Annotated in this window: 79 protein-coding genes, 6 tRNA genes and 1 pseudogene (1 of these 86 cut by a window edge); 58 read left to right on the top strand and 28 right to left on the bottom strand. The window is 37.1% G+C overall.

Annotated features, from left to right (window positions below):
* Window positions 1–1,347, top strand: partial view of a mechanosensitive ion channel family protein gene (locus CWS31_RS06730; RefSeq protein ID WP_101344355.1) — the 3' portion only. The gene continues 180 nt to the left of window position 1, outside the view; 1,347 of the gene's 1,527 nt are visible here — the last part of the coding sequence; its start codon lies beyond the left edge, outside the window; the stop codon is at window positions 1,345–1,347.
* A gap of 19 nt (window positions 1,348–1,366) precedes the next feature.
* On the opposite strand, the gene CWS31_RS06725 is transcribed toward CWS31_RS06730, so the two are convergent.
* Window positions 1,367–2,137, bottom strand: a complete 771-nt coding sequence (locus tag CWS31_RS06725; RefSeq protein ID WP_101344354.1) for an endonuclease/exonuclease/phosphatase family protein — start codon at window positions 2,135–2,137, stop codon at window positions 1,367–1,369.
* A gap of 78 nt (window positions 2,138–2,215) precedes the next feature.
* Complete coding sequence (locus tag CWS31_RS06720) at window positions 2,216–3,700, bottom strand: phospholipase D-like domain-containing protein (protein WP_101344353.1); 1,485 nt, start codon at window positions 3,698–3,700, stop codon at window positions 2,216–2,218.
* Window positions 3,701–3,810: 110 nt separating this feature from the next.
* On the opposite strand from CWS31_RS06720, the gene CWS31_RS06715 reads away from it, so the two are divergent.
* The 3 genes from CWS31_RS06715 (at window position 3,811) to CWS31_RS17930 (ending at window position 5,821) form a co-directional block, all read left to right on the top strand.
* Window positions 3,811–4,296, top strand: coding sequence for a hypothetical protein (locus CWS31_RS06715; protein ID WP_101344352.1), 486 nt, complete (start codon window positions 3,811–3,813; stop codon window positions 4,294–4,296).
* Between the two features lie 225 nt (window positions 4,297–4,521).
* Window positions 4,522–5,067 (top strand): BON domain-containing protein, encoded by a 546-nt coding sequence (locus CWS31_RS06710; RefSeq protein WP_101344351.1) that lies wholly within the window; start codon window positions 4,522–4,524, stop codon window positions 5,065–5,067.
* 631 nt (window positions 5,068–5,698) lie between these two features.
* A complete protein-coding gene (locus CWS31_RS17930) occupies window positions 5,699–5,821 on the top strand; it encodes a hypothetical protein (RefSeq protein WP_281286822.1) in 123 nt (40 codons plus the stop codon).
* A gap of 140 nt (window positions 5,822–5,961) precedes the next feature.
* On the opposite strand, the gene CWS31_RS06700 is transcribed toward CWS31_RS17930, so the two are convergent.
* Together CWS31_RS06700 and CWS31_RS06695 are read right to left on the bottom strand one after the other, a co-directional pair.
* The gene (locus CWS31_RS06700; protein ID WP_101344350.1) at window positions 5,962–6,816 is read right to left on the bottom strand and encodes a type 2 periplasmic-binding domain-containing protein; all 855 of its coding nucleotides are present in this window, start codon (window positions 6,814–6,816) and stop codon (window positions 5,962–5,964) included.
* 407 nt (window positions 6,817–7,223) lie between these two features.
* On the bottom strand, window positions 7,224–7,976 hold the full coding sequence (locus CWS31_RS06695; protein WP_101344349.1) for a FadR/GntR family transcriptional regulator: 753 nt from the start codon (window positions 7,974–7,976) through the stop codon (window positions 7,224–7,226).
* 373 nt (window positions 7,977–8,349) lie between these two features.
* On the opposite strand from CWS31_RS06695, the gene CWS31_RS06690 reads away from it, so the two are divergent.
* From CWS31_RS06690 to CWS31_RS06630, 13 genes are all read left to right on the top strand, one after another.
* Window positions 8,350–10,998 (top strand): hypothetical protein, encoded by a 2,649-nt coding sequence (locus CWS31_RS06690; RefSeq protein ID WP_148747733.1) that lies wholly within the window; start codon window positions 8,350–8,352, stop codon window positions 10,996–10,998.
* Between the two features lie 125 nt (window positions 10,999–11,123).
* On the top strand, window positions 11,124–13,400 hold the full coding sequence (locus CWS31_RS06685; RefSeq protein WP_148747732.1) for a hypothetical protein: 2,277 nt from the start codon (window positions 11,124–11,126) through the stop codon (window positions 13,398–13,400).
* Window positions 13,401–13,598: 198 nt separating this feature from the next.
* Entirely contained in the window at window positions 13,599–16,049 is a 2,451-nt protein-coding gene (locus tag CWS31_RS06680; protein ID WP_148747731.1) for an alpha-amylase family protein, read from the top strand.
* Between the two features lie 790 nt (window positions 16,050–16,839).
* Window positions 16,840–18,453, top strand: coding sequence for a sulfatase-like hydrolase/transferase (locus CWS31_RS06675; protein ID WP_246143403.1), 1,614 nt, complete (start codon window positions 16,840–16,842; stop codon window positions 18,451–18,453).
* 111 nt (window positions 18,454–18,564) lie between these two features.
* Entirely contained in the window at window positions 18,565–20,049 is a 1,485-nt protein-coding gene (locus CWS31_RS06670) for a sulfatase-like hydrolase/transferase (protein ID WP_148747730.1), read from the top strand.
* A 123-nt stretch (window positions 20,050–20,172) separates the two neighbouring features.
* Window positions 20,173–21,315, top strand: a complete 1,143-nt coding sequence (locus CWS31_RS06665) for a family 16 glycosylhydrolase (RefSeq protein WP_148747729.1) — start codon at window positions 20,173–20,175, stop codon at window positions 21,313–21,315.
* 51 nt (window positions 21,316–21,366) lie between these two features.
* Complete coding sequence (locus CWS31_RS06660; RefSeq protein ID WP_148747728.1) at window positions 21,367–23,349, top strand: CRTAC1 family protein; 1,983 nt, start codon at window positions 21,367–21,369, stop codon at window positions 23,347–23,349.
* A gap of 62 nt (window positions 23,350–23,411) precedes the next feature.
* The gene (locus CWS31_RS06655; RefSeq protein WP_148747727.1) at window positions 23,412–25,319 is read left to right on the top strand and encodes an Ig-like domain-containing protein; all 1,908 of its coding nucleotides are present in this window, start codon (window positions 23,412–23,414) and stop codon (window positions 25,317–25,319) included.
* A 702-nt stretch (window positions 25,320–26,021) separates the two neighbouring features.
* Window positions 26,022–27,125: a family 16 glycosylhydrolase gene (locus CWS31_RS06650; RefSeq protein ID WP_148747726.1), complete on the top strand. Its 1,104-nt coding sequence runs from the start codon at window positions 26,022–26,024 to the stop codon at window positions 27,123–27,125.
* 590 nt (window positions 27,126–27,715) lie between these two features.
* A complete protein-coding gene (locus CWS31_RS06645; protein WP_148747725.1) occupies window positions 27,716–31,429 on the top strand; it encodes a LamG-like jellyroll fold domain-containing protein in 3,714 nt (1,237 codons plus the stop codon).
* A 263-nt stretch (window positions 31,430–31,692) separates the two neighbouring features.
* Complete coding sequence (locus CWS31_RS17985; RefSeq protein ID WP_170252788.1) at window positions 31,693–31,857, top strand: IS66 family transposase; 165 nt, start codon at window positions 31,693–31,695, stop codon at window positions 31,855–31,857.
* 560 nt (window positions 31,858–32,417) lie between these two features.
* The gene (locus CWS31_RS06635) at window positions 32,418–34,766 is read left to right on the top strand and encodes an alkaline phosphatase D family protein (protein ID WP_148747723.1); all 2,349 of its coding nucleotides are present in this window, start codon (window positions 32,418–32,420) and stop codon (window positions 34,764–34,766) included.
* A gap of 120 nt (window positions 34,767–34,886) precedes the next feature.
* The gene (locus tag CWS31_RS06630; protein WP_148747722.1) at window positions 34,887–35,861 is read left to right on the top strand and encodes a transposase; all 975 of its coding nucleotides are present in this window, start codon (window positions 34,887–34,889) and stop codon (window positions 35,859–35,861) included.
* Window positions 35,862–36,359: 498 nt separating this feature from the next.
* On the opposite strand, the gene CWS31_RS06625 is transcribed toward CWS31_RS06630, so the two are convergent.
* Window positions 36,360–37,817, bottom strand: coding sequence for a sulfatase-like hydrolase/transferase (locus CWS31_RS06625; RefSeq protein ID WP_148747721.1), 1,458 nt, complete (start codon window positions 37,815–37,817; stop codon window positions 36,360–36,362).
* Between the two features lie 334 nt (window positions 37,818–38,151).
* Here CWS31_RS06625 and CWS31_RS06620 point away from each other — a divergent pair, with 334 nt between their 5' ends.
* Window positions 38,152–39,126: a transposase gene (locus CWS31_RS06620; RefSeq protein WP_148747720.1), complete on the top strand. Its 975-nt coding sequence runs from the start codon at window positions 38,152–38,154 to the stop codon at window positions 39,124–39,126.
* A gap of 609 nt (window positions 39,127–39,735) precedes the next feature.
* Here CWS31_RS06620 and CWS31_RS06615 read toward each other — a convergent pair.
* The 5 genes from CWS31_RS06615 to CWS31_RS06595 form a co-directional block, all read right to left on the bottom strand.
* Window positions 39,736–40,914, bottom strand: a complete 1,179-nt coding sequence (locus tag CWS31_RS06615) for a mandelate racemase/muconate lactonizing enzyme family protein (protein ID WP_148747719.1) — start codon at window positions 40,912–40,914, stop codon at window positions 39,736–39,738.
* Window positions 40,915–40,936: 22 nt separating this feature from the next.
* Window positions 40,937–42,541 carry a sulfatase-like hydrolase/transferase gene (locus CWS31_RS06610; protein WP_148747718.1) on the bottom strand — a complete coding sequence of 535 codons (1,605 nt, stop codon included), beginning with the start codon at window positions 42,539–42,541 and terminating at the stop codon, window positions 40,937–40,939.
* Window positions 42,542–42,653: 112 nt separating this feature from the next.
* A complete protein-coding gene (locus tag CWS31_RS06605; RefSeq protein WP_211355803.1) occupies window positions 42,654–43,448 on the bottom strand; it encodes an SDR family NAD(P)-dependent oxidoreductase in 795 nt (264 codons plus the stop codon).
* Between the two features lie 4 nt (window positions 43,449–43,452).
* A complete protein-coding gene (locus tag CWS31_RS06600) occupies window positions 43,453–44,343 on the bottom strand; it encodes an SMP-30/gluconolactonase/LRE family protein (RefSeq protein ID WP_148747717.1) in 891 nt (296 codons plus the stop codon).
* Window positions 44,343–46,019: a sodium:solute symporter family protein gene (locus CWS31_RS06595; protein ID WP_148747716.1), complete on the bottom strand. Its 1,677-nt coding sequence runs from the start codon at window positions 46,017–46,019 to the stop codon at window positions 44,343–44,345. Before CWS31_RS06595 ends, CWS31_RS06600 begins: the two co-directional genes overlap by 1 nt.
* Window positions 46,020–46,433: 414 nt before the next feature.
* Here CWS31_RS06595 and CWS31_RS06590 point away from each other — a divergent pair, with 414 nt between their 5' ends.
* From CWS31_RS06590 to CWS31_RS06580, 3 genes are all read left to right on the top strand, one after another.
* Window positions 46,434–47,342: a glycoside hydrolase family 16 protein gene (locus CWS31_RS06590; protein ID WP_148747715.1), complete on the top strand. Its 909-nt coding sequence runs from the start codon at window positions 46,434–46,436 to the stop codon at window positions 47,340–47,342.
* A gap of 80 nt (window positions 47,343–47,422) precedes the next feature.
* Window positions 47,423–48,337, top strand: a complete 915-nt coding sequence (locus CWS31_RS06585) for a dihydrodipicolinate synthase family protein (protein ID WP_148747714.1) — start codon at window positions 47,423–47,425, stop codon at window positions 48,335–48,337.
* A gap of 153 nt (window positions 48,338–48,490) precedes the next feature.
* A complete protein-coding gene (locus CWS31_RS06580) occupies window positions 48,491–49,276 on the top strand; it encodes an IclR family transcriptional regulator (protein WP_211355802.1) in 786 nt (261 codons plus the stop codon).
* Window positions 49,277–49,536: 260 nt separating this feature from the next.
* Here CWS31_RS06580 and CWS31_RS17925 read toward each other — a convergent pair whose 3' ends face one another.
* Window positions 49,537–50,061: a type II secretion system protein gene (locus CWS31_RS17925; protein ID WP_148747713.1), complete on the bottom strand. Its 525-nt coding sequence runs from the start codon at window positions 50,059–50,061 to the stop codon at window positions 49,537–49,539.
* Between the two features lie 259 nt (window positions 50,062–50,320).
* Between CWS31_RS17925 and CWS31_RS06570 the strand changes: the two genes are divergently transcribed.
* Window positions 50,321–52,348, top strand: coding sequence for a methyl-accepting chemotaxis protein (locus CWS31_RS06570; RefSeq protein ID WP_148747712.1), 2,028 nt, complete (start codon window positions 50,321–50,323; stop codon window positions 52,346–52,348).
* A gap of 139 nt (window positions 52,349–52,487) precedes the next feature.
* Window positions 52,488–52,638, top strand: a pseudogene (locus CWS31_RS17835) (transposase); the annotation flags it as partial.
* 151 nt (window positions 52,639–52,789) lie between these two features.
* Here the strand turns inward: CWS31_RS17835 and CWS31_RS06560 are convergent.
* The 3 genes from CWS31_RS06560 to CWS31_RS17920 all read right to left on the bottom strand — a co-directional run bounded on the left by CWS31_RS06560 (window position 52,790) and on the right by CWS31_RS17920 (window position 56,236).
* Window positions 52,790–55,120: an Ig-like domain-containing protein gene (locus CWS31_RS06560; RefSeq protein ID WP_148747711.1), complete on the bottom strand. Its 2,331-nt coding sequence runs from the start codon at window positions 55,118–55,120 to the stop codon at window positions 52,790–52,792.
* Window positions 55,121–55,270: 150 nt separating this feature from the next.
* Window positions 55,271–55,651: a DUF1565 domain-containing protein gene (locus tag CWS31_RS06555; protein ID WP_170252786.1), complete on the bottom strand. Its 381-nt coding sequence runs from the start codon at window positions 55,649–55,651 to the stop codon at window positions 55,271–55,273.
* Window positions 55,652–55,804: 153 nt separating this feature from the next.
* Complete coding sequence (locus CWS31_RS17920; RefSeq protein WP_148747709.1) at window positions 55,805–56,236, bottom strand: type IV pilin protein; 432 nt, start codon at window positions 56,234–56,236, stop codon at window positions 55,805–55,807.
* A gap of 343 nt (window positions 56,237–56,579) precedes the next feature.
* On the opposite strand from CWS31_RS17920, the gene CWS31_RS06545 reads away from it, so the two are divergent.
* The gene (locus CWS31_RS06545; RefSeq protein WP_148747708.1) at window positions 56,580–58,355 is read left to right on the top strand and encodes a sulfatase-like hydrolase/transferase; all 1,776 of its coding nucleotides are present in this window, start codon (window positions 56,580–56,582) and stop codon (window positions 58,353–58,355) included.
* A gap of 287 nt (window positions 58,356–58,642) precedes the next feature.
* Here the strand turns inward: CWS31_RS06545 and CWS31_RS06540 are convergent, their stop codons facing one another.
* Window positions 58,643–60,112 (bottom strand): sulfatase, encoded by a 1,470-nt coding sequence (locus CWS31_RS06540; RefSeq protein ID WP_148747707.1) that lies wholly within the window; start codon window positions 60,110–60,112, stop codon window positions 58,643–58,645.
* Window positions 60,113–60,397: 285 nt separating this feature from the next.
* Window positions 60,398–62,245 carry an immunoglobulin-like domain-containing protein gene (locus CWS31_RS06535; protein ID WP_148747706.1) on the bottom strand — a complete coding sequence of 616 codons (1,848 nt, stop codon included), beginning with the start codon at window positions 62,243–62,245 and terminating at the stop codon, window positions 60,398–60,400.
* Window positions 62,246–62,872: 627 nt separating this feature from the next.
* Between CWS31_RS06535 and CWS31_RS06530 the strand changes: the two genes are divergently transcribed.
* Entirely contained in the window at window positions 62,873–63,619 is a 747-nt protein-coding gene (locus CWS31_RS06530; protein ID WP_148747705.1) for a FadR/GntR family transcriptional regulator, read from the top strand.
* A gap of 263 nt (window positions 63,620–63,882) precedes the next feature.
* Here CWS31_RS06530 and CWS31_RS06525 read toward each other — a convergent pair whose 3' ends face one another.
* The 4 genes from CWS31_RS06525 to CWS31_RS06510 form a co-directional block, all read right to left on the bottom strand.
* Window positions 63,883–65,052: a mandelate racemase/muconate lactonizing enzyme family protein gene (locus CWS31_RS06525; RefSeq protein ID WP_148747704.1), complete on the bottom strand. Its 1,170-nt coding sequence runs from the start codon at window positions 65,050–65,052 to the stop codon at window positions 63,883–63,885.
* A 94-nt stretch (window positions 65,053–65,146) separates the two neighbouring features.
* Complete coding sequence (locus CWS31_RS06520; RefSeq protein ID WP_148747703.1) at window positions 65,147–65,782, bottom strand: 2-dehydro-3-deoxy-6-phosphogalactonate aldolase; 636 nt, start codon at window positions 65,780–65,782, stop codon at window positions 65,147–65,149.
* Window positions 65,783–65,786: 4 nt separating this feature from the next.
* Entirely contained in the window at window positions 65,787–66,695 is a 909-nt protein-coding gene (locus tag CWS31_RS06515; RefSeq protein WP_148747702.1) for a 2-dehydro-3-deoxygalactonokinase, read from the bottom strand.
* Window positions 66,696–66,789: 94 nt separating this feature from the next.
* Window positions 66,790–68,358 carry a sugar porter family MFS transporter gene (locus CWS31_RS06510; RefSeq protein WP_246143401.1) on the bottom strand — a complete coding sequence of 523 codons (1,569 nt, stop codon included), beginning with the start codon at window positions 68,356–68,358 and terminating at the stop codon, window positions 66,790–66,792.
* A 217-nt stretch (window positions 68,359–68,575) separates the two neighbouring features.
* Between CWS31_RS06510 and CWS31_RS06505 the strand changes: the two genes are divergently transcribed.
* Together CWS31_RS06505 and CWS31_RS06500 are read left to right on the top strand one after the other, a co-directional pair.
* Entirely contained in the window at window positions 68,576–69,355 is a 780-nt protein-coding gene (locus CWS31_RS06505) for a glucose 1-dehydrogenase (protein WP_148747701.1), read from the top strand.
* Between the two features lie 118 nt (window positions 69,356–69,473).
* A complete protein-coding gene (locus CWS31_RS06500) occupies window positions 69,474–69,902 on the top strand; it encodes a hypothetical protein (RefSeq protein WP_148747700.1) in 429 nt (142 codons plus the stop codon).
* A 725-nt stretch (window positions 69,903–70,627) separates the two neighbouring features.
* Here the strand turns inward: CWS31_RS06500 and CWS31_RS06495 are convergent.
* Window positions 70,628–71,524, bottom strand: coding sequence for a LysR family transcriptional regulator (locus CWS31_RS06495; RefSeq protein WP_148747699.1), 897 nt, complete (start codon window positions 71,522–71,524; stop codon window positions 70,628–70,630).
* Between the two features lie 116 nt (window positions 71,525–71,640).
* On the opposite strand from CWS31_RS06495, the gene CWS31_RS06490 reads away from it, so the two are divergent.
* The 13 genes from CWS31_RS06490 (at window position 71,641) to CWS31_RS06440 (ending at window position 87,138) form a co-directional block, all read left to right on the top strand.
* The gene (locus tag CWS31_RS06490) at window positions 71,641–72,507 is read left to right on the top strand and encodes an MBL fold metallo-hydrolase (protein WP_148747698.1); all 867 of its coding nucleotides are present in this window, start codon (window positions 71,641–71,643) and stop codon (window positions 72,505–72,507) included.
* Window positions 72,501–73,118, top strand: a complete 618-nt coding sequence (locus CWS31_RS06485; RefSeq protein ID WP_148747697.1) for a DsbA family protein — start codon at window positions 72,501–72,503, stop codon at window positions 73,116–73,118. Before CWS31_RS06490 ends, CWS31_RS06485 begins: the two co-directional genes overlap by 7 nt.
* Window positions 73,119–73,151: 33 nt before the next feature.
* Window positions 73,152–73,664, top strand: a complete 513-nt coding sequence (locus CWS31_RS06480) for a nuclear transport factor 2 family protein (protein ID WP_246143400.1) — start codon at window positions 73,152–73,154, stop codon at window positions 73,662–73,664.
* 723 nt (window positions 73,665–74,387) lie between these two features.
* Entirely contained in the window at window positions 74,388–75,539 is a 1,152-nt protein-coding gene (locus CWS31_RS06475; protein WP_148747696.1) for a mandelate racemase/muconate lactonizing enzyme family protein, read from the top strand.
* Window positions 75,536–76,975 (top strand): aldehyde dehydrogenase family protein, encoded by a 1,440-nt coding sequence (locus CWS31_RS06470; RefSeq protein WP_148747695.1) that lies wholly within the window; start codon window positions 75,536–75,538, stop codon window positions 76,973–76,975. Before CWS31_RS06475 ends, CWS31_RS06470 begins: the two co-directional genes overlap by 4 nt.
* Window positions 76,976–76,988: 13 nt before the next feature.
* Complete coding sequence (locus CWS31_RS17550; protein WP_170252784.1) at window positions 76,989–77,126, top strand: hypothetical protein; 138 nt, start codon at window positions 76,989–76,991, stop codon at window positions 77,124–77,126.
* The gene (locus CWS31_RS17545; protein WP_170252782.1) at window positions 77,078–77,260 is read left to right on the top strand and encodes a hypothetical protein; all 183 of its coding nucleotides are present in this window, start codon (window positions 77,078–77,080) and stop codon (window positions 77,258–77,260) included. The genes CWS31_RS17550 and CWS31_RS17545 overlap by 49 nt, the downstream gene beginning before the upstream one ends.
* 252 nt (window positions 77,261–77,512) lie before the next feature.
* Window positions 77,513–81,142, top strand: coding sequence for a TonB-dependent receptor (locus CWS31_RS06465; RefSeq protein ID WP_148747694.1), 3,630 nt, complete (start codon window positions 77,513–77,515; stop codon window positions 81,140–81,142).
* Between the two features lie 131 nt (window positions 81,143–81,273).
* Complete coding sequence (locus CWS31_RS06460) at window positions 81,274–83,040, top strand: Ig-like domain-containing protein (RefSeq protein ID WP_148747693.1); 1,767 nt, start codon at window positions 81,274–81,276, stop codon at window positions 83,038–83,040.
* Window positions 83,041–83,217: 177 nt separating this feature from the next.
* Complete coding sequence (locus CWS31_RS06455; RefSeq protein WP_148747692.1) at window positions 83,218–84,207, top strand: family 16 glycosylhydrolase; 990 nt, start codon at window positions 83,218–83,220, stop codon at window positions 84,205–84,207.
* Window positions 84,208–84,365: 158 nt separating this feature from the next.
* Window positions 84,366–85,118, top strand: coding sequence for a hypothetical protein (locus tag CWS31_RS06450; protein ID WP_101344348.1), 753 nt, complete (start codon window positions 84,366–84,368; stop codon window positions 85,116–85,118).
* A gap of 5 nt (window positions 85,119–85,123) precedes the next feature.
* The gene (locus CWS31_RS06445) at window positions 85,124–85,834 is read left to right on the top strand and encodes a DUF6445 family protein (RefSeq protein ID WP_101344347.1); all 711 of its coding nucleotides are present in this window, start codon (window positions 85,124–85,126) and stop codon (window positions 85,832–85,834) included.
* Window positions 85,835–85,995: 161 nt separating this feature from the next.
* Window positions 85,996–87,138 (top strand): SMP-30/gluconolactonase/LRE family protein, encoded by a 1,143-nt coding sequence (locus CWS31_RS06440; protein ID WP_101344346.1) that lies wholly within the window; start codon window positions 85,996–85,998, stop codon window positions 87,136–87,138.
* 73 nt (window positions 87,139–87,211) lie between these two features.
* Here CWS31_RS06440 and CWS31_RS06435 read toward each other — a convergent pair whose 3' ends face one another.
* The 3 genes from CWS31_RS06435 to CWS31_RS06425 are packed head-to-tail and all read right to left on the bottom strand — an operon-like array spanning window position 87,212 to window position 91,705.
* Window positions 87,212–88,312 (bottom strand): SMP-30/gluconolactonase/LRE family protein, encoded by a 1,101-nt coding sequence (locus CWS31_RS06435; RefSeq protein ID WP_101344345.1) that lies wholly within the window; start codon window positions 88,310–88,312, stop codon window positions 87,212–87,214.
* Between the two features lie 53 nt (window positions 88,313–88,365).
* Window positions 88,366–90,780, bottom strand: coding sequence for a beta-galactosidase (locus CWS31_RS06430; protein WP_101344344.1), 2,415 nt, complete (start codon window positions 90,778–90,780; stop codon window positions 88,366–88,368).
* A gap of 28 nt (window positions 90,781–90,808) precedes the next feature.
* Window positions 90,809–91,705 carry an SMP-30/gluconolactonase/LRE family protein gene (locus CWS31_RS06425; protein WP_101344343.1) on the bottom strand — a complete coding sequence of 299 codons (897 nt, stop codon included), beginning with the start codon at window positions 91,703–91,705 and terminating at the stop codon, window positions 90,809–90,811.
* 246 nt (window positions 91,706–91,951) lie between these two features.
* Here CWS31_RS06425 and CWS31_RS06420 point away from each other — a divergent pair, with 246 nt between their 5' ends.
* The 7 genes from CWS31_RS06420 (at window position 91,952) to CWS31_RS06390 (ending at window position 102,066) form a co-directional block, all read left to right on the top strand.
* Window positions 91,952–93,829, top strand: a complete 1,878-nt coding sequence (locus CWS31_RS06420) for a CRTAC1 family protein (RefSeq protein ID WP_101344342.1) — start codon at window positions 91,952–91,954, stop codon at window positions 93,827–93,829.
* Between the two features lie 252 nt (window positions 93,830–94,081).
* The gene (locus CWS31_RS06415; RefSeq protein ID WP_148747691.1) at window positions 94,082–96,265 is read left to right on the top strand and encodes a multiheme c-type cytochrome; all 2,184 of its coding nucleotides are present in this window, start codon (window positions 94,082–94,084) and stop codon (window positions 96,263–96,265) included.
* A 90-nt stretch (window positions 96,266–96,355) separates the two neighbouring features.
* Window positions 96,356–97,396, top strand: coding sequence for an aldose epimerase family protein (locus CWS31_RS06410; protein ID WP_101344341.1), 1,041 nt, complete (start codon window positions 96,356–96,358; stop codon window positions 97,394–97,396).
* 160 nt (window positions 97,397–97,556) lie between these two features.
* Window positions 97,557–98,576: an XdhC family protein gene (locus CWS31_RS06405; protein ID WP_101344340.1), complete on the top strand. Its 1,020-nt coding sequence runs from the start codon at window positions 97,557–97,559 to the stop codon at window positions 98,574–98,576.
* A gap of 1 nt (window position 98,577) precedes the next feature.
* Window positions 98,578–99,213 carry a nucleotidyltransferase family protein gene (locus CWS31_RS06400; protein ID WP_101344339.1) on the top strand — a complete coding sequence of 212 codons (636 nt, stop codon included), beginning with the start codon at window positions 98,578–98,580 and terminating at the stop codon, window positions 99,211–99,213.
* A gap of 31 nt (window positions 99,214–99,244) precedes the next feature.
* The gene (locus CWS31_RS06395) at window positions 99,245–99,721 is read left to right on the top strand and encodes a (2Fe-2S)-binding protein (protein WP_101344338.1); all 477 of its coding nucleotides are present in this window, start codon (window positions 99,245–99,247) and stop codon (window positions 99,719–99,721) included.
* Complete coding sequence (locus CWS31_RS06390) at window positions 99,721–102,066, top strand: xanthine dehydrogenase family protein molybdopterin-binding subunit (protein ID WP_246143399.1); 2,346 nt, start codon at window positions 99,721–99,723, stop codon at window positions 102,064–102,066. Before CWS31_RS06395 ends, CWS31_RS06390 begins: the two co-directional genes overlap by 1 nt.
* A 597-nt stretch (window positions 102,067–102,663) precedes the next feature.
* Here CWS31_RS06390 and CWS31_RS06385 read toward each other — a convergent pair.
* From CWS31_RS06385 to CWS31_RS06375, 3 genes are all read right to left on the bottom strand, one after another.
* Window positions 102,664–102,740, bottom strand: a tRNA-Met gene (locus tag CWS31_RS06385).
* Window positions 102,741–102,953: 213 nt separating this feature from the next.
* Window positions 102,954–103,030: transfer RNA gene (locus tag CWS31_RS06380), tRNA-Met, on the bottom strand.
* A 262-nt stretch (window positions 103,031–103,292) separates the two neighbouring features.
* Window positions 103,293–103,369: transfer RNA gene (locus tag CWS31_RS06375), tRNA-Met, on the bottom strand.
* A gap of 455 nt (window positions 103,370–103,824) precedes the next feature.
* On the opposite strand from CWS31_RS06375, the gene rlmKL reads away from it, so the two are divergent.
* The 4 genes from rlmKL (at window position 103,825) to CWS31_RS06355 (ending at window position 110,235) form a co-directional block, all read left to right on the top strand.
* Window positions 103,825–105,972, top strand: coding sequence for a bifunctional 23S rRNA (guanine(2069)-N(7))-methyltransferase RlmK/23S rRNA (guanine(2445)-N(2))-methyltransferase RlmL (gene rlmKL, locus CWS31_RS06370; RefSeq protein ID WP_101344337.1), 2,148 nt, complete (start codon window positions 103,825–103,827; stop codon window positions 105,970–105,972).
* A 23-nt stretch (window positions 105,973–105,995) separates the two neighbouring features.
* Window positions 105,996–106,259, top strand: a complete 264-nt coding sequence (locus CWS31_RS06365; protein WP_101344336.1) for a glutaredoxin family protein — start codon at window positions 105,996–105,998, stop codon at window positions 106,257–106,259.
* 85 nt (window positions 106,260–106,344) lie between these two features.
* On the top strand, window positions 106,345–108,279 hold the full coding sequence (gene uup / locus CWS31_RS06360) for an ATP-binding cassette ATPase Uup (RefSeq protein WP_101344335.1): 1,935 nt from the start codon (window positions 106,345–106,347) through the stop codon (window positions 108,277–108,279).
* Between the two features lie 120 nt (window positions 108,280–108,399).
* Complete coding sequence (locus CWS31_RS06355) at window positions 108,400–110,235, top strand: DUF3466 family protein (RefSeq protein ID WP_101344334.1); 1,836 nt, start codon at window positions 108,400–108,402, stop codon at window positions 110,233–110,235.
* Window positions 110,236–110,323: 88 nt separating this feature from the next.
* Here the strand turns inward: CWS31_RS06355 and fabA are convergent, their stop codons facing one another.
* Window positions 110,324–110,839 (bottom strand): bifunctional 3-hydroxydecanoyl-ACP dehydratase/trans-2-decenoyl-ACP isomerase, encoded by a 516-nt coding sequence (gene fabA / locus CWS31_RS06350; RefSeq protein WP_101344391.1) that lies wholly within the window; start codon window positions 110,837–110,839, stop codon window positions 110,324–110,326.
* Between the two features lie 217 nt (window positions 110,840–111,056).
* Here fabA and CWS31_RS06345 point away from each other — a divergent pair, with 217 nt between their 5' ends.
* The 7 genes from CWS31_RS06345 (at window position 111,057) to CWS31_RS06315 (ending at window position 115,340) form a co-directional block, all read left to right on the top strand.
* A complete protein-coding gene (locus CWS31_RS06345; RefSeq protein ID WP_101344333.1) occupies window positions 111,057–111,320 on the top strand; it encodes a hypothetical protein in 264 nt (87 codons plus the stop codon).
* A 125-nt stretch (window positions 111,321–111,445) separates the two neighbouring features.
* Window positions 111,446–112,090 carry a UvrY/SirA/GacA family response regulator transcription factor gene (gene uvrY, locus CWS31_RS06340; protein WP_101344332.1) on the top strand — a complete coding sequence of 215 codons (645 nt, stop codon included), beginning with the start codon at window positions 111,446–111,448 and terminating at the stop codon, window positions 112,088–112,090.
* A gap of 40 nt (window positions 112,091–112,130) precedes the next feature.
* Window positions 112,131–114,062, top strand: a complete 1,932-nt coding sequence (gene uvrC / locus CWS31_RS06335; RefSeq protein ID WP_101344331.1) for an excinuclease ABC subunit UvrC — start codon at window positions 112,131–112,133, stop codon at window positions 114,060–114,062.
* A 155-nt stretch (window positions 114,063–114,217) separates the two neighbouring features.
* Window positions 114,218–114,796, top strand: coding sequence for a CDP-diacylglycerol--glycerol-3-phosphate 3-phosphatidyltransferase (gene pgsA, locus CWS31_RS06330; RefSeq protein ID WP_101344330.1), 579 nt, complete (start codon window positions 114,218–114,220; stop codon window positions 114,794–114,796).
* A gap of 249 nt (window positions 114,797–115,045) precedes the next feature.
* Window positions 115,046–115,121 (top strand) — tRNA-Gly (locus CWS31_RS06325).
* A gap of 56 nt (window positions 115,122–115,177) precedes the next feature.
* Window positions 115,178–115,251 (top strand) — tRNA-Cys (locus CWS31_RS06320).
* Between the two features lie 4 nt (window positions 115,252–115,255).
* Window positions 115,256–115,340 (top strand) — tRNA-Leu (locus tag CWS31_RS06315).
* Window positions 115,341–115,343: the final 3 nt, after the last annotated feature.

Below are 115,343 nucleotides of genomic sequence, written 5' to 3'. Positions count from 1 at the left end.
CAAATAAATCTGATATCCGGTAATATAATTTATTTAATAGGCAGTTTAACCTTAATCGAATTAAGCCTAACGCTATTATTTAAATTGATTATTCCTCGCCTGGGCTACCATCCACCATCTATAATCAGTGACATTATTTTTGGTTTTTCAATTATTGTTTTACTGGTAGTAACACTGAGTAACTTTGGGGTTGATACCACAAGTATTGCCGCCACCTCAGCGGTTGTTACCGCCATTTTAGCCATTGGTTTACAAGCTACTTTAGGTAATATTATTGGTGGTGTAGCATTACAACTTGATAAGTCAATTCGCCTCGGTGATTGGATCCAACTTGAAAATGGAACACAAGGTAAGGTACAAGAGCTTAGATGGCGTCACACGGTAATAGAAACTAGAGATTGGGACACACTTATTGTGCCTAATTCCTTTTTATTAGCTGCCAATATTATTATTTTAGGTAAACGGGTAGGCGAGTCACTGCAACATAGAATGTGGGTGCATTTTAATGTTGATTTTCGAACCAATCCATCACAGGTTATCGATATTGTTGAAGCGGCGCTACAGGCTAAACCAGGTATATTAAATGTTGCTAATCACCCTAAACCTAATTGTATCTGTCTTGATTTTTCAAGTGACAACAGAGAAAGCTACGCGCAATATGCTATACGTTATTGGCTAACTGATATCCAAGAAGACGATCCAACCAACTCATTGGTAAGAAAGCGGTTATATGCCGCATTACAGCGAGCTAATATTCCTTTAGCTATTCCTGCTGCGCAATTATTTATTGATCAAGACGATAGTGAGCGACGTTCACAAAAAGAGCAAAAAAATATACAACAAAGATTAAATGCTTTAAACCAGATCGACTTTTTAACAGAGTTAAATCAAGACGAACTAATTATTTTAGCAAAGGGCTTGCAGTCGGTATTGTATTCTAAAGGCGAGAATATTATGCGCCAGAATGATAAAGCAAGTTGGCTTTATATATTAACTCAAGGTACTGCTTCAGTTTGGGTAGAATCAGGCGGAATGAATAGTAAAGTGGCTGATATTAAGTCGCCCACATTTGTTGGTGAAATGGGATTAATGACCGGCGCAGCAAGAAGCGCAACAATTATCGCTACCAGTGATGTCTATAGTTATCGATTACACAAAGATGAATTTCAGAAAATTATTCTTCAAAGGCCAAATATAGTAAACAAAATTTCTGAAATTTTAGCGAAAAGAGATGTGGAAACAAGCTCAATAAAAGATAAGTTAAATGAAGCTGTTCAAAACCAAAAAATTGAACAGAATAAAACTCATCTGTTAACTAAAATTAGTATGTTTTTTGGATTAGATTAATACTTTAACTGATACGAAATTAATCGATACGAACCGATAAGCTTATTGGGTAGTGATCTGATGTATTAATATCAGTATGTACTTGAACATTGGTTATCTCAATACCTCGATAGTAAATATGATCAAGGTGCTGTAATAAATGACCTACCTTAGGTTGACGAATCATTTTTACTTCAGTTAACGAAAAAGATAATGCCAATGACTTAAAATATTTTAAGCGTTTTCTATTCCATGTATTAAAGTCGCCTGCTAATAACATAGGGCCTTTATGGTTAGCTAATGTTTTAAATATTTGATCTAAATGATCTTTAAATTTTTCAAAAGAGACAAAATTGATCAAATGCGTATTAACGACGAGCAACGACCGCTCGCAGTTATCCTGTCCCAATTGACATAAAGGATATACTGTTTTGAGTAGCATCTTTTTAGTATTCGAAATAGGCTCTGCGTGTTTTGAAGCCGAACAATAATGATCTTGGGTTGCTACTGTTGAACCTGTTTTAACGCCAGTTTCTATATTGGTTTGAATGTCTCTAAAACTTCGCGCCATAATCCACTGGTGCTGTTTAGATAAATTAAAATGGTTATCAAAAGGTGAGTTAACTACCGCTTCTTGTAATAGCACCAAATCTTTGTTTTCGGTGAGTGTTATAAAATCTTCTAGCCAACCAGTTTTTTTACATTTAAAGACATTCCACAGTAATATATTTATATTCGGGCCTAAAAAGTCTTTTGAAGCATCTCCCATAATCTTTAAAGATTCAACAGTGTTATAACGGCTTTTAATCATTTAAATACAACCTGTTTAAATTTAAAACGGTTTAAGTTATATTGGCGCTAGATTTTAGTTCTTGAATTCAAGCTAAGGCTAAAGATAAGGTGAAAACAAACGGAAAAAGTTATTACGTATCTTTTTAAACCTTGACAATGGATCTAAATATTCTTTAACAACCAGCGTTGCATTTTCTTTTTTAGCGGTAAATAAAGTCGTTAGGTTTTCATTGAGCTGAGGATCAAAACATTCCATATTAATTTCAAAGTTAAATTCAAGGCTTCTGGCATCCCAGTTAGTTGAGCCGATAAATGACCATATGTCATCAATAATCATAATCTTACTATGATCAAAAGGTCTATTGTTTTTATAAATTTTAACGCCGTGTTTAATTATCCTAGGGTAGTTGGCTTCCATCACCCAATCCATAAAGAGTATGTTACTGTGCTGTGGAACTATAATTTCTACTGATACGCCGCGTAATGCTGCTGCGTGTAAATAACTCATTAACGCTTGGTCTGGCACAAAATAAGGGGTCATTATTTTTACACTTTTCTGTGCGGAAACTAACGCATTAATTAATGTCCATCGAATTCTATTATGGTTTTCATCAGGCCCATCTTGAATAACTCGGGCAACAATGGCCCCATTATTAGCTTGCAGCTCAGAGCTAGTATCAGACTTTTTCTTCGCAATTTGTAAAGCCTCAAAACGAGGAAATTCAATTAACTCACGTGTGGCAAAAAACCAATCTTCGATAAATACCTGACTAATTTGATCAATAACCGGGCCTGTTACTTTAAAATGAATATCGTCAATTGGATTTTTTGCTGACTTAACTACATTATCTTGGCTTATATTCATACCGCCAATAAAAGCAACTTCACCATCAATACAGAGAATTTTTCTATGATTTCTTAAGTTAATAAAACGCACGGTAGTAAGGGAGATGGCAGGTAAGAAGCGCGCCGTTTTCACGCCTAGTTTTTTTAATGCATAATCTGATTTATGCCAGCTGTAACCAATACCAACGCCATCAAGTAAAACATTGATTGCTACACCACGCTGATTCGCTTTGGCTAATGCATCAACAAATTGCTGGCCAAGAGAGTCATATTCAAAAATGTAACTTGATAAAACAATAGCGCGATTAGCATTATGAATAGCTGCAATCATCGCAGGGTAGGCGTTATCACCATTAATGAGAGGCTCAATGTTATTACCATCAAGGTAATTCATTGGATGAATGGCATGACCTGCTATAATTGCGGCATGCCAATTTTGTGGCAAACCATGAAAATTAATAGCGATTGGCTCATGTTGAAATGTTTCTTTTAACGATTGTGGATACTGTTTTTGGGCAGAACGTTTAATACGATTTATACCAAAAAACCAATAAAATAAAGTTCCGATCACTGGTGAAAATACAACAAGACCAATCCAAGCAAGTGAAGTTCGTTCATTTTCTTTATAGAGAAGTACATGTATAGATGTGAGTAAAGATAAGCTAACATGGAAAATAACAATGATGGTTACCCAATGGAAACTTATCCAGTCAATCAACGCTTCAATTATTTGCATAAAGCTCAACCTAAATCAATTTAAGTAAATTTACTGTTAAATGAAAAATTTAATTTATTATTAACAGCCTGATTAACATAATGACCGGCTATCAATGATGGAAAACGAACGTGTTTAAAGAATATTATAATGAAATTTCAACATACTTAATTGCTACTTTTGATGCCGATTTTATATTGTTAACTGTTTTGATAACAACAGGTATTTCAATTGTTTATTTTATTGGTATGAGTTATATCATCACTCAAATGGATACACGATATTTTATTCGAAAAAATGCAGTTAATAAAACCAATAGTGCCAAAAAATATGATGATAAATTTAATAAAAACCATAACTTAACTTTATTAAAAAGCAGTGTAACTGTTGTTATTCAGATTGTAAAAATCATTATCGGTGTGTTTTTACTACTATGCGGTTTACTTATGTTAGTTTTGCCAGGACAAGGATTGATTACTATGGTCATTGGCTTAAGTTTGATACCGTTTCCGGGTAAAGATAAACTTGTACAATATATACTTTCGCGAAAATCTATCCGTACGTCTTTAAATTGGATTCGAGTTAAAGCAAAGAAAGAACCTTTTATATTTGATTAAATAATCAGTTCGTATGAACTATTACCCTATAATATCCCTAAGTTAAAATTCTTATAAAATCACTTAATAAGCTTATTGTGTAATTTTTACAAATAACTATGTAATAACTCAATGCTCTGTTTTAACTAAAAACAGAGTGTATTATAAATCCTTTAAATATCAACGCATTATTATTTGGCACAAATATGGCTTTAGTTACTGTGAATTCACTAAAAGGAGATTATTATGAAAAAGTCAATTTGTTCTATTGTAACAGTAGCCTTATTAACATTGGGCTCAACAGCAGCTTACGCAAATAATAGCTGGGAAGATAAAACGAAAGATGCGTGGATAGACGGTAAAGCGGAAAGCACTTTATTGTTTAATGGAAATTTGAACTCTTTTGATATTAATACCGACGTTCAAAACTCAATAGTTATTCTAACGGGTAAGGTAGATAGTGAAGTTGATAAAGCACTCGCTGAAGAATTAATTGCCAGTCTTGATGGGGTTGAATCTGTTGACAATAAACTAACCGTTTTAGATGCTAAAAAGTCTGAAGACAGCGAATCGTTAATGGCATTAACCGACTCAAAAGTAGAAGCCGTAGTAAAAACTAAGCTTTTATTTGAATCTGAGGTAAATGGTTCAGATATTGAAGTGGAAGTTAAAAATGGTGTGGTAACCCTAATGGGTCAAGTTAGTTCTGATAGTGTGAAAGAATTAGCCGTTGCTATTGCTAAAAACACCAACGATGTGAAATCGGTTGTTGATAAGTTAGATGTTGCTTAACGCTCTGTTAATACTCAAATTGATAATAACTGAGTAAGGTTTTGGCAAGGCGATTAAATAAGCCAATTAAACAAGATAAAAAAGCACCTAGAGTGCTTTTTTTGTGTCATCTTTTTAGATTATATAGATAAAAGGTTTTGTTCGTTGTGTCACTGTTTTAGGCATCAAATGGATAAAAATTAAAATTTCGTTGATTTATGAAAAAGGGAGGGGAGTATTTTGTAAAATTATAGGAATTAAATAGAATTTTAGATAGGTATATAGATTGGTTGCGGGAGCCAGATTTGAACTGACGACCTTCGGGTTATGAGGTTTAATTTTTAACCAGACGCTAACTTATTTTAATGTACCTTAAAGTTGTCTTGTTTATTAACCATTTGTTTTCTTAGGTTTTAAGTATTCAGTTGGTGACAAGTTTAGACTCGGTCAACTCTCGTCAAATTTTAGTTTTGTCACAAAATCTAACTACTATTTTAAAGTTTATCTTTGGAAGAATTACTACTTCAACATTCTAATGCCACCTTTTTTGGTTTGGCTAACGATAGGTCAATATTAATTCAATCAAAATTAACAAAAACTTCTATTTGTGGATACTTTATATACCTGGTTAGGGTTTAGATATATAGAACACATGAAACTAGGCGAGAATGCAGCTATAACAAGCTTGGCTATTTTCAACAAAACACCGTTTGACCGTATAGTCATCTTCGCGAATACTTGGAAAGAAAGATGGGATAAATACGAAATTGAATAACAAAACGGTTAAGTACAATTCAACGTTAGTCAGATAATATTAAAGTCTATAGAGCGGATGTTATAACAGCTGTTGATTACCCAACCATAATTAAGCATACAGAAAAATGGCTTTCTAAGTTATCTGATGAATCAGCTTATCTATTTATTAATTGATTGATCAAAATTTATCCATAATTCTTTACGTTGTAATGGTGTTTTATCCGAAAGTAAGGGATTATCTAATGTAAATACACGCCGATTACTGTTTATTACTTCGTTAACATGGTCACCAAAATATTCTATAAATAGTCGATCAAAACTCCCATCCTTTAACGCTTTTTCTAACCCCTCCTTAATATCAGCGGCCAGCGTAAAATTTTCTTTATTAACATAAAAATAAAAGGCTGAGGGATAATGAATAATTATATAGGGCTCAATCATTATATTAAGGTGTTGGTGATTTTTTGCCTCTCTATTTATTTCTAAAAGTGAACGAGGGTAATAATCAATGCGTTTTTTGTGCAACATCCTATATAGACCTTCTTGATTTCCTCCTTTATAGACTTTAATTCCGTTGCTCAATAATATTTCACTGTCTGACCAGGAATGAAATTGTGCAGCAGTGAATTCTTTCAAATCTTCGTTGGTGAACACCTTTAAAAAAATATCTTTATTTTCTTTGTTAATTAATGAAATACGCCAACTATTTAACCCTTTTAAAATAGGGAATCGAATAGGTAAATATTTACTTTCTCGTTCAAGTGTTGCACCATCAGCAAGTACATCAATTACCCCTTCTTGAGCCAAAAATTTGTACTCTCGACCACGTGGTAGTTTTTCACCATAGGCTTTTGGCGTATAATTTTTGTTTTTAGAATAAGCTAATACGTGCCTTAAAAGCCGATTAATATAAATGTTTTCATTTTTACCTGCATATACAACATCCAAAGCTTGCACATAACCACTTAGGGTTAAGGTAGAAATCAAAGAAATACAAATTAAAAACTTAAGCATAGTATTTTTAAAACCTCCACAGACATTAGAAATATATAACCTTAACGAACACTACTTTTTAAGAAGAATATTGAAATGGAGTTAAACCACAAAACCCGTCAACGTAAAAACGGTAAAATAGCTTGCTAATACCAGTTCCATTAAGTCGGTGTTCTATTTTATACCTAGTTATTCTAATTTTTAAATAACGACGTAGTTGGATATTTTCACAAATATAAATAATCACATATTTAATGGAATGGTTATAATATCTATTTAGGTATAATAATAAAGATAATCATAGTCTAGCTGTCACAATAAATACGAAACCTAGTCTATGAACTTGTTTACCAAATTGTAGATATATATCGAAAAAACATTAGTAAATTGAGTTAGTAATTTTGTACGTCATCATAAATACAGCCCATTTATAATAAAATACTAGAGTTGGTTAATTTTAACGCGGGTATAGAGTAGAGCTCTCTTTTCTCATTGTTTTTACGTTTAACTTCTTCAAGTGTTTTTGATTCCACAGCCTCAAATTGTGAATTAATTAATCGATTGAAATGGTTGTGCATTGCTTGTCGTGCTTTAGAAGCGTTACCTGATTTTAAAGCAGTGTATATGGCTTTATGTTCAGTGAGTGTTTGTTTGTTATCACGAATACAAACACGGTTATAATCATTGATAATCTCAGGTGTTAACGAGCGTAGCTTCCAAAGGTTCTGAACTGATAAAATCATAGCACCATTTCTAGTCGATTTAGCTAAAACCTTATGGAACTCTTCGTCTGCTGTTTCAATGTTGTTTTCATTTTTCATAGTAATGATAGTTGCATGTAGTTGTTTAAGCTCTTCTTTATTAATTGTGGTAGCTGCGATAGCGGCAACTTCACCCTCAATAAGTGCTCTAGCATGAGTAACCTCAAAAGCATTCAAAATTTTAGTCGAGCTAGTTCTAGTTGCATCCTCAAGTACATAAACCCCTGATCCAGTTTTTACTTCTATACGACCTCTGACTTCCAAGGCTATTATTGCTTCTCTGATTGTTGGTCTACTAACATTATATATTTCAGCAAGGGCTCTTTCTGGGGGTAATCGGCATCCAATAGCGTAATGACCAGAATCTATTGACGCTTCAATACTTTCAACGATACGCCAAAATAACCTGCGGTTACTCATTATTATTCCTTGACAAAATATTTTAATTCTATGGTTTTTTTATAACACTTCTACACTTTTTACCACTATTGAAATCAATCTGCATAACATGTATTGCTCATTACTAATTAAGATAAAACACCGTAAAAGTTGTTTTTTTAATTAAATATCAATTGATTATATGATATTTAATACATTTCCGTACAACTACAAACATATGATGTTTACTATTGTATCATGTTAATGTACATTATATAACCAGCGTCATAGAATTAAATAGAAAATGGAAATTAAAAAAACAAAGTGTAAGCGATAAAATCATTGATTTATATGAAATTGCAAAGCACTAAAAATTAGTCAAAAAAGTAGCTTTTTCAAAAAATAGGTAATAAGTATGATAATAAATAACAAATTAACTTTAGCAATTGTTACAGCAACGGCGTTATTAACAACCGGTTGTGGGGACTCAATCAATCCTGATGAACCAGTCGTTATAGACGAGAATACAGATAATACTGACGGCACAGGTAATACTGACGGTACAGATAATACAGGAGGCACAGGTAATACTGACGGTACAGATAATACTGGCGGCACAGATAATACTGGCGGCACAGATAATACTGGCGGCACAGATAATACTGACGGCACAGGTAATACTGACGGTACAGATAATACTGGCGGCACAGATAATACTGACGGCACAGATAATACCGGCGGCACAGATAATACTGGCGGCACAGATAATACCGGCGGCACAGATAATACTGACGGCGCAGATAATACTGACGGTGCAGATAATACTGATGACACAGATAATAATGACGGTGCCGATGAGGTTGAACCCGCTAAAAGCCTATTATCAGTAGCTACTATGGCTCCAAGCGCTCATTGGGATAGCGCTGTATTATCAAGTGTAGTTGAAGGTACTGATACACAAGAAGCGGTTGCCACGCTTATTGGCGCGGCTGATGCGAATGTTTATATTATTTTTGAAATAGTTGAAAGCAATAATCTTATTTTTAGTTTTTCACAAGACAATACACCAGAAAACCTAGTGACCAGTTGGGAAGTAGCTCAACAAAATGAAAATGGTTGGGTGGTACTTAAAACCTGGGGCGATGCAAGTTCAGGCTTAAACACTTATAAAGCTGATGCTAATATTTCAGCGACAAAAGTGCGTTTTAGATTTAGAGGAGCAGAGGGTGCTAATTTAGGTATTAATCAACTTAAAGTTATTAGTGAAGCTAATGGCGCACAACCTGATCCAAACCCTACACCAAATCCTGCTGATGGCATGCTAGATACCGATTTAACGGGCTATACAAGTTACACTGACGAAAATGGAGTGAGTACAGTTGATGTAGGCTTTTTTGAAAATAAAGTTTCTGATCTTGAGCCCAAAGAGTTGGTAGCTGAAGAGGTATTTTCAGATACAGTGAATGATACAAGCCGCTTAAAAACAGCATTAAATCAATCAAAAAATGAAGAGGATGGTGGTGTTGTAATATTACGCGCAAATGCTAATGGTCAAAATCGTTTCAGCTTATCGCACATTGCAGTTCCTTCAAATATACGTATTGAGGTAGAGCCTGGGGTTGTACTTGAAATGCGTGGTATCAAGGAGGACCTTTATCCAACTAGTCAGAATGAAGCCAACAATATAAATAAACCTAATCGTCAATTTTTATTCTCATTTGGTCGTAGTAATGGCCCTGGTAATTTATTAGCTGAACGTATCGAAAACGTTGAAGTAAGATCAACAGTACCAGGTGAAAAATTCACCATAGATGCAACAACTAATATGCCACATAACTACGGTTATATGGATGGTGGTAACGGCAATGGGGTGGTTAATTTAACTCGTGCTATTCCTATAGGCTTGTTCTATGTGAAAAACTTCGCTATTTCAGATATCAACATTGAAGATAATCATACTGAATCAGTTGCTGTACAAATGTTTGCCGATGCTGATTATAAAGATGGTGCATATGCGTGGCGTTTTGGCTCTAAACCTATCTATTTAGAAGAACGTTATGTTAAAGATAATCCTGATGGCACTAACCAACTTGAAGGATCAAGTAACGTACCATTGAAAACAGATAGTTTTGCTAATTTCTTAAACGAAAATGATGAAATTGTTGCTGATATGTTTGCTATTAAACGTAACCCTACCTATGGCAGAACACCAGTTAAAGGTTCGATTAAAAATATTAAAGCAAGTCACTCTCATACTGGTTACGGTGTTGTGCAAGTATACGGTGGAGACTGGATAGAAATTGACAATATTGAAGCATTCAATGGCATAGGTGTTCGTTTAGAAGCGGGTAACGGTACTGACAACGATAACTTTAACCGTTCAGGCCCTTACTTATCCTCAATGAATAAAATTAATATTTCTAACGTGAAAGTAACAAACGGCTTTACCGGTGTTTGGTTAAAACCACATTCTAAAATAATGAAAGATATCACAGTTGAAAATATCCAAGCTATTGATACAGGTACAGCGATACTTGTAGGTAAGGGGTCGTTTAACTGTAAAGAAAGTTGTCGTGATTTAACCCGAGGTCGCATAAATAACTTAGTCATTAAAGGTGATATTTCTTTAACACAAACGGTATTTGATGCACCAGTTGCTGAAGTTGGTAATAACATTACCTATTTGATTAATGATACTAACCGTCAATACTTAGCTGATTTAAACGGCAAAAATGTTGACCAACTTACTCGTGGTGACTTACAACAAAAAACGATTACAGGTGAGCAAACAGAAGAACAGTTAGCTGCACTTACACCTGAAAGTTTTGATAATCCATCAGGTACACGTTGGTACAAAATCTTCCCAACAGCACCTGTATTAGCTTTATCTATGTTGTCAGCTACAGAAGTGGGTGATGAGTCAGCAACAGAAGGTTTTTATCCTGTAGATTTTAGTCAAGCTAACATCACATCAAATGGTTTACCTGAAAGTACCTTGATTTTGTATAGAGGTGATATGCGTGAGCCAAATGGGACAGAAGCTACTGATTTTATAAATAAATAATTTTAATCTTGAAGGGAGGGGGAAAGTGTAATGCTTTCCCCCTTTTTTGATGAAAACAGAATAAATCAGGAATGAAATACAATAAAAATGGATTAGTAAAACAATTAAAAATGAGGACTATGCAAATGAATAAAAATAACAATATAAAAACCAGAATAATTAATACCCCCAAAAAAATAGCAGTTCGAAGCTTACTAACAACCATCATTCTAGGCGCAAGCTTATTCCCTGCGATGGCTGTTGAAGTAGGTGAAACCTTTGATTTAGCTACCAACGACACGTTTTCAAATGCCAGTAATAGCTGGGATATTGATGTATTAACAAATGTTTTATCTGGTGATATTTCACAAGAAGCTAAATCAACTAGCAATAGTGCATGGGTTAGCTTTGAATTTCCTACAGCTAATAATTTAAGTTTCTCATTACGAGAGGATAACTCAGCTAATCAACAAGTATCCCGATGGCGTGTACAGCACAAAGTAGAGGGAACATGGAAAAACCTAGTGCCATGGCAAACCACTGATAACGGTGGCTGGACAAGGTTTACTGCAGATCCTAATATCGAAGCGGATGAATTACGATTTTTTCTACAGTCGCCAAACAACCATACTGTTGGTGTACGCGATATTGCCGCTGTTGGCAAACTTGTTGACGCATCTGGCGCCACTCCACCGACGATAACGTTACCGCCTAGTGGTTCATTACCAACCGATACTGACTTAGAAGGTTATACCGGTCCTAATATTGGTTTTTTTGAAAACAAAGTATTTGATGAGAATCCTACCGAATTAATGGCAGTATCGAATTTTACCAATTTAATAAACGATACAGCACGTTTAAAAAGTGCTTTAAATCGCGCTAAAAACGAAACTAATGGTGGCGTTGTTATTTTACGAGCTAACGGCACACAAAAACGTTTCAGTTTATCGCACATTGCGGTGCCTTCAAATGTACGTATCGAAGTAGAGCCTGGCGTTGTTTTAGAAATGCGTGGTATTAAAGAAAATACACACCCAACAGGAAACGCCAACAGCAACCCTAACAAACAGTTTTTATTTTCGTTTGGCCGTAGTAATGGACCTTCAAATTTACTATCAGAGCGAGTTGAAAATGTTGAAATAAGATCAACGATACCAGGTAGAAAGTTTACGATTGATGCTACCACCAATATGCCGCACAATTATGGTTATATGAATGGCGGCAACGGTAATGGTGTGGTTAATTTAACTCGCGCTATTCCGGTTGGCTTATTTTATGTCGAAAACTTTGCCATTTCAGATATCTATATTCGCGACAACCATACTGAGTCAGTTGCTATTCAAATGTTTGCTGACGCAGATTACAAAGACGGCGCATATGCATGGCGCTTTGGCTCAACACCTGTCTTTTTAGAAGAGCGTTACGATAACGATGGTGGTACCAATATACCTATGAATATTATTAATACCCCGTTAGCCACAAATAGTGATGGTGATTTTATTGATAATCGTGGACGTATTGTGCCTGATATGTTCGCTATTCAACGCAATCCTACTTATGGTCGTACCCCGCTCAAAGGTTCGATTAACAACATTAGTGCAACTAATTCGCATACTGGTTATGGTGTAGTACAAGTATACGGTGGCGACTGGATAGAAATTAATAATATTGAAGCGGTAAATGGCATCGGAGTTCGTTTAGAAGCGGGTAATGGTACAGACAATGATAACTTTAACCGTTCAGGCCCTTACTTATCATCAATGAATAAAATCAATATCTCTAATGTGAAAGTAACAAACGGTTTTACCGGTGTTTGGTTAAAACCACACTCTAAAATAATGAAAGACATTACTGTTGAAAATATTGAAGCGATTGATAGCGGAACCGCACTACTTGTGGGTAAAGGATCGTTTAATTGTAAAGCAAGTTGTCGTGATTTAACCCGTGGTCGAATTAATAATTTAGTGATTAAAGGCGATATTTCATTAACACAAACCGTGTTTAATACTCCTGTTGCAGAAGTAGGTAATAATATCACCTATTTAATTACTGATGCACATCGTCAATACTTAGCTAACTTACACGGCAAACGTATGGATCAATTAACACGAGCGGATTTACAAGAAAAAACAATTACAGGCACACAAACGGCTGCACAACTAGCTGCACTGACACCTAACAGCTTTGATAACCCATCAGGTACACGCTGGTATAAGATTTTTCCAACTGCGCCTGTTTTAGCTTTATCTATGTTATCTGCTACAGAAGTAGGTGATGAGTCAGCAACAGAAGGCTTTTATCCTGTTGACTTCACCCAGGCAAATATCACTTCAAATGGTTTACCTGAAAATACATTAATTTTATATAGAGGTGATATGCGCGAGCCAAATGGTACGAAAGCAACTGATTTTATAAATAAATAAAATTACTAACCTAATGTATTTAAAGTATATTTAATAATCATGTGAAGGCCGAATAACATTCGGTCTTTTATATTTTGTGCGCTTTAACCGTAAAAGACGCAATCACTTCATAATACTGTATACATATGATGTTTATGTATGTATTATGTGGTGTAATTGTATAAATAAATTTGTTAATGAACCACAGTGAGATAAATCATGAATAGAACACTCATAGGAGTAGCTATTGCTTCAGCTCTTTTATTAACTACTGGTTGTAGTCAAGAACAGAGTACTCAGGTTAACACCCCTCAAGTTGCAGTTGAGGCGGTTGAAGTTGCTGAGACAGATATTTCAGCCCAAAGCGCTTTAGAGCAAGAAGCTCGAGTACAGTTAAAAACTCTTTTGAGTATGATGGATCAAGCACGCGCTAAAAACATTGATGTTGCTAGAGAAGAAACAATTGTTTGGTTCTCTGAACAGTTTCTTAAATTCGCGAACTGGGATGAAGCTAATCCTAAAGCTATTGAAATGGCGTTTGGCTATGAACGTTATTATGCAGCTGACAAAGTAGAATTAGCTGCAGAACTACCTGATTTTGAACGTCAAAAAGTTATCGATATTTTAACTAAGGGTATCGATGTATTAGGCCAAGAATTACGTGGTGAAATTAAACGTCGTCCTGTTAATAAAGTTGATTGGCAAGGAACTAAAGCTAGCGATAATATGTTTATTAGTAATGGTAAGCCCATTTTCCCTTACGATTATTTCTCTAAAACAGTTGGCCAACCTTTAACAAATACTGATATTTATAATGATCATCTAGGTGCTCTCTACCATGGTGGTGAAAACCTTTATCCAGTAGATCATGACCGTGCAATTAACTCATTCTTATTAAAAGAAGATGGCACATTTGATCAAGATTTAATGAAAGAATTAACAGATATCCCTGATACTAATGTTGGTTTTTTATATTTTTGGATCATGGGTATTCCTGAATGGGTTGAAAAACAAGAGCCAGAAGTACGTAAAGGACGCTCATTGTTTACTGGCTTTGACATAGATAATCCGCTTGTACGTGATGTATGGGGTAAAATTATCCGTGAAACAGGCGAATTAACTAAAGGTAAAAAAGTTACTGAATTAGGCTTTGTTTTAGCTAATGAACCACATTGGTTTGCTGAAAAAGGACACTGGACAGCTAACTTTGAAGAAATGACTTCGATTTCTTCTTATACCGTAAATAACTTTCGTAGCTGGTTAGATAATAAATATGCCGGTAATCTAAACGCTTTGAATAAAAACTGGGGAACATCTTTTACTAGCTTCGATAAAGTAGAAATAGAAATTCCTATTGATCCTGAGCTTTTAGGTCAACCTATTTGGTACGACTGGTCTCGTTACAATATGGACCGCAGTACAAACTGGTTTACGTTTATGCAAAATGAGTTACATTCTGTTAATGCTGATGCTGCCACCCATATTAAAGTAATGCCACGTATGTTTATGTACGACTCACGCTCTGGTGGTATCGATACTGAAGCCTTAGCTGAATTAACGACTATGGTAGGTCATGACGCTAAAGCGTTTGGTAGTGAAAATATTAGACCTGGTAAATCTTCTGAATGGATAGAAAAATATGCCTATTCATGGGGATTAGTCGCTATGTTCCATGACTTTATGGAATCAGTTGCCCCAGATAAAATAAACATTAACTCTGAATCTCATTTCTTATCTTCAGGCCAATGGCGTGACTTAGATACGCGTACCAGTTATGTACGTAGTGTTTATTGGTTAGCTACCTTACTAGGTATGGATGCCAACATGGGATGGTTCTGGGCACGTGATCCTGATGGTTCGCCAGAAGATCGTTTAGAAGGTGAATTAGACTTCTTCGATCCAGGTCTTGGTGGTGCTTATGCTGGTTCTAATAATATGCAACCACATGTAACTAACGAAGTTACACAGGTTATGTATGACCTAAACAGTTTCTCTGAAGAAATTATCGAATTACGTGAGCAAAAACGCCCATTACGTTTATTTTATTCTGAGACAACAGCGATTAATACTGAAGACTACATGACCAAGGGCTCTAAACTTTATGAAGAATTATTTTTCGAAGGTTTCCCTTTAGGTTTTGTGACTAAAAACATTATAGAAAAGCAAGACAACAGTAGTTGGGAAGCAGTCATTGTTTACAATAACCCAAATGTTACTGACGCTGAATTCGCTGCACTACAATCTTATTTAAATGCTGGCGGCACAGTAATTGTTGATGCAAAAAGTTTATTACTTAATGAGTATAGTCAAAAACGTGCTGCTAAGTTGAAGGCAGGAAAAGGTAAGTTAATTACTTTAGAAGCTAGCGCTGATCTTGCTAAAATCAAAAAAATAGCACTTGCTGAAGTTGCAGATCAAATGCCTGACGTCGCCATAACTGAAGATAATGGTGAGGCATTTAAAGCCACTACATGGCGAACAGTAAAGCAGTCTGATGGGAGTTATTTAGTAAATATACTAAATTTTGGTCGCAATACCGCTAAGTTAAACTTAACACTAAGAAACGGTAAGTCTGCGACTATAACCGATTTAATGACGAGCAATACATTAAGCTCTACATTTGAACTGGAATCTGAAGGCGTACTATTACTAGAAGTGAAACCGCAATAGTATATTGTGATTTGTTTGACGCCGTAGCAAAACTATGGCGTCTTTTTTAGAACTCAAAATAAATGAAATAAAGATTGTTCAGCATTCAAGAAAGATAATTATTCAAGTGCAAAGTGCGTGATTTATTAATAGCTAGCTATTGAACATAATGCATAAACTAATTCTTTATCCTATTTGATGATGGGTGATTTATTAATTCAATTGATATTAATTACTATTCCCGACCAAACGTGAACTGTTATTACAGAGAACGTTTTTTCGCCGTAGTGAACCTGCGGCATTTTTTTACCAATTGTGTATGTTTAATATCAATTATTGAACAAACCGATTATCTATTCCTTTCTCACACGTAATAGTAGTATACGTTTGTGTTTCGCCGTAGTAACCCTACGGCGTTTTTTTTATTTTCAAATCCCATCGTTTAGGCTTTTTTATGTTATTGAACACATAAGAAGGTTTGATAACGAATAAACTTCTCATCATTGCGTGGAAAAGTAAGTTTATGGCTTAATTTTATTTATAAAATTCATGACCTACAGTTAAGTTAAATCATTTAACGGCTACTTAAACTTTTTGGTTTACATAACTTTACATACACTAGAGCATTTAAGCATTGCACATGCAAACATCATATGTTTATATATGTTGTATCAATTGAGTTTGTATAATATCTGCATACAGCATTAAAGTAATAACAAAGTAATAACGTATTTAGCAATATTTATATCAAGGTTACTTTCTAATTTAATAGTTCATTTCAGCAAAAAAAAACATATATTTAAGGTGAAACATGAAACTTTTTTTTCAACAAAAGTATTTTCAAAAGATAGAACTGGACGAACAAAATGTCAGTCCAGGTATATCAAAACTGGTTAAGTTTATAACCATGAGTAGTTTAGCTGCGGTTTTATTTTCACCACTGGCTTATAGCAATGATGAAAGTAAAAAAATAGTCACAAAAAAAGCAGATACCCCTACAGAGAATGTATTGGTAATCATGTTTGATGATATGCGTTTTGATACCTTTTCATATCGTGATGGGCCAGTTAACACACCTAATATTGACGCTTTAGCGGCAGAATCCGTTCGATTTGATAATGCAATGACAACTACAGGTCTGTGTTCTCCTTCAAGAGCAGCCATGTTCACCGGTCGTTGGGGCCACAAAACAGGTTTAGACGATAACGTTGAACTATGGCATTCACGTGTATCAGAGCTTGATCCAAAAGAAGGCGGAATCATGCGTGCAGCGTCTGAGGCCGGTTACTTAGTGGGTTATGTTGGTAAATGGCATTTAGGTGCACAAGGTACCAAAATGCGCGGTGCTGAAATTGATCTAGGCCAAGGGCATGAAGCAAGAGAGCGTTTTAGTCGTCAGTGGACTCCGTATGACAAAGTGCCTCAAGTGAAAGGATACTATGAAGGTAAGCTTGACGAGAATAATGAGAAACATGAATACTTTATGACACTACCAGGCGGTTATGAAGATACCGAAGCCTATAAAAAAGTTGTTTATGGGCAAGACATGATAAAACAAGCTGCCAAAGATAAACGACCGTTTTTTGGGGTTATAAGTTTTAATCAGCCACACCCAGCTTATCGTGTACCTGAACCCTATGCGAGCATGTTTGACCCAACAACACTTAAACTACCAGAAAACCATTTAATTCCACGTGTTAATAAACCATTAGCGCAAGATGGAATATGGTGGCCATGGCATGATGTTGGTCATATGAGTGATTTAGATTGGCGAAAATCACGCGCGTTTTACTATGGCGCGATCGCAATGGTTGACCGTATTGTTGGCGACCTACTAGAAACAGCTAAAGAAGAAGGCATGTATGATGATCTAACCGTTATTTTAGTCGGCGATCAAGGCAGTATGTTAGGTGAGCACGGTCTTTATGACAAAGGACCTTATGCTTATGATGAATTAATGCGTATGCCGTTACTTATCAAGTCACCACATCAAAAAAATAAAACGGTTAATCGTCAAGTATCTATTATTGATATTGCACCAACCCTTTCCGATATTATGGGATTGCCACTTGGAGATGATATTGATGGCAGAACTTTACTACCACTTATGACTGAAGGTGATGCAGCAGATAAAGGTAAAGTAGATTCAGCGCTTTATGCATACGAATGGTATAACGGCTCTTGGTTTGGTATTAGAGCGATCAGAACACCTGAAATGAAATTTGTATGGAACCCAGGCGATAGTCGAGATGAATTTTACGACTTGGTTAAAGATCCTATTGAAAAAAATAACGAAATTAACAATAAGAAATACCGTAAACAATTACAAGAGATGGTGGTATTACTCGAACAAGAACTTGTTAGAGTTGACGATCCTTCCGTAGACAAATTTCGTCATCATATGAAAGCACGTGGATTACTTTAATTCACAGGCTACTAAATTATAAGTATTAATCCTTACGGCTTTAATTTCATTTAAAGCCGTAAGCCAATAATCAACGAAATACAATAAGTACAACTTTTTAGGTAAAACACGATGAAAAAATTATCATTAAGTAAGATCGTTTTAGCTTGTACCTGTTTAATTGCAAGTCAGGTAACTATAGCGAGCACAGCAAATGAACGCCCTAATATTTTGGTTATTTTAACCGATGATATGGGTTACGCAGATGTTGGATTTAACGGCTCGCCAGATATAAAAACACCAAGTTTAGATCAGTTGGCGGAAGATGGCACTATGATGACTGCCGCTTACAATGCTCATCCATTCTGTGGCCCAAGCCGCGCAGGAATTATGACCGGAAGATATCCTCATAAATTTGGATCACAGTTTAACTTACCTACAAGTGATCGCTCAGGCGGTTTGGGTATTCCAACCTCTGAAGTATTCATTAGTGAGGTTTTACAAGACGCAGGTTATCACACCGGTGCTATCGGTAAATGGCATTTGGGTGAAGATGGGGACTTTCATCCAAATAATAGAGGCTTCGATGATTTTTACGGCTTCTTAAATGGTGGCCACGATTACTTTCCAAGTCAATTTAAACCACAGTACGAAAAGCAACGTAAGCAAGGTTTAAATCATTCAATATTTCATTACCTTAGACCGCTTGAATACAATGGAAAAGAGGTGGATGTAAACGAATATCTCACTGATGCTTTATCTGGACAAGCGGTTGATTTTATAAAAGACTCGGCTTCGGATAAAGACCAACCATTCTTTTTATACTTAGCTTACAACGCACCGCATTCGCCTATGCAAGCAAAAGAAGAAGATATGGCTCAATTTCCAGATATTAAAGATAAAAAACGTAAAACCTACGCAGGTATGGTTTATGCGGTAGACCGTGGTGTTAAGGAAATTGTACAAACATTAAAAGACACTGGGCAATACGAGAATACATTAATTGTATTCTTCAGTGATAACGGTGGTAAGCCAAATCTTGGTGCCAACAATTATCCGTTAAGAGGCCGCAAAGGTAGTGTATTAGAAGGGGGGTATAGAACACCCATGTTTTTCCATTGGCCGAAAAAAATACCTAAAGGTGAAACATTTACCTTCCCTATTTCTACTTTAGATTTATATCCAACGTTTGCTGAACTAGCTGGCGCTGAAATACCTAAGAATAAAAAGTTAGACGGTAAAAACATTACATCAAGTTTAATCGCTGGTACTAACCCAAGACCTGGTGAAATGATTTATGCCGTTAGACACCGTAATGGATTTTCTGAAGCTGCAGCTCGCAAAGACAACTGGAAAATTGTCAATGTCAGCGGCAACAAATGGCAATTATTTGATGTTGAAATAGACAGTAGTGAAAGTAACGATTTAAGTAAAGAGTACCCACTTGTTGTTAGAGAAATGGTAGCTGAAATGGAAATGTGGAGTTGGACTAACTCTCAACCTGCATGGTTTCATATTCATGCCGAAGGTACGTTATGGCGAGAAAAAGCTATGCCAAGATTTGGCGAAACCTTTAGCTTAAAAGATAAAGCCGATAATGAGTTAAACGTGCACTAATAAGTTGGCTATTAATAAGTACATACTGCATAACCACACTTTGCGGTGTACTTTATCCTCTTAACTGTTTGTAACAGTTAAGAGGATAATAACCTTGGTAAACCTCTCACCGAGTAACCTCCTATGTTTAAAAAAACACCTAAAAGCACATCTGAAAATATATCTAGAAGTAATTTAAGATCAAACAATCTATTCGCCGTTTCTACTTTTGTACTTAGCACCGTATTGTTAGTCGCTTGTAGCACGGGTAATAACGCTGTAGAAACAAAAAAATTAACTCCCCACTTAACTAGCCAGAACACTGCACCAGCCGTATTTCCATTTTCTGATCCTGAAAATACTGGTCAATGGACCTATAACACAGTAGTAAGTGACGAGTTTGAAGCAGACGTACTCGATGAAGATCGTTGGTATATCGTCGGTAAATTTAAAGACGGTAAACCAGAATATAAACATCCTGATAAGCCAAATAAAAAGGTTTGGACTGGTCGCGCCCCTTCGCAGTTTTCAGGCCGTAATTACCGTTTAGAAGATGGTAAGCTTGTACTTGAAACCCGTTGGGAGCCAGACTTCCCGTTCATTAAAGAAGTCCATAAACCTGTTTTTGGCGAAGCTATGCCTTACGCCAATATAACTACCGCCTGCATTATTTCTCGTAAAGAATTTAAATATGGCTACATAGAAATAAAAAGTAAAGCAGCAGATGCTGAGGTAACCAGTGCATTTTGGTCAATGGGGAAGGGAGTTGAATTCGATTTCTTTGAATTACTTGGTTATCACAGCGAACCCGGTAAAGAACACCTAGACCGACAAATTTGGTGGTCAATTCGTGACTGGCAAACACTTCGCGGTAAACCAAGCTATACCGAAAGAAAAGATTTAGGTTTCAGAGTTGCTGACGCCTTTCACATCTATGGAATTGAATGGAATGAGCAAGGAGTAAAATATTTTATTGACGGTAAACTTTTCTCGCAAGTTAGCGCAGAAGAAGTGACGGCTTGGGCGAAAGAAAATAGAGATGTCCCAGCAGATTACGATGGCTATGTTGCTACCGTGCCAATTAACCTATGGTTAGATCAAGAAGTATTTCCTTGGGTTGGTTATCCTAAAAGTAAAGCCGAACTTGAAGTAAATAGTCCAGCAGACAAGAAAGATGATGGCGTAGTCGATTATGAAATTGAATACGTTAGAGTTTGGCAAAAAACGAGTGATTCAACAAGCAATTCAACAAATCAAGAAACTAAGAATATTGCACTCGAAAAATAAAACACAATCGTCTTTATTGGCATAAATTGATAGATAAAAGGTTTCGTAATTATGATGTATACATTCAAGCAAAATAAATTAGCGTCAACTGTCGCTTTATACTGCGCTATAGCTAGTTTAAGTGGCTGTACCACGGTTGATAAGTCAGAGGCTTTAAAACCAAATAGCCAAATAAAACAAGTTAATCCAACCACCCTGTTTACTGAAACATCAGGGGTATTACCTGTAGAAGATAGAGGTAGACGCAAGTGGGACGTTGCGATAGTTGGTGATCTAGATGGTAACGGCTACCAAGACCTTTTATTAACAGAACATGCCCATAAAGTCTTTATTTACTGGAATGAAGGAGGCACCTTTACCGAGCCATCCACGTTAATTAACGGCGATATGCATGGCACTGCCATTGCTGACTTTGATAAAGATGGATTAGTCGAAGTGGTTATTGCGCAAGGTGGCGGTAATGGAGGTAATCCTAGAAAACCTAAACATTTTGAAATAACAAAAGACAGGCAATTTACTGGCGGCAATCCTTTAGAACATTTTGAAAAAGGTAGAGGGCGCTCAGTAAAGGTTTTTGACGCCAATAATGACGGTAATTCAGATTTATTTGTTACCGGTTTTGCAACCCCAGAACAATTTGAAAATGGGGCAAATCACTTTTATAGCAACTCGGGAACAGGTGAGTTTGTCTTTGAAGGTAACTTACCTTTTAGCGATCGTTTAAGTTACCGCTCATCTATTACTGATTTTAACGGCGATGGTCAGTCAGACATATTAGTATTTGGTGGTAAACGCATGGTAGCGATAGCAGGCGGGGAGGGTTATACCTTTTCGGATGTGACTGATGAAGTATTCGGCACATTAAAAAACACTTCCGATGTTAGTGCTATATCGCAGCTTGATTTTGATGGTGACGGTGATTTAGATTTGGCAATTAGCAGAGCTGAGCATCAATTTGAGCCTGAAACCTATTATGATGCAGCAACCAAACGTTTTGCATTTTTCTCACGTTTTCAACCTCTTCAGCTCGAAGATATCATTATAGACGGTGACTTTTTTCTCGAAAACTTGCAAATGGCCTATCCTGATTTTGATGTTTATGTAGGTAAAGATAAGCGCTTACTAAATTTAAAAGACCCCGCAATAAACACCTCTTACGATTTAGACCGAAGTGGCAGTAGTAGCATTAAATTAACCGCGAGTGAATCGTTCGGTTGGCCTGAAGACTTATGTGTTAAAGGCGTAAAAATGAACAATTTACCTAAAGACAGCAAGCCAGGTTTATATATTGGCTATGTGGGTAATAACCATTGGCGAATTTGTAGTCAAACCAGCTCAGCAACCGCCGGTGTTATCAATAATGTGATATCAACACCAGTGACAACAAAAGATGAAGCACTGCCTGCAATGTTATTAGAAAATAGAGGTGGGAAATTTTTTGATGTAACGGCAGCGATGGGTATTGATATTAATGAGCAAACAACAAGTGCGTTAGCTGCTGATTTTAATAACGATGGTTGGACTGATTTATTTTTTATGCGTTATGGCGATATGTCAAAAGAAGTTACCCAGTATCTGTATATGAACAATGCGGGTAAATCTTATACATTGGTTGAGGATCACGGCGCTATTTCAACAGATTTAGGTGCAACTGGTTCAGGTGCAGAAGTGATTGATTACGATAAAGATGGTGATTTTGACCTTATTTTTGCTAATGAACGTGGAAAATGGCACTTATTTGAAAATCATACCGAAACCATATCAAACAACAACTATATCGGTATTACGGTGGGTATGTCGCCCGTTGAAAAAGCTGATTTGTTTGGCACTAAAGTAACAGTTAATGCCTGTGGCCGAATCCAAACGCGTGAAGTAGGCAATACTTCGTCGTCATTTGCCGTTACTTATAATAATGATTTGTTATTTGGGTTAGGGGAATGTGACGAGGTTGATGACGTTACTGTTACATGGACAAACGGTGAGAAAGTTAAGCTCACCCCTAAGCAAGTTAATCAATACATCACTATTAACTAATGTTTGAGTTAAATAACTAAATTCAGCGATTCAGATAATAAAAATTAAATAAAGAGATCATTATGAAACTTAAAGCAAAAGCGTTACTCGGCTTGTCTGCCCCTATACTCATTTCTACCGCGAGCATAGCGGCCGAACTAGCCATGCCATTGTCTGATCCTGAGAATACCAGTGGATGGATACTAAATGAAACATTCACCGATGAATTCAACGGCACTACACTAGATGAAAGTAAGTGGCACGCCCTAGGTGAAACATCTAATTACTGGAAAGGGCGGGGGGCACAATATGCACCGCATAATGTGCGCATTGAAGACGGGAAATTAAAAATAAAGACTCAATGGGAGCCTGATTTTGACTTTGCCGACGGCTATAAAGATATGACTTCTGCGGGCATTATTCATCATAAAAGTTTTATATATGGTTACATGGAAGTTAAGGTTAAAGTACCTGATGCTCCAATGTCTGGTGCTTTTTGGTTCACTGGTGAAGACGCTGAACTTGATGTTTTTGAACATTTTGGCAAGGTAACCAAAGTTGGCGGTAATAAAGCACCTGAGTCAAGAATTTGGACGTCTATTCATGATTGGCGAATCGATAGGCCTGCGCCACAAAATAAAAATAAAATTTATTATCATCAATTTCCTTTAGGTTTCCGTGTTGCTGACAAATTTGCTACCTATGGGCTTGAATGGACCGAAGATAGTTATACCGTATATCTTGAAGGTAAGAAGCTTTATAGCGCACAACAAGGACCCGCAGGATGTGCTAGCACCGATAATCAAACCAATCTTTCTGCCAATGGCACACCGTTAGATTGTTTAGGCGATAAATGGTTGTTAAATAACCGGATGGATATGTGGTTCGACTCTGAAGTTTTTGACTGGATGGGAGTGCCAACTCAACAAGACTTATCGCCACCAGTAGATTTTGAAGTGGAATACGTGCGAGTTTGGCAAAAACCAAATAATTATGCCATTGACAAAGCTTTCTTTGGTTTTGAAGGTGCTATCGCGATGAACGGTAAGGATATTTTCGATTTAGCAAAACCCGAGAAACCAGGAGCATACAGAAAAAGATGGACGATGTCTGACGCGAATGTTGCCATTACAGGTTATCCTGATTTTAAATATTCTACTGGTCGAAAAAGTTTAAAGCTGTCGCATACCGGCGCATTAAACGCCGATATTATAGCGACATCACCTCAGGGCTCTATTGAAACAACACCGGGCAATTATTTACTTTCGTTAGACATTTTTGTGGAAAATAACAGTTCGATAAAAGACATCACCATTAAACTCGGACAACCTGAGAGTACACATACCTTTGATATTAGCTCACTACCTCGTGATCGCTGGATAACAGTAACAGAAAATATTAACCGAATATCTGCCTCTGGCCCTAACGATAATATGCAAGTAATTGTCGATAAATCTGCAGCATTAAACGGCAATAGCACTATTTATATTGATAATGTAATGTTAGATAAAATCACAGGAAACTTTGTCAATATTACTGATATAAAAACTGAAAATAACGCCACAATGGCTATTGGCGAAACGCTTCAGTTAGATGTTGTTATAATGCCAGCCAATGCGAGTAACCAATATATTAATTGGCAATCAAGTGATGAAACTAAAGCTTATGTGAATAACCGCGGTAAATTATTTGCTTTGGCTGCGGGAACGGTTGATATTATCGCGACAGCAGTTAATGGTGAACAAGAAGAAACGATCGTTGTCATAATTGATGGGGATTCTGTACCTATTGTTGATGAAACGCCTGACGCTCCGATTGTTGATGAAACGCCTGACGCTCCGATTGTTGATGAGACGCCTGACGCTCCAATTGTTGATGAGACGCCTAAGGAAGCAAGCGATACCAATAAGGATAGCTCTGCTGGCACAATCAATTGGTTAGTTATTTTATTTTCTAGCTTGGTATTATTTTCACGAAGAAAAACCAAATAACAAAATTAATAACCAAAAACTGGAGAAGCAATATTACACAGTAAAGCTATTCATTCCTTCTCAGGTTAAATAAAATGTTTACCCAATATAAAGCGCTAATTACTTCTGTATTTAGCGTTTTTTATACCACCAAATACCGCACATCCATACTTGTTGAAATATGGAGGTTTTCGTGATTTATACAGTAATAACAGTTGATTAACGGAATCGTTGGTTTGTTTTTGGCTATTTTACCTATGTATACCCGTTACCATTCAAAGTGCGGGATTTCAGTGGGAATTAAAAGCACGTTGAACAAGGAGAATAATGTTCAACATAGTCATTCTATTTTTACGTTATTTAACGCCGTTTAACGTGCTTTTAAACCCATCGAAGAAGTGTTTGAGCGATATCACTTCATCATTACTGTGATTTATAAGGACGCTACATGGATGGTGTTATTAGATAATGCAGGAGCTATTATCCTAAACAACCCTTATCTCATCACAGTGCCTCAAATTGAAATCGCTCAAGCACTCTGAAACCTGCATCTTGAATGGTAACGGGTATATAAATAGACCAATAAATTAATGTAGCAAATATAAGTTTTTACTCAATAGTTACAATTTAATGTTTGTAACATTAAACATCATATGTTTATATATATACAACAAATAATTATGTAAAAAATTATTCAATTTGGCAAAATACAAAGGTAGTACGATGATAATAAATAATAAAGTAACCTTAGCAGTAGTTACAGCAACGACACTGTTAGTTAGCGCCTGTGGAGGCTCTAGTGACTCAGCTGATTCCAATCCTCCTACAACTGAAACACCGGAAGTTGAAGCTCCAGAAACCGAAACACCAGAAGTTGAAACTCCTGAGTCTATAACTGAAAATGTACCGGATGAAAATGGCAATGTATCACCCACTTTAGTTGACGGTAATGCTTCCGATTGGCAGTTTATTCCTGAGCGTTCAGATGAGTTTAATAGCGCAAGCCTTGATACCACTAAATGGGAAAATGACCCAGAAGATTTTGGTCCGTGGTCATGGCGTCCTGAAAACGTAAAAATAACTGACGACGGTAAGTTACGCTTAACTATGGACTATGAAGAGCACACCGCACAACGTTGGGGTAAGACGGATGGTGTTAATGCCAGAGTAGATGTTGATATGTTCTACACATCAGGCATGATTCGAGTTAATTCTGTGCAAACTTATGGCTATTATGAAGCAAAAATAAGAGGCACTCATACTTTCCCTGGTAATAGCCCTGCTTTTTGGGTTTATAGTAATGGTCAAGATAGAGCCGCTGCGGGTATGAATCCGACTAAAGAAGGCGATCCAATATACTCTGAAGTAGATTTTGTTGAATTACAACAAGCTGAATATAGCGATGTAACAGGTGTTCAAAAACAAGATTCAGCTGAAATTATAGATATGAACCTACATGCTATTTATCAAGATGAGCATGGTGATCCAGTTGAAGTTCGCCCGCACAACAATCTACAGCACTTATCACAAAACAAAATTATTGCTGATTTTGATCCAAGAGACGACTTCCATATTTATGGAACAGAAATTTCTGAGGATTATGTTATTTGGTATATAGATGGTGAAGAAGTAGCTCGTAAAGCTAACCTTTATTGGCATCTACCAATGCGAGTTACCTTGTCACTTGGTTTGAGAACTCCGCATGTAACTTATAACAATTGTCCGAATAACTTACCAAGATGTCCTGTAGCAGACAACGCTACGCAAACAGGTTATCCGACGAACATGGATGTTGACTGGGTTCGCGTTTATAAAAGAGCGCCATAACCGGGTATAAAGCTCGTTTAATGTTAAGTACCTTGAAAAAGGTAAGTAAAGGGGCGTAATAATTTAATTATTACGCCCCTTTAATTTTAAATTATTGGTGGAAATAACAAATCAACGACATCACAAATCGCAAATGTATTTTCCTCAAAACCATTTCCTCTCAAAAAAATTAAAGTGATGACAATTGCCTTGAACTTACTTTTTTTGCCTGTCAATAGTGTATTTTTATAGAATTTAATAGTGTTCTTGATCAATCGCTTAAGTCATTTTACATCAGTAATCCTATTTTTCTCTTTACAATCCATTAACAATGAAACATCATACCTTTGACAATGTATGATTTATACATATGTAGGTTGTATGTTTTCTAAAACTTATAAAAATAAATAAACCAAACATCAAGCTAAATTGTTTAGATTTTAAATAAGCAATGTTCAGCTTTAAGAGGATTTATGAAAATAATAAAAATGATACCTTGGGCTGCTTTATATTGCGCCCAGTCCTTCGCACTATCTAACCAGAACAGTTGCCTTTAAATAGAATAATAAATTTAAAGTGTTCTCAATAATTATAAAAATAGGACTCAATATATGAAACTCAAACTACTAACATCGTCATTGGTGTTACTTTCTACTGTGGTGTCTGCCGTACCGGACAGACCTGTCATTGATAGAACAATACATATGGCTGAAGGCCATGTAGCTGGCGGAGATGATCGCCATTGGTTAAATCCTTATGTACCACCTTTAACAACCAGTGCAGATAGCCGCATTGGTTTAGTGCATCGCCCTTATCGCGGTGTGTTTTTTCGCTTATTAAAACCTGAAAAAATTAATCAGCCGTTTGTTGAGTCTCCTGCTGGCATGGAAATCATGCACAGTACCGATATTTATGATCCAGACTATGAAGGCATTACTAGCCCTTCATCTACCATCCCATCAAGAAGTAACCAAGGCCACATGACGATTTGTGATCCTTCTGGCGACTTCGAAGAATTAACAGGTAATACAAATCAAAGCCCTTATGCGTGTGGTGATACCGGCACGGATGATTGTTACGATTTAGCCGTTATTACACAACTAGATAATAGCCAATTAGCCAGTACTCATGTACACGTGCGTGTTGCAAACCCTAAAACCGTAGACGCTAATATCGTAGAAATAACCACCGGTGATACCATTGCTGGTGGTACGGCCTTTGGTGGCGGTGCCTTTTTTGAACCGACAATAACGGGTGATAGTAACCTGATGCTTTCAAGAACCGACAGCAACAGCTCTCCAACGTTATCTGATATTGTCTATTTCCATGGAGATAATGTCGATGCGTTTCCTACTTGTGATGTGCGTAAATTTACCCGCCGTGAAAACATTGGCCATGCGCCGTACGATGAAACGATAAATACCCGTTATGGCTTTGCCATGCACCCGTTTGAAACCCTTGATAACCAAGGTAATCGTTATGTTCTCCCTGATAATGCACGTTTTGGTACTTACCCTTGGATTGATAAAAAAGGCGCAAATATTACTTTTACCTCTTTTGGTCAGCGTTTAAGTCGTGCTGGCTTTCCAACGCGTTGTCCGTTAGAAGTAGAAGCCAAATATAATGCTAACTGTAGTGCTTCTGCCGAGGTTGCAAAAGTTAATGGCCGTACGCTTATGGGTTTGTGGACAAAAGGTAAAATGGTGTTACTTGATAACATGATTAACCATATGGATCACATTGAAGATGTGCGCGAAACCGGTCACCAAGATGTGCTCATTTATAACCCAACAAACGATATTAATGACGGTTATAAACGTGTGGGGGATACACGAAGCCGTACTATTGATGTTATGCCAAATGGTAACGCAACCAACACCAGTTTCTTTGACTCGAACGAGCATCGCTTTAACTACCACAGCAATATGCGTCCAGTATCTCCAGCGGATGTTACTTGGTTAATGAGTACAGGTCGTTCAACGGATGAAGTGACTTTTGATGACTACTTGAATGTTAACGGCTTTATTGTTTCGCATATGGTGCAAGCGCTTAGATTTAATGCGCAATATAACGTCAGAGATATTCTTGCTAATCATATCCAAAACTCAGCAACATCGCTTGCATGGAATAAGCCAAACAGTGCTCGTATGACTGGTAACGGCGCTCGCGCTGAAATCATTGCCAGTGGTGGTTTTACTGGTAAAGGTTATTGGTTAGATGGTACAAATATTGCGCTAGAATATAATATCCCTGCTCAAGCAAACAATAATGCGGTATTAAACAGCCCTTGGTATTACAGTATATTTATTGATAGCCGTAACAACAGCGGCGAACGTACTTTAATGACATTCCCTGATGGCAGTGAAATTCGCTTACGTAACAGCAACAACATTGTGTTTGTTAACACTGCAGGTACTGCCGTTCACACGGTTAATACATTAACGAATATCCCTCAGACCGGTTGGGCACACTTAGGTTTTCAATTAAGTCCGGGCAACCGCACCGTTGAAACTTACGTTAATGGTTTTAAAGTTGACAGTTTTACCCACAACCAAGCGTTATTTGTGATGAGTGCAGGCACCTTGTATCTTGGTGCTAACGGTGACAACCGTGCAACATTTACCGGTTGGATTGATGACTTTAAAGTCTTCGCAGAAGACGTTAATAAAGAAAATGCCTGTAACTTGGCAAAAGGTACGTTAGCGCGTGTCGCAAACAACAATACGTGGAATAACGTGGCGAATTTACATGCAGCGCCATTACATAATGAAATATCTAACGTATTAGGTAGCGGTAGTAATAGTGATCGTTTTGTTTGTTATCATGATTATAGCGATGACTATGCGGCACATTTACAAAATATACCTAATGGCTTAGTAGGAATACGTGACGACATTCACTTTCCTGAAGGTCCATTGTTTCAAAATCGTCCGCGTCCAGAGTCTCGCCAAAATGCCTTTTGTTTAACGTGTCATACTGCCGATGGGCTGAGTGGTTTAGATCTAGATGCCCTTGCGTTTGACGGAAATACACTGGCACCTGTTGATCCTCGTCGTCAGCCGATGCAACCAGATCCTGTTGTTTATGGTAATATTCCTGCTAACTGGTTAGGTCAAGGTTTACCTGCGACAAGCTTTGTTGCTAATACGGTTAATGGCTATAGAATTGATGAGTTATTATTGCCTGTTGCAAGAAGTGGTTCAGGAACTGACACAGGTACTGATACAGGAACTGACACAGGCACTGACACAGGCACTGATACAGGAACTGACACAGGCACTGATACAGGAACTGACACAGGCACTGATACAGGAACTGACACAGGAACTGACACAGGAACTGATACAGGCACTGACACCGGTACTGACACAGGAACTGATACAGGAACTGATCCAACACCAGAAACAAATAATGTACTAATTAATTCAGGTTTTGAGTCAGGTGATACAGCGTGGAACACGCCAGGTAGTGCAAGCGTAGTAAATAACAATCAAGCTGATGGTGATAGTGCTGCCTTTATTGATGGCGCAGGTTCATTTACACAAAACGTTACTTTATTACCTAATACCGAATATACATTAACAGTATCGGGTAAAGTAGGCGGAAATGGTCAGTCATTCTGGGTTGGTGTTACCAATGCTACAGAAGGTCAATTTATTACAAATATGAATTTCACCGGCACAGAGTATGTGTCACAAAGTTTTACTTTTGAAACAAGTGACAATGCAAATCATAGCTATCAAATTTGGATGTGGAATAACCAAGGTGGTCAATATTATGCTGATAGTTTTGTGTTAACTACAACAGAAAATACCCCTGAAGAGCCTGATTCATTACCAGACACTACACATGATCCATTGCCGGAAACAACACCAGACCCAGTACTTGAGCCAACAGGTGACCCTGTTGAATTAGCAACTGCTGATACTTTTGTTGCAGCAAGCTCAAATTGGCAAACAGATCGTATTGTACGCGTTTATGATGACAATATGGCGGTAGAGGCAAGAGCAAACTCTAATGGCTTAGGTACAGATTTAGTTTGGCAGGAATTTAGTTTTGATACAGCCAGCCATTTTGAATTTTCTGTGAGTGAAGATAATGCACCTAGTTATCAAATTTCAGCTTGGAAAGTTCAATCGTGGAATGATGCAACTGCAGGTTGGGTTGACATGATGCCTTGGCAAAATGCTGCAGTAAACGGATGGACTACTTATACGCCTGCAACTAGCTTATCAGCTGATCGTATTCGTGTTTTATTTGAAGCAGCTACATCGCAGAGAGTTGGATTACGTGAATTCAATGTCTCGGGTATCGTACATGAATAAATGCCAACTCATCAGCTAAGCTAAGATGAACTAAGATTCGTTTAGTTTAGTTTAGTTTAGTTTGATAAGATAAATAAGGGCTTAAATAAAAATGCCGTTCATTAAATATGAACGGCATTTTTTGTTTGCTTCGATACATGGGCTTAAAGTAAGAGGCCGGTGAACTACGCCAAGTAAGACTAGCTGCTTGTTATGAGTTATAAAAATAATGTGACTGTCCTCATTATTCTTCACCCAAGCCTAACAACCCATTGGCGAATATAGTGCTTTACGACTATCACGATATCCGCGCGCCAGCGTGCCCGGTAGATTATTTTGCGGGCTACGCAGGATATCTGCATTTTGATGGGTATCAAGTGTATGAGCGAACACAGGCAACACTCGTTGGTTGCTGGGCACATGTGCCCGGAAAGTTTATCGACGCGTAAAAGGTACAAGGCAACAATAAATGGGTAAAGTGATTATGGCGCTGAGCCTGAGTCAAAAGCTCTATGGCATTGAATCACACCTAAAAGATAAAACGATTGAGGAAAATACCTAGCACGGCAAACGCAAGCTAATTATTGAAAAGCTACATGCGTGGTTGCTCAAGCAGAAAGTATTGCCGAAAACTAAACTCGGTGAAGCAATAACGTATCTTGGTAATTAGTGACATTTACTCTCGACTTATTTTACACAGGCACCAGTAAGTTCATAAATGTCCTTATAACTATTGCCTAAAAGGATGTTGTTATAAATATTTTCGTTTTAGTATCTTATTTTAATATTGTGACACGAGTGTATAACTCTAAGATAAACGTAATTAACAATAAGTGTTGATCGCTTAAACATAATATGTTTTGATTTGTATTATGTTATGTATTATGTTATGTATTATGTTATGTATTATGTTATGTATTATGTTATGTATTATGTTATGTGTTATTGGTGTTAGTTAACAATACAAAAGTAGTTATCAACTAAAGTTATAAATAAGGAATCCCCCCATATGTCTGAACATTTATCTAGACGATCTGCACTTAAGTTTGTTGCTGCAGGGGTTGCTGCAACTGGAGTGGCTTGTACAAGTTCAACTTATAAAAATAGTAACTATGTCGAACTAAAAAATCATTCACCTATGTTAGATAAATGGCAAAATACTGAGGATCGTCCTTGGGTTGGTGGCGACTATTGGGCTAACCCAATGGAAGACTGGCATATTGTTAATGGTGGAGCCGAATGTAAAAGCTCTGACGGAAAGCGAAGTATTCATTCCTTAACCCATCAATTAACCGACAGCACCCAAGCTTTTAATGTTTCTGTTGTGGTACAACAAATTGAGAACAATAAAAACAACGGTGGTGCGGGTATACGATTAGGCGTTAAAAATGAAATTAACGACTATCGTAGCAGCTGCTTCGTTCAACAAGGCTTAGATGTTGGGGTATTTAATCAACAATTGTCTATAGCTGGGAAAACAGCTTCCTTAACAAAAGCTATTGATAAACAAGCTGTAAAACTTGAACTTTCAGCTACGCCGCAGTTTGGAGCGGTTCTATTAAACTTGTCAGTTAGCTTATTTGCTACAGGTGAGGTTATTGGGCAATTAAACCACTTAGTGCCTGCCGATGAAGTGATTGGTAATGTTGCTGTTGTCAGTAATTTTAGTTTGCACTCTAAAGCTGGCCAGCAAGCAGGTAAATATCGCTTTACTCATTGGATATTATCAGGAGACGCTTTTGAAGTGTCACCCGAACATAAATTTGGTCCACTTCTGTGGACCATGTATTCGCTAAGCGATTCTCGAAGCCAAGAAGGTTTTGTCATGAAGTTAAGCGCTTTTACCGGACCTATGGGGGGTAACAACAATCAACTTGTTGAACTGCAAATACAACGTGAAGGTCAGTGGATTGCCATTGATAGACAAAAATTAGATCCTGATGCGTGGGTAGCTAATTTCAGAGTCCCTAACTGGCAGGAAAAGTCAGACGCACAGTTTCGCGTGATTTATAACGAAAAACATATTGATGGCACGGTAACGCCAGATGTTTGGTCGGGTGTTATTCAAGCGAACCCTGTTGGGCGGCCATTACGTATGGCAGCACTAACTTGTCAAAATGATTACAGCTTCCCTTATGCACCAGTTGCAGAAAACGTTAAAAAATTAAACCCCGATTTGGTGTTTTTCTCCGGTGACCAAATTTATGAAAGCCATGGTGGTTTTGGTATTATTAGAACGCCTTTTGAACCAGCAATTCAAAATTATTTAAGAAAATTTTACCAATTTGGTTGGGCGTTTAGAGAAGTCATGCGCGATCAACCCACCATCTGTTTACCTGACGACCATGATGTTTTACAAGGGAATTTATGGGGCGAAGGAGGTGCATTGAAAAAAGATCCTGCATCAGATCCTACAGCGTCTTTAACTGGCGGGTATATTGAGTCAGTACGTTTTGTTAATGCAGTACATCGAACTTGCGTAAGCCATCATCCCGATGCTTATGATCCTACGCCGAACCCAAGTGGTATTAGTTGTTATTACGGCGATATGGTTTATGGAAATGTTGGCTTTGCTATTTTAGCGGATAGACAATGGAAAACAGGGCCTGAACAAGCAGGCGTAGTGGTTGGTGAAACCGGATTAGATGAAGATCCTAACTTTATCAATCCGGCAATAAACCCCACAAACTCAGTATTATTAGGCGAGCGACAAGAAAACTTTTTAGCTAAATGGTCGAGAGATTGGCGTGGGCATTCATTAAAAGCCGTGTTAAGCCAAACTGTTTTTGCTGGTATAGCGACCCATCAACCATCACCTGACCGATACCTAAAATACGATTTTGATAGCAGTGGTTGGCCAAGACCTGCACGTGATAGTGCAGTAGAAATTATGAGGGAATCTAAAGCACTACATATTTGTGGCGATACACATTTAGGTTCATTAGCGCAATACGGTGTAAATAAACAACGCGACAGTAATTGGTCATTTTGTACACCGGCAATTTCAGCTGGGTGGCCACGATTTTGGGTGCCTGATCAAATTGGTATTCCTCATCAAAATAGACCTGCTCATGGTTTAGCACAAACAGGTGAGTATATAGATGCCTTTGGTAATAAAATGTATGTTTATGCCGTAGGTATTCCTGAAATAGGGCAATCCAAAAATAGATATGTCAAAGCTCATGAAAAAGGCAGTGGTTTTGGTTTTATTACTTTTGATACTGAAAAATTAACCTATACCATGGATGCTTATCGCTTCTTAATTGATGTTAATGTTGAAAGTTCAAATAATCAATTTAAAGGCTGGCCGGTGACGATACATCAAGAAGAAAATATTGGTGTAAACCGTCTAACTTAATGTATACGTTAGTATTGAATGGTAAAATTAACAGAAATTAACAAGGACAGTCGCTCATAATTGCATAATACAAACCTATCAACTAAGGTTAACCAGTAAGCTTTAGATGAGAGGTTTTTCATGACAACAGCAAGAAAGCAATTAATTAGCTTAATTGATACTCCTTATTATCTTTGTATTTCTCGCTGTGTTCGCCGTGCCTTTTTATGTGGCGAAGATAAAAATACAGGACAGAATTTTGACCACAGGCGAGGCTGGGTAGAAGACAAATTACTTAGCTTAACGCAGGTGTTTGCGATAGATGTGTGCGCTTATGCCATCATGAGTAATCATACGCATATGGTGTTGTTTATCGATGAAAAGACAACTAAAGGTTGGACTACTAAAGAGGTGCTTGAGCGTTGGCACCTGTTATTCAAAGGTACGTTATTAACACAACAGTACTGTCGAGGTGAAGATATCCCTGATTACCGTATGTCTTCGTTACTTGAAACCGTTGAAGTGTATCGCCACCGTCTGATGGATATCAGCTGGTTTATGCGAATTCTCAACCAAAGTATTGCGACACAAGCTAACCAAGAAGACAACTGCACAGGGCATTTCTGGGAAGGGCGCTTTAAATCGCAAGCCTTGTTAGATGAAGCTGCTCTTGCTGCTTGTATGGCGTATGTTGATCTAAACCCTGTAAGAGCCAATATTGCTAAAACGCCTGAAAGCTCAGAGTATACCAGTGTAAAAAAGCGAGTCACCTCAGCTAAAAAAGCCAATCAACCTCAAGAGCTACTGCCTTTTGTGGGCAACCCACGCAAAGGCATGCCAAAAGGTTTACCGTTTGAGTTAAAAGACTATCTTGAATTAATTGAAATAACAGGACGCTGTTTTCGTGAAGGTAAAACAGGCTATATTGAATCAATACAGCCCGCCTTACTTACCCGTTTAAACATAAACCCAGACAATTGGATAACGTTAACAAAGGACTTTAGTCGCTTGTTTCATGGCGCGGTGGGACACAGCGATGTATTAACCGATTACTGCGAGAACAAGAGCTTAAAACGGCGAACTAATGTAAATTGTTGTGACAAGCTACTAGCCTAGTGTAACCATTTAATCATGTTATTTACTCCCCCCATTACCGACATCAATTATTTTTTCATGTTTTAATAATGATGTTTTCTTCAAACTATTTGAAAGTGTGGTAATAATTCTTCGAATCAGGCTTTATGGAATTTCATTAACGTTATTTTGAGTCGTCATTTAGGCTATAATATCTTTTGCTTTAATAAAATTATAAGCGAGTGTCCTTCTTAATCTTTATAAAATTATAAGCGAGTGTCCTTCTTAATCTTTTATGGCAAACTGTTGCTAAGTCGCTAGGGGTCAACCGAGCCGAGCAAGTTATGAAACAATCGGCGTTTAACGTTTAATGGTAGCTACTCGAAAAACAATTGACGTTAAAAGTGGAATTTTCTCGTAAAATACATGAAAGAGGTTCTGCATGAAAAATTACGTATTGAAAGGGCTTTCGCTTACGATGGTCAACAACACTCGTTGTTGACCATCGTTTTATTGCTAATTGACTATAATTTGAGTTACCTATTGTGACTTAGTCGTTTGGGGAACCCATTTCCATTCTTGTGCTTCTTTGCTTGGTACTCGATATTTATCCATTCGAGAAATATCATAGTCTTCAAACTTTTGAGATAACGTCCAAAGAGGGCGTTCATGAGTAAGCTCCCAAGCAAATATTTCTTTAAACATAGAACGAACGCGCTCTGGGTATTTATTGGCTAGATTATTCTGCTCGCCCTCATCCTCTTTAATATTATATAGCTCTGCAGGGCGGTCTGCGAAACGGATAAGCTTCCAATCACCTTGGCGTATGGCTGCTCGAACGTCTTTTTTCCAAAATAGAGCTTTATGAGGCTCTCCTGTTACTTCCCCTGTTAAATAAGGCCATAACACTTCACCATCTACACTTTCCAGTTTAGAAGTATCTCCGCCAGCAGCGGCAAAGAATGAAGGGAGCAAGTCCATCGTACTAACCATTTTATTATATTCGACGCCTTGTGATAGTTTGCTTGGCCATTTTATTACATAAGGTACGCGCAAACCGCCTTCTAGATGATTTGATTTGGTACCTGCAAGTGGCCAATTAACTGACGCATTCTTATCTGTGGGGCCGCCATTATCGTTGGTAAATACCACAATTGTATTATCTTCTAGTCCTTGTTTTTTTACTGTGTCTAAAACATTGCCTATGGCACGGTCCATTGCCAAGCTCATGGCTGCATATATTTTGCGCTTTCCTGTTAACTGTGGGAATTGCGCTAAATCTTTTTCCGTTGCTTCCATCGGAGTGTGTGGCGCATTGAAAGCTAGATAAATGAAAAATGGGTTGTCTTTATGACGTGTTATAAAGTCTGAAGCTTCGGTGCCTAGCTGATCAGTCAAGTACTCTTTTGGTTCTTCGAATTTGCCGAATCCTCTTTCCATTCGCTTATCATTATGTGGTAATTTATTATTGGGACCATAACTAAAGTAGCTTCTGTCACCACCACGAAAGCCATAAAACTCATCAAAACCACGCTTTGTTGGATGGAAGCGATCGGCATTTCCAAGGTGCCATTTTCCGTAAGCAGCAGTCGCGTAACCACGTTCCTTCATATAATCTGCAATAGTCCGCTGATCGGTTGGTAGACCCATATCGTCACCGAGGTATTTTGAATTAGGGCTCATATATCCTGGAACATTTATCTCTTGGTAGCCAAACTTTTGTTGATATCTACCTGTCATCAATCCTGCTCTGGATGGACCACAAGTTGGATCAGTTACATACCCTTGAGTAAAGCGAACGCCACTTGAGGCTAAAGAGTCAATATTCGGTGTTTTCAAAACGGTACTGCCTTGAAAACCAAAATCATCGTATCCAGCATCATCAGAAAAGATAAGAATGATATTAGGTTGTTTTTCTTGCTCACCAAGACTTGCAAGCAGGGGAGGTGCAGCAAAGACCGTGACGAGTACGATGCAATACGAAAGTAGTTTGTTCATAGTTTATCCTCGATATAAATATTATGTAAACATCATATGTTTACATAAAAACAATGTTCTTGCGAGCATTTTATTTAACTAACGTTAGTATTGTAAAAGTCATCAGCGGCTGAACTATGACTTACTTTTGTGCAATTACAAGTTGGTATTAATTTATAGGCTTATTTTTCACACTTTTATTCAGGTTTTCCAGAGCGCAGGAGAGAGACCCTGCTCTAACAAATTAAGAACAAATTAAGAAGGACAACAAATTAAGAAAGACAGTCGCTCATAATTGAATATTATAGATATCTAAACTATGGTTCATAAATAAGCTTTAGATGAGAGGTTTTTCATGACAACAGCAAGAAAGCAATTAATTAGCTTAATTGATACATCTTATTATCATTGCATTTCTCGCTGTATTCGCCGTGCCTTTTTATGTGGAGAAGATAAAAATACAGGTAAGAATTTTGACCACAGACGAGGGTGGGTGGAAGATAAATTACTTAGCTTAACGCAGGTGTTTGCCATAGATGTGTGCGCTTATGCCATCATGAGTAATCATACGCATATGGTGTTGTTCATCGATGAAAAGACAGCCAAAAGTTGGACTACTAAAGAGGTGCTTGAGCGTTGGCACCTGTTATTCAAAGGTAAGTTATTAACACAACAGTACTGTCGAGGTGAAGATATCCCTGACTATCTTATGCTTTCATTACTTGAAACGGTTGAAGTGTATCGTCACCGTCTGATGGATATCAGCTGGTTTATGCGAATTCTCAACCAAAGTATTGCGACACAAGCTAACCAAGAAGACAACTGCACAGGGCATTTCTGGGAAGGGCGCTTTAAATCGCAAGCCTTGTTAGATGAAGCTGCTCTTGCTGCTTGTATGGCGTATGTTGATCTAAACCCCGTAAGAGCCAATATTGCTAAAACGCCTGAGAGCTCAGCGTATACCAGTGTAAAAAAGCGAGTCACCTCAGCTAAAAAAGCCAAGCAACCTCAAGAGCTACTGTCTTTTGTGGGCAATCCACGAAAAGCCATTCCAAAAGGATTACCGTTTGAGCTAAAAGACTATCTTGAATTGATTGAAATCACAGGGCGCTGTTTCCGTGAAGATAAAGCTGGCTATATTGAAGAAAACCAACCAACGTTGCTTCGCCGGCTGAATATAAATCCGGATAATTGGTTCACATTAACAAAAGACTTTAGGCGTTTGTTTCATGGCGCGGTGGGACACAGTGATGTATTAACCGATTACTGCGAGAACAAGAGCTTAAAACGGCCAACTAATGTAAATTGTTGTGACAAACTACTAGCCTAGTGTAACCATTTAATCATGCTATCTACTCCCCCAATTGCCGACATCAATATTGGTTATCTTTTCACGTTTTAAGCATGATATTTTCTTCAAACTATTTGAAAATGTAGTAATAATTATTCGAAACAGGCTTTATGAAATATCATTAGCGCTATTTTGAGTCGTCATTTAGCCTATGATATTATTTTGCTTTGATAAAGTTATAAGTTTTTTTATTCTTAATCTCTTAATTTATTGACTGAGTTCAACCGCTTTTTTACAAAACGCAGTGTTTTAGTTTTATCGCCACTTTTTAACGTTTCGGTTTAAGCTTGATGTAAATCAGAACATTCGTCGCCATATGACTGGCACGAATATATGAGTACTAAGCTTAGGAATAAGCTAAATAAAGAGGAGTTTAGAAAACGCACATACTGTCCTTGTAAAAGTAGAATGGAGACCTAATAAAATATATTAGGTCTATTTTCCGAATTTAGTACTGACACTTGCTTAAAGCAAGTAAAGTTCGTGTAGTTTAACTACCTGGGATAACACCTAAAATCAATGAAAGTTCTAAAAGGCAAAATGAACATAAGGTATGAGTTATTTAGTCAATACCCACATTATTAAAAATCAACAAAGCTCTAAATAGGGATCTATCGCTTTTTCATCAAGTTCGATACCCAAACCAGCACCTGATGGTAAAATATATTCGCCATTTTTACAGTTCATTTCGGTTTTCACGTATCTGAGATTTTTTTCAAATACTTGGTGCTGAAATTCATGCACATGACAGGATTGTATAGCCGCACTACTTTGTAAACTTGCCGCCATAAAAATACCAACGCCAATGGTTGCATGTGGAATAATTTCTAAATGGTGGGCTTCTGCATAACGTGCAATACGCATAAATTGAGTAATGCCTTTATGGCCCATTTCAGGTTGAACAATGGAACAGGCTTGTTTATTAATTCGGGCCGCGGCATCAAACACAGTTCGCCATTCTTCACCAACCGCAATTGCAGTATCAACTTTGCGCGCAATATTAGCTAGGCCGTCGATGTCTTCACTAGCAACTGGTGCTTCTGCAAACCATAACCCATGTTCTTCCATTTGTTTAATTAGTTGGATAGATTCATGTGCTTTATGCGACCATAGTAAATCACAAGCGATTCTCGAACTTTCACCTAACGCTTTTCTTAAAGTAGAAATTTCGTTGACAACACCTTCACTGGCGAGCGGCGAGGCAAATTTAAAACTGTTAAAGCCTTTGCTTTGCCATTCACAGGCATATTCAGCTCTTTCTGCTAGCGTTGCTTTTGGTAAGCCGGAGATGTAAGCGGGAACCGTTGTTTTTCTGGTGCCACCAATAAGCTGTGTTATCGAACAATTAGCTTGTTTACCGGCAAGATCCCAAAGCGCGATATCAAGCCCTGCCAAGGCGTCCAAATAATAACCACCGTTATAACCTCGAACACGCATCATGTCGTATAAATCATCATGAATGGCTTCTCTATCCATTGGATCACGGCCAATAACAAAGTCGGCTAATAGTTCTTTAATAATTGCAATTGTTGCGCCTGGCGCCACTATGCCGTAGGTTTCCCCCCAGCCGACAACGCCATTTTTTGTTTCCATTTTGATCACAATAGAACGGTCTGACGTTGGATAAACGGTTTTGTTTTCTTTGCGAACAAAATAACCCTGGCTATTGGGCTCTTCGCCCACTCGGGGTTTTAAACCGCCATAAAGCGATTTTTCCCTAGGAATGGTGGCAATAAAACATTGAATTTTTTTTACTGTATCTGTCATCACATTTACTCCGATGTTTTATTTAATGCCATTCTGGCTTATTTTGTTTAAGAATAGTTTTCATATGATGTTGAAAAACTTCTAATGAAGGATCTTCTGTTCTGATCAATTCTTTTTCTAATAAACCAGTCAACCTAATAAGTTCATCATGGTAATTGGTATCAAAAATAAGATTATTCATCTCGCCCGCATCTTTTGTTAAATCATAAAGTTCATCGCGATTATCGCCCGGATACCAAACAAATTTACTGGTTGCTGTACGAATAGCACGTAAGCCAAACCAAGACCCGTTATACCATTCGTATGCATATAAGGCGGTATCTTCACGGCCTTGATCGGCAATATCGCCTTTTGCGATCAATTGGTTTAATGAACGCCCGTCTACATCTCCATCATTCGGTAATGCCATCAACTCAGCTAAGGTCGGCGCAATATCAATTAACGACACTTGTTTATTAACTATGCGCGGTTGTTGCGTAGGATTACGGATCAATAATGGAATTCTCATCACTTCATCGTAAGCATAAGGGCCTTTATCAAAAAGATTATGCTCGCCGATCATACTGCCTTGGTCGCCCACTAAAACAATATATAAGTCATCATATAAACCAACTTCTTTGGCTGTATCTAATAGCTCACCTACAATATCGTCAACCATGGCAATAGCGCCGTAATAAAAGCTACGAGAACGACGCCAATCCAAATCAGTCATGTGGCCAACTTCATGCCAAGGCCATAAAATACGGTCTTGTGCCATCGGTTTCATCGTGCGATCTTGGGTATAGTTGCTTGGCATTTCAATATCGTTAGGATCAAACATGCTGGCATATGGCTCAGGTACACGATACGGAGGATGAGGTTGGTTAAAACTTACCACCCCAAAAAACGGTTTATCCTGATTTGCTGCTGCACGTAGCATTTCTTTACCAAAACGTACTTTGTCATAAGCATGGGTGTCAGTATTTTTACCCGGTAATGTTTGGTAATAAACATGTTTTTCATCACCTTCATCTAATATACCTTTTTCATACCGTTTAATAGAGGCTACGTCATCATATGGGACATAATGTCTGTCTTTTCGCACACGCGTATCAGCATGTTCACGAACAAATTGTGCACCGCGAATTTTAGGCCCTTGAGGACCAATATGCCATTTACCGACATAACCGACATAATAACCGGTATCAACAGCACGTTTGATTAAACCACCTTCTGAAGTATCAAGCTGATATTTTCGAGAATGAAACAATTCAACATTATCATCTAGTCCATTTTTATGTCCCCAGCGGCCGGTAAACATTGCCGCACGTGAAGGAGAACAGAGTCCTGTGGTTGTCATGGCATTATCGAAACGTGTACTTTCGGCTGCGAGTGCATCAATATTTGGTGTGTTAACCGGTCCTCCGCGATAAGAAAAAGTATCAAAACGCATATCATCAAAAAATAAAATTAAGACGTTTGGCTGCTTAGTTTTATTACTTGTTAGTGATTCATTAGATATGTTTTTTTCGACGTTTTCAGTTGATACCGACTTTGTTTTATCAATGTCGCTGCAACCATTAAGTGAGCCCATCACTAACAAAGTAGATAATGAGTAAGCTAAGCTTTTAAAGAGAGTTTTTGTCATGATAATTTTGTCTTTTAATGTTAAGATTTGTTTATTAAATTTATTTTTGTCGTGTTGCTATTACTTGTGCTTGGTACGTTAAATTAAGTAAAGTTAGGCATTAGATTTAAAGCTAATAACCACCGGTAATAAAAATATTTTCACCGGTCATAAAACTACACGCAGGTGATGCCAAATATAAAGCGGCACCAACAACTTCTTGGGGTTGTCCTGCTCGTTTCATCCAGTTCAATTGTTCAGCGTAATCATCCCATGAGGCTGTTGCTTGTGAATCACCCGCTCTATTTTCTGGGTAGGTATCAATTAAACCTGGCGCAACCGTATTAAGTAAAACTTGATACGGTGCATAATCGCGCGCTAGGCTTTGAATTAAATTATGAGTTGCGGCTTTTGATGCGGCATAAGCACTAACAATAGATTTAGGATTGCGTTGATTAACACTACCAATATTTACCACTCGGCCCCAACCCTGATCTTTTAAACGTGGTAACACCGCTTGAAGCAGTTCAAAGTTTGCTTGAAAGTTAATTGCAATTTGCTGACTAACATCATTATCGGTTAGCTCATTAAAAGGCCCAACTTTTTGGTATGAGGCATTTAACACGACAATATCAACTTTATCGAACTGCTGATAAACATCGTTGATTAATTGACGGCCACCACCAGCTTTCGAAAAATCTTGTTCTATCATGGTACAAACACCGCCAGCCGCAGAAATTTGTTCACAGACTCTGTTCGACTCAAAGGCTTTATCATGCAGAATAATTTCAGCGCCAAAATCAGCTAAGCCTTTTGCAATAGCAGCGCCTATGCCGTTTTCTCTGCCCGCACCGGTCACTAATGCCCGCTTACCTGCTAAGTTAAATAATTGTTGAAAAGTTGGGTTTTTCATTATGTTATTGATCATATTTTCACATCTTAAAAATATTGGTTGCTATGCCGTTAACACCCGGCTGGCAAGATAAAACACTACCAGCCCAAGGCATTTCCAACTTCTCTTGCGCGGTTAAGCCAAAGTTCGCCGTAGTGATAAATAATGTTGATAAGTTTTCACCACCAAACGTGACACACGTTGCTTTTTGCATAGGTACTTCAACCTTACCAAGCAGTTGACCCGTGTTTGAATAACATAACACGCCCCAACCATCCCACATGGCAATCCATAAATTACCTTCACTATCAACACACATGCCGTCCGGTTTTCCTAGTTGATCATTAAAATCAACGAACGGTGTTTTATTTGATATTTTTCCTGATACTTGGCAAAAATCGTAGCGAAATAATTGCTGACTAACCGTTTCTATCATATAGAAATATTGATTATCAGGTGACCAGCCCAAACCATTTGAAGCGATATAATCCCTATCATGTGTTTCAATTTTTAAATTTTCATCAATACTAAAAATTTTTCCTGTTGCTTCTGCTAGGCCTTTTCTAAGCGAGCCAATCCAAAATCGGCCATAACTATCAACTTTAGCATCATTAAACCGATTCGCTTCGCCAATGTTGTACTTATCCGTTAAAGCAGTGCAATGATTTTCCGCAAAGTTAAAAACATGTAACTGGCAATTTCCCACAACAAGTAGCTGATTATTTTCATTAACGGCAAGCGCTGAAAATTCAAAGTCGAGGGTTTGTTGTTCAATTAAACCTTCAGCTGGGCAGTAACGACTTATTGTTCTTTCAACAATGTCTGGCCAATATAAGCATTGTTCTTTAATTGACCAAATTGGTCCTTCCGGTACGGTTCCGTTTTGTTGGCATATTTGCGTTAGGCCAATATTATTAAATGTTAAGGCCATTATGAATGATCCCTTGCAAGTGCGTTTTTCCGCGGGTAAACAATAGTTGCACAGCCAAGCGTAATAACTGCAATAGTACAAATGATCCCTGTGCCTTTATCAGCCCACAACCCCAAACCTAAAAGCAACAAACCAATGGCAATAACACCCGTTGCTAAAATTTTTCGTGCAAAACTATTGGCTGTCGCGCCATCCGCAACTTCTTCCTCTGTCGCATCTTGATGTTTATTACGCCATAATTTTTGATAAAGGGTATATTCACCACTAACCGTACCTGAATATCTGCCCACTAATTCAAATATCAATAACAACACAACCGGTACTAGCACACCGACTAACATTTCTGGCGAACGTCCCAATGAAAAATCTAGCCATGTTGGCGCTAAAAATTTAAAAAAGGCATTAATTAGCAAACTAACCAGTGTTGCTACCATAACGGTTTTACCGGTTTGTACTTTAGAAAACATGGCCCACAACGGTGGTAAAAATAAAGCGGCGCCAGTGATAGCCGATAAACTAAAGACAACCTCAACAATTCCCCCAAGGCTTTTTACCGATAGCGCAACCCAAATAGTCACCAAGCCAAATATCACCGTAATAATGCGAGCAACCCGCATGGTTTCTTTATTAGTAATATTTTTTCGATACACTTTATAAACATCGTTAGTGAAAACACCCGCCGCAATATTAAGCGTAGTATTTACTGAGCTAGCAGTAGCAAAAACCATTGCAGCCAGAATTAATCCCATGAAACCATCTGGTACTACTAATTGGCTCACCATCATATACGCGCCTTCTGCGTCTGTACTGGCAAGATCTGGATTAATCACACGATAAAGCATCGGTGGTAACATCCAAATCAACGGCGCGATGAGGTAAAGGCTACCAAATAATAGACCCACTTTTTTAGCATCTTTAGGGGTTGAAACACTGGTGTAGCGCTGAACATATGCCCAACTACCACCAATAAATACCATATTATAAAAACCAAACGCGACCATAAAAAAACAGTCGTATTCGTCATTACTCAAGGCAAAAAAGTTTTCTGGTGCGGCATTAATAAAGTGGCTAACGCCGCCTACTTCAAAAAATACCAGCGGTACCACTATCAATACAGCTGCGGTTAATACAACAAATTGTAAAACGTCAGTGATCAATACTGCCCATAAACCACCAGCCGCGGTATAAAGAATAATCAGTAATCCCAACACACAAATAGCCAGTTCTAAAGGTACTCCAGCGGTAACTTCAAGCATTTTTCCAACCGGATATAAAAATGCACCGCTACCAAAAATAGAAATCAATAAAAATATAAAGGTATAAAAGTTTTGTGTTTTAACACCTAAGCGATCCGCAATAAATTCAGCGGCAGTTAATGCCCGCGTTTTATTCCATTTGGGTGCAATATAAAACCCAACAATAAAACCGGCAATGCTCATAGTTGTTTGAATAACGACGGCAACAAAACCACTGTTATAGGCAATAGAGCCCCACACAACAAACGTACCAACAGAGAAAAAACTCATAAAAAGCGATAGGCCAGAGATCCACCAAGGCACGCTTCCACCCGCGGCAAAAAATGATTTTACATTACCGCCACTTTTAGAAAATGAAAGCCCTAAGGCAAATACAATCATGGAAAATGCTATTGCTATCGAATAATCGAGAAAGCTCATATTTTTTAAAACCTATATTGTTAACTACTTATCAATCACAACGAACAAAAGCATTATTAAATCTAACTAGGAATAATAGAATGAAAAATCTATGTATTTCATCATATTAAAATATATGCAGTTAGTTAATATATATGCCATAAACCCACGATAACGCCAGCTCATTCGAAATAATTTTCAAATCAGATGATATTGCTATTAAAGCAATATTAAATAATCATAACTTTAATAGCAACCTATAAATATATTTTTATAATTTGCGGTTGTGGCATGTTGTAGTGGGTTTTTGAGCATTTCGCTTCTTATGAAAAATAGAGTCAAGATAAGGCTACAGGTTTATGGATTGCTATTATAGATATTAAGTGTTATTTTAATCATATCCTTTTTCTAATTTTTAATAAACTGAGTAATGAAATGACAAAGACCTCCTTAAAACCTCTTTATTTATCAGGTGCATTATCTTTAGCATCGTGTGGTTTAATCTCCTGCAGTTCCATATCCAATGACATAGATAATGCAAGTGACCTTAACGTTCAACCTTTTAATGGGACACAAGTTAGCGATTATAAGCTGGCATGGTCTGATGAATTTTCAGGCAATAATGTTGATGAAGACCGATGGCATTACCGCTTAGACTGTAAACATTGGAGTAAGCAACAAAAAGAAAACACCAGTGTCGGCAACGGTGTGCTTTCTATCCATTTAAAAAAAGAAACCGTTGCTTGTCCTGATAATAAATGGCTACAACCTGGACAAAATGAAGGTGATACACCAGCAGGTGTTGTTCAATATACGGCTGGTGGCCTTATTTCAAACAAAGAAATGCGCTATGGCTATTATGAAGCAAGATTAAAAACACCTTCAGGCGCGGGCTGGCATAGTTCGTTCTGGATGATGCGTGATGGCATTAAAGCCGGCGATCCTGCTTATAGCCAAATTGAATTAGACCCTTTTGAAAACGACTCGATTGACAACCAACATTATCAAATTGACGCGCATCAATGGCGCCCAAAACCTGGTACCGAGGATCCTGGTAAAACGCAGAATAAAGTTGGCACCAAACAAGTACGCTTTACCGATGATACACGACTTGACGAATTTCATGTTTATGGTATGGAATTTACCGAAACAACGTTACGTTACTTTTTTGATGGCAAACTCATGAAAGAAACCGCCTTTTCAGCCGAGCAATATAAACACAATGATGTCAGCATTTGGCTAACTGGCTTAGGTACTTTTTTAGGTAATACCAAAGCGGTTGATGACACTCAATTGCCAGAACAAATGCAAGTAGATTATGTACGCTTTTATAAAAAGCAATAAAAACACGATATAGCCTAACCTAGGGCTAAAACTAAATAAATTTTATTAATACCGATTAAAAACAAGTGAACTATTAACATATGAATAATTCTGATAACACACTTACTGGTACTTTCCCAGTAGTGCCAACCCCATTTCACCCTAACAAAGAAATTGATTATGTTAGTTTTGAAAATGTGATTAATTATATTCTAGGATGTAAAGTAGATGGTATTGTATTTCCTGGTTTAGCCAGTGAATATGCACAATTATCAAAAGAAGAGCGGTTAAAAACAACCGAAATAGTCGGTAACTTAGCAAAAGGAAAAGTCCCTTTTGTTGTTGGTGCAAGCGCGTTAACACCTGAAGAAGCGATTGAATATTCAGTTGCTGGGGCTAAAAGTGGTGCAACGTGTGCCATGGTGATGGCACCGTTAAAATATGCTAATGATGAATCAGCCATGATCAATTTTTACAAAACATTATCAGAACAAGCTCAGATACCTATTATGCTCCAAAATGCGCCACCTCCAATGGGGGCAGGATTACCCATTGAACAAGTGATCCGTATTACCGAACAAGTGCCACAAATTCATTATATCAAAGAAGAAACCATGCCATGTGGTCAGCGTATTGAGCAATTATTGAAGCATGCACCAGCTCATCTAAAAGGTGTTTTTGGTGGTGCTGGTGGCCGTTATATTATCGATGAATTAGAACGTAATGCACTAGGAACGTTACCTGCTTGCGAATTAACTGAAATGCATAAGGCGTTAGTTGATGCTCATAAAAATAATGACATTGACACTGCTTTTGACGCTTATACCAAAATGTTACCTATTTTAAACATGCAAGCGGTATATCGTTGTAGCCTGACCAAGCAGGTGTTATTTCAACGTAATATCATCGCGAGTACTACCGTTAGAGTTCCTGGCCCGGTAATGGATAGTAAGAATATTGAAGAACTCAATAAGTTATGGCAATTAGTTGAAAACTACATGCCGAAGATCAATTAATTAATACAGGTTGTCTCTGCTCCGCTCGGGTTAATTATTGTGTGAAAACTTAAACCGAGCGGTTTTGTGTGCATTATTACCCTGTTTGAATAGCAATTTGAAAATATATATAGAAAATAATCTCAGTTTCTATATCATCCTCTGGTAAACCTAATGAATAAATTCAATATCGTGATTAATTCAAAATCAGGCGCTCAAGCAAATCAAAGTATTATCGATAGTATTGCTGTGTTACAAGCATTAGCAACCGCTGGAAAACCTATTGGTGGTAGTGAAATATCGAAGATACTCGGCTTAGAAGCAACACGCGCAAATCGCATATTAAAAACGCTTGCTTCAATTGGTATTACTCAGCAAACATCAAATCGTAAATATGAACCCGGCCCTGGCATGCACGTACTCGCTACGCAAAGTTTGTATGCTTCAGGTTTATTACGTAATTCACTCGCGCCATTAGAAAAGTTAGCTTTTTATGGCCGGACAGTTGCTCTTGGGGTACTTTGGTATGACTCCGTGTCTTTTTTATATCATGCAAGACCAGGTATGAATTCTAGTGAAGGCATTGGCAGAATAGGATTACGAGATGCAACAACCAGTGGTATTGGCTTAGTGCTACTTGCAATCACCAGCGAAGCATCGGTTCGCTCAGCCTATGAAGGCAGAGAAATACCTAACTTTCCTCAAGGGGTTGAGTCATTATTAACGAAGTTAGCTGAAATTCGTAAACTTGGTTATGCACGAGTCGAAGTTGAAAGTGATAATCCTCAAGCTGCTGACAAAACCACACATACCATTGCTATACCTTTAGGTAACCCAGTTAATTCGGCTATCGCGCTCTCTGGTTGGATATCAGAATCAGAAACACCAGAAGTGGTTAAGGCACTACAAAAAGCGCATGATGAGATTGAATTTAATTGTAATAATTCAAAAGTCACTTAAAAATTAGCGCGTATTGATCTTTTAGGATTAAACTTTGTTTATTTCAAATACATTTTTATCGCGGCACTAACGATGAGACATAGTCACTCTATGTAAAAAACAATTAACAAAGAAAAAAAGTTTTCTGAATTTATTTGTGCAGAACACTATGATTACCATGTCAATTATCAATATAAACATCCATAGGAGGGGGAGCAAATTTAACAGAGTAAAATTATTATTTAAAAAACGCTAATTATTAACATTTAGTATAAGTCAAATTAACAGCCTGTAGTTTCTATACCAATAATAGGCTCTGATCCGTCATAGTTGTTTAGATAATACACTCCGCATTCGTCATCCCATGTATACCCAAAAGGGATTACTTTAACGAATTTACCACCAGAAACGGCCACAACATCGTTACTTGGAATAGTGTTGGAGTTACCACGACCGCACCAATCTTCAGCACAAATGTTTGAGCCGAGCGGTGTTACATCGTCTAATCCAATTACATATCTAACAGCTAGGTTCCAATCAGCAAGTGGATACCCACTATGTAATTGAATAGTGTCGCCGCCAGTAACAATAGAATTTGTTGATTGGGTTTTGCCTTCAATGAGTGCTTTTGCATGAACCATTGAGGTGCCACTAGATAAGGCACCTTTCATTGCTTGTAACGTGGCAATTTTAGCATCAGTGCTAATATCGATATATTTAGGTACCGCTGTAACAGCTAAAATACCTAATATAACAATGACAACGACTAACTCTATTAGTGTAAAACCTTGTTCATTTTGATTCATCTACATGCCAATCTATTTTAGTTTTCTTAAAACACATATTGCGACCGCCCTTGAAAAAGGTGATACTTAAATAAACATCCTATGTTTGAGTGTAATAATAAATAAATTAAAAATCTATATTTATTGCTAATAAAACTGATCTTAAAAATACAATTAGATTAAACGGAAAGTTGACTTTTATTTCTGGTAACACGGCTCTACCAAACAATAATTATAGTGATTTGTGATTTTATAGAAAAACGCATGAGGTAAAGTAGTAATGAATATATTGAATAATATTAAAATTAGAACGCGTATATTAATACTTGTTTTATTACCAACGATTGTCGTAATTGGTTTTTCGGTGTCAAAATTAATTGAGCTATCGGCACACAAGGATGAATTAAAAAAACTTACTGTGGCAATGAATTTAGCCAAAGAAACTGGTGAGTTATTAACAAGTATTCAAACGGAACGTGATTATACCTATGGTTTTTTACGTGGCACACCGACGGGCAGCGAAGGGAAAAAATATCAATCAGATTTACTAAAACAACGAACTATTGTTGATAACGTCGTTAACCACTTTATTCAGCATATAAACAACAATAAGGCTGCTATTTACGAGATTAATGGCATTAGTGATAATATTGACGGTATTATCAATAGTTTTTCGAAAATTGAATATACTCGAGGCTATGTTGATCGATATGAATTACAGGATGATACAAAAAGCTGGGTGGTCAATAACTATGGTGGCCTCAACCGTCAGGCTTTATCTATAATTAACAGTGTTATTCGTACCGCCGCAAGTGATCAAGAGCTAAGTATGCTGATGGGCTCTTATGCCTCTTTAATGTTATTAGACTCTATTTATTCCTTTGAGTTAAGTACCAAGTTAAGAACCTTTAGCCAAGAAAGTATTGATTATACTTCGCATGGCAACAATAAAGCCGACTTTCGCCAAGTACAAGATGCTCTTTCTCGTTTTCAAGCCTATGCTAGCGAAAAATTATCAACTAAATTAAATAGCCTGCACCTAGATACTGAAGCACAACAACAAATTTCTCAAATACGTAAAAAGCTTTTAAATTCTGGTGGTAAAAAATATGATTTAACTGCCGAGGATTGGTTTGAATTAGCTAAAAGAAACATGGCGACATTAAGAGATGTGATCCTTTACGTGGAAAACGAAATTGAAGAAAAAAATCAACAAGCTCATTCAAATGCCCAAACGGCTATTAACAATAATATCTTACTTATTATTTTATTAGCAATAATCATAATGACGGTTTCGTTCTTAATTATTCAGTCAATTAATACCCCTTTAAAAATATTAGTTAAGGAGCTAACACTCGTTGCTAAAAGCAAAGATATTAGCCGCAAATTAGAAATTAAAGGTAAAGATGAACTAGCAGAAGTTACCGCTGCATTTAATACGTTACAAAATAGCTTCAACCAAACATTGTTAGGTGTTAAAAATGAAGTTAACTCAATGAATGTCTTAACGTCATCGGTAACGAATGCAATGCAAGAAAACCAAGAATTAGCTAACAGCCAACATGAATCAACAGACTCCATTTCTGTTGCTATCAGCCAAATGACATCGACAATACATGAGGTTGCCAAATTGTCGCAAAACACTGCAGATGCAGTATCTCAAGCACATGAAAGTTCTGTCAAAAGTGCAAACAACGCAAGTACAAGTAAAGAAATTATGGAAGGTCTAGTCAGTGAATTAGTTAAAACGCAAGAACACGTATTAGCATTAAATAAAGAAACAGAAGTGATTGGCAGTGTATTAAGCGTAATACAGGGCATTGCTGAACAAACAAACTTATTAGCGTTAAATGCAGCTATTGAAGCAGCACGAGCAGGTGAGCAAGGCAGGGGGTTTGCGGTGGTTGCTGATGAAGTAAGAGATTTAGCAAGTCGTACTCAAGACTCAACCAAACAAATACATCAACAAATTGAAACTTTACAAGACGGAGCCCGTAAAACAGCAATGGGTACTGAAAATCTGCGTATTCAAGGACTAAAAGCTGTTGATGTTTCAATTGAAAGTGTGGATGCATTTAATGATATTAAGCAAGAGTTTGATAATATTCTTGCTATGTCAACTCAAATCGCCACGGCTGCTGAAGAACAAACTAGCGTAGCAGAAGGTATTAATCAACGTATTCATTTAATAAAAGAAGACACAACAGAAATGACAAATCAAACCCATGCAACTGTTTCTGCATGTGATGAACTGAAATCATCGGCAGGTAGATTAGATGATTATGTAGGGGAATTTAAAGTACAATAAATCGTATGTTCTAGGGCTGTTGTCACTGAATTAATACTGAATTAATAGGGACAGTATTAATTCAGTGAATAATACAAACCTCTCAACTAAAGTTAGTGAATAAGCTTTAGATGAGAGGTTTTTTCATGACAACCGAAAGATAGCAATTAATAGCTTGGCTGACTCACCTTATTATCATTGTATTTATCGTTGTGTTCGCCGTTCTTTTGTATGCGCTGAAGATAAAAATACCGGGGCAAAACTTTGACCACAGGCGAGGTTGGGTGGAAGATAAGATACTCATCCTAACAATAGGTTTACAAGAAATAAATGCAACGGGGACATTGGTACCTTAATTAAAAGTTCGGGATATATATGTCCCGAACTTTTCCTAGGCGCTAACGAACAATTATTAATATGATCAATACTAACGTCGATATAACAAAGTGTTACTGTTAGTGTTTAACGAACATTCACCGTTACTGTGTCGGTATAGTCGCCACTTTTAGAAGTAATAGTAACCGTTACAGTACCTGTTCTTCTTGCGGTAATAGTGCCGTTATTATTTGGTGCTACCACACTCCAGTTTGTTGAGTTTACCGTGATTTTCTGTTGTGTCGCACAGCTTGGGTAAATACTGTAATCCAAACTAAGTTGTTGCCCTACTTGCATGCTAATAGTCGAATTATTTAACTCAATTCCGCTTACCGGTACCCAGTTTGCACTACAATTTAAGCCTGTATCCGGATTTGGAGTCGGGTTAGATGTACCACCTTCAGCAGCTATAGTCACGTCATCTACATAAGCACGTTGTCCAGCATCACCATTCCATAAATAAATACGGGCAGTGTTGTTAGATGAACCGGTTGTAAAAGTAACGGTTTGTAGAGTGTAGCCAGTAGATGTAACTCGACGTGATGTTTCAGCACCGCCGTAGTTTTTAACACCAAAATAGGCACTTTGGCCATTAGCCCCCACTTTTACCCAAGCAGATAAGGTATAAGTAGTATTAGCTTGCACGGTAATATCTTGAACAATCGCGCCATTACCATTGAGGTAACCAGCATAACTACCACTACGGAGGTTATTATTTACCACCGAACTATTACCATAGCTTGCAGACCAATTAGTTAAAGAGCCGCTTTCGAAGCCTTTATTAGCGACTAAATCATCACTTGGTGTGTCCGGTGTGCTTGTTACTGTTATACGAGTTGTATCAGTAAAGCTTCCATCTTCAGTGGTTGCTACAATATTTGATGTTCCGGCATTAACTGCAGTAACTAAACCACTATCATTTACTCTTGCGGTAGACGTGTTGTTTGACGACCAAGTAATATTTTTATTGCTCGCATTACTAGGGCTTACCGCCGCAGAAAGTTGTGTGGTACTGTCTTCTGATATTGTTACTATGGCAGGTGTAACATCAACACCCGTTACCGCAATATCACCTGTGCTATCTACGTTGACTTCAATTAACTGTATTTCGTCAACATAAGTTAAGCCACCCTGTGGCTGATTAGTAAAGAATACGGTTACTTCTGTGGTATTTGCCGCAGTAGTAAACTGTAAGCTTTTTTCTTGCCAGCGCGGAAAGAAATAACGTACATCAGCTTGTGGACTGCCGTGGCCTCTAACGCCTAAATAAGCATTGTACCAACGGTCACGCTCATTTGTGTTTACTGAATTAGCAACAGCAGAAAGCATATAAGTTGTATTTGGTTTAACTTGTACCACTTGCTCTACACTCGTACCTGTAGCTAAAGACGCTGAGCGATTGCCCGTATGTTTTGCTGAGGTAATACTAGTCGCAGCGCCGCTCCAGCCATTCATACCATTTTCAAAGCCTGAATTAGTTAGTAAGTTCGTTCTATTTTGACAAGTACCACCCGAATTACTAGACGAACGCTGATATACACGTGCGTAATCAATAACAAAATCAATACCGTTAATGCCATTAAAGTGCTCTGATCTAAGATCTTCAGCTCTTACTTCCCAATCAAAAATTTCCATGTCAATCCAAGCACGATGCGGGGCTGTTGCTACCCAAGCATTGCCCATTTCGGCACGTGTTACACAGTTAATTAATGCACCATCAATGTAGATAGCAACATAATTTGGATCCCATTCAAAACCGTAGGTATGAAAACCATCGGCGACATTAAAATCTAATATATGGGCATTGTCCCAAATACGAGTACCGTAGGTTGAAGAACCTGGTACACGCCAATCATGAAAGGATGTATGAAAGCGCTTGCTTGACCAGCGATTGTTTGGGTTCCAACCGTAGCTTTCAAAGGCATCAGTTTCTCCGCCACGACCAGTGGTCCAGTACGAACTAGAAATTGGGCCATTTGCGGCCATTGAACGCATTTCCATATAGCCATATTGAAAGGTATTTTTACCTAATAATGCCGCTGTTGTTACTGGAGCGACTTCACCATAAGAAATCCCTGATTGTGAATTACCACCGCCATTACCGTTAGAGAAATTATAATTAGGATCCCAGCGAGCAGTTAAATATACATAACCATTTTCTACGCGAATGTTATCAGGATTGTATTCAGACGGTGCTCTACCACGCCATTGTCCGTTCCATTGTCCGTTTTCACCTTGGTTAAACCACACATTACGATCAAAAGAATCAGCATTAAATTCGTCTGAAACATTAGGGTTAATTACCCAATCACCATTGTTATTAGGATCAGATAACGGAGGTGGGATATCTACCGCAGCGGCATTGTTTATAGATAAGAAGGAAATAGCGAGTGGAAAAAGCATTTTTAGTTTATTCATAGTACGCTCATTTTTGTTGTTGTTGTTGTTGTTGTTGTTGTTGTTGTTTATTTTTAGTTTATTTATTATCACTGTGTCGTTTGTGGTGAAGCAAACATAACAAATGTTCAGGGTGTTACTGAAAAATACAGGCCAGTTGTCAATGGCCGCTTATCCATTTCTATTGGCATCATTAACAAAAACTTGTATAAATTGGGTTTCAAAATTTGCAAAGTCTGCTTGATAAATACCATTCTCATACAGCGACCAATCAGTCACAATATCAAGTCCAGTTATTGTAACTTCTTCATCGTTATAATTAGTAAAGGTTTGATCTGCATAGGCAACATTAATGGTTTCACGATATGTTCCGGTTCGGATAAATATAGTGCCACCACTTGAAAGGGTATTTGAAGCTTGTTGAATAGTTTTATAGGGATTATTGAGTGAGCCGTCGTTGCTATCATTGCCATTTAAACTATCAACATAAACGTCCATAGCAAAAGTTGAGAAAGGTAAACTTAACAGGGTAAAAATTATTATTTTAAACATTAAACATCTCATTTTACGTTGAATAATTATTGAATGTAAATCTTATTAACAGTCAGTACTTTCTATACCAATAATAGGCTCTGAACCGTCATAGTTATTTAAGTAATACACTCCGCATTCGTCATCCCATGTATAACCTATCCCATGTATAACCTAAAGGGATAACTTTAACGAATTTACCGCCAGGGACTGCACAACATCACCACTAGGAATAGTGTTAGAGTTACTACGTCCGCACCAATCTTCCGCACATGTATTTGAACCGATCGGGGTAACATCGTTCAAACCAATTACATACCTAACAGCTAGGTTCCAATTAGCAAGCGGATACCCACTATTTAATAGAATTGTGTCGCCGCCAGTAACAATAGGGTTTGTTGATTGGTTTTTTCCTTCAATGATTGTTTTTGCATGAACCATTGAGGTACCACTAGATAAAGCACCTTTCATTGCGTGTAACGTGGCAATTTTAGCATCGGTACTGATATCTATATATTTAGGTACCGCCGTAACAGCTAAAATACCTAATATAACAATGACAACGACTAATTCTATTAGAGTAAAACCTTGTTGATTTTGATTCATCTACTTACCTATCTATTTAATTTTTATTAAAACACGTATTGCGACAATACTTATAAAAGATGATACTTAGCTAAACATAATATGTTTACGTTAATCGTAAAGGAATTAAAAAGCAATAATTTTTGTTAATAAATCACAACTGTCAAACAAGTAAAGTTAACTTTAATTTAACGTAAGGGTAACGTAATAATAACGCAATAATAACGTAAGAGAGGTTTTTATCCTGTTGTTATACGCTCTAGATGCAATATATAGAGCAATTTTGATTAATTGAAAAAATACAAGAAATAAATAACTGTGAATAGAGTTTATAAAATTCAAATAATAAAAAAAGGTTCTAACCATGTTGAAAAAATTTAAAAGAAAGCCTGCACTACTTGCCTTATCATGTTTTGCATTAACATCTCATGCTTTTGCTGAGAATGTTAAACCCAATATTCTCGTTATATTACTCGATGATTTAGGCTATGCCGATGTTGGGTTTATGGAGAACGCAGAGCCAGATATTTACACGCCTAATATTGATCAAATAGCCAGTGAAGGGACCATTTTTTCTTCTGCGTATGTTACTCATCCATATTGCGGACCAAGCCGGGCAGGGTTAATGACTGGCCGCTATCAACATGAGTTTGGCGCACAATTTAATCTTGCTGGCTATTCCGAGCATGGCATTGATGTATCTGAAACTTTTTTTAGTTCCGTATTACAAGATGCTGGTTATCAAACAGGTCTTATTGGCAAGTGGCACTTAGGCGAAGAACATCAGTATCAGCCGAATCAACGTGGTTTTGATTATTTTTACGGTATGTTAGGCGGCGGTCATAATTATTTTACCAATGACTTCAATCCTGCAAGGGGCTATGTAAGAAATGAAAACGTCAATAATTACAGGATTCCGTTAGTTGAAAATGATAGCTTAGCCCCTGAAACAGGGTATGAAAATAACTTATATATCACTGATATGTTCACCGATGCAGGGGTCAATTTTATTGAGCGAGCGCAATCTGATGACGACAAGCCATTTTTGTTATTTATGTCATACAATGCACCGCATACACCTGAGCAAGCAACTGATGCTGATAAAGTGGAACTGCGAAATATTTTAGGTAGTAAAGCTTCAAATGACACAGGTCGTCATAATTATTCAGCGATGGTTTATGCTGTAGATCGTGGCGTTAAAAAATTGGTTGAAAAGCTTAAAGCAACGGGTGAGTACAACAACACCGTTATTGTTTTTTTAAGTGATAATGGCGGTAAAATTTCTAATATTACCCATGCTAAGAATACTCCCTTAAAGCAAGGTAAAGGTGCAACCTATGAAGGTGGCATTCGAGTACCTATGTTCATTAGCTGGCCAGATGGCAATGTACCACAAACAACCTTTAATCACCCCGTTTCATCATTAGATTTATATCCAACCTTTTTAGGGCTTGCTGGTGCAGATAAGCCTAACGGAAAAGAATTACATGGTAAAAATATTCTACCAAATATTCTTAATAATACTAATGCTAGGAAAACTGAGCCGCTATTTTTTATGCGTCATGATCCAAATGGTAATAATGGTGGAGGTAACCGAACCTCGGTTATTTTAAATAACCATAAGTGGTTTAACCCTGGTTCAGGTACTTGGGTATATTTTGATCTTGCAACAGACATTGGAGAAGAAAATCCTATTTCACAAACAAATAAATCAGATCTAGATTATCTTATAGACTCAGTTTATCAGTGGACAACAACACATATTCGTCCACTTTTTTTTGATGATGAAGACCGTTATGGCTTTGAAGCAGGTTGGGACAGTAACAACATGCCTAACTTTGGTAAAACTTTCCCAGACCGTTTTGACGAGGCAGATTATATAATTTCGCCGACACCTGAGCCAACTCCGACACCTGAGCCAGCTCCGACACCAGAGCCAACTCCAACACCTGAGCCAGCTCCGACACCTGAGCCAGCTCCGACACCTGAGCCAGCTCCGACACCTGAGCCTGAACTTACACCAGAGCCAGCTCCAGAGGATGAGCAAATACCGGTAGTAGAAAAAGTGGGTGGAGGTAGTGTCGGGATTTGGTCAATTTTACTTGCTTTTTCTACGCTTGTCCGTCTAAGAAGAAAGTAATAGCACTTCTTCGATGGGTTTAAAAGCACGTTAGACGGCGTTAAATAATGTAAAAATAGAATGACTATATTGAACATTATTCTCCTTGTTTAACGTGCTTTTAATTCCCACTGAAATCCCGCACTTTGAATGGTAACGGGTATATATCACATTAGCACTTGCATCAGCCTCTACTTCATTACATAAAAGTGCTTTGATAATGAATGAATCAATATCATTGTCTAGAACTAATTTTATTATCTAATTTCATGATCTTACAAAATATATTATCCAGATCTCAAGTCAGGTTATGTACCTTTATCATTCCAAGTTATTTTACTTAACTTATACTTAAGTTCTTTTATCAGCGCTTTATATTTCTTCTCGCCTACTATGTTATTCCATTCGTGAGGATCTGCATGCAAATCAAAAAGATATTCTTTCCCCTTACTACCTATAGTAAATCGGTATTGCTCCGTTATAGCGCTAAAGCTTCCTTGCGATGAACTAAAAGCAATATTATCCCAACCGATGTTTGGACTTTTTAATATAGGTACTAAACTTTTTCCGTGAAAAGTAACCTTTTCAGTTTTTTTGATACCTGCAAGTTCAAGGAGTGTAGGGTATATATCAATATTTTGAACAAGCTGTTGTGCTTGAATACCTTTACTTAACCCTGGAGCTTTAATCATCATTGGCATACGCGTAGCGACTTCATAGGGGGTATGTTTACGCCATAATCCATGATCGCTTAAGTGGTAACCATGATCTCCCCACATAAGGATAATGCTATTCTCATATAAATTTTGTTCTTTTAACGCAGTAATTATCTTTCCCATTTGAGCATCTGCAAAAGAAGTACTGGCTAAATAACCTCGAATAATTAGTTTAGCTTCAGCATCACTTAAGCCCTCATTCCAGCCATGTTTATTTGCAAACTTATTAGAGAACTCATCATTGCTAATGATAATATCGGCATTAGTTGGTTTAATTTCGAGTGTTGCTATGTCTTTGGGATATAAATCAAAATATTTTTTAGGAGCAACAAATGGTAGATGTGGGCGAGAAAACCCCGCTGAAATGATGAAAGGTTTTGTTTTATCGCGTTTACTTAAAAAGGCGATCACTTCGTCAGCCACTTGTCCGTCATTAAGTAAAGTATCTGGTCCATTAATTGAGGCATAGATAAGTGCAGCATCACCTTTACCATTAGCAAGGTAATCTTCTAACTGCGCAGATTGGCCTCCTTTTTCGACAATATGCTTGATGATTAATGGTGAGCCATCTTTATATTTTTTGTCGATAAATTGAGGGCCTGCAACATGCCAAACATCTTGTTCAATAGACGGTACATCGCCATGGTATAACTTGCCTCGTGTTCCTAACCAATAACCGTTGTTATAAAAAGTTCTTGCCCAGGTGTCTTGTACCGAGATCATATTATTATATATTTCACTGCCTTTAGTTTTATTCGCGGCATAAACTTTACGCTGTGCTTTACTGGGTTTTTCAAATCGTATCCCTGTCATCATTGCTGCACGAGATTGCGCACAAACAGGGTAGGTAACATAGGCTTTATTAAATTGTACCGAGTCTAGTGCAAGGGCATCAAGATTTGGTGTAATAGCTTCCTGAACGGCATAGCTTTTTGTCATTGGTCGTAAATCATCAAAAGAAAAAATAATAATATTCGGTTGAGTGTTCGCTAAAAGTGAAAAGTTAAAGAATATAGTAGCTATAAGGAGGCAATAAATGATTAAACGTTGGTAAATATTCATAATTAAGGTCTTATTTTATTTTCACTAAGCTAAGCTTAGAAATTAAGGAAGAAGTAGGGGGGGATTTAAAATTTTTAATGAGAATTTTGAAATTAAACTTTGAGCTTATCTCACCAGTCTGATTGGTAGTTTGGTTGGCAGCTAACAAGCATTAGAAAAAAAAAAACACCTAAGCCATAACAGCTTAAATGCTTTTTATTAAATCTACTTGGCAATTTAACAGCTTACAGTTCAAAGACTGTAAGCTGAGCCTTTACAAAACTTAGCCTTAAAAATTGAAAGGAATTATTCTAAATCACCATCAATGAATGCCCAACCTTGTTCTGTCGTCAGTTTGTCTCGAGCAGCTTGACCCGCGGCGGAGTAATCACTATCTCCAGCGTTGAAGTTTGTAATATTATCCCATACATTTAACTCTGCCCAAGAAATTAGTAATGCATCATAGTTAGCTGTAGATAAGGTTACATTATTCATGAAGTTACCAAAGTTGTTAACAAGTAGAGGTTGCCAATCAGATAAATCTTGATCGAATTGTGTTGCATCGCCAAACATATTCGCCATGTTTGTAATTGTACTTACATCCCAATGTCCAACAGGACTGTTCATAGGGGTTGATCTAAACATAGCGTTCATCGCAGGACCAGCTGATAAGTCAGGTGCATCTGTGGCATTTACAGCTAAGTTGGCACAACCCATAAATGCGGTACCAAACTTAGTCCATACAGCATCCCCCCATTGTTCAATACTTGTTATTTTGTCGTGGTTTGGAGAATGATTTCCACCAAAGTTTATTTGCGTAAAGGTACCCGAAATAGTTACGGTATAAGTACCCGCAGTAGCATAAGTATGCTGTGCAGTATGATCAGTTCCGGTATAATCATTTGAGGCACCATCACCCCATGTAACGTTATAGTCATATTCTGTATTTGGGTGAATTTGAAAAGTAGTAGGAATAGTAATCGATAAATCGCCATCGGTAACTGTCCACGTAGTGATAAAGCTTGATGTGTCAGAAGCTTCAATCACAGTTACATTACGAACAACTTCTTCAGCTGCGTTGCCTGCGGTATCCATTACGTTATATGTGACCGTATAAGAACCTGCTACTTCAGAATTTACTTCAGTTGAATCGATTACAGCATCTAAATTTGCATCCACATTGTCAGTTACCGTAGCACCTAATTCTTCATAGGTATCACCAACGGTTAACTCTACATCCATTTCACCAACTAAAGCGATTACAGGTGCTGTAACATCAGCATCTGTACTTACAATAACGGTTCTGGTTTTGGTTTCAGCAATATTGCCTGCTGCATCTGTTACATTATAAGTTACCGTATAAGTGCCTACAGTAGTTGTGTCAACTGTTGAAACCATTACGGCTTCTAAGTCAGTGTCTACATCGTCAGTTACTGTAGCACCAGCGTCTGAATAATCAGTATTAATAGGTATCGTTATTTCAGCAGCTCCAAGTAAAACTATCGTTGGTGCAGTTACATCTTCAGGATCCTCCGTTATATTTGCTGCATTGACAATAACTGTCCTCGTTAAAGCTTCAGCTGCATTTCCTGAAGCATCAGATACATTATAGGTAAGCGTATAAGTTCCGGCAGTAGCAGGATCAACTGTGCCAGAGACAACAACGGTTAAATTATCGTCAGCGTTATCTGTAGCTGTAGCGCCTTCATCTTCATAGGTATCACCCACAGTTAATGTCACTTCAGTATCACCAGTCAATGTGATTACCGGTGATACTGAGTCAACAACATTCACGGTTCTAGAAACAGCTGTAGCAGAGTTACCGGCAACATCTGTTGCGTTATAGGTAATAGTGTAAGAACCAACCTGATTAGTATCTACTTCACCTGACGGAGTGGCTGCGAAAGAACCATCTACAGCATCAGTTGCCGTTGCGCCTGATTCACTGTAAGCCGAGCCATACTCTAGCGAAACAGTGGCACTGCCTTCTAAAGTTATAACGGGGGCTACAATATCAGTTCCTTTAACCTCATCAATAATCTCATTGACATCAGAATCACTATTACAACCTGTAGCAAGTACAGAAGCAATAACTACCGATAACCACTTTTTTTTACTCAAGTTTGAATATGTATCTGCATTATTTATAAACATGCTGTTTCCTCATTATTTTATTATTTTATTATTTATTATTTTAATAAATGTTAACTCAGTCTTTTGATACACAGCTTGTCAGTTAGGGAACAAACTAAGCCACAAAAGTCCTACAAACACAAACATATCATGTTTATTTTTATTGTACATTAAATTGTTGAAATAAATTACTTGTCAGCTGATGAATTAGTATTCGGTAGACATGCAGAATTGTTTTAGGCTTTGATTGCAGGGGCTTTCAATAAGGTTTCTTAATTATGAAAATCAAAAAGGACCGCACATATTGATGATTATCCCTAAGGTTGAAACTGGCTAAATAATTGAAAATGATATTTTTCATAGAGTTAATTGAAGTATTTCTAAGTTATTGTGGTTTTAAATACTCTTAAGCTTAATTAGTTGTATTGGTATAATATCTATCTCACTAAATAGGGGTTTGAAATTACTTACTAAAATAACTAACTAGGTTCCTAGTTGTTCGTTATTTATTTAATCATCAAATTAAACGATGTTTAAGGGGATAAAATTAATTAATAAGTAGTTAAGATTGTGTTTTTTAGGGGATTAAAGTAGAATTTCGGTCACTTTCTTTTAATTATATAAACATATAACGTTTCAGTACCTATTATGAGTGAATTAGTTTATTACGATTTAAAACGCGCCGCAACCATGACGCCAAGTATGCCGATACAAGTTGCCCGTGAGCTAGGCCGGAGAATCGTCGCAGGGACCATTGAAGAAGGTACATTAATTGATGATGAAACTTCTTTAACTGAGAAATATCAAGTAAGCCGTGTTGTTATTAGAGATGCGGTAAAAATACTTGTGGGAAAAGGGCTTTTGGATGTCCGTCGAGGTATAGGAACTCGTGTTAAGCCTAGAACCCAATGGGTGTTATGGGATGACGATGTACTTGCGTGGCACGTTAGTGCTCCACCTAATAAAGACTTTATTCATCAATTAATGGATATCCGTTTAGCTTTTGAACCTAAAGCTGCTCGTTGGGCTGCAGAAAGAGCCACACCAGAAGCATTAGCTGAAATTGAAGCCGCTTGTATTGGTATGGAGCTTGAAAAAGGCTCAGTGGAAAAATTTATTATTGCCGATGCTTTATTTCATCGTTCTGTGCTTAGAGCAGCCCGTAATGACTATTTAACAGCGATGGAAGGGGTAATTTATTCTGCATTATTAATTAGTGTGCAAATTACCAATAGCGATCCTAGAGAAAATAGCTCATCTGTACCTTTTCATCGAGAAGTTTATCAGGCAATTGCAAATAAAGATGGCGTTTTAGCTGAGCAATTAACTGAAAAATTATTAAAAGACGCTATTAGACGCTTGCAAGAAGCTTTTGGTAGTGGATTTAAATCATAAGACCACTCTTTATATTTAGTCTGTCCCAAGTAAAGAAGTAAGTGCTACAATTGATAGCACTTACTTCTATATCTCCTATATTTCCCGTAGAAAATAACTAAAAAATAATAACAAATTCAAAGCCAATGATTGAGTAATAGCGAACTATTGTGATTGTTCGCAATGCAGAAAGTGATTATTTATACCATTTGCAGATGATTGATTTATTATTTTAATTGGTAGTAAGCTGTGGCTGATTAACACACCACAGCTTAATAAAAATACTACCAGTTTTGCACACTACCATCGTAGTTAGTTAAATGTGGAGCTTCAGTGAAGGTTGCACTTTGCTCTGCAATTTTATCTTCGTTCACTTCAACACCTAACCCAGGTAGCTCAGGGATGATAAAGTTAGGGCCATCCATTGTTGCTTGCACAGGGAATAACTCTGGATTATCAAAACCAAGTTGCTCAAATGGTGAAGAGCGACATTCTAACCAGCTAAAGTTAGGTACAGCAGCTGCCAAGTGAATAGAAGCAGCAGTACAAATAGGGCCTAATGGGTTGTGCATAACTAAATCTATATAATGCGCTTCAGACCAACCAGCAACTTTCAACGCTTCAGTGAAACCACCCACGTTACAAATATCTAAACGGTTATATTGCATTAATTCTTTTTCAATAAATGGTAAAAATTGCCATTTCGATGAGAATTCTTCACCAATTGCGAAGGGAATATTAGTTAATTTTCTTAGTGTTTCGTAAGCTTCAGGTGTTTCATCACGTATAGGCTCTTCTAAGAAGTCTAGGGTGCCTGATGGTAATTTTTGACATAAAGACGCGGCTTCAGCAACACTTAAACGGTGATGGAACTCAAGACCAAGTACCACTTCATGACCAAGTACCTCGCGTGCTTTAATTAACCAAGGCACAGTTTTGTTGATTGATTCTCGTGGCTCCCAGTTTGCAACACCAGTACTGTTATAGGCAGCGCCCATTCCATCTGCGATGAAGCGAATACATTTCCATCCCATTTCTTTTAACTGAACCGCTTGTTCAATCATTAATTCGCCCGGCTCTGCTGGTACAGTAGCAAATGCGGGAACGATATCGCGCTGCTTACCGCCAATTAATTGGTAAACAGGAACACCTAGCGCTTTACCCTTTATATCGTGCAATGCAATGTCAATCGCTGCCATAGCAGCAGTAACAACTCGACCGCCTTCAAAATAATGGCTACGGTAGCATTCTTGCCAAATACGACCAATATTCATTGGATCTTGTCCAAGAAGGAACTTAGAAAAATGCTCAATCATCATGGCTACGGCTTGTTCTCTAAAAGAAAAACCTGCTTCGCCCCAACCGTAAAGACCTTCGTCTGTTTCTACTTTAACGATAAGTTGGTTGCGGGCACCAACCCATATAACGTGAGGAGTAATTTTAGATATTTTCATAACATCCACCTTAAAAATATATTCATAAAAATTTAGAAAAAAAAAGCTCAGAGTGAAAACCATGAGCTCTAGAAATTATCCATAATAGCTGTGGCTATTTAGTTAATGCGTTGAATGTTTCAACAAATTTCTTTGCATTAGCTCGAATTTGATCATCAGTCATATTTGGCTTATATAAAGAAGAGCCTAAACCAAAACCGTTAGCACCAATATCTAATAATGGTTTCATGCTTTCTACTGTTGGGTCTACACCGCCAACAGGGAAAGACAACGCCTCAGGAGGTAAAACTGACTTTAATGCTTTGTAGCCATCGAGACCTAGAGCAGAAACAGGGAATAACTTAATGCCAGTTGCGCCTGCAGCTAGTGCATTAAATGCTTCTGTTGGTGTAACTACGCCAGGAAAAGTAGCACAGCCTGCTTCAACAGTAAGTTTTATCACTTCTTCGTTCATGTTAGGTGTAACAATTAAATTAGCACCTGTTGCAATAACATCTTTTGCTTTTTGTACCGTTGTTACTGTGCCTGCACCAATTAAATATTTTTCACCAAAAGCATCAACCAAATTTTTAATACTAACCAATGGCTCTGGGCTATTTAATGGCACTTCAATCATAGTGAAGCCTTCATCAATTAATATTTGACCTATACGAACAACATCTTGTGGTAAAACACCACGGATGATTGCGATTAATGGTAGGTGCTCATCAAGATTATAGCGTTTAGTCATTATTTTATCCTTTGTTCAATACGGTAATTAAATCGGCCATACCTGCAAGAAAACACTCATCACCGTTCATATACGTTGATTCAATAGCGAGTTCAGTACAAGCAAGCTGGTATCTGTCACATAAGCCTTTACCACCAACCAAGTAAACATGGTCGTTAGCTAAGCTTTTTAATTCATTACCTATCAATAAACCAGATAAGTAATCTAATATTTCGGTATCTTTAATGTTATTAAACAAGCGGTGAGTACGTGCCGCAAAAAGCGTGCTAGTTAATTTGTCTGTTTTGCCTTCACTTACACCACGTAAAAATGCTGGTTGGCTATCTACTTGCTCAGGTAAACCTTTACCTAAGATAGTATGCTGTGAAATTACAGAAAATAATTCACCGGTCATAAAAGAGGAAAACTCTGTCATTTTATTATTTTCAAAACGCGCATGCTTACTATGAGTACCTGGTAAAATAGCGTTTAGCGCACTTTTACCTGTTATTTTAGCCAAGCCAAATAACTGAACTTCTTCACCACGCATAACGTCATAGGCGCCTGTTTCTAATTCATGGCTAACACCTGGAATAATTGTTGCTTTAGCACCCCAAGGTAAATTAAAACTATGTACGTTAGCGCTTAATGATGCTTCATCAGTAGGCGTTGAAACATAATCAACATTTACCCAGCCAGCTTGTGAGCCAACCATGCCAGCCATAAAAATAGGTAATGCTTGGTAGGTATCTAACCAAGGAGCTAATACTTCTTCTAAGGATTGTGCGAACTTACCGTCTTCAACTTGTAACAAGCCCATGCCAAGTTCTTTCTTATCCACTTGTTGGTTTTGTGCATTCATCGCAAAGGCACGGAAATTTGTGGTACCCCAATCAATAATTAAATAACTAATTTTTTTGTTTTCTAATGTCATAAGTTAAGCTCATTTTTTAAAAATAAACGAGGCACCGCTGCGTGCTCAGTGCCTTATAAAAATTATCCCAAGCTTAACTTGGGATAATTATGTTCTATGTGCGTACTAAATCTTTTTCAATTTGTTCAATAGTTTTACCCTTGGTTTCAGGCATGATGAAGAACATAACAATTAAACCAATTAGTCCAATAACACCATACATTAAGAACACATTAGCGGCGCCAAAATTACTTAAACTCCAAGGGAATAATTCACTGATAGACCATGAAGAAAGTGTTTGAACTAAAGCGGCAAATGGTAATGCAACACTTCGAACGTTATTCGGAAATATCTCAGAGAAAACTACCCATAATATCGGACCAATAGACATATTAAATGCCGCTAACATGGCAAATAATCCAAACAAGATAAGCATAGGTTTAATACCAACAATCGATTGATTGATAATAGCACCGCTTGCTAGAGGTAATTCTTTCTTGGTAAATATTTCAGCTAGTTTGGCTTTTAACTCAACATCATTTGCAAACGTTTTACCTTCTAACGCGCCTAACTTAGTTAAATCAACAGTAGCGCCTTCTAATTGCTGTTCAATATTAACCATTGCCGCCGGATTAAATACATAGGTAGAGTCTTTAAAACCCATCCATGTAGAGGTATGTGCAACAACAACAAGAGCAAGGCCAGCAAGGGTTAAGAAGCGACGACCCAGTTTTTCAACGGTGAATATTGCGATGAATACAGCAGCTAAATTAACAATACCCATAATAACTGTTTGCATGAAACTATCTTCTGTTGTCATACCTATTTGCTCAAAAATCATAGGAGCAAAGGATAAAATAGCATTCATACCTGTACCGCCCTGTACAATGGCGTAGGCTATTGCAATCCATAAAATAAGCGACATACGTTTAGTAAATAGATTTTTTAATTGGCTTAAAGTATCTGTTTTAGTTTCATTATGAAAACTGTCTTGAACATCAGAAATCATGCCTTCAATTTCTTCGGTTGGAGTAATTGTTTGTAGAATGCTACGAGCTTCCTCAATACGACCTTTCTTAATTAACCAACGTGGTGACTCTGGAATTTTAAAAATTAATGCGATCCAAATTACATTAGCAATAAGTTCAGCACCAAGCATGTAGCGCCAAATATTTTGATCAGTTAACCAAGTAATAGAGTTCAAATTTTTAATGAAAAAGTAGTTAACGACCGAAGCAAGTAAAATACCTAAAGCAATCATCAATTGGTTGACAGAAACAAACTTACCACGTTGATTTGCCGGGGCTATTTCACCGATATACATAGCAGAAACAGTAATAGAGGCAAATGCAGCGCCACCAATAAAACGGCCTACAACGAGCATTTCATAATTAACAGCAAAAGCGGACAAAATAGAAGAAAGTGAATACGCGAAGGCAATACCTAGTAATATTTTTTTACGGCCAAATCGTTCGCACAAGGTGCCAACAAAAAACAAGGCCAATACTACTCCCAAAAATCCTATACCAACTACACGACCTATTTGTCCATCGTCTAGACTAAATATTGAACTGATAAAGCGAATAGCACCTGAGATGTTCATTAGGTCTAAACCAAAAACAAACCCCCCGAACGCAGCAACTAGTGCATAAAAAGAAACATTCTTATCTATACTTGTCATCATATATACCTATTAAACCTCATTATAATTAAATATCATTTCTAATTATTCTATTGTAAATCTAACACTGGAACATGAAAGATACAATAAATATAAACATATGATGTTTATATTTTTGTTTTTTTATATTACTATGAGCTTATCTACAATTATTACATTGTAAAATAAAATATTGTTTTCAATGTCTAACCATACGTTTTTTATAGGAAATAGTCTTAAAATGAATCCACGTTTAAATAAAAAAGTAGCTATTGTTACTGGAGCATCCGAAGGCATTGGGCAAGCAATCGCTGAATTATTTTGCCAAGAAGGAGCATTAGTGTGTGTGGCAGACATTAATGAAGCACTTGGGCATAAAGTTGTAGAAAGTCTAATCGAAAATGGCGGAAAAGCCATTTTTGTAAAAACAGATGTTGCTGATATAGACTCTGTTAAAAATATGGTTAAAGAGACGGTGAAATTATTAGGGGAACCTAATATTTTAATAAACAATGCAGGTATTATTTACCAAAATGAATCGCCTTTGGATACAACTCAAGAACAATGGGATAAAAGCTTTAACGTTAACTTAGATGGCATGTGGCATTGTAGTAAAGAAGTGCTGCCTTATATGCAAAAAGCAGGTAAAGGCTCAATTGTAAACATTGGCTCGGTACATTCATTCAAAATTGTCCCTAATCACTTTCCTTACGCGGTAACAAAACATGCCATTATTGGTTTAACTAAAAACTTAGCGGTTGAGTTTGGTGAATTCAATATTCGAGTCAATGCATTATGTCCAGGTATGGTTGAAACACCTGCAGCCTTTAAATGGTTTGCTGAGTCTGAAGATCCTGCAGCGGCTAGAAAGAAACTAGGTGACATTCATCCATTAAGACGTAATGCTTCGTGTGAAGAGATAGCTTACCCTGCATTATTCTTAGCTGGTGAAGAATCAAGCTTTATGACAGGACAAAGTATGATCGTCGACGGTGGCCGATCCGTGGTTTACCACCTGTAGTAATTACAACACCACTAAGTGTAATGAGGTTTTTTGTCCCCAGTGCAAAATTACACTTGTAATTTTGCACATAAGAAATTTAACGGGGGTTAGGTTACACGGATTGTCAGGAGTTAAATTGAACGTTATTACTAGCAATATAAAATGGATAATGATTATTGCAGGTTTACTTACTTGTTCAATGATTTTTGCGGTATTCGCACCTCAAAGTACTTTAATAAGTATGTTTGGTGAAACACTTACCGAACCATTAGCTCAGGTTGTTGTTCGAAGTTGGGGATTTCTTATTTTCCTGATGGGTGTTTTATTGATTTCTGGGGCTTTTAACCCTGTATATCGTAATTTGGCTCTAGTTCTTACAAGTATTAGTAAAATAGCATTTATATTTATAATTTTTATGTTTGGAGCACAATATATTGATAAATGTTTAATAACTATAGTGTTGGATTCCGTTTTAGTTATTATTTTCCTTACTTATTTAGTTAAGGTAAAAAGTGTCACCTACAAGAATATTAAACGGAAAAATCACAGGAAGTTTGGCGTTTAAATTATCTATTGTCATTTTGTCGTTATTACTTTGTACTTCCTGTTTGGACTCTCATATTGATATGCCAGTTATAGATTTATCGAATTTTTAAATAGTGGATTTCAATAAATAAGTTAAAGGTAGCTGGAGTCAGGTTTGTTTTATTAAACCTTATCCTAGAGATATTGATATTTAAAGCAGGTTTGGTATTAAGCCGGAACTAGAATAAAATACTAATATTCAACTAAATGATGGTTATGTCGTTTTAAGCTTCCGTATCAATACTCAAGTCCTATCTTACTTTAAAGTATCAAGGTCGCCATTCGACTTTACTCAGCTTGGACATACCTGTATAAATAGAGATAAATCAAAATTTAGTGTTAAAGATAAAGTAATTAACTTTGAGCAATGTCACAATAAGTCAATCAAGCAGAACTAAATACAGCTGGCTGTTTTTGTCCGTCAATATTTGGATAATTGGATGAGATAAACCACCCAATCACATTAAAAAATGCCAAGCATTATCATCTAAATCGGCCACCAAATAACCACATCATTGCATCGGCTATGCCGCTAATAAATTAAGTTTATTTGCGCTTAGCTGATATTGGCTTTTGTTCACTAGCGACAACTGATCCGACTAAGAACAGCATTACCGCGGAGTAGTTTAGGTCTCAGCCACCAAAGCGGTCATAAACTATATTTTCAATGTCATAAAACTCTTAGTGTCTTAGCTAGAGTTGTTGTTAATAAATATCCCATATGTTTTTCTTAAAATACTCATCAATAAAATCAATAAATGCTCTTACTGCTGGCGCTAAAAATTTGCGTGATGAATATAAAGCATAAATACTCATGTCATTTGGTTTCCAATCAGACAATACCTGAACTAGCTCCCCTCGTTGTATCATTTTGTTTGCCATATAGGTAGGCTGCATTGAGATACCCATCCCGCACATAGTGGCTTCAAGTAAAGCCGTCGCTTCATTAGCGCTCAATGTACCTTTAACATTAATCGATTTATGCACTGTGCCATGTGCAAGGTGCCAGACTTTATTTTCAAAATTGGTATAGTTAAGGCAATTATGATGGCAAAGATCCTCTGGTCTTTCTATGGCAGGCTTCCTTGCTAAATAACTTTTATGTGCGACAAGAATAGAGCGGCAAAGTGCAATAGGTTTACCTATTAAGGATGCATCAGGGGTCGAAGCAATACGGATAGCTAAATCTATGCGGTTATTAACCAAGTCACTGACGGTATCCTGTAAGTCTATATCAATGTTGACCTTGGAATGTAATATCATAAATTCACTGATAGCAGTCATTAACTGCGCATGCGCGAAAGACACACTGGTTGCAATTCGAATTGAGCCTGTTAGTACATCGGTAGGTTTTACACTTTCAACTAAAAGTTGACCCGCACCAAGCCATGACTCTATATCTAAAAGACATTGTTTACCTAACGTTGTTAAGGTCACTTTACGAGTGGTTCGATGAAGTAAACGTACGCCAAACCAACTTTCTAAGGCCTCAACATACCTTGTAACCATGGGCCTAGACATCGATAGTCTATCCGCGGTTGCGGTAAAGCTACCTGAACGGGTAACATCGACAAATACTTCTGCTGCGGTGATCCTATCCATCTATATGCACGAATAAAGAAATAAAGAAGCACAGTATTTGGTATTTATCTGTTCTAGTCAATGATTTATGATCGTTGCATCTCAAAATAATTAATGATTTAAACAGGACACAAACCATGAATAAAATAATACTTTTACTTGCTTCATTTTTTCTTACTACTTCGGTTCATGCAGTAAATGATGTGCCGCTATCACTAAAAGTGTACAACGCTAGTAGCAATAGTTTTCACGTAAATTCTACCTTGATATACGGTGAGACTGAAGCGGCAGTGATTGATGCAGGCTTCACGAAAGCAGATGCTTTAAGAATTGTTGCTAATGTCTTAGATTCAGGTAAAAAATTAACGACAATCTTTATCAGTCAGGCCGATCCTGACTATTATTTTGGTGCAGAAACGCTTAAAAAGTTCTTTCCTGATGCACGAATTATTGCAACACCAGCAGTAAAAAAGGTTATTGAAAAAAAAATGGCTGGAAAATTCGCTTATTGGGCACCTAAAATGGGAGATAATTCGCCTAACAATATGGTGACACCTAACGCTTATAATAAACTTTCTTTTTCTGTTGATGGACATGTTATTGAAATTAAAGGAACTACAGGTTTATTAGCACACCGACCTTATTTATGGATACCGTCTAAAAAGGCTATTGTAGGTAATGTTTCTGTCTTTGGTGATTTACATGTATGGACAGCTGATGTTCAAGATACAGCGAGCTGGAATGCTTGGTTATTACAATTAGCTGAAATGGAGAAACTGTTTCCACAAATTGTTGTGCCAGGACATATGAAGCAAGGTACGAAACTTGATGCGAGTAACCTACATTTCACCAGTAAATATTTAACCACTTTTGAACAAGTAAAACAAAGTAGCTCAGATGCTAACGCATTGATTAATGGTATGAATGTACTTTACCCTGACACGCAATTTTCTTTGTCATTAAATATTGGTGCTAAAGTTCATAAGGGTGAAATGAAATGGTAACAGCTCACTACTTTTTTGACCCTATGTGTGGATGGTGTTACGGCGCTACTCCACTGGCTGAAACATTAGCTTCAGCATCAAATGTTAATATGATACTGCATGCTGGCGGAATGATAACAAGACAAAAAATGCATAGAGACTTTCGAGCAATGGCTCAAGAATTTGATAAAAAAATAGCCTCACAAACAGGGCAAATATTTTCAGTTGATTACCATAATCGGTTAACTAGCAATAATACGATTATGCTTGATTCGTACATCACCGCCCAAGGAGTATATGTCATGGAGAAATTTTGTAGTAAAGGCTTTGATATGTTGAAAGCTATTCAACAAGCCCATTACCAATTTGCTCTAGATGTTAGTGACTATAATGTTTTAGCGACTATCGCTAGTAAGCTAGGGGTTGAAGAAAGCAGATGGTCAAGGTTAATGCGTTCACAAACCAAACAAATAGATGATGATATACATCAAGAGCAACAGTTAATGAATCTATGGGGGGTTAGAGGGTTTCCTACTTTTATCATCGAAAAAGACGGCAACTTGACATCATTACCTCATGAAAACTATTACAAAGACCTTGTAAAATGGAAGGAATTAGTCGAGCAATTGTAGTCATTGAACGGGTGGATAAAATGGATAAATTTAATGAGTATTAATGGAGTGGTAAACTTAGTTTTTTCAATATTTTCATTGGGTTGTACCCATGTAAAAACAGAGACTAATTTACATACAAAAGAACAAGCCATTGAAGAAGAAAGTGTGAAAATGATGTCAAACTTGGAAATTATTAAGAGCACTTATGAAGGAGACTCTTCAGAAGAAAATGGAAAAAACTTACGCAAGCATTTATCAAAGAGTGCTACATGGAAAGAAGCCGATGGTTTTCCTCTCGCTGGTGTGTATATAGGGTTTGAGGAGATTTCTCAAAAAGTCTTTAAACGATTATCGACAGAATGGACTGATTACCGATTTGTTGTTGAGGGCTATGTTGATGCTGAAAACCGTGTGTTCGCGTACGGTACGTACTATGGAACGTACAATGAAACAGGGCGAAAATTTAGTGCTAGAGTTGCCCATTTATGGATGCTAGAAAATAATAAAATCGTTAGTTTTGAGCAATTCGTTGATAGCGTACCTGTTGATGAATCTATGAAATAGTCTTTTCATAGATTGATTATGGCGCATAAAGGAAATAAAAAAAATAGTTTACCAGAGATTGACACACTCAATGTAATGTTCTTGAGTGTGTTGCTCTTCGGAATAAATATAAACAGCTTTTTATAGTAACCTACGAGTTATTAGTTAGTGAGTAAAGCTACTTGTTGCCTCAATAGAAAAGCAGTAATTATCATGTCTGTAAGTTTATAATTAACATTCAATAACCGAATATGAACGGCAGCAATGAGCATATTGCTGACATTCATTAATGATATTTAAACGGGTGAAGATAAAATTACACATCGATACACTTCAAAGTTCAATCCAATATCCAGAAATTACTAATTCGACTGTAGATAAGCAACCATTTCACTCGCAATGTTTAACAGAAACCTTGGATTTTTAATCTCCAGTTCTTTAGCGTTACAATTATAAGATCATTAAATATTTTTAGTAAGTTATTAATAAATGGTACTTTTGTACTAAAAGAATAGCCAAACTCCTTCCCAATTCGTTAGCCCCTTAATAATTGAAATTAAAAGGTTAAAATGCAAAGTTCGGCATAATTGCAATTTTTATGAAAATTCATGTTGTAAATGCAAACATCATATGTTTAACTATGTATTACTTTTGAAGTAAAACTTAAATGGCTATTATAAATATTGTTACTACAGTGTTTAACGTTACGTCTTCTTATATAGCCACAAAAAAGGTTAAAGATAAATGAAAATAGAATGCATAAAAACTCACCACATAAGATGTGAATTGAAAGAGCCTTTCGGTTTTTCTCAATGGTTTTATAACCAACGCAATGTACTACTTATTGAGGTCATTGCTGACGATGGTACTTCAGGCTGGGGTGAATGCTATGGACCAGCTGATGTTACACAGGCAGCTGTTGAGAAGTTTTACGCACCAAGAATACTAGGCATGGATGCTGTATCTACTGAAGCCATCTGGCACCATATGTGGCGTGCATCATTAGATTTCGCCCGCTCAGGTATCATGATGGGCGCTATGTCTGGTATAGATATGGCTTTATGGGATTTAAAAGGTAAAGGACTTGGCTTAAGTGTTAGCCAATTAATGGGCGGCGCGGTTAGAGCAAAAGTCCCTTGTTACGCAACAGGTATGTATTTCCAAGAAATGCCTGAAGAACAGTTACTTGACCATTTAGTAGCCGAAGCTGTTAGTTATACAGAACAAGGCTTTAAAGCGATGAAAATCAAAGTTGGAAAAAATATTGATTTTGATATTAAGCTTATTAAAGCGATGCGCCAAGCAATGCCAACAACGGTTTTGGCTGCTGATTCAAATCACGCTTACGACTTACCTGAAGCTATTAAAATAGCTAAATATCTTGAAGAAAATGACTACCACTGGTTTGAAGAGCCGTTAAGCCCAGAACATCCTGACTTATTTAGACAGCTACAAGATAAGACAAGTGTAGCTATAGCTACTGGTGAATGTGAACAGACACGTTACGGCTTTAAAAAGCTTATCGAACAAGGTGGAGTTCAATTAGTTCAGGCCGACTTAGCTTATTGTGGCGGTATTAGCGAAGCATTAAAAATTCGTACATTAGCTTCTGCCAATGGTTTGAATATGATCCCACATGTTTGGGGAACTCAACTAAATTTAGCCGCGGCAACTCACTTTTTAGCTACTGGCTACTCAGAGCCTGGGCGCTCTGAAACTAAAAACTTATTTTTAGAGTACGACCGCACTGAAAACCCATTACGAGACAACCTTTATAAGGTGAACGTAGAAGTTACTCAAGGCGAAGCAATTGTTCCAACTGCACCCGGTTTAGGTGTTGAAATTGACCGAGATGCGTTAACTGAATTTACTATTTGTACGACGGAATCAAAATGAACGATATTCAATATAAAATGATAATTAATGGTGAACGAGTAAGTTCATCAACTTCTTTTCCTGTAATTAATCCGGATAACGAAGCGCACGTTGCTAATGTACCTCAAATTGAAGCACAGCAAGTAGAAGATGTGCTAGTTGCGGCAGAGCAAGGCTTTAATAAATGGTCAAAAGTGTCCCTTGCAGACCGAGAAAAGTTGATCTTAGCTTACGCTGATTTACTTGAAGACCATAAAGACGAAATTATCGATATTCTTATTAGCGAATCTGGTAAGCCGCTAGATAATGCTGAATATGATTTTGGTATGCTATTGACTTGTTTACGCTACTTCATCGAAGAAGCAAAACGCGTAGAGCAACCAGTAATTACTGACCCAGATGGTAGATTCCATCATTACATTCAACGTCAACCTATTGGTGTAGCTGTAGGGTTTTTAGCTTGGAACTTCCCATTACTTAACTTTGGTTACAAGCTAGCTCCTGTATTAGCATCTGGCTGTAGTAGCATTATTAAACCTTCACAAGTTACACCTTTAGCCACTTTACGTTGTGCTGAACTAGCGCTTGAAGTTGGTTTTCCAGCGGGGGTTATCAATGTTATTACCAGTAATGACTATGACGTTACTAACCCATTACTAACTAGCAAAATCCCTGCATTATTTACTATGATTGGTTCAACCAATTCAGGTGTGAAAGCCATGCAAACAGCCTGTACTAGTGTTAAGCATTTTTCAGTTGAACTTGGCGGTAATGCACCCGTTATTGTTTATGACGACGCTGAAATTAAAAAAGCTGCGCATAATATTATTGACCTTAAGTACGGTAATAGTGGCCAAGTTTGTGTTTCACCTAATCGTTGTTTTGTACACGAATCAGTATATGAAGAGTTTATTAAAGAAGCCAAAGCACATGCTCAAGGACTTACTTTACAAGCTGGTCGTGGTGGTGAAGGCCGTAAAATGGGACCTGTTATTAATGAGAAAGAGCGTACTCGTATTCTCGGACTTGTTAACGACTCAGTTGCACAAGGCGCAACTTTAACATTGGGCGGTAAAATACCTAGTTCTCATACAAAGGGTTTCTACATGGAGCCAACCATCCTTACAGATGTTCGAGTAGATATGCCAGTTGCCAGTCAAGAGATATTTGGTCCGGTACTACCTATTATTCCATTTAGTGATAAAGACGATGTTATTGCGCTTGCTAATGATTGTGAATATGGCTTATCCGCTTATGTTTACACCACCAATTTAAAACGTGGTATGCAAGCAGCTAATGAGCTTCAAGCAGGAAGTGTGTGTGTAAATGAAGTTCATTATGCCGTTCATTTACCGCATGGTGGATTAAAACAAAGTGGTGTTGGTAAAGATTGTTCTCGTTATAGCCTTGAAGAATATTTAACCAATAAACGCGTTTCTATTTTAATTGCTGATTAATAGGTGGAATAAAATGAAATCTTTAATTTTATCAGTTGATGGTGTTGATTTACTTCCTTATGTTCAAAATAAAGAAGAAGGTCGTCCGTATGAAATGCTTTTTTGGAAAAAGACGCAAGAGCAACAATACGTGATGGCGATTGGAAGCTAATACGTTATCCAGATCGTCCAGCAGAACTTTATTATGTACCTGAAGATATCAGAGAAGATAACAACCTTGCTGCACAATATCCTGAAAAAGTTAAAAAATGTTTAAGGAATTATTCAAGTGGGAGTCAACGTTAGAACGACCTCGTTGGTTACTTAAACGTGAATTTGAAAATTACGATGTTGAACGTATGGATTTATACCATCAAAAATTAACAGATTCGAAACAAGACAAAACAAAATTAAATTTGTAGAAGAAAACCAGAAAACCAGAAAACCGGAATAAGAAGTAAAGAAAAATAAATACCGATTTATATCAACCATTTACACTTTGTTTGTGGTTGTTAAATAAACGTAATATAACTAAAAAGTAATACAACAGGGGGATCTATGAATCATAACTTTAAACGATCAGCAATTTCTGCAGCGGTTTTGGCAACGCTTTTTGCAACGCCAATTTACGCTCAAGATGAACAGACTGATAATAAAGATATAAAAGAGAATGAACAGAAAGTTGAAGTGATTGAGGTTACTGGCTTTAGAGGTAGTTTACAAAAAGCCGTTAACAATAAACGCTTTTCAGACAGTGTAAGTGATTCTGTTTTTGCTGAAGATGTTGGTAAATCTACAGACCAAAATATAGCTGACGCGTTATCGCGTGTTACTGGTGTTAACATTCAAGAAGAAAATGGAGAGGGAACACGTATTTCTGTACGTGGTGCTGGACCAAGTTTAAACCAGATCTCTTTAAATGGTGTAGCATTAACTAGTGGTTTGTCTGGTGATGGGTCTGATCCTTCAGCTAGTCAAAGTGTTGATTTAAGTTCATTTTCTTCTGATATACTTTCTTCAATTGATGTAATCAAAACTTCATCAGCAGAGCAAGAAGAAGGTTCATTAGGTGCAAGCGTTGTATTACGCACAGTTAAACCATTATCGTTGGGTGCACCTCGTCGTACTGTTGGTCTTGAAGGTCGTTATAATGACTTTTCTGAAGAATTTGACGGACGTGTGAATGCAAGTTTTGCTGATAAATATTTTGACGATACTTTCGGTTTTGTTTTAACTGTTTCACAAGATAATCAAAAAACTCGTGAAGATAGATTAAATACTGACTGGAATGATAGTACTATTTCAATTGCAGATCTTGATGCACCTAATGGCCGAACAGCCCATGATCTTGCTTCTGGTAAAGCAATTCGTGTCTTAGGTGAAGGTCAAACAACGGCAGATTTGTCAAGTTGGGACCCAGACACACAAATTGCTGTTAATGGCCCTCTAAATGTTTTAGCACGTAACTTCACTGATATTTCTTCGAGTAATAACGATCGTAAGCGTTTCTCAGTATCTACTGGTTTAGAATGGGAGCCAGGTTTAGATACAAACTTGCAGTTAGATTTAACTCATACAAAGCAAACTATTGATACAGAATACAACAACTTCCGATTAAATTTTGCACCACTTAATGGTGTGTCATCAAATGATCCGGTAACAGCTTGGAATGGTGTGAATTTAGAAACCAATACGTTAGATGAATCTTATAGTAGAGGTTCATCAGGTAACTTTGCGCGAAACCAAGGCGAGCGTGAATTAACCACTAATGTTATGTCATTTACTGCTGATCATCGTTTTACTGATACATTTAGCATGAATTTTTCAACTGGTTATTCTGGTACTGAGGACAAAACAATTGATTTTGTTGGTTTAACTACCGCAACATGGAATACCACAGGTCAATCTTTAATTGATAATATGCCTGCTGATATTATTGAACCTATCGGTTATAACTGTACTGGAACTAATGGCGATTGTGTTTATGAAATGGGTGAAACATCTGCTGTTATAGATCCATTTGACGGTAGTGTCACTTCGGCTACCAGTCGTTTTAATCCATATGATTTAGAAGCTAATCACTTAGGTGGATTAACTTTTAGAGATAACGATCAGGAAGATAGCAATGTTCAAGCTAAATTGGACTTTACTTGGGATATTGAAGCTTTAGATAATATCAGCTCTGTACAATTTGGTGTTAAATACGCTAAACGTGTTAAAGATGTACATACTCAAAACCAAACAATCAACAATGGTACAACGCTAATTGACCGTAGTGACCCTAATATTGACTATGCCACAGTAGGTATGGGGTCAATCGGAATTGTTGATATGTTATCTGGGGAACAATTCCCTTATGATAACTTCGGTGAAGATTTAGTTAGTAACCGCGATGCAGCTTTTTTTGCTGGTTGGGCAATGCTTGATGCTAATAAAGCTATTGCTGAGTTTTCAGGTAAAGATCCAGGCACCGTTGGGGTTAATGTAAACTCTCTCGGTACCCGTGAAATTGAAACTGAAACTAACGCTGCGTATGTTCAAGTTAATTTTGAAGGCTTTGACAGCCGATTAACTGGTAATATTGGTTTACGCTATGTTAAAGATAAAAATACTGCCTCAGGCGTAGGTGGTATTAACTACTACCGTAACCCGCACTTACTTGACCCATATGATTTATTAGTAACGCGTGCTTTAGGTAATATCGAAGGCTCAGATTACTGTCCAGATCCAATTGCAGCAACTAACCCAGATACAGGCGCACCAGATACACGCTATGGTGCAACCAATGCCGATCAACTATCCGGATGTTGGGATTGGGCTATTACCCATGGTTACGATTACACGAAGGATGCTACGACGCCTTATGTTAATGGCCAATGGGTATTACCTGGTGGCATGAGCACTAACAACTTAACCAATATTGATTATACGGGACCTGTACCAATAATTAATGGTTTAACCCCATTACCTAACCAAATCATGGATATTAATGGTAATTTAGTTGATGTTGTAGGTAGTAATCACAGAAACTTCAACCAAGCTGGTGATGTATGGCAATACCTAGACTTATCTACATCGTGGACGGGTCCAAATGGTAATGTTGACTCATCAAGCCGTCGTGAAGCTCCTTCAAGTGGCAGCAATTCAGTATCTTTATTGTTACCTAGCTTAAACTTAAATTATGCCATTAATGAAGACATGATTGGTCGTTTTGCAGTATCAAAAACCATGTCAAGACCACAATTTGACTCATTAAATCCTAGAATGGAAATTAATGAAAATATTTGGGGGGCAACGGCTGAAGGTACCGCTGGTAATGTTAATTTAGAGCCGCTTGAATCTAACAACTTAGATTTATCTTATGAATGGTACTTTAATGAATCAGGTCTAATATCTGCAGCATTCTTTTATAAAGACATGACTAACTTTGAAGAAAGTGTTACTACGCCATTTCAATATAAAGATGTTCGTTCAGACTACACTTTATCAAATTCAGATTTGTTACTTGATTACGACGAAAATCGTGTGCCAGGTGATGCCGATAATTGTTCCCCACAACGTTATGTTGGTGGCACACAATCAGCTGATTGGAAAGTTCAATGTCATACCGCCAGTATCGATATTATCAAAAATGGTAAAGGTGCAGAAATTAAAGGTTTAGAGTTAACGTATACCCAAAACTATGATTTCTTACCAGGTGTTTGGGCAGGTTTAGGTGCAAGTTTTAACTATACTTACCAACAGTCAGAAAAAGAGACTGAAGAAATTGGTACCACAGGTATTTTCACTCAGCCTTTACCGCAAGCATATACACCAGAGCACTCAGGTAACGCGACGATATTTTATGAGTATGCTGGCCTTAGTTTACGCTTAGCAAACCGTTATACCGGTTTACAATTAGTTGATGACGGTTTACTTGGTGGTGCTGTATGGCAAGAGTCATCTAATAGACTTGATTTTAGTTCTAGTTACGCTATTAACGAAATCTTTAGTATAACCTTCCAAGTAGCTAACCTAACCGATGATACGCGTCGTGACTTCTATACAAGTTACGATACGAGAAACGAGGACGGTGCAATTGTTATGAATGAAGGGAGTGCATTTGATAACGGTGTAACCACTGATAGAACGGTATCTGTTTATAAAACAGGACGTCAATTCCGTTTCGGTGTACGAGCAACATTCTAGCGCAAACATTCTATTATGGGACACGAGCTTTGCAGTGCAATCGTACTGCATTGCTCATAAAGTCTAGTATCTAAATAATAATATCTTTGATTAAGTAATTATTTAATCAAGTAATAAATTGGAGAAGTAAGATGAAAACTAACTTACTAAAAAATACAATATTAATGAGCATAATTTCAGCTTCATTAGCTGGCTGTGGTAATGAAGGTGGTTACGATTATAATTTTAGCGCTGATCATCCGGTGTTATTCCCTCAAGAGCCTATAGAAGTATCGTTTAATGAAGAAACAGGCTTAATGGAAGTTGACTTATTAGCGGGGGCTACTGTTAATGGTGTTCCCGTTGGTAGTGTTGATAAATCTGTGTACGTCAGAGACTTTTTATTTACAGTATCTGATCCAAGTTTTGTGACGCCTCAAGTTGTTGTTAATGTACCAAACCAACCCGCTTCACCGTTTAATGTGTCAAATGAAGGCAGTAACGCTAACGTATTATTTATTGATACTGATATGTTCGCTGAATCGTTACGCATGTGTGATGACACAGACGTTAGAGGTGGCACAGATGCTGATGGTAATGCTGTAGCAGATGGGAAAAAAGATTTCCCCGAGTCAATCTCTTACGATATAACATATTTAATTGATAACGGTTACGAGTATGAATTAGGTGTTGAAAAGCCAACAAGAACACTAAAATTAACAATTAACGCTAATACTGATCCTGTTAAGGCTGTTGTAGCATCTGATGTTTCAGTACCTGTAGGTGGAACAGGGCAAGTATTAGCTGCTACCGTACCGGCTTATGCCTGTAATAACAAATTAACGTATAGCATTGTTGATACTGCCATTGCAGAAGTAGATGCTGCAGGTGAAATTACCGGTAAAAATGTTGGTGAAACTAATATTACCGTTACAAGTGATGAAAATAGTGAGTTAACTAGTACAGCCATTGTTAATGTAACATCTGATTTTACCTTAGAAGTAACCAATCAAAGATATAATGAACTCGGTGCGCCATTAGGTACTAAATTAGTACCTACATGTGTTCACACAGGTCTTGATGTTATTCCTAAAGGTACTGGTTTAACGGGTGCTTATACTTATGATTGGACATCAAGCAATACTAACTTGGTATTGGCAGCGTCTGATAGTGATGGCGGATTTGGTGCTATTGGTCGTTTTACTAACTCGTTAATCATCGGTGAAACTGCTGACTTAACAGTAGAGCTTGCTACAGGTGATACAGGTACAACACCATTAGATGCTATATCACCACAAACTATTGCGGTAACTGCGGTTGATAACTCAAGTTGTAACCCAGGTACATCAGATAATCCAGACGGCTGGCTTACTGACTTTTTGTTAAACCTTGAGGGCGGAGCATATACTTCACCAGGCAATGGTTCAGTTACAGAGGCGCCAACACAATTATCAGGTAAAGCGGTTCAAATTACCAGTAATGATGGGACAGCAGTTCAAACTGGACAGGAAGTTTGGAATAACCAACGTAACTGGTATTCAAGTAACTACGGTACTGGTGATGTAGGTAGAAAATTCAGCTACACGGTTTGGGCTAAGTTAGAACAAGCACCAGCTACTGACGTAGAAGTTGAACTTTCTATCTTTAACATTGCTTGGATTTATGAAGGTATTCCTGCAGGTGCAAATGGTTATGATGGTCGTATGTCAGGTGCAGGTATTTTATCAGCAACCCTTAAACCTACAACGGAATGGCAATTAGTTGAGTTTATAGACCAAGAATCGGACACAAAAATCTGGACTGTCCCATCAATATGGAACACAGGTACTTCGGTTATGCAACGTTGGCAAGTAGAAGGTTTAGAGGCTGGGCAAAGTATTATTATCGATGAAGCTTCTATTGTTGAAATAACGCAATAGATTAATATTTCATCTAATAAATTAGATAAAATTCTTACCTATAAATCGTAAAATAATAAAAAGCCATCTTTCTCAGATGGCTTTTTTATAGGGTGCATACTTAAAAGGCATTTTAAAAACTCTTAAAAAGCACTTAAAAGAATAGTTAAATAGCTCTATCATTTTAAAGGAACAAGCATGAAAAATAATGTTAAAGTGTTGTTACTAGGTTCCGTATTATTAACGGGACTAACGGCCTGCCAAACAAATGAAATAGCTCAAAGTAAAACCATTAAGCCAGCCATTAAACCAACCATAAACGATGCTGATTTATCACAATGGGTTTATGTAGAAGCGTTATCAGATGAATTTAACCAAGATGCTATCAATTTAACTAAATGGAATAACATCAGTAATAATTGGGGGCCTTGGTCTTGGGATAAAGACAACGTGTCTCAACAAGCGGGGAATTTAAATATCGCCCTTAGTTATGAACCGCATAACGCCATACGACATGCATGGAAAGACGGCGGCCGTAAGGTTGATGTCGAACTTTTTTATACCTCTGGCATTTTACGCTCAAAGGGACATCAAATTTATGGATATTACGAAACCCGTATGAAAGGCATTCCAACCTTTCCAGGCTCAAGCCCCGCGTTTTGGATTTATAGTCTTAATGAAGAAATTCAAAAAATGGGACTGAAAGGAAAAAATGAAGGTGAAGTTACCTATTCAGAAGTAGATATTGTTGAATTGCAACAAGCCGAATGGGATAACGAGACTAAAAGCCATGACGGCGCAAATATTATTGATATGAATTTACACACCCGTGTGATTGAAGGTGGCAAAGAGATCTGGAAGCGTCCTGGAAAGTACCCAGAATTAACGCAGAATAAAATACATGCTGACTTTGACGCAAGAGATGACTTTCATATCTACGGTGCTGAAGTAACCCCTGACACTGTCACTTGGTATATCGATGGTAAAAAAGTTGCTCAAAAACCAAATTTATACTGGCATTTACCAATGCATGTCACGCTATCTTTAGGACTTAGATATCCTCATGTAACTTACAACAACTGTCCAAAAGGACTTGATCGTTGTACTGTGCCAAAAAGCGCAACAGCCGAAGGCTATCCTAGTGCAATGCAAGTTGATTGGGTCAGAGTCTATAAGAAAAAGCCTTAAGGATATAAGGATAATCAACTGGTTATGAATTTAATTACAATATTTCTAATCAGTTGATAAAAGTAAAAAACAAAAGGAAAGGTTTATTAAAAATAATTAATCGTTGAATTGTCTATTTCAATAATAATTCATAAATTTATTAAATTAGTAGGTCTACCATGAATAATATAATCATAAATAAAACGTTAAAACTTTTTAAATACGTTACATATTTTTTAGCAGCTTTTTATTTGTCTAATGTTTATGCCGATGAAGGTTTTATCAACTTAACCGCAACCGAAATTATTGGCTATCAACAATCACCAACGGTTTATGTTGAACTAGAAGTTAATAAAACCCGTGATTTACATGTTGTTATACAAACTGTAGATGGATCAAACCCAATCAACAGAACTATGAAACGCATAAAACAGTCTGGAAAATATCACTTTGAAGTAGAAATAGATGATTTAAAGCCAGGGAAATATCGTGTTGTTTCTTATTTGACGCCGAAAGGAAAAAACTGGAGTGATCGTATCGACCAAGCCACTCCTTTTAATTTTGAGGTAATCAATAAACCTGAATATATCAAACAAATTAGCTTCAGCAATCAAGATAAAATTAACTTTGTAAAATGGCCAAAGAAAATTATTGGCACACAAGAGGCAAATTTAGTTATTCAATTTGAAATCACTGAACCAAGAGATTTACATATTAAATTACTTGATAGCGATAACTGGAAAGAGCATGGCGCATTTAAACTACCTGTAGTAGAGCCCGGAAATATGTCTTTACCATTGAGTAACTTAAAGGCTGACTTTCCTATAGGTAACTACGCTTGGGTCGTTTTTCTTGCTCCAACGGGGGAAAATGAACCTGTCAGTGAAAAATTCGGAAAGCACTTTACTTTAACCGACAAAGCAACGAAATAATTCATATGTTTGCACTTAACCCTAATTTAACCCAACAAGCTTATATTATTGGCAATGAAAACACGCCTGTTTTTGTTGTTGATAACTTCATGCTAGACTACAGTGCAGCTATTGATGAAGCTAATAAGCTTTCTTATGAAAGTGACAAAGCTAGTGTTGGGGATTATTACCCAGGGGTAAGAGCACCAGTAGGACGTGATTATGGCATGGCTTTATTGAAAAATACCGCAGCAATATTTTATAAAATATTTAACGTGCCAAATCACTTAACTTTATTTCCACAAAATGGTAGTTATTCATTAGTTACTAAAAAGGCGCATGAGTTAGATTTACTACAATGTATTCCACATTATGATAACACTAAGGCATTAAACTTTGCTTTATTGCATTATTTAAATGAGGGGGATTTCGGCGGTACAGGGTTTTATCGCCACAAACCTACCGGCTTTGAAAATATAACCGCAGAGCGAAAATCACTTTATTTACAATCTGCTCAGCACTATATTAATGAGCATGGTAACCCCGAAAGGCAATATATTACCGAATCAACAGAACATTATGAATTAATTAAAAAAATTGATTATAAACCTAATCGCTTAGTGATATACCCGAGTACCATTTTGCACTCTGCTTTTATTGATAATCCTCAACGAGATGTTTGTTCAAGCCCCAAAACTGGACGACTTTCTTCCAATTTCTTTATTCAATTTAGCTAACCCGAGATCGGGTTAGCTAATCAATTGCAACGAATAATCATTACTTAAATTTACATCTACCACTATCAATATTACCGTCTTTGCTCTTGTTAGCTTTTACTTGGTAGTACTTGGTTATTTATAGTGGGTGTATAAGCAATAATTCAATAAGGCCTTTACCTATGAACAAAAATTTTACCCATAAGTGTATAATACTTATAGCATCAACTTTATTAATCACCGCCTGTCAATCATCCACTCAATCTCTTACTCAATCGATAAGTGATGCAACTGAAAAAAAACCTCCTTTTACTTTACCTAATAGCAATGAAACGATTGGATCAATTGAAATCTACCAAGGTGAAGCTCTCCAACTTCTTGATAAAAATGCCCAAGTAAGCGTAAGAGGTAGTGGCTTTAGTTGGGCAGAAGGGCCTGTATGGGTTGATGATGGCAGTTATTTGTTGTTCAGCGATATCCCTAAAAACCTTATTCGAAAATTTTCTGTTGAACATGGTAATGAAATCTATCTTGAGAACACTGGTTTTATCGAGCCATCTAACAAGGGACCTGGCTCAAATGGTTTATTAATAAATCAAGATAATCAACTCGTGTTGTTACAAACTGGTGAGCGTCAAGTGTCACTTATGCAAGCACCTCTTAACAAGCCAGAAGCTCGTTTTACTACCCTAGTTAATAATTACCAAGGCATGCGTTTAAACGGTACTAATGACGGAGTATTTGATCGGCAAGGTAACTTGTATTTTACCGATCCTGTGATCGGTTTAGATGTTATTTTTGAGACAAATAATACGAGCCAAGAAAAAAAGCTCATTGAAAAACATTATAAAAAGCCTTTAACCAGAGAGAAGAGAGTACAACAAACTCCTTTTGCCGGTGTGTACCGTTTATCGGTTGACGGTAAATTAACCCTTGTTGACGACACGTTAACCGTGCCAAATGGTATTGCTTTATCTCCTGACGATAAAACCTTATATATATCGGTTTCAGACAAAAGTGCCTCGGCATGGTTTGCTTATGACGTACAAGAGAATGGTTCGTTAACCAATAAACGAGAATTTTTTAATGCTCAACATTTAATAGGACAACCTGAACAACAAGGCTTGCCCGATGGTATGGCAGTGCATTCTAGTGGAGTAGTATTTGCGACAGGTCCGGGTGGTGTGTGGTTATTCGATCCTGAAGGAAAAGTACTTGCCAAAATAAAAACAGGATTAGCCACTTCAAACTGTACTTTTACCAGCGATGAGAAAACCCTATTTATTACCGCGGATGATTATTTACTCAGTGTTCCAATTAAATAAGATAACAAAATAAAGCTTAACTAGGTTATGAAAATAATTCCTCATAACCTAGTAACTGGTTTGTTGTTTATGACTAGTTGCTTAAATCAATATAAGAAAGGGTGTAAGGGGCGCTATGCTTGGTATTAACTATGCCTTTACCGCCCATTAGATCAAAGTTAGACACCACTAATTTATCACCATAAACAATCACCTCAGATGGTTGGTCAAGTTCACCATTACTGCCGTTATTATCTGGGTACTGAGCAAGTACAGTTACACTCTTATCAGTAGCTACTTTTACTATTTGATTCTTTAAAAAACCGGCAACATAAAGATTACCGTTGTTGTCAATGGTTATACCATCTAAGCCTGTATCTTTAGGTAACTGGGCATAGATTTCTTTATCGATAACTTGTTTACCGTCATCAGTTAATGTTAAGCGGTATATTTCACCATCGCCAAAGTTCCCTGTATATAAATAACCCTTTTTATCAAAGACTAAGCCATCTAAACCAAATTGACGTTCAGGATTTTTGGTTTCTGTTTTGAAAAGTAGTTGTTTATCTTTTTCGGTACTGGTCACGGCTATATTACGATCATCTAAAGAAAATTGATAAATGCCACTAGTTAAGTTTTTAGATTTTATTTTCTTCATTTGCAATAAGCTTACGTAAACAGAACCATTATGAATTCTAATACCATTAACTTGCGTTAAACCGCGAGCAACCACTTCAGTTGTTGCTATATGGCCGTCTTTAAAGGTAAGTCGAAGAATACGTCCGCTATCACAAACATATAATGAACCATCTGGAGCATAAGCAATCCCCATTGGTCGACCTATACCGCCTTTTTTCACCCCTTGGGTTTCACCAATAGTTGAAATATCGCCTGTTGATGAAATTGATAACAATATTCCGGGTTTATTACCCTTGTTAGCGTAATTGGTACAGGCTAGGGTTAAAGAGCCGTCAGGCGCAATAGCTAAGCCATCTGGAGTAGGGCAACTATTAGGAAGCTTGGCAAATAATTTTGCACTGTCTAACTGTGTTGTTTGGCTTACTATTACGCCATCATCATTGGTTATTTGAGAGTTTACTTCTGTTTTAGAGGTAGTACTACAGCCATAAATGGCAGTTAGTAGTAATGTTGTTAATAGGCTTAGCCCCAATTTATTAGTCTGATTGTTTTTCATAGATAATTGCTCTTGTTATTTGTTATAAGTTAAATATTATTGATGGTTTTTTATTAGTTATTAGTCACTTCTAGTAAGAGGGTTTTCCTTTTACCAATTTTCATCAGAGAACTTTCTTCATTACCTGTGTGCAAATTAAGAATGCTAATAGAGCGATTTGGCTTTGCGCTTTTTAAATAAAACATCTTGTCTTGATGACCAGTATTAACAATGGAAACAATAGAAGTTTTAGTATTTTTCTGTGCAATTCTCCACGTTAACGTTTTGTGCGATTTACTAACCGCATTGTCGTTGTTGCTATCATTTTCACTAAAATTGTCATCATTATGTTTATAAGAATCACTTTTATAAGAACTTTTATTTGTCGAGTCAGTCGTTAATTCTGTTAACACAACCACTGGCGATTTTCCTTTACTCAACAAAATGCTATTTACTTGTGCGGTAACATTTTCTAAGTTTGTTAACGGAAATACATTTTTTCCTGTTGGATAGCTAGCTTTATCATGCTTTTGATTATATTCATCAAATAATAAGCTGTTATTGTCAATTAAAAGGGTACCGCCGTCTTGCGCGAATCGTGTGAGCGATTGTAGCTCTTTTGTTGTAACATTAGGGGTATTTGTAATAACGATAACTTGCCAGTCATTCTCTTGATTATTAATGATTTTTTCGGTTGCAAAACCTAAAGCTGTCCCTTCAAAATATAATGATCTATACGTTTCTCTAATTGCTGTCATATAATCAGTTTGGTTAATAGCACTAGTTTCTGAATAGAAAATTCGTATTGATTTTGGTGCTTTTCTTAGTAACTGAATGTCTGCACCATTTGCGTTTATGTCCATCAAGGTACGAGTTAATGAATGGAAACCAATAGGTTGGTGGGTAACTTCGGTAATATATTCGGAGTTTTGTTTTTTACGGTTAATAATTGAACCATCATGATTACGTCCCCATAACCATGTTGAAGCGCCAGCCAAACCGTGGGTTGAGGCTAACCAATATATAGAGCGAACATAATCGGGATCTAGATCACGTTCTTGAAATTTTACATTATTAAAAAAATGGTTCTCTGAATCCCATAATAATTGTTCTGGTTGAATTGAGCTGAAAAAATCGAATGACATTGCCATACTTTGCCAATCAAAACTATAGTCAGCTTCATAAGGCTGTACGCCCCTAAAGCTACTGTATTGAGAATTAGCATCAAAACCAATAACATCGGTTATTTCTAATAGTGACTCAAAATCGAGACCGTGATCACGGGTATCTGTATTCCACAACCATGGCATAAGTTTTATATGGTTTTTAGCGTGCGAATCGTATTTTTTGATTTCGCTATCTAAAAAAGTAAACCATTGTGTTACGCGGTATTGATTAAAGCGCATCCAGTCAAACCAAACAGGTGACCCTCGTAACTCTGCTTGCATAGGAACTTCAACATCAAGTGTATCAAAACTTTCAAAATCACTGTGCCAAAGGGTATTTAATTGCTCAATTGATTGGTGTTTATTTTTGAGCCACACTTTAAACTTAGCTTTGGTGTATGCCGAAACTGGGCCATTATTCCAACTATCAGCTTGTGTAAAAAAGCTCGGCTCATTAAATAGCATATAACCTAATTGTGAAGATCTTTTATCTTTAAATAACGGTACGTAATTTTTAAAGAGTGTTGAAAATAAGATTTTTGCTAATGGATTATCAATGTCATAGTCGCTAAAAAGTCGCTTGCCTACGTTAAAGTTAGGGTCTAGCTCTGAAGGCCATTGCGGTATTGAACTATGTGAAACAAATACTTGACCAATACGTTGGTCGATATCTCTTTTTATTTTCAGGTATTTGTTCTCATTAATTACTAATTCTTTATTAACAATCATTGATGGAGCAATATAGGCACTATTTAAGTTGCCAAAATATTGATTAGATAATGTATTGTCTGTTTTCCATGTGTAGGTACCTAAAAATACAGGTTTGCCATTATCAATGAACTGGTTATCAATAATTTCTACCGTATTCCAATTTATTACGGGTACCGGTTTTCGTGAAATAGCGCCAGAAATTACTTGCTGTAACTCTTCAATGGCTTGCTCTAAAACGATAATTAAGGATTTACGTTGAAAGTCAGGCAATGTTTCTGCAAGTTGCTGAGCATTTTTTTTATACACAGGGTGGTCGAGATAATAAGGTATGTTCTTAGCTACATTATTTTCGTCCCAAATTGCCCAATCAATAAATAAGCTTGTTAGGTGAACCGTCATCTTCTCACGACTCACATCAATATGAGCAAATTCTGCGGTTGTTATTAGGCTTTTTAATTGGGCTACTTTTTCTAATATATTAGCTTGAATTTCAACTTGAATATTTTTTTGAACCTCAGTTTGATTAGCCTGACTCGACTGAACATAACAGCTAAACAAACTGAAAAAAATGACTAAACAAAAATTTGTTAACGCATTCATTAATTGATTCATAATTTTTCAAGCTATTAGCTATTAGCTATTAGCTATTTAGAGATATAGGAACAATGTTGGGCAGGCTTCCTGCAACATCACAACGAAATAGTTGTACACTACCGCCATCGGCTTCGCTTTCATTTGTTAATGATGCTGTTGTCACTAATACCGTTTTTAAATCTTCACCGCCAAAACATACGTTAGTTACTTGCGAAGTAGTCAACGGATAAAATTGTGCTAACTCACCGTTTGGTGAAATACGCGCAATACCTTTACCGTCCCAGCGAGCGCTCCATATAAACCCTTCACTATCAGTTGTTCCACCGTCTGGGTGCCCATATTTGTCATCTAGTTTGCAAAAAACGTGTTGATTTGAAAGAGTAGAAGTTGAGGTGTCAAAATCACATGCATATATTTCATTGGTAAAAGAATCAGCATAATAAAAGCTATTATTGTCTATTGAAAACGTTGCTAAATTAAAAATTGCGATGACTTCTTTTTCTATGGTCGCGACTTTGTTTGGTGATATTTTAAATAAGCGGCCATACTTGCCCATGTCATGTTCAATGCCTTGTTTATCAGGACTCATTAACATAGTACCTAGCCAAATATTACCATTTACATCAACACAACCGTCATTGATCCGTAGGGTTTTGTTAGGTTCAACATCCAACCATAACTGCCAACTTTCTTTCGATACATCAAATAGATACAAACCATCAAAAAGCGATACTAATAATAAGCCTGAAGATTGAGTAAGCATTATATTCGCTGGTTGCTCTGGTGTATTAAAACACTGTAATGAATCATAGGTGAGGGAGTATTTATATAGGTGAGATTTAACTATGTCGACCCAATAAAAAGCATTATCAATGGCAGACCAAACACAGCCTTCGGCTAGTCCACAGTTAAGGTCAAATTTTTTATCTAATATTAAAGTCATGTTTGAATCGCTAATAAATAATGAATGTTAATAGTATGGTTAATAGTATGGTTAATTGATGAATAAAAGAAAAAATCCTTTTATTCGTATTAAGTATGCATTAGTATGATGTTTAAGTAATGGCAGTGCAAGTAATTTATCTACCGACTGCTTTTTAATAAATCTTAAATATTCTATGAAGCTTATAATATTGCTCTGAGCAATAACTTTGTGGAATTGGTATTAGTTACAACTAAAGGTTTTTTCATGATTTACAATAAAAAATATATTTCAAGCGCAATATTATTGGCCACAGGTTTTATGACTATGTCATGTTCGAGCTCAAAAGCGCCGAAGACCGTTGAGTCGTCTCCTATCACACACTTTAGTGAAGCAACCAATGATATTAAGTTAGAAAATGCTAACCGAAGAAAATGGGATAATGCGGTAATTGCTGATTTAGATGACGATGGTTATCAAGACTTATTATTAACCGATCATGGTTTTTCAATAAAGCTATATTGGAATAATAAAGGCAAATACGGTAAAGGTTACGATTTGCTGATGGGCGATACGCATGGGATTGCAGTAGGCGATTTTAATAAAGATGGTATTACTGACATATTAGTATCACGAGGTGGTGGCTCGGGTGATAACTCAAGAAATGCCAAACTTTTTCATATCGATAATCAAAGAAATATTACTGAAGGTAAAGAATTTGATGAGCCACTTGAGTTTATGCGGGGCAGAACATCTAAATTTTATGATGGCAATAATAATGGTGAGTTAGATTTGTTGTTACTAGGTTTTCCTGGTAATAAAAATGAAAAAAACATTCCTAGTATTTCGTACAAAAATGATGGAAAAGGTCAATTAGCATTATCTTCACGTTTGCCTAAAACAATGAAAGACGGCCAAAAATTACTGGTGACTGATTTCAACAACGACAAGATTAGTGACTTTATCTTATATGGCAATGCACGTATTACTATGCATCAAGGTAATGGCGACTTAACCTTTGACGATGTAACGGATAAATGGTTAAGCGAAGATTTGCTTGATGTTACTAGTATTTCAGAAATAGATTACGACAATGATGGTGATTTTGACTTATTTTTAACAACAGGAAAAGAACTAAATATTGGTGAAACCTTCTATGATGAAGCAAGCCAAACATTTGCTTTTTACACAAGTCGAGGTCCTTTCGAATTTGAAGATTTAGTGATTGGTGATATTTTTGATTTAGAAAACTATCAATCGCAATGGCCTATGCAAGATATATATATTGGGGAAAGCGGCTATAAATATGAACATCCAAGTGAATATCACCAAGGGCAAGACATTCGCCTAGTCAACAGTAATGCACTTGGTTGGCCAGATAAGCTTGATAAAAAAGGTATATACGTAGGTTATATTGGTAACGATACATGGCGCGTAGCCGGTAATACTTGGTCACCAACAACAGGGGTTATTCACGGTGTTCAAAGTTACCCAGCCTATAAACATGATCAGGGAATGGCTAATATATTACTTGAAAATAATAACGGCAAATTTATTGATGTTACAGAGAAGCTAGGACTTGGAGAGTTAAGTCAAAGTAATGCTGCTGCCGTGGGCGATTATGATAATAATGGCTTTCAAGATATTTTTATTGTTGAAAGAGGTAACTTAGCAACACAAAACCAACAAACTCTTTGGTTAAACCAAGAAGGTTCTATTTTCAAGAAGTCTTTATCACATAATATTATTTCTACTGAATTAGGTGCTATCGGGCTAGGAGCGGAAACATTAGATTATGACCAAGACGGTAAGTTAGATATAATTTTTGCTAACGATCGTGGCAAGTGGCATTTGTTTAAAAACTCTTGGGAAAATGATAATAATTACATTGAAATTGAAGTGAAAAATTCAGCAAACGGTGTTTCGCCAATTGGAGCAATAATAACTGTTAAAGCTTGCGATAAATCACAAGTAAGAAGGCTTGGTTCATCAAGTGCTTTATACTCCCAAAGTCGCGATAATATTATTCATTTTGGTTTAGGCGATTGTGACTCAGTGGAAAATGTTGAAGTAAACTGGCCAAATGGCGAAAACTTCTCTACCGATATAATAAAAGCCAACCAGTTGTATAAGGTAACGTTTTAATTTATTAAGTTAATTTACAGCTTGGGTTAATTGATTAATAGCTAAAACGATTTTAAACGCATGATACTCATAAGAGTATTATGCGTTTTTGTTTATTATCATTCTTAATTTAATTAACCTAAAAACTACATTTATGAGTAATATTCATTTACTTATAACATTCATTATTCATTATTCATTATTCATTATTCATTATTCATTATTCATTATTCATTATTCAGAGTTCAGGTTAACTATAAAAATAGGTGTTGTGTGAAATTTTATTGGATCATTTTAAGTTTACTTATTGCCTCTTTCCATACGTGGGCGAATGAAAAATCATCGCCACTATCAAATGAAGGATGTATTAGTTGTCACACAAACCAAGCCAAGCAATGGAATAAATCAGACCATGCTAAAGCCATGGCTATTGCAACTAAAGAGACAATCCTTGGTGATTTTAATAATAAAACCGTTGAACATTACGGACAAAAAGCCACTTTTGGGATTAAAGACGATATTTATCAAGTCTCTATTTCTTATGATAACAACACGCAAATATTACCTATAAAATATACCTTCGGACATTATCCTCTGCAGCAATATCTTGTTGAAACACAGCCAGGTAGTTTACAAGTTATACCTTTCGCTTGGGATAGTAGGTTGAAAGAAAATGGAGGACAGCGCTGGTTTCATAACTATAGCCATGAAGAAATACGTCCAGAAGACAGACTTCACTGGCGTCAACCGTTACAAAACTGGAATGGTATGTGCGCGGACTGTCACTCGGATGGATTAAAGCGCAATTATGACAACGAAAATAATCACTTTAATAGTGAATTTGATAATATTAACGTCGGTTGTTTATCTTGCCATGGTGATATGTCAGCCCATGAAAAATCTGCAAAACTAGAAAAACCGACAAAGTCACGTAATGTATACAACGATGTAACATCAAACAAACACCCTACAGGTCAGTGGCTTAGAACGGTTGGTAAAAATACGGCCTCATGGCAAGGTGAAAAACGAGATAATACCTTTATGGACTCTTGTTTTGCCTGTCACTCATTGCGCTCTTCACTTACTGATGGCATTAAACCTAATGTACCTTTTTTAGATCAATTTACACCACAATTACTGTCTGCGCCTAATTATTATCCAGATGGTCAAATTAAAGAAGAGGTGTATGTATACGGTTCTTTTTTACAAAGTAAAATGTTTGCTGCAGGCGTTAATTGTTTAGATTGCCATGATAAACATACAATGAAATTAAAAATTGAAGGTAACGGACTTTGCTTACAATGCCACAGTGCTGACGTTTTTAACGTAAAAAGTCATCATCAACATGAAGATAACTCAGCAGGGGCGCAGTGTGTAAATTGTCATATGCCTGAAAGTCGCTTTATGGGTGTAGATGATAGACGTGATCACAGCTTTAAAATTCCACGGCCTGATCTATCTGAAGCACTTGATACACCAAACGCTTGTATTAAATGTCATGATAATCAATCAAATAAATGGGCAGCAGATAAATTAATTCAATGGCACGGACAGCCAAAGCCTTTGTTAACAAGTAAAGAGTATCTTGTAGCGCTTAATGCTGGTCATGCAATTACCCTTGAACAACATTTAGCGATAATTGCTGATGAGCAACTGGCTATTATTAGTCGAGCGACCGCGCTAGAAATGCTTGCTTATACAACGCCGTCAATTTCAGCAGATAAATTAGCAGCCTATTTAACTCATCAAGAAAATCTTCTGCGGTTAAGTGCGACAAAGGCGAGTGTATTATTAACCCCAGAAGAAAGAGTTAAGTATGTAAGCCCACTGTTAAATGACAAGCTTAAATCTATTCGTATCGAAGCAGCAAGAAGTCTAACCTCAAGTAATATTAGTCAAGAGAATCAGCCCATGTTTACTCGAGCTTTTAATGAGTTACTCACCTCAAATGAAGTGAATAGCTGGCGAGGTGAGGGACGGGTGAATCAAGGTTTATTAGCGATGGAAACCAATGATGCGGTGCTTGCAGAGAAAAAATTTAAAGAAACTATTAAAATTGAACCTTATTTTGATGCTGGTTATATAAATTTAGCTGGGCTATATCGTAGCCAACAACGTCCTATGTTGGTTCAATCTGTTTTAACTCAAGGATTAAAGAAAGCTCCGCTGTCAGGAGAGTTAAACTACGAATTTGGCTTGCACTTTGTTCGTCAAAAAGAGTTAACTAAAGCGATATCATACTTCCAAAAAGCTGTTAATTTAACGCCATCTAATGCTCGATATGCTTATACCTTGGTGCTAGCAATGGACGGTTTAGGTGAAACTAAACAAGCTTTGAGTAAACTTAAATTATTAATCGTTAATTACCAAAATAAAGCGGAATTAATAGAATTGGGTTTATATTTGTCACAAAAGTTATCTAGCAGATCTGACTATCAATGGTTCTCACAATTTTAATATCGAACAGTGCGAACCTTATTTATTAAAATTAATTATCCAGAGTTCAGGTTAACTAATAAACATCAATTTTAGTGGTTATAAATATTTATGGCAAAGTTACAAACAATTTTATTACAAAATGAACGAGGAATGTCAGTCGAGATAGTCAATTATGGCGCTCGAATTAAATCTATTTTGTTTCCTGTTAATGATGTTGCCACCGAAATGACTGTTGGGCACGAATATGCCGATGATTATTTAACAGATGAATTTTATTTAGGCGCTACATGTGGAAGAGTTTGTAATAGGGTTGAAAATGGGGTGTTTGAATTAAATGGCGTGCAATATAAGTTAACGCAAAATGATGGAGAACAATGCTTACATGGCGGCGCTGTTAGCTTTTCTGCTAGGTTTTGGCAAGTTGTCTCCTCATCGTCTTCGACGGTAGTACTCAAACTTGAGTCAGAGTCTGGCGATCAAGGCTTTCCTGGAAAACTATCGTTACAAGTTACTTATCATTTAACTGATAATAACCAGCTTAAAATAAATTACTTTGCTATTACCGACGCAGCAACTCCTATTAATTTAACAAACCATGCTTATTTCAATTTAGGCAATGAAAGCGGTGAGCAGCTTGATTTAAAAATATTTGCATCGAACATGCTTGACCGTAAAAGTAACGGTGTGCCAAGTGGTAAAGTTATCTCGGTACAAAATTCAGATTTTGATTTTAGGCAACTAACTAATATAGGTACAAGGCATAAACAGGCTATAGATTTAAGTTTACAAGAAATGGCTTGTTACGATCACTGTTATATTCTCGATGCTTCTGAAACAGGCGGTAGTAATTATAATGGGGGTGATAATATCGAAAATAACAAGTATGAAAGTATTGGCTTACCTAAAGCGATCTTACAGTCTAAAAGTAATCATATTACAATGTCATTATTTACTAACCAACCCGCCGTGCAACTATATACTGGCGTAGCTTTATCGGGTAAATTTAGACCATATCAAGGTGTTTGCTTAGAAGCCCAAGATTATTCTAATGCGGTTAATATTAACCATTTTCCCTCCACAATATTACAACCAAATGATGAATACCAACGAGAAATCATTTATCAATTTGAAGTCGGAAACACAAATTAAACAGACAAGTAAAACATCAGATGTTTATATTGATTTTATGTATGTAATTCTTTATCCTTGATGTATAAATAATGAACATTTTTATTCCCAAAAGTAAAGTAATACCAAATGAATCTATCCTAATTCAATGGGTATAAGACTTAATAAATAGTTGAAATAAATGAGTAATAGATTAGAACAATTACTTGCCAAGTGGCAGCCGCAAAAGTCTAGTTTATCCTGGGTATTAGCCACTATTATTGAAACTGATGGATCATCTTATCGTAAGCAAGGCGCAATGATGTTTATTAATAGTCTTGGCCAATATTTTGGTTTGCTCAGCGGTGGCTGTTTAGAAGCCGATATTATGCTTAAAGCAAGAAAGTGTTGGGATACGGGTAACAACCTTATCGTTTGTTATGACATGCGTGATGAAGACGATTTAAGTTGGCAACTAGGTATTGGCTGTGGCGGCATGGTTAAAATATTATTACAGCCAATCACACAAGCATCGAATTGGCTTCATTTAGAAAAACTACAAACGCACTTACTTGCCAAAAAAAGCTGTATTTATAAACAAATGATCAGTGAAAACACCCCTGATAATACACTCACACTGTTTAATCAGAATGAATTAGCACAAGTATCAGCACAAGGAACAGTAACGCAAGCATCATTAACAGCAACTGAAAGAGAGTTTAAACACCATATTAAACCAGCACCTTCTATTATTATTTTTGGTGGTGGTATTGATGCCGTTCCCGTAGTGAAAATGGCAAAGATATTAGGTTGGGATGTAACTGTGATTGATGAACGCGTTAATTATGCGCGCGCAACACATTTTTCAGAGGCCGATAATATTATACGTCAACCTATAGACTCATTAACTAAAGCGACTTGTCTAACGAATACCGACGTTATCGTTATTATGACGCATAACGTGATGCTTGACGCAAAAGCATTAAAGTTTGTTCAAGGCTGTAAAGCAAAATTTGTCGGTCTATTGGGACCAACGCATCGAACTAAAAAGGTACTTGAAGAAGCTGGGTTGTCCTATCAACAATTATCAAAAACATTATCAAATCCTGTGGGGTTAAATATTGGTGGAGAACTACCTGAATCAATAGCCTTGTCTATTTTGTCTGAAGCACACGCTGTGCTTGAGGGCAAAAATGGCCAAACATTAATGCAAATGGCTTAATATGTCTTTATTCAATACCATTCCATCAATAAATATCAAAACTGTTATTCTGGCCGGCGGAAATAGCATTAGATTTAAGGGAAATAAGCAGTTGAGTTTACTTAATCGTAATGGCTCTCAAATTCCTTTATTGCAACAATCTATCAATACCGTTGTGCGAGCCTTAGCTATCGAAGAAATATCTACTGATAATCTTTATGTCGCTACAGGGGAAAGTCACAGGAAAATAGCTAAGAAAATATCTCACCCCTTGTATTATTGTGATCAAGCTTATCGAGGTATGGGGCATACAATCGCACAATCGGTAGCAAAGGTTCTACATAATGATCCACAGACTACGCATATCTTATTCACTTTGGGCGATCAGGTCGCACTTGAAGTAAATGATTATCTAATGTTGTTGCAAAAAATGTTGGAATTTCCATCACAGCTAGTTTGCGCAGAAACGGCAGATGGCATTAGCCCGCCAGCAATATTTCCACATCAGTACTTTACAGAATTACAAGCCTTATCTGGAGATAAAGGCGCTAAAGGCATTTTACAAAAAAATCAAAAACAATTAATAAAAATACCGATGATAAATGCATCTTTTGATATAGATACGCAAGAAGATTTAATACGTTGGAATAATTCATAACCAGTTAAGAGTTAATATAAGAGAGTTCTCTATGATCAAATTTACTATTAATAACGAAGATGTTTCGTTAGATATCGCCGAAGAAATGCCATTACTTTATGCTATTCGAGATGAATTACAGCTAACTGGAACTAAATTTGGTTGTGGTGCTGGGCAATGTGGTGCATGTACAGTACATATTGACGGCGTAGCCATGCGTTCATGCATAACTCCTGTTTCGTACGCTACCAATAAAAAAATAACCACTATTGAAGGCTTAGATCCTGAAAATAATCACTCAGTGCAAATTTCTTGGCGTGAATTTAAAGTACCACAATGTGGCTACTGTCAAGCAGGTCAAATAATGAGTGCGGCGGCGATGCTCGCTCAAAATACAGCTCCAACGGATAATGATATTGATAACGGTATGCAAGGCAATATTTGCCGTTGCGGTACTTACGTTCGTATAAAAAAAGCCATTAAGCATGCTGCTACTCTAAACCAAGAAAAATCAGTAGGAGAAGTTTAATGACTACTCAATCCTCTACAGAAATGTCGATTCTAAACGTTAGTCGTCGTAAGTTTTTAAAGCAACTAGGTATTGGTTCAAGCGCCTTAGTATTAGCGACCACGTTACCCGGATTTTCTCCGATATACGCAGCTGAAAATGAAACAGGTAATGCTATGGGGGCAGGACAAGCAAGTTTCGAGGTAGAAAAAGCAGATCATCATCTTAATATTTTTGTAAGCTTAGATACTGATGGTACAACTTCTATTGTTTGTCATCGTAGTGAAATGGGTCAAGGTATTCGCACCACAGTACCACAAATTATTGCTGATGAAATGCAAGCGCTTTGGTCGAATGTTTATGTTGTTCAAGGTCAAGCAGACAAGGCCTATGGCCAGCAAAATACTGCAGGTTCAAGCTCTATTCGCGGTCAGTTTACTCGACTTCGACAAATTGGCGCGGTTGTTCGAAATATGCTTGAACAAGCCGCAGCTAATCAGTGGCAGGTAAATATTAATGATGTGAATGCTGAACAACATGTAGTTATTAATAAAATAACGGGTGAAAAAATCAGTTTTGGTGACTTAGCTATTGCTGCCTCTAAACTAGAAGCCCCTGAATTAACTACAGTAAAATTAAAAGCGATTAAAGATTTTAATTATATTGGCAAAGAAGTTAAATTGTTTGACCTTGACGATATAGTAGCTGGAGAAGCGGTTTATTCTCACGATGTTCAGTTACCCAATATGCTTATAGCAAGTATTCAACGACCACCAGTTGTCGGTGGTACGGTTAAGTCGTTTGATGACACTGAAGCTAAAAAAGTAAAAGGGGTTGTTGCGGTTATTCAATTAAAACCACATACATTTCCATTTAGAACAAACCCATTAGGTGGTGTTGCCGTACTTGCTAACAATACTTGGGCTGCACAAGAAGGCAGAAAAAAACTAAAAATAGTATGGGATAATGGCGAAAACGCTAACTATAACACTGCCAGCTTTAGCGAAGAATTAATCAAAAAAGTTAATCAGCCGGGTAAATCTGTGCGCAGCGAGGGTGATGTTTACGCTCATACTTATGATCCAGCGAGAACCGTTGAAGCCACTTATTCTGTACCGCACATAAATCACACACCGATGGAAACAGAAGCCGCCACGGCTTGGCTTCAAGGTACAGATAAATCAGCAACGCTTACTATTTGGGCAGGTACACAAAACCCTCAAGACGCACAAAACTTAGCGGCAAAAGAGTGTGAAATTGAGCTAAAACAGGTGACCTTAAATATTCCACTTATGGGAGGGGCCTTTGGAAGGAAATCTAAGCCCGACTTTATTTTAGAAGCTGTACAGCTTGCAAAGCAAGTTAAGGTGCCTGTAAAAGTGATATGGACGCGTGAAGACGATATTCAACATGGTTTCTATCACTCTATTTCAGCTAATTACATGAAAGCAGAATTAATCGATGAGTCAAATGTAGTGCAGGGCAATAATAAAGTCGCTGACTTTTGGATCCAGCGTGTTGCTTACCCGCCTATTGCTTGGTTATTTAACGGTAAACAAACAAGGCCAAATGCAAACGATTTATCACTCGGTTTTGCCGATACTCCTTTTCAATTAGATAACCTGCAATATGAGACTCAAGAAGCGTCATCACATGTAAGACCTGGTTGGGTGCGTGCTGTATCTGATATTAACAATGGTTTTGCTCAAGGCTCATTTGTTGATGAATTAGCCGTTAAAGCCAATAAACCGGCCAGACAAATGTGGTTAGAACTGTTAGGTGACGATCGTTATGTTGATCTAAGTCAAGGTGGCTTTAAATATAATAATGCAGGATTAAATTTAGCAGAATACCCGGTTGATACAAAACGGCTTAAAAACACGCTTAATCTAGTTTGTGAACAAGCTAATATTGAAGCAGAAACCGCTGAAAATGAAGGGTGGGGCATTAGTGTTATTCGAAGTTTTGGTAGTTATGTAGCTGCTGCAACCAAAGTAAGCGTTATCAATAAGAAAGTTAAAGTATTAGAAATGCATACCGCTATCGATTGCGGTATTACCGTAACGCCAGACAGAGTCATAGCGCAAATGGAAGGAGCGATGGTCTTTGCTTTATCTATTACTTTAATGGGCGGAATCAGTGTTAAAGATGGTGCGGTAGAACAATCTAATTTTCATGACTCTCCAGTTACTCGCATAAATCAATCACCACCAATGTTTGTTCATCTAGTTGAATCAGAACATCCTCCTGGCGGTGTTGGTGAACCCGGTATCCCGCCAATTATTCCAAGTATTACTAATGCAATATTTAGAGCCTCAGGTATACGCATTAGAAATTTACCTGTTAATAAAGAATTAACGGTGTAAAAAGGTTAATTTGTACTGATATCTCGTAATAAAAGTCTCGTCCTGAAATACGTTGACGGTTTTAATGAAAGGCCAGTAGCTTTTGCTCCTGGTCTTTTTTATACATCATTAAATATTGTTCCCCGCACCTCAGGTAAAACCATGGATTAATTATTTGGTTTTGAAATAATGATATTGAAGTAGTTTCATAATTTGAAGAGCACACTTATCTATTACTTTATTTATGCTCTTATCTAATTTATTAAAGTTTATTTTAGATGCTATTCAAGCACGTTATTCTATTTTCATTATTAAATGTGACAAAAATACCCTAAAACTTATTACCGTAATTTAACTATTTATTTCTTAGGTAATAGTGTAATTCAAAGTAAATTAATGTCATTTATATAGGAATAAATGAAATAGGTGACAAATGTACCCTAAGCTCAAATTTTTATAAAGAGTCTAATATAGGTAAAATATTTGTGTTCGTTGTGTCACGGTTTTAGACACCAAATGGACACAAATTAAGATTTAATTGATTTATGAAAAAAAGGGAGGGGAGTATTTTGTAAATTTCATAAGAATTAAATAGAATTTTAGATAAGAAGTATAGATTGGTTGCGGGAGCCAGATTTGAACTGACGACCTTCGGGTTATGAGCCCGACGAGCTACCAGGCTGCTCCATCCCGCGTCAGAATGACCTACGTAGAGTAGGAAGCCCTAAAGGTTTTGATTCTCTTTAGAAGAATTGGTTGCGGAAGCCAGATTTGAAAACTAAATGACGACCTTCGGCTATTCCTTTAAAAACAGCCCGACGAGGTTGAACTTTAAGGCTGCTCCATCCCGCGTCCGAATGACCTAAATTAATAGGAAAGCCAAGTTGTTTTAATTCAAACTTAAGAATTGGTTGCGGGAGCTGGATTTGAACCAACGACCTTCGGGTTATGAGCCCGACGAGCTACCAAGCTGCTCCATCCCGCGTCCGAATGACCTAAATTAATAGGAAAAGCTAAGTTGTTTTAATTCAAACTCAAGAATTGGTTGCGGAAGCCAGATTTGAGAACTAAATGACGACCTTCGGCTATTCCTTTAAAAACAGCCCGACGAGGTTGAACTTTTAGGCTGCTCCATCCCGCGTCCGAATGACCTAAATTAATAGGAAGCCAATAAGTTTTTAATTCTACTTATTAAAGAATTATTGATATACTAAAAAAGTAATAAAACTATTTAATTATCAATAAGTTGGTTGCGGGAGCCAGATTTGAACTGACGACCTTCGGGTTATGAGCCCGACGAGCTACCAGGCTGCTCCATCCCGCGTCCGAATGACCTAAATTAATAGGAAAGCCAAGTTGTTTTAATTCAAACTTAAGAATTGGTTGCGGAAGCCATATTTGAGAACTAAATGACGACCTTCGGCTATTCCTTTAAAAACAGCCCGACGTGGTTGAACTTTTAGGCTGCTCCATCCCGCGTCCGAATGACTTGATATTGAATATCAAGAAAGCCACAATGTTTTACTTCGTATTGTGTGAAGTTGTTCTCAGAAAGGTTAGTCCCTGAAAGCGATGCGTATAGTAAGGATAGTGCACCAATAAAGCAAGCGCTTTTATAAAAATATAATCGTTCGCTCAATTGTTGTTCGTAATGCGTTAAAATAAAACAGTTTAGGCCAGTTAACACTAACTTTTGTTTATGTGCATGGTGTTTGCGTATATAATCGCGCCCATAGTTTACTCTGGTCGCTCTGGACTGGTCACTCTGGAATTTACTCCATGAAAGAATCCGTACATCATTTTTTAGCCTTAACATCTCCGGGCATTGAAGTTTTATTGTTTGATGAAATAATTAGCCTTGGCGGCGATCGCGTAATACAAAAGCCAGAAGGTGTGTATTTCCAAGCAACTTTAGCCGTTGGTTACAAAATATCACTTTGGACACGCCTTGCTACGCGCATCATGTTAAAGCTGGGTGAAGGCGAAGCAAAAGACAAAGACGAATTGTTTAAAGCAGCTAGTAGCATTAACTGGCCAGAAGTTTTTAACTCTACTACAACCTTTGCAATTGACTTTGTTGGTTACAGCGAAGAAATTCGTAACAGTCAATTTGGCGGATTAACGATTAAAGATGCGATAGTTGATCAATTTAGAGAGCAGGGCTTAGAACGTCCCGACGTTGATAAAAAATCTCCACAAATTAGTTTTCAAGCACGTTTATTACGTGATCATGTCAGTATTTATCTCGATTTTTCTGGCCGTGGTTTATTTCAACGTGGCTATCGTGAACACAGTGGCGCTGCACCATTAAAAGAAAACCTAGCGGCGGCGTTAATTATTCGCTCTGGTTGGTTAGATGATACTAGTAAGCCATTGGTAGACCCTATGTGTGGTTCAGGTACTATTTTAATTGAAGCGGTAGCAATGGCAGCAAAACAAGCTCCTTCGATTAATCGTGTTTCTTGGGGGTTTCAGTCATGGTTAGCTCACGATAAAGATATTTGGGAAGAGCAGCTAGCTCAAGCTATTGAAAGTTCAGAAAATAGTTTAGCTAATTTAAAGGTTAAAGTATTTGGTATTGACCTAGATGGTCGGGTATTAAAAACCGCACAACAAAATGCGCGTAATGCACGTTTACAACAATATATAGAGTTTACCTGTAAAAACGCTAATGACATGAACAATGTTTACGGACCGCCAGGCACTATATTATTTAACCCTCCGTACGGTGAACGTATTGGTGAGTTGCCAGAGCTTGTTGAAAACTTTGTGCTATTTGGGCAGAAATTAAAAGCTCAGTTTATGGATTGGCGTTTATCAATTTTAACCGCGAATATTGATTTATTAGCAATGTTAAAGTTGTCGAGCTTTAAGCGTTATAAATTTAAAAACGGTCCATTAGATTGTCAATTCGCTTTGTATAATATTGATGCTAAACAAAAAGAAAAAGATGCAGTTAATCCGCAGTCAGACTTTTCTGAACAAGACAGTGATTTTGCTAATCGTCTTAAGAAAAACCGCAAGGCCTTAAAAGGTTGGTTAAAATCTGGTGATATAGAAGCTTATCGTATTTATGATGGTGATATTCCTGAATATAATGCCGCCGTAGACATTTATGGTGAGTACCTTGTTATACAAGAATATGCCGCGCCAAAAACTATCGATGAAGACAAAGCCAAAAAACGCTTACAAGAAGTAATTTATTGGGCACCTAAGGTATTAGGTATCCCTACAGATAAAGTTATATTGAAAACGCGTGCTAAACAAAAGGGCACAAATCAATATCAACGCATGGATAAATCTAAACAGTCGTTAACAATTAATGAACACGGCGCCTTGTTTAAAATTAATTTGTGGGATTACCTTGATACCGGCTTGTTTTTAGATCACCGTAAAACACGTCAAATTGTCGCTAAAAAAGCAAAAGGTAAATCTTTGCTTAACTTATTTGCTTACACTGGCTCGGTATCTGTGCAAGCCGCGGTTCACGGCGCAGCATCTATCACCACAGTTGATATGTCTAATACGTACCTTAACTGGGCACAAGATAATTTTGATTTAAATAAATTAAGCAGCCATAAGTTTCAGTTTATTCAAGCAGATTGTTTAGATTGGTTGAAAAAGAATGAGTCTAAGTTTGATATTATTTTTATCGACCCGCCAACGTTTTCGAATTCTAAACGTATGGAAGATAGCTTCGACGTACAACGTGATCATGTTGATTTAATAACTGACGCTTTAAAATCATTAAACCGCGGCGGTGAAATATTCTTCACTAACAACAAGCGTAACTTTAAAATTGATTTTGAAGCATTAGCGGCATTAGGTTTAACAGCAGAAGCAATGTCTGATGTAACTCGCGATAAAGATTTTGCGCGTAATAAGCATATTCATAACAGTTGGTCTATTAAACGCTCAGCGACATAATAGGTATAATAAAATTAATTATCATGAATAAATTTAACTTATACGGCAGCGAAGGTTGTCATTTATGTGAACAAGCGCTAGCACTTTGCCTGTTAGTCATAGCAAGTGAACAATTAACACAAGTTGATATCATTGATATTGAACGCGTTGAGCATGAAGAAAAAACATTGGTTGAACTGTACGGCGTGCATATCCCTGTACTTGAAAAATTAGAGCAAGACAGCAGTGCTAACACTAAACTGTTTTGGCCATTTACCCAAGCGCAATTAGTTACTTTTATTTGTTAATCAAAAGTAGTTAACACACTAGTTAATACAAGTAATTAATTGCCAATTAGTTAACGAAAGTTAACAGTAACGCATAAGAAGAATTATGGAATTATTAAGAATAGCCAATGGTGAGCTTGCTTTTGGTGAAGACAAAATTTTAAACAAAGCTGATTTAAGTGTACAAACTGGCGAGCGTATCTGTTTAGTTGGCCGTAATGGGGCAGGTAAATCAACCCTAATGAAGATACTTATGGGCTTGCAAGGTCTGGACGATGGCCAAATTTTAAAATCGAGCACTATGCAATTAGCAATGCTAGAGCAAGATCCTCCTGAAGCGTCGGAAATTAAAGTCTTTGACTATGTTGCTGAAGGCGTTAAAGAAAACGCTGAGCTTATTCGTCGTTATCATGCGTTAATTCATTTAATTGGTGAAGATCCAAGTGAAGCCAACCTGAATAAGCTTTCTAAAGTTCAAGAAGATCTTGAGCAAGCAAATGCTTGGTTAGATGAACAGCGGATTGATCAAGCAATGACTACTTTATCACTTGATCCAGAAGCAAAAATTAAAGACTTATCGGGGGGGTGGTTACGTAAAGTTGCCTTAGCTAAAGCATTGGTTACTAACCCTGATATTTTATTACTAGATGAACCAACTAACCATCTAGATATTGAAAGTGTTTTATGGTTAGAAACTTTCTTAAAAGAATTTGCTGGCACTATTATCTTTATTAGCCATGACAGAGCTTTTATCCGTGGCTTATCTACCCGTATTTTAGATTTAGACCGTGGTAAATTAACCAGTTATCCTGGCGATTATGATTTATATATTGAGCAAAAACAGCATGACTTACAAGTAGAAGAGCAACAAAATGCGCTATTTGATAAAAAGTTAGCGGAGGAAGAAGTATGGATTCGCCAAGGTGTTAAAGCGCGTCGTACACGCAATGAAGGTCGAGTTCGCTCTTTAGAAAAACTTCGCCTTGAACGTAAAGCGCGTCGTGAAGTACGTAATCAAAGCACAATGAATATTACCCAAGGCGATCGCTCAGGTAAGTTAGTGTTTGAAGCTGAAGACGTGAAAGTAGCTTTTGGTGATAAGGTGGTTATTGAAAACCTTAACTTATTGATTTCACGTAACGATCGCTTAGCGTTAATAGGTGCAAACGGTACAGGTAAATCAACCTTAATCAAACTTATCATGGAAAAACAAGCCGCTACTAGTGGTAAAATGCGTTCAGGTGTAAATTTAGAAATAGCCTATTTCGATCAACATCGTGAAGCACTTGATTTAAACCAAACCGTACAAGAAATTGTTGGCGAAGGTAAGCAAGAGGTGATGGTTAATGGTCGCTCTCGTCATGTTTTAGGTTATTTACAAGATTTCTTATTCAGTCCTAAACGTGCACGAACACCTGTTAGAGCCTTATCTGGTGGTGAGAAAAACCGACTGTTATTAGCGCGGTTATTTTTACGCCCAAGTAACTTACTGATTCTCGATGAGCCAACCAATGATCTTGATATTGAAACCTTAGAATTACTTGAAGAAGTGGTTGCCAATTATGCAGGAACAGTTATTTTAGTAAGCCATGACCGTGATTTTGTAAACAACTGTGTGAACACCTGTTTGTATTTTGATGGTACAGGGCAAGTCAATCAGATTGTTGGTGGTTATGATGATGTTGACGATTACCTTGCTTTAAAGGCAGAGCAACGCCAAAACATGGCCGATGGCGCAGAGCAGAAGAGTAATGCGAAGGCCGTTGAAAAAAAGCCGACAGCAGTGCAAAATAATGTTCAAACTGCACCAGCTGAAAAAAAGAAAAAGTTATCCTTCAAAGAATCACGTGAGCTTGAATCCTTACCAGAAAAAATTGACGAGCTTGAGAACTTAATTGATTCTTTACAGTCGCAGGTTAATGATGCTAACTTTTTTAGTCAAGATGAGAAAATAACACAAAAAGTTTTGAACCAGCTGGCAGAAAGTGAGTCCAATCTTGAAATCGTATATGCGAGATGGCAAGAACTAGACGACCAATAGTGTGTCAATTAGTCTAGTTACTCAAATTTAACGCGCCAATTTAACTATTAAATATAATAGTGTTAACTTCTCTTATTTATAGAGGTTAACCAGAACAACTATAAAGAGTACAAAAGTAGAATGAAGTCATTTACAAAAAACATACTCACCTTAGGTGTAACAAGTGCTTTGAGCGTAAGCTTGGGCTTGTTTAACTTTAGCCATGCAGCAACTTACACCGTTATTGATAAAAACCAAGCAGCTAATTTAGGTTACACCTATGGTGGTAAGTTGAATAACCAAGGTAACATGACCATATCAGGTGCAAATTATTATAATTTCCCTGTACAGTTTGAGTATTTAACTGAAGAAGACTTTGATAATATTTATGCCTTATCAATCGTTCAGAATAGTCTTTATTATGGTTTGACGGCTGTTGAAGACTTTGACTCGTTAAAAGCCGGTAATCCAACGGCAAATGATTTAGCTTGGGCTGAAATATACTTAGAAGATAGAAATACAAGTGTAAGCAACTATCAATATCAAATCGTTGCCGAATCCGCAGGTTTAATTAACCTTGGCACTGGTAGTGATTCAACAGAAGTTTGTGCTTTTGATACCGACTTTAGTGGCTCACCATGTACAGGAACATTAACCCGTTCAACGTATAACTCAGTTCAAGGTTTTAACAACTCAGGGACTGTATTTGGTATGTCCACTGCGCCATATTTGCCTATTGCAGGTCCTGATGATGGTGAGAATATAGAAGTTCAGTCTTTCTGGGTTCGTGAGCATGGTCAACGTGGTTATTATTCTCCTGATTTTGGTACCACTATTTATCCTGTACCACCGATTGAAACCGCTTATGGCGGAGGTGTATCAGCTGTTTTAGATGTTAATGATAACGGTATTGCAGTGGGGTATAGTAGTTATAAGGTGAGTAGTTTTTGGGAATCAGTTATATTGTCTGATACCGAAGTCAGTGGTGTTTCTGGTTGTGCAAATCCAGAAGTATTAGCGGAAATACCTTATGAAATTTGTGTACAAAACAAACAAAGTAGTATGTATTACATCCAAGCTTTTGAAGCGGTATTATCATCAACAGGGATTGTAGAAACCAAAGGTTTAGGTTTATTAATTACACCTAATGAAGACGATACTAGAGCATTCACTAGTCAAGCCCTAGCCATCAATAATAATGGTGTTGCTGTCGGTTATGCAAATGGGTGGGATGATAATGATGTGACTGAACCTGCGGTAGATGAACGTATGACAGGTTCTTATGCGGTAATGTTTAAAGATGGCAAAGTGTTTGATTTTAATCAACAACACTATTACTTCACTCTAGGCTCTGTTTTTGCTTTTTCTCGCGCTAATGATATTAACGATAATGGTTTAGTTGTTGGTTACTCTCATACAGTAAGCCCTACAGTACAAAAATTCTTTTACGTTGATACCAATGTATCCGAAAGCAAAATGGAGATGGTCATTCCTCGAGGTTTCTTCGACTCATCTAAAAGTAATGCTTTTGGCGTGAACTCTGCTGGCGTTATTGTGGGTGAAGCTGAAATAGAAAGCCATAACGATGCTACACCTCGTCGTACTGCAGGATTTATGTATGATACGTCGAGTAACTCACCTGAAATGGTTGATCTTAATACCTTGTTAGAATGTGAATCGGCCTACAATATATTTCAAGCTAAAGATATTAATGATAGCGGGCAAATTTCGGCGTCAGCTATTACCCAATCTCCTTATTTTGATGCATTAGGTGAGCCTGTTTATGACAGTAGCGGTAACCCTATAATGATTGATGTAGTTCGAGCCGTATTACTTGATCCTATCCCTGGCGGTAAGGTTGAAGATTGTAGTGAATATGAGACAAAAGTAGAAAGACAAGGCGCTAGTTTTGGCGGTTTTTTATTGTTAAGTTTAGTATCGCTACTTGGCTTTAGACGTCTGAAATATAAAAAGTAATTAATTCGATTGATATAAGTTTTGACATGAATTAGCGTTAAAAAAAGCCCAGTAAATTACTGGGCTTTTTTATCAGTTTTTAATCTGATTACATTTGAGTTGTATCAGTAAATAAACCCACTTTAAGATCTTTAGCTGTGTATATTTCTCGACCATCAACACTAACACTTCCATTAGCAAGTCCCATGTAAAGCTTGCGCTTAATTACACGGGTAAAGTCGATTCTAAAAGTAACTTTTTTATTGGTTGGTAAGATTTGACCGGTAAATTTAACTTCACCTACACCTAGAGCGCGACCTTTACCTGGACCACCAGTCCAAGATAAGAAGAAGCCAACAAGCTGCCACATGGCATCTAAGCCTAAACAACCTGGCATTACAGGATCATCTTTAAAATGACAATCAAAGAACCATAAATCTGGCGTAATATCTAATTCGGCAATAATAAAACCTTTACCGTGCTCTCCACCTTCTTCGGTGATAGTAATAATACGATCCATCATTAGCATATTGCCAGAAGGAAGTTTTGAATTACCTTCACCAAAAAATTCTGCTGTGCCTGCTTTAATTAAGTCTTCTTTACCATATGAGTTTTGTTGTGGCATTAACATAGTATGCTGATTTCCGCTTATAAATTTTAGGGTGCTACTTTAGCGTACGGTTGTACACTAAACAACTCTGAACAGTTAAAAATTTGAAAAAAATTGTACTATCATAAAATTACATTCAAATTTATTCATGGCTTGATTATAAAGACGTTATGCGGGATTATAACCTCATGTAACTTAAATAAATTTAACTTTTATGAAAGACACTGATCAAATGAGTGAACAACCCACTAAAAAAGTAGCGATGAGCAACGCCGAAAAACAAAAACGTTACCGCGAAAAACAAAAGGAACGTGGTTTACAAGAAATGCGTGGTTATATGTCTCCTGAAGCAAAACATTGCTATCAACTTATTAGTGAGCAAACAAATTGGTCTGATAGTGTTATCTTAAGTAATGCAGTACGTTTAACTTATGCTGCGTATAAAAATGGTCAAATTGGCTTATTAAATAGTTGGTTGAAAAATAATAAACTATAATCATATTAATCTTTAACTATTTGGTCGCCTAACGACACTTGCTATATTGAATTATTGAATTAAACGGAATAACCTGCGCTTTTGCTTTCATCTGCTTGTCTAACTACTAATTAAGGCTCCCCTACGTGATAAATGTTCTTTTGGTTGATGACCACCACCTTGTTCGTGTTGGTATTAATAAAATTTTAACCAGTGTTAAAGGCTTAACAGTTATTGGTGAATGTGAAACTGGTGAAGAAGCGATTAAATTTTGTCGTAAAACTGAACCTGATGTTTTACTCATGGATATGGATATGCCAGGTATGGGGGGACTTGAAGCGGCTAAGAAAATATTACGTTTTGCCCCTGATGTGAAAATTATTGTTTTAACCGCACATACTGAAGACCCATTCCCGAGCAAAGTTATGCAAATGGGGGCAGCAGGTTACTTAACCAAAGAAGCGGGCCCCGATGAAATGGTAAACGCAATTCGCGCAGTACATAGTGGACAACGTTACCTACCATCAGACATCGCCCAGAAAATGGCACTAAACCAATTTAAAACAGCGGATGAAAACCCGTTCAATGCGTTATCTGATAGAGAATTACAAATTATGATAATGATAACGCGCGGCGATAAGGTGCCAGCAATATCAGAACACCTAAATTTGAGTACTAAAACTATTAACAGTTATCGTTATCGCATGTTTGAAAAGCTAGCAGTAAGTAATGACGTAGAGCTAACTCATTTAGCCATTCGTTATGGCATGTTAAAAACAGATAAACTCTAATAGTATTATAGATTCTAAAAACTGTAAGAAATTAAGCGTAATGCCTGCCAATACTTCCAACGATGCAAACAACATCAAACACCTGAAAAAAACACCTCAAGTCTCAACGTTCGATAGTGAGGCTTTTTTACGGGTAGTCACCGACCAAGCTGGTGTTTATCGCATGTATAATGATCAGCAAGTGATTATTTATGTTGGTAAAGCAAAACAATTAAAAAAACGTTTAGCCAGTTATTTTCGTAAAGATGTTAACTCAAGTAAAACTCGCGCTTTAGTAAAACAAATATGCGCAATTGAAGTCACAGTCACTCATACCGAAGGTGAGGCGCTGATCCTTGAAAATAATTACATCAAAAAATACCAACCTAAATACAATATTTTATTACGTGATGATAAGTCATATCCTTATTTACTGATTACCGCGCATAAACATCCTAAACTAGGGTTGCACCGTGGTGGTAAAAAAGTAAAAGGTGATTATTTCGGTCCTTTTCCGGGGGTGGGCGCGGTGTGGGAAAGTTTGCGATTGTTGCAAAAAATATTTCCTATTAGACAATGTGAAGATAGTTATTATCGGGCTCGCTCAAGACCTTGCTTACAATATCAATTAGGGCGTTGCTCTGCGCCTTGTGTTGATAAAATATCGGTTGACGATTATCAAGAACAAGTAAACTTAGCTAAACTATTTTTACAAGGCAAAAGTTCAGCAGTGATTGAACAATTGGTTGCTAAAATGGAACTAGCCAGTAACGAGTTAAACTTTGAACTAGCGGCTAAATATCGCGATCAAATTGTTACCTTACGTAAAGTACAACAACAACAGTTTGTTAGCGGTCATGTTGCTGAGTTAGATGTGGTTGGCTTATATCGCGATAAAAGCCATGTTTGTATCCACTTGTTATTTATCAGACAACACAAAATTCTTGGCAGTAAGAGTTATTTTCCTGTCGTACCTACTGAAAGTAGTGATAGTGAAATATTAGAAGCGTTTATCGCCCAACATTACTTAACCACAGATACGTTAACTAATGCCCAAATACAGGGCAATATCCCTAAAGAAATTGTTATTAAAGAAAATATTGAACAAGTTAAAGAGCTCTCAAGGTTGTTAAGTGAACAAGCAGAATTTGATGTGAAAATATCAACCAATTCTCGGGGTGAACGTGCTCAGTATTTAAAACTCGCAAGCACTAATGCACAAAGCGCTTTAGCGAGCCGAAATAGCCATAAACAATCTATGCTAGCGCGTTTCACTGCATTAAATGAGGTGTTTGAATTAGAAAATGGTATAAACCGTATTGAATGTTTTGATATTAGTCATACCATGGGACAACAAACGGTAGCTTCAAATGTGGTATTTAATCAAGAAGGGCCACTTAAAACAGATTACAGACGATATAACGTTTTTGGTATTACCCCTGGGGATGATTATGCAGCTATGGCATTTGCCCTCAATAAACGTTATGGCAAATTAAAAGCTAACCCAGTAACAGAGCAAGAACATAGCGCATTAGAAAAATTACCTGACATCGTTTTTATTGATGGCGGTAAAGGGCAGCTTGCTGAAGCCGAAGATTTTTTTAATCAACTTTCGTTAACTAAAACCCCATTACTTGTTGGTGTTGCTAAAGGCGAATCGCGTAAACCCGGTTTAGAAACTTTAATTCTCGCAGGTAGTCATCAACTCATCTCGTTACCGGCAACATCACCAGCGCTTCATCTAGTTCAGCATATCCGTGATGAGTCGCATCGTTTTGCTATTGCAGGACACAGAGCTAAAAGACAAAAGGTAAGTAAAAAATCTCAGCTTGAATCGATTGAAGGTATTGGCGCTAAAAAAAGACAAAGTTTATTGAAGTTTTTAGGAGGCTTGCAAGAAGTGATGCAAGCAGATGTTAATGCTTTATCTAAAGTGCCAGGTATAAGCCGTGTGTTAGCTGAGAAAATCTATAATGCGTTACATGAAAAGTAAAAGAAAAGTATTTATTGTTTATCCGTTTTAAACTTAAATTTTGGCTAGATGACGTTATAAAATTGATTATTTTGTTAACACTTGTTTTATTATGCCGTAGCACTGCCATAACAACTTGTGTAAACTAAAGAAAATAGACTTGCAGTGAAAAGTAAATGTGGACAATACCTAACCAAATAACTTTATTTCGGATCATCTTGATCCCCATTTTTTTGATAATCTTCTATTTGCCGTTATCTTGGAGCAACTTTGGTGCATTTGCCGTTTTTTGGATCGCCTCTATAAGTGACATACTCGACGGCTACCTAGCTAGAAAACTTAACCAATCATCAGCCTTTGGTGCTTTTATTGACCCAGTAGCTGATAAGTTGATGGTAGTAGTTGCTTTAGTAATGATTGCCCAAGACTACCAATCCTGGTGGGTTTCTATCGCAGCAATTATTATGATTGCCCGAGAGGTATTTATTAGCGCTTTGCGTGAATTTATGTCTTCGCTTGGAAAACGTGATGTTATTGCCGTTTCAAATATGGGTAAATATAAAACCGGCGCGCAAATGTTGGGGATTATGGGGCTTATTTGGCAACCTGATTACGATATCCCAATGATTTTCTTTTATCTGCCGCATGAAGTGATTAATTATCTTGGTTATGGATTTTATGCTCTTGCTACTGTATTAACAGTAACTACATGGGCTAGTTATTTCAAAGCAGCATGGCCAGACTTAAAAGGTTAATAAATTTCAAACTGAGTATTTGTTTAAAAAATCAACCTTAGAATAACGTTTTAGCTAAAAATAGAGCAAACTACTCGCTTTTTAAGCAGTTAGAATAAAAAGTTAATTTAATAGTTGACTGGAAAATATTTAGATGTAGAATGCGTTTTCGTTGACAGGGAGTCAGCAAATAAAGCGAGATTAGCTAAGATGATTTGTCAACTTTACTAATGTTACTTTATTAAATCTTGTTTTAAAGAGTTAAATTTAGCGGCTGTAGCTCAGCTGGTAGAGCATCACGTTGCCAACGTGAATGTCACGAGTTCGAGTCTCGTTAGCCGCTCCAATTTAACTTTAATAAGATTTGTTGATATTGATATCAAAACATCGTTGAGACAAAATGGCGGGTTGGCAGAGTGGTTATGCAGCGGATTGCAAATCCGTGAACACCAGTTCGATTCTGGTATCCGCCTCCATTTTGCCCGGGTGGTGGAATTGGTAGACACAAGGGATTTAAAATCCCTCGCCGAAACGCGTGCCGGTTCAAGTCCGGCTCCGGGTACCATTT

Source organism: Colwellia echini, from assembly GCF_002843355.2.
Taxonomy (GTDB): Bacteria; Pseudomonadota; Gammaproteobacteria; order Enterobacterales; family Alteromonadaceae; genus Colwellia; species Colwellia echini.
The sequence above is the reverse complement of the archived record's forward strand: the minus strand, read 5'-3'. Positions and strand labels throughout refer to the sequence as shown.

Coding starts and splice junctions, on each gene's coding strand:
- CWS31_RS06725 (WP_101344354.1), bottom strand. CDS start 2,137: ATGATTAAAAGCCGTTATAACACTGTTGAATCTTTAAAGATTATGGGA.
- CWS31_RS06720 (WP_101344353.1), bottom strand. CDS start 3,700: ATGCAAATAATTGAAGCGTTGATTGACTGGATAAGTTTCCATTGGGTA.
- CWS31_RS06710 (WP_101344351.1), top strand. CDS start 4,522: ATGAAAAAGTCAATTTGTTCTATTGTAACAGTAGCCTTATTAACATTG.
- CWS31_RS17930 (WP_281286822.1), top strand. CDS start 5,699: ATGAAACTAGGCGAGAATGCAGCTATAACAAGCTTGGCTATTTTCAAC.
- CWS31_RS06700 (WP_101344350.1), bottom strand. CDS start 6,816: ATGCTTAAGTTTTTAATTTGTATTTCTTTGATTTCTACCTTAACCCTA.
- CWS31_RS06695 (WP_101344349.1), bottom strand. CDS start 7,976: ATGAGTAACCGCAGGTTATTTTGGCGTATCGTTGAAAGTATTGAAGCG.
- CWS31_RS06690 (WP_148747733.1), top strand. CDS start 8,350: ATGATAATAAATAACAAATTAACTTTAGCAATTGTTACAGCAACGGCG.
- CWS31_RS06685 (WP_148747732.1), top strand. CDS start 11,124: ATGAATAAAAATAACAATATAAAAACCAGAATAATTAATACCCCCAAA.
- CWS31_RS06680 (WP_148747731.1), top strand. CDS start 13,599: ATGAATAGAACACTCATAGGAGTAGCTATTGCTTCAGCTCTTTTATTA.
- CWS31_RS06675 (WP_246143403.1), top strand. CDS start 16,840: ATGAAACTTTTTTTTCAACAAAAGTATTTTCAAAAGATAGAACTGGAC.
- CWS31_RS06670 (WP_148747730.1), top strand. CDS start 18,565: ATGAAAAAATTATCATTAAGTAAGATCGTTTTAGCTTGTACCTGTTTA.
- CWS31_RS06665 (WP_148747729.1), top strand. CDS start 20,173: ATGTTTAAAAAAACACCTAAAAGCACATCTGAAAATATATCTAGAAGT.
- CWS31_RS06660 (WP_148747728.1), top strand. CDS start 21,367: ATGATGTATACATTCAAGCAAAATAAATTAGCGTCAACTGTCGCTTTA.
- CWS31_RS06655 (WP_148747727.1), top strand. CDS start 23,412: ATGAAACTTAAAGCAAAAGCGTTACTCGGCTTGTCTGCCCCTATACTC.
- CWS31_RS06650 (WP_148747726.1), top strand. CDS start 26,022: ATGATAATAAATAATAAAGTAACCTTAGCAGTAGTTACAGCAACGACA.
- CWS31_RS06645 (WP_148747725.1), top strand. CDS start 27,716: ATGAAACTCAAACTACTAACATCGTCATTGGTGTTACTTTCTACTGTG.
- CWS31_RS06635 (WP_148747723.1), top strand. CDS start 32,418: ATGTCTGAACATTTATCTAGACGATCTGCACTTAAGTTTGTTGCTGCA.
- CWS31_RS06630 (WP_148747722.1), top strand. CDS start 34,887: ATGACAACAGCAAGAAAGCAATTAATTAGCTTAATTGATACTCCTTAT.
- CWS31_RS06625 (WP_148747721.1), bottom strand. CDS start 37,817: ATGAACAAACTACTTTCGTATTGCATCGTACTCGTCACGGTCTTTGCT.
- CWS31_RS06620 (WP_148747720.1), top strand. CDS start 38,152: ATGACAACAGCAAGAAAGCAATTAATTAGCTTAATTGATACATCTTAT.
- CWS31_RS06615 (WP_148747719.1), bottom strand. CDS start 40,914: ATGACAGATACAGTAAAAAAAATTCAATGTTTTATTGCCACCATTCCT.
- CWS31_RS06610 (WP_148747718.1), bottom strand. CDS start 42,541: ATGACAAAAACTCTCTTTAAAAGCTTAGCTTACTCATTATCTACTTTG.
- CWS31_RS06605 (WP_211355803.1), bottom strand. CDS start 43,448: ATGATCAATAACATAATGAAAAACCCAACTTTTCAACAATTATTTAAC.
- CWS31_RS06600 (WP_148747717.1), bottom strand. CDS start 44,343: ATGGCCTTAACATTTAATAATATTGGCCTAACGCAAATATGCCAACAA.
- CWS31_RS06595 (WP_148747716.1), bottom strand. CDS start 46,019: ATGAGCTTTCTCGATTATTCGATAGCAATAGCATTTTCCATGATTGTA.
- CWS31_RS06590 (WP_148747715.1), top strand. CDS start 46,434: ATGACAAAGACCTCCTTAAAACCTCTTTATTTATCAGGTGCATTATCT.
- CWS31_RS06585 (WP_148747714.1), top strand. CDS start 47,423: ATGAATAATTCTGATAACACACTTACTGGTACTTTCCCAGTAGTGCCA.
- CWS31_RS06580 (WP_211355802.1), top strand. CDS start 48,491: ATGAATAAATTCAATATCGTGATTAATTCAAAATCAGGCGCTCAAGCA.
- CWS31_RS17925 (WP_148747713.1), bottom strand. CDS start 50,061: ATGAATCAAAATGAACAAGGTTTTACACTAATAGAGTTAGTCGTTGTC.
- CWS31_RS06570 (WP_148747712.1), top strand. CDS start 50,321: ATGAATATATTGAATAATATTAAAATTAGAACGCGTATATTAATACTT.
- CWS31_RS06560 (WP_148747711.1), bottom strand. CDS start 55,120: ATGAATAAACTAAAAATGCTTTTTCCACTCGCTATTTCCTTCTTATCT.
- CWS31_RS06555 (WP_170252786.1), bottom strand. CDS start 55,651: ATGTTTAAAATAATAATTTTTACCCTGTTAAGTTTACCTTTCTCAACT.
- CWS31_RS17920 (WP_148747709.1), bottom strand. CDS start 56,236: ATGAATCAAAATCAACAAGGTTTTACTCTAATAGAATTAGTCGTTGTC.
- CWS31_RS06545 (WP_148747708.1), top strand. CDS start 56,580: ATGTTGAAAAAATTTAAAAGAAAGCCTGCACTACTTGCCTTATCATGT.
- CWS31_RS06540 (WP_148747707.1), bottom strand. CDS start 60,112: ATGAATATTTACCAACGTTTAATCATTTATTGCCTCCTTATAGCTACT.
- CWS31_RS06535 (WP_148747706.1), bottom strand. CDS start 62,245: ATGTTTATAAATAATGCAGATACATATTCAAACTTGAGTAAAAAAAAG.
- CWS31_RS06530 (WP_148747705.1), top strand. CDS start 62,873: ATGAGTGAATTAGTTTATTACGATTTAAAACGCGCCGCAACCATGACG.
- CWS31_RS06525 (WP_148747704.1), bottom strand. CDS start 65,052: ATGAAAATATCTAAAATTACTCCTCACGTTATATGGGTTGGTGCCCGC.
- CWS31_RS06520 (WP_148747703.1), bottom strand. CDS start 65,782: ATGACTAAACGCTATAATCTTGATGAGCACCTACCATTAATCGCAATC.
- CWS31_RS06515 (WP_148747702.1), bottom strand. CDS start 66,695: ATGACATTAGAAAACAAAAAAATTAGTTATTTAATTATTGATTGGGGT.
- CWS31_RS06510 (WP_246143401.1), bottom strand. CDS start 68,358: ATGATGACAAGTATAGATAAGAATGTTTCTTTTTATGCACTAGTTGCT.
- CWS31_RS06505 (WP_148747701.1), top strand. CDS start 68,576: ATGAATCCACGTTTAAATAAAAAAGTAGCTATTGTTACTGGAGCATCC.
- CWS31_RS06495 (WP_148747699.1), bottom strand. CDS start 71,524: ATGGATAGGATCACCGCAGCAGAAGTATTTGTCGATGTTACCCGTTCA.
- CWS31_RS06490 (WP_148747698.1), top strand. CDS start 71,641: ATGAATAAAATAATACTTTTACTTGCTTCATTTTTTCTTACTACTTCG.
- CWS31_RS06485 (WP_148747697.1), top strand. CDS start 72,501: ATGGTAACAGCTCACTACTTTTTTGACCCTATGTGTGGATGGTGTTAC.
- CWS31_RS06480 (WP_246143400.1), top strand. CDS start 73,152: ATGAGTATTAATGGAGTGGTAAACTTAGTTTTTTCAATATTTTCATTG.
- CWS31_RS06475 (WP_148747696.1), top strand. CDS start 74,388: ATGAAAATAGAATGCATAAAAACTCACCACATAAGATGTGAATTGAAA.
- CWS31_RS06470 (WP_148747695.1), top strand. CDS start 75,536: ATGAACGATATTCAATATAAAATGATAATTAATGGTGAACGAGTAAGT.
- CWS31_RS17550 (WP_170252784.1), top strand. CDS start 76,989: ATGAAATCTTTAATTTTATCAGTTGATGGTGTTGATTTACTTCCTTAT.
- CWS31_RS06465 (WP_148747694.1), top strand. CDS start 77,513: ATGAATCATAACTTTAAACGATCAGCAATTTCTGCAGCGGTTTTGGCA.
- CWS31_RS06460 (WP_148747693.1), top strand. CDS start 81,274: ATGAAAACTAACTTACTAAAAAATACAATATTAATGAGCATAATTTCA.
- CWS31_RS06455 (WP_148747692.1), top strand. CDS start 83,218: ATGAAAAATAATGTTAAAGTGTTGTTACTAGGTTCCGTATTATTAACG.
- CWS31_RS06450 (WP_101344348.1), top strand. CDS start 84,366: ATGAATAATATAATCATAAATAAAACGTTAAAACTTTTTAAATACGTT.
- CWS31_RS06445 (WP_101344347.1), top strand. CDS start 85,124: ATGTTTGCACTTAACCCTAATTTAACCCAACAAGCTTATATTATTGGC.
- CWS31_RS06440 (WP_101344346.1), top strand. CDS start 85,996: ATGAACAAAAATTTTACCCATAAGTGTATAATACTTATAGCATCAACT.
- CWS31_RS06435 (WP_101344345.1), bottom strand. CDS start 88,312: ATGAAAAACAATCAGACTAATAAATTGGGGCTAAGCCTATTAACAACA.
- CWS31_RS06430 (WP_101344344.1), bottom strand. CDS start 90,780: ATGAATCAATTAATGAATGCGTTAACAAATTTTTGTTTAGTCATTTTT.
- CWS31_RS06425 (WP_101344343.1), bottom strand. CDS start 91,705: ATGACTTTAATATTAGATAAAAAATTTGACCTTAACTGTGGACTAGCC.
- CWS31_RS06420 (WP_101344342.1), top strand. CDS start 91,952: ATGATTTACAATAAAAAATATATTTCAAGCGCAATATTATTGGCCACA.
- CWS31_RS06410 (WP_101344341.1), top strand. CDS start 96,356: ATGGCAAAGTTACAAACAATTTTATTACAAAATGAACGAGGAATGTCA.
- CWS31_RS06405 (WP_101344340.1), top strand. CDS start 97,557: ATGAGTAATAGATTAGAACAATTACTTGCCAAGTGGCAGCCGCAAAAG.
- CWS31_RS06400 (WP_101344339.1), top strand. CDS start 98,578: ATGTCTTTATTCAATACCATTCCATCAATAAATATCAAAACTGTTATT.
- CWS31_RS06395 (WP_101344338.1), top strand. CDS start 99,245: ATGATCAAATTTACTATTAATAACGAAGATGTTTCGTTAGATATCGCC.
- CWS31_RS06390 (WP_246143399.1), top strand. CDS start 99,721: ATGACTACTCAATCCTCTACAGAAATGTCGATTCTAAACGTTAGTCGT.
- rlmKL (WP_101344337.1), top strand. CDS start 103,825: ATGAAAGAATCCGTACATCATTTTTTAGCCTTAACATCTCCGGGCATT.
- CWS31_RS06365 (WP_101344336.1), top strand. CDS start 105,996: ATGAATAAATTTAACTTATACGGCAGCGAAGGTTGTCATTTATGTGAA.
- uup (WP_101344335.1), top strand. CDS start 106,345: ATGGAATTATTAAGAATAGCCAATGGTGAGCTTGCTTTTGGTGAAGAC.
- CWS31_RS06355 (WP_101344334.1), top strand. CDS start 108,400: ATGAAGTCATTTACAAAAAACATACTCACCTTAGGTGTAACAAGTGCT.
- fabA (WP_101344391.1), bottom strand. CDS start 110,839: ATGCCACAACAAAACTCATATGGTAAAGAAGACTTAATTAAAGCAGGC.
- CWS31_RS06345 (WP_101344333.1), top strand. CDS start 111,057: ATGAGTGAACAACCCACTAAAAAAGTAGCGATGAGCAACGCCGAAAAA.
- uvrC (WP_101344331.1), top strand. CDS start 112,131: ATGCCTGCCAATACTTCCAACGATGCAAACAACATCAAACACCTGAAA.
- pgsA (WP_101344330.1), top strand. CDS start 114,218: ATGTGGACAATACCTAACCAAATAACTTTATTTCGGATCATCTTGATC.